Annotated in this window: 102 protein-coding genes and 3 pseudogenes (2 of these 105 cut by a window edge); 58 read left to right on the top strand and 47 right to left on the bottom strand. The window is 67.1% G+C overall.

Features of this window, described 5'->3' with window-relative positions; translation table 11 throughout:
- Positions 1-214: the start of a protein adenylyltransferase SelO gene (locus AC1Q7H_RS17480; RefSeq protein WP_153954831.1), read on the bottom strand. The gene continues 1,358 nt to the left of window position 1, outside the view; the window shows 214 of its 1,572 coding nt (coding positions 1-214); its start codon is at positions 212-214; its stop codon lies beyond the left edge, outside the window.
- Positions 215-672: 458 nt separating this feature from the next.
- Here AC1Q7H_RS17480 and AC1Q7H_RS17475 point away from each other — a divergent pair, with 458 nt between their 5' ends.
- The 7 genes from AC1Q7H_RS17475 (at position 673) to AC1Q7H_RS17445 (ending at position 10,361) form a co-directional block, all read left to right on the top strand.
- On the top strand, positions 673-2,298 hold the full coding sequence (locus AC1Q7H_RS17475; protein WP_013956528.1) for a 3-(methylthio)propionyl-CoA ligase: 1,626 nt from the start codon (positions 673-675) through the stop codon (positions 2,296-2,298).
- Positions 2,299-2,438: 140 nt separating this feature from the next.
- Entirely contained in the window at positions 2,439-3,689 is a 1,251-nt protein-coding gene (locus AC1Q7H_RS17470; RefSeq protein ID WP_013956529.1) for a branched-chain amino acid ABC transporter substrate-binding protein, read from the top strand.
- Positions 3,690-3,879: 190 nt separating this feature from the next.
- A complete protein-coding gene (locus AC1Q7H_RS17465) occupies positions 3,880-4,827 on the top strand; it encodes a branched-chain amino acid ABC transporter permease (protein ID WP_010810051.1) in 948 nt (315 codons plus the stop codon).
- Positions 4,828-4,831: 4 nt separating this feature from the next.
- Complete coding sequence (locus AC1Q7H_RS17460; protein ID WP_013956530.1) at positions 4,832-6,145, top strand: branched-chain amino acid ABC transporter permease; 1,314 nt, start codon at positions 4,832-4,834, stop codon at positions 6,143-6,145.
- Positions 6,142-6,915 (top strand): ABC transporter ATP-binding protein, encoded by a 774-nt coding sequence (locus tag AC1Q7H_RS17455; RefSeq protein ID WP_013956531.1) that lies wholly within the window; start codon positions 6,142-6,144, stop codon positions 6,913-6,915. Before AC1Q7H_RS17460 ends, AC1Q7H_RS17455 begins: the two co-directional genes overlap by 4 nt.
- The gene (locus tag AC1Q7H_RS17450; RefSeq protein ID WP_013956532.1) at positions 6,915-7,628 is read left to right on the top strand and encodes an ABC transporter ATP-binding protein; all 714 of its coding nucleotides are present in this window, start codon (positions 6,915-6,917) and stop codon (positions 7,626-7,628) included. Before AC1Q7H_RS17455 ends, AC1Q7H_RS17450 begins: the two co-directional genes overlap by 1 nt.
- 462 nt (positions 7,629-8,090) lie before the next feature.
- A complete protein-coding gene (locus AC1Q7H_RS17445; RefSeq protein ID WP_492381501.1) occupies positions 8,091-10,361 on the top strand; it encodes a TonB-dependent receptor in 2,271 nt (756 codons plus the stop codon).
- 102 nt (positions 10,362-10,463) lie between these two features.
- On the opposite strand, the gene AC1Q7H_RS17440 is transcribed toward AC1Q7H_RS17445, so the two are convergent.
- A complete protein-coding gene (locus AC1Q7H_RS17440) occupies positions 10,464-12,029 on the bottom strand; it encodes an amino acid permease (RefSeq protein WP_492381500.1) in 1,566 nt (521 codons plus the stop codon).
- A 489-nt stretch (positions 12,030-12,518) separates the two neighbouring features.
- Here AC1Q7H_RS17440 and AC1Q7H_RS17435 point away from each other — a divergent pair, with 489 nt between their 5' ends.
- The 14 genes and pseudogenes from AC1Q7H_RS17435 (at position 12,519) to AC1Q7H_RS17370 (ending at position 26,230) form a co-directional block, all read left to right on the top strand.
- Positions 12,519-14,600, top strand: coding sequence for a 3-hydroxyacyl-CoA dehydrogenase NAD-binding domain-containing protein (locus AC1Q7H_RS17435; RefSeq protein WP_492381499.1), 2,082 nt, complete (start codon positions 12,519-12,521; stop codon positions 14,598-14,600).
- A gap of 30 nt (positions 14,601-14,630) precedes the next feature.
- A complete protein-coding gene (pncA, locus tag AC1Q7H_RS17430; RefSeq protein WP_013956536.1) occupies positions 14,631-15,275 on the top strand; it encodes a bifunctional nicotinamidase/pyrazinamidase in 645 nt (214 codons plus the stop codon).
- Positions 15,276-15,322: 47 nt separating this feature from the next.
- The gene (locus AC1Q7H_RS17425; RefSeq protein WP_013956537.1) at positions 15,323-16,501 is read left to right on the top strand and encodes an acetyl-CoA C-acyltransferase; all 1,179 of its coding nucleotides are present in this window, start codon (positions 15,323-15,325) and stop codon (positions 16,499-16,501) included.
- A 300-nt stretch (positions 16,502-16,801) separates the two neighbouring features.
- Complete coding sequence (locus AC1Q7H_RS17420) at positions 16,802-18,664, top strand: acyl-CoA dehydrogenase (RefSeq protein ID WP_013956538.1); 1,863 nt, start codon at positions 16,802-16,804, stop codon at positions 18,662-18,664.
- A gap of 46 nt (positions 18,665-18,710) precedes the next feature.
- Positions 18,711-19,493: an SDR family oxidoreductase gene (locus AC1Q7H_RS17415; RefSeq protein WP_013956539.1), complete on the top strand. Its 783-nt coding sequence runs from the start codon at positions 18,711-18,713 to the stop codon at positions 19,491-19,493.
- A gap of 127 nt (positions 19,494-19,620) precedes the next feature.
- Positions 19,621-20,058, top strand: a complete 438-nt coding sequence (locus AC1Q7H_RS17410; protein WP_013956540.1) for a PaaI family thioesterase — start codon at positions 19,621-19,623, stop codon at positions 20,056-20,058.
- A gap of 93 nt (positions 20,059-20,151) precedes the next feature.
- The gene (locus tag AC1Q7H_RS17405; protein WP_013956541.1) at positions 20,152-21,162 is read left to right on the top strand and encodes an NADP-dependent oxidoreductase; all 1,011 of its coding nucleotides are present in this window, start codon (positions 20,152-20,154) and stop codon (positions 21,160-21,162) included.
- Between the two features lie 77 nt (positions 21,163-21,239).
- Complete coding sequence (locus tag AC1Q7H_RS17400) at positions 21,240-22,088, top strand: class II aldolase/adducin family protein (RefSeq protein ID WP_153954826.1); 849 nt, start codon at positions 21,240-21,242, stop codon at positions 22,086-22,088.
- A 40-nt stretch (positions 22,089-22,128) separates the two neighbouring features.
- Positions 22,129-23,064 (top strand): glutathione S-transferase family protein, encoded by a 936-nt coding sequence (locus AC1Q7H_RS17395; protein WP_013956543.1) that lies wholly within the window; start codon positions 22,129-22,131, stop codon positions 23,062-23,064.
- 60 nt (positions 23,065-23,124) lie between these two features.
- Complete coding sequence (locus tag AC1Q7H_RS17390) at positions 23,125-24,027, top strand: SDR family oxidoreductase (RefSeq protein WP_013956544.1); 903 nt, start codon at positions 23,125-23,127, stop codon at positions 24,025-24,027.
- 34 nt (positions 24,028-24,061) lie between these two features.
- Positions 24,062-25,012, top strand: a complete 951-nt coding sequence (locus AC1Q7H_RS17385; RefSeq protein WP_013956545.1) for an alpha/beta fold hydrolase — start codon at positions 24,062-24,064, stop codon at positions 25,010-25,012.
- 231 nt (positions 25,013-25,243) lie between these two features.
- Complete coding sequence (locus AC1Q7H_RS17380; protein WP_492381498.1) at positions 25,244-25,477, top strand: GntR family transcriptional regulator; 234 nt, start codon at positions 25,244-25,246, stop codon at positions 25,475-25,477.
- A pseudogene (locus AC1Q7H_RS17375) lies at positions 25,462-25,608 on the top strand (ABC transporter substrate-binding protein); the annotation flags it as partial. The gene AC1Q7H_RS17380 and the pseudogene AC1Q7H_RS17375, both read left to right, overlap by 16 nt.
- Complete coding sequence (locus AC1Q7H_RS17370) at positions 25,595-26,230, top strand: 3-isopropylmalate dehydratase small subunit (protein ID WP_492381497.1); 636 nt, start codon at positions 25,595-25,597, stop codon at positions 26,228-26,230. The pseudogene AC1Q7H_RS17375 and the gene AC1Q7H_RS17370, both read left to right, overlap by 14 nt.
- A gap of 41 nt (positions 26,231-26,271) precedes the next feature.
- On the opposite strand, the gene AC1Q7H_RS17365 is transcribed toward AC1Q7H_RS17370, so the two are convergent.
- Both AC1Q7H_RS17365 and gbd read right to left on the bottom strand, forming a co-directional pair.
- Complete coding sequence (locus tag AC1Q7H_RS17365; RefSeq protein ID WP_013956548.1) at positions 26,272-26,793, bottom strand: O-acetyl-ADP-ribose deacetylase; 522 nt, start codon at positions 26,791-26,793, stop codon at positions 26,272-26,274.
- 77 nt (positions 26,794-26,870) lie between these two features.
- A complete protein-coding gene (gene gbd / locus AC1Q7H_RS17360; protein WP_013956549.1) occupies positions 26,871-28,019 on the bottom strand; it encodes a 4-hydroxybutyrate dehydrogenase in 1,149 nt (382 codons plus the stop codon).
- A 334-nt stretch (positions 28,020-28,353) separates the two neighbouring features.
- On the opposite strand from gbd, the gene AC1Q7H_RS17355 reads away from it, so the two are divergent.
- The 4 genes from AC1Q7H_RS17355 (at position 28,354) to AC1Q7H_RS17340 (ending at position 31,592) form a co-directional block, all read left to right on the top strand.
- Complete coding sequence (locus AC1Q7H_RS17355) at positions 28,354-29,376, top strand: alpha/beta hydrolase (protein ID WP_013956550.1); 1,023 nt, start codon at positions 28,354-28,356, stop codon at positions 29,374-29,376.
- A 75-nt stretch (positions 29,377-29,451) separates the two neighbouring features.
- Positions 29,452-30,435 (top strand): tripartite tricarboxylate transporter substrate binding protein, encoded by a 984-nt coding sequence (locus tag AC1Q7H_RS17350; RefSeq protein WP_013956551.1) that lies wholly within the window; start codon positions 29,452-29,454, stop codon positions 30,433-30,435.
- A gap of 115 nt (positions 30,436-30,550) precedes the next feature.
- The gene (locus AC1Q7H_RS17345; RefSeq protein WP_013956552.1) at positions 30,551-30,988 is read left to right on the top strand and encodes a YbgC/FadM family acyl-CoA thioesterase; all 438 of its coding nucleotides are present in this window, start codon (positions 30,551-30,553) and stop codon (positions 30,986-30,988) included.
- A 235-nt stretch (positions 30,989-31,223) separates the two neighbouring features.
- Positions 31,224-31,592: an EF-hand domain-containing protein gene (locus tag AC1Q7H_RS17340; RefSeq protein ID WP_153954823.1), complete on the top strand. Its 369-nt coding sequence runs from the start codon at positions 31,224-31,226 to the stop codon at positions 31,590-31,592.
- 100 nt (positions 31,593-31,692) lie between these two features.
- On the opposite strand, the gene denD is transcribed toward AC1Q7H_RS17340, so the two are convergent.
- Positions 31,693-32,667: a D-erythronate dehydrogenase gene (denD, locus tag AC1Q7H_RS17335; RefSeq protein WP_436221561.1), complete on the bottom strand. Its 975-nt coding sequence runs from the start codon at positions 32,665-32,667 to the stop codon at positions 31,693-31,695.
- Positions 32,668-32,756: 89 nt separating this feature from the next.
- Between denD and AC1Q7H_RS17330 the strand changes: the two genes are divergently transcribed.
- Positions 32,757-33,566, top strand: a complete 810-nt coding sequence (locus AC1Q7H_RS17330; RefSeq protein ID WP_492381505.1) for an RNA-guided endonuclease InsQ/TnpB family protein — start codon at positions 32,757-32,759, stop codon at positions 33,564-33,566.
- 54 nt (positions 33,567-33,620) lie between these two features.
- Here the strand turns inward: AC1Q7H_RS17330 and otnI are convergent, their stop codons facing one another.
- The 6 genes from otnI to AC1Q7H_RS17300 all read right to left on the bottom strand — a co-directional run bounded on the left by otnI (position 33,621) and on the right by AC1Q7H_RS17300 (position 39,621).
- Positions 33,621-34,403: a 2-oxo-tetronate isomerase gene (gene otnI / locus AC1Q7H_RS17325; RefSeq protein ID WP_013956556.1), complete on the bottom strand. Its 783-nt coding sequence runs from the start codon at positions 34,401-34,403 to the stop codon at positions 33,621-33,623.
- A gap of 67 nt (positions 34,404-34,470) precedes the next feature.
- The gene (locus tag AC1Q7H_RS17320) at positions 34,471-35,844 is read right to left on the bottom strand and encodes an MFS transporter (RefSeq protein WP_492381496.1); all 1,374 of its coding nucleotides are present in this window, start codon (positions 35,842-35,844) and stop codon (positions 34,471-34,473) included.
- 129 nt (positions 35,845-35,973) lie between these two features.
- The gene (gene otnC, locus AC1Q7H_RS17315) at positions 35,974-36,627 is read right to left on the bottom strand and encodes a 3-oxo-tetronate 4-phosphate decarboxylase (protein WP_114130384.1); all 654 of its coding nucleotides are present in this window, start codon (positions 36,625-36,627) and stop codon (positions 35,974-35,976) included.
- The gene (otnK, locus tag AC1Q7H_RS17310; protein ID WP_492381495.1) at positions 36,624-37,925 is read right to left on the bottom strand and encodes a 3-oxo-tetronate kinase; all 1,302 of its coding nucleotides are present in this window, start codon (positions 37,923-37,925) and stop codon (positions 36,624-36,626) included. The genes otnC and otnK overlap by 4 nt, the downstream gene beginning before the upstream one ends.
- A gap of 12 nt (positions 37,926-37,937) precedes the next feature.
- On the bottom strand, positions 37,938-38,831 hold the full coding sequence (gene ltnD, locus AC1Q7H_RS17305; protein ID WP_153954820.1) for an L-threonate dehydrogenase: 894 nt from the start codon (positions 38,829-38,831) through the stop codon (positions 37,938-37,940).
- 55 nt (positions 38,832-38,886) lie between these two features.
- Positions 38,887-39,621: a FadR/GntR family transcriptional regulator gene (locus AC1Q7H_RS17300; protein ID WP_211980990.1), complete on the bottom strand. Its 735-nt coding sequence runs from the start codon at positions 39,619-39,621 to the stop codon at positions 38,887-38,889.
- 201 nt (positions 39,622-39,822) lie between these two features.
- Between AC1Q7H_RS17300 and AC1Q7H_RS17295 the strand changes: the two genes are divergently transcribed.
- Positions 39,823-40,251, top strand: a complete 429-nt coding sequence (locus tag AC1Q7H_RS17295; RefSeq protein WP_013956562.1) for a GNAT family N-acetyltransferase — start codon at positions 39,823-39,825, stop codon at positions 40,249-40,251.
- Positions 40,252-40,269: 18 nt separating this feature from the next.
- On the opposite strand, the gene AC1Q7H_RS17290 is transcribed toward AC1Q7H_RS17295, so the two are convergent.
- The 3 genes from AC1Q7H_RS17290 to ygfZ form a co-directional block, all read right to left on the bottom strand.
- Complete coding sequence (locus tag AC1Q7H_RS17290; protein ID WP_153954819.1) at positions 40,270-41,097, bottom strand: NRDE family protein; 828 nt, start codon at positions 41,095-41,097, stop codon at positions 40,270-40,272.
- Between the two features lie 69 nt (positions 41,098-41,166).
- A complete protein-coding gene (locus AC1Q7H_RS17285; protein ID WP_013956564.1) occupies positions 41,167-41,457 on the bottom strand; it encodes a DUF4936 family protein in 291 nt (96 codons plus the stop codon).
- 17 nt (positions 41,458-41,474) lie between these two features.
- Positions 41,475-42,491 carry a CAF17-like 4Fe-4S cluster assembly/insertion protein YgfZ gene (ygfZ, locus tag AC1Q7H_RS17280; protein ID WP_492381494.1) on the bottom strand — a complete coding sequence of 339 codons (1,017 nt, stop codon included), beginning with the start codon at positions 42,489-42,491 and terminating at the stop codon, positions 41,475-41,477.
- A 224-nt stretch (positions 42,492-42,715) separates the two neighbouring features.
- Between ygfZ and mltG the strand changes: the two genes are divergently transcribed.
- The 8 genes from mltG (at position 42,716) to AC1Q7H_RS17240 (ending at position 48,431) form a co-directional block, all read left to right on the top strand.
- Positions 42,716-43,711, top strand: coding sequence for an endolytic transglycosylase MltG (gene mltG / locus AC1Q7H_RS17275; protein WP_013956566.1), 996 nt, complete (start codon positions 42,716-42,718; stop codon positions 43,709-43,711).
- 7 nt (positions 43,712-43,718) lie between these two features.
- A complete protein-coding gene (tmk, locus tag AC1Q7H_RS17270) occupies positions 43,719-44,330 on the top strand; it encodes a dTMP kinase (protein ID WP_013956567.1) in 612 nt (203 codons plus the stop codon).
- Positions 44,331-44,447: 117 nt separating this feature from the next.
- Positions 44,448-45,455 (top strand): DNA polymerase III subunit delta', encoded by a 1,008-nt coding sequence (locus AC1Q7H_RS17265; protein ID WP_153954817.1) that lies wholly within the window; start codon positions 44,448-44,450, stop codon positions 45,453-45,455.
- A 61-nt stretch (positions 45,456-45,516) separates the two neighbouring features.
- Positions 45,517-45,909 carry a PilZ domain-containing protein gene (locus AC1Q7H_RS17260; RefSeq protein ID WP_010810001.1) on the top strand — a complete coding sequence of 131 codons (393 nt, stop codon included), beginning with the start codon at positions 45,517-45,519 and terminating at the stop codon, positions 45,907-45,909.
- A gap of 37 nt (positions 45,910-45,946) precedes the next feature.
- Positions 45,947-46,447, top strand: a complete 501-nt coding sequence (locus tag AC1Q7H_RS17255; RefSeq protein WP_153954816.1) for a GNAT family N-acetyltransferase — start codon at positions 45,947-45,949, stop codon at positions 46,445-46,447.
- Positions 46,448-46,471: 24 nt separating this feature from the next.
- The gene (locus AC1Q7H_RS17250) at positions 46,472-47,266 is read left to right on the top strand and encodes a TatD family hydrolase (protein ID WP_013956571.1); all 795 of its coding nucleotides are present in this window, start codon (positions 46,472-46,474) and stop codon (positions 47,264-47,266) included.
- Positions 47,259-48,026, top strand: a complete 768-nt coding sequence (locus tag AC1Q7H_RS17245; RefSeq protein WP_153954815.1) for an ankyrin repeat domain-containing protein — start codon at positions 47,259-47,261, stop codon at positions 48,024-48,026. Before AC1Q7H_RS17250 ends, AC1Q7H_RS17245 begins: the two co-directional genes overlap by 8 nt.
- Before the next feature lie 15 nt (positions 48,027-48,041).
- Positions 48,042-48,431: a YkvA family protein gene (locus AC1Q7H_RS17240; RefSeq protein WP_041228373.1), complete on the top strand. Its 390-nt coding sequence runs from the start codon at positions 48,042-48,044 to the stop codon at positions 48,429-48,431.
- Here the strand turns inward: AC1Q7H_RS17240 and egtB are convergent.
- Together egtB and AC1Q7H_RS17230 are read right to left on the bottom strand one after the other, a co-directional pair.
- The gene (egtB, locus tag AC1Q7H_RS17235) at positions 48,428-49,717 is read right to left on the bottom strand and encodes an ergothioneine biosynthesis protein EgtB (protein ID WP_013956574.1); all 1,290 of its coding nucleotides are present in this window, start codon (positions 49,715-49,717) and stop codon (positions 48,428-48,430) included. The genes AC1Q7H_RS17240 and egtB overlap by 4 nt on opposite strands.
- A 182-nt stretch (positions 49,718-49,899) precedes the next feature.
- Positions 49,900-50,520 (bottom strand): FMN-dependent NADH-azoreductase, encoded by a 621-nt coding sequence (locus AC1Q7H_RS17230; RefSeq protein WP_013956575.1) that lies wholly within the window; start codon positions 50,518-50,520, stop codon positions 49,900-49,902.
- 140 nt (positions 50,521-50,660) lie between these two features.
- Between AC1Q7H_RS17230 and AC1Q7H_RS17225 the strand changes: the two genes are divergently transcribed.
- From AC1Q7H_RS17225 to AC1Q7H_RS17215, 3 genes are all read left to right on the top strand, one after another.
- Positions 50,661-51,608: a LysR family transcriptional regulator gene (locus tag AC1Q7H_RS17225; protein ID WP_013956576.1), complete on the top strand. Its 948-nt coding sequence runs from the start codon at positions 50,661-50,663 to the stop codon at positions 51,606-51,608.
- A 197-nt stretch (positions 51,609-51,805) separates the two neighbouring features.
- Positions 51,806-52,225: a DoxX family protein gene (locus AC1Q7H_RS17220; RefSeq protein ID WP_013956577.1), complete on the top strand. Its 420-nt coding sequence runs from the start codon at positions 51,806-51,808 to the stop codon at positions 52,223-52,225.
- A gap of 109 nt (positions 52,226-52,334) precedes the next feature.
- Positions 52,335-52,901 carry a DUF4136 domain-containing protein gene (locus AC1Q7H_RS17215; protein WP_316149361.1) on the top strand — a complete coding sequence of 189 codons (567 nt, stop codon included), beginning with the start codon at positions 52,335-52,337 and terminating at the stop codon, positions 52,899-52,901.
- Between the two features lie 18 nt (positions 52,902-52,919).
- On the opposite strand, the gene AC1Q7H_RS17210 is transcribed toward AC1Q7H_RS17215, so the two are convergent.
- Positions 52,920-53,939, bottom strand: a complete 1,020-nt coding sequence (locus AC1Q7H_RS17210; protein WP_492381493.1) for an EAL domain-containing protein — start codon at positions 53,937-53,939, stop codon at positions 52,920-52,922.
- 37 nt (positions 53,940-53,976) lie between these two features.
- A pseudogene (locus tag AC1Q7H_RS17205) lies at positions 53,977-54,150 on the bottom strand (response regulator); the annotation flags it as partial.
- Between the two features lie 253 nt (positions 54,151-54,403).
- Here AC1Q7H_RS17205 and AC1Q7H_RS17200 point away from each other — a divergent pair.
- Positions 54,404-57,685, top strand: a complete 3,282-nt coding sequence (locus tag AC1Q7H_RS17200; RefSeq protein ID WP_492381504.1) for a DNA translocase FtsK 4TM domain-containing protein — start codon at positions 54,404-54,406, stop codon at positions 57,683-57,685.
- Positions 57,686-57,718: 33 nt separating this feature from the next.
- A complete protein-coding gene (locus AC1Q7H_RS17195; RefSeq protein ID WP_013956581.1) occupies positions 57,719-58,054 on the top strand; it encodes a cupin domain-containing protein in 336 nt (111 codons plus the stop codon).
- A gap of 34 nt (positions 58,055-58,088) precedes the next feature.
- Here AC1Q7H_RS17195 and AC1Q7H_RS17190 read toward each other — a convergent pair whose 3' ends face one another.
- Genes AC1Q7H_RS17190 through AC1Q7H_RS17150 form a run of 9 tightly spaced genes read right to left on the bottom strand, consistent with a single transcriptional unit; the run spans position 58,089 to position 68,737 of the window.
- Positions 58,089-59,243: a CMD domain-containing protein gene (locus tag AC1Q7H_RS17190; protein ID WP_153954813.1), complete on the bottom strand. Its 1,155-nt coding sequence runs from the start codon at positions 59,241-59,243 to the stop codon at positions 58,089-58,091.
- Positions 59,244-59,293: 50 nt separating this feature from the next.
- Positions 59,294-60,604, bottom strand: a complete 1,311-nt coding sequence (locus AC1Q7H_RS17185) for an acyl-CoA thioesterase/bile acid-CoA:amino acid N-acyltransferase family protein (protein ID WP_013956583.1) — start codon at positions 60,602-60,604, stop codon at positions 59,294-59,296.
- An 11-nt stretch (positions 60,605-60,615) separates the two neighbouring features.
- The gene (locus tag AC1Q7H_RS17180) at positions 60,616-62,196 is read right to left on the bottom strand and encodes an ABC transporter substrate-binding protein (RefSeq protein ID WP_013956584.1); all 1,581 of its coding nucleotides are present in this window, start codon (positions 62,194-62,196) and stop codon (positions 60,616-60,618) included.
- Positions 62,197-62,248: 52 nt separating this feature from the next.
- Positions 62,249-63,316 (bottom strand): ABC transporter ATP-binding protein, encoded by a 1,068-nt coding sequence (locus AC1Q7H_RS17175; protein ID WP_249221261.1) that lies wholly within the window; start codon positions 63,314-63,316, stop codon positions 62,249-62,251.
- On the bottom strand, positions 63,313-64,323 hold the full coding sequence (locus tag AC1Q7H_RS17170; RefSeq protein ID WP_492381492.1) for an ABC transporter ATP-binding protein: 1,011 nt from the start codon (positions 64,321-64,323) through the stop codon (positions 63,313-63,315). The genes AC1Q7H_RS17175 and AC1Q7H_RS17170 overlap by 4 nt, the downstream gene beginning before the upstream one ends.
- Complete coding sequence (locus AC1Q7H_RS17165) at positions 64,320-65,285, bottom strand: ABC transporter permease (RefSeq protein ID WP_492381491.1); 966 nt, start codon at positions 65,283-65,285, stop codon at positions 64,320-64,322. Before AC1Q7H_RS17165 ends, AC1Q7H_RS17170 begins: the two co-directional genes overlap by 4 nt.
- On the bottom strand, positions 65,282-66,289 hold the full coding sequence (locus tag AC1Q7H_RS17160; RefSeq protein ID WP_492381490.1) for an ABC transporter permease: 1,008 nt from the start codon (positions 66,287-66,289) through the stop codon (positions 65,282-65,284). Before AC1Q7H_RS17160 ends, AC1Q7H_RS17165 begins: the two co-directional genes overlap by 4 nt.
- Entirely contained in the window at positions 66,286-67,734 is a 1,449-nt protein-coding gene (locus AC1Q7H_RS17155) for an NAD(P)-binding domain-containing protein (RefSeq protein WP_153954811.1), read from the bottom strand. Before AC1Q7H_RS17155 ends, AC1Q7H_RS17160 begins: the two co-directional genes overlap by 4 nt.
- Positions 67,727-68,737 carry a LysR family transcriptional regulator gene (locus AC1Q7H_RS17150; protein WP_013956590.1) on the bottom strand — a complete coding sequence of 337 codons (1,011 nt, stop codon included), beginning with the start codon at positions 68,735-68,737 and terminating at the stop codon, positions 67,727-67,729. The genes AC1Q7H_RS17155 and AC1Q7H_RS17150 overlap by 8 nt, the downstream gene beginning before the upstream one ends.
- Positions 68,738-68,977: 240 nt before the next feature.
- Between AC1Q7H_RS17150 and AC1Q7H_RS17145 the strand changes: the two genes are divergently transcribed.
- A complete protein-coding gene (locus AC1Q7H_RS17145) occupies positions 68,978-70,432 on the top strand; it encodes an ABC transporter permease/substrate-binding protein (RefSeq protein WP_153954837.1) in 1,455 nt (484 codons plus the stop codon).
- Here AC1Q7H_RS17145 and AC1Q7H_RS17140 read toward each other — a convergent pair.
- Positions 70,429-71,847: an aminotransferase-like domain-containing protein gene (locus AC1Q7H_RS17140; RefSeq protein ID WP_013956592.1), complete on the bottom strand. Its 1,419-nt coding sequence runs from the start codon at positions 71,845-71,847 to the stop codon at positions 70,429-70,431. The genes AC1Q7H_RS17145 and AC1Q7H_RS17140 overlap by 4 nt on opposite strands.
- 151 nt (positions 71,848-71,998) lie before the next feature.
- Here AC1Q7H_RS17140 and AC1Q7H_RS17135 point away from each other — a divergent pair, with 151 nt between their 5' ends.
- Genes AC1Q7H_RS17135 through AC1Q7H_RS17125 form a run of 3 tightly spaced genes read left to right on the top strand, consistent with a single transcriptional unit; the run spans position 71,999 to position 75,386 of the window.
- The gene (locus AC1Q7H_RS17135; protein ID WP_010811552.1) at positions 71,999-72,184 is read left to right on the top strand and encodes a DUF2970 domain-containing protein; all 186 of its coding nucleotides are present in this window, start codon (positions 71,999-72,001) and stop codon (positions 72,182-72,184) included.
- A 15-nt stretch (positions 72,185-72,199) separates the two neighbouring features.
- The gene (locus AC1Q7H_RS17130) at positions 72,200-73,534 is read left to right on the top strand and encodes a cytochrome c (protein ID WP_013956593.1); all 1,335 of its coding nucleotides are present in this window, start codon (positions 72,200-72,202) and stop codon (positions 73,532-73,534) included.
- 7 nt (positions 73,535-73,541) lie between these two features.
- Entirely contained in the window at positions 73,542-75,386 is a 1,845-nt protein-coding gene (locus tag AC1Q7H_RS17125) for an NAD(P)/FAD-dependent oxidoreductase (protein ID WP_153954810.1), read from the top strand.
- A 7-nt stretch (positions 75,387-75,393) separates the two neighbouring features.
- Here the strand turns inward: AC1Q7H_RS17125 and yihG are convergent, their stop codons facing one another.
- From yihG to AC1Q7H_RS17100, 5 genes and pseudogenes are all read right to left on the bottom strand, one after another.
- Positions 75,394-76,296, bottom strand: coding sequence for a 1-acylglycerol-3-phosphate O-acyltransferase, YihG family (gene yihG / locus AC1Q7H_RS17120; RefSeq protein WP_035814968.1), 903 nt, complete (start codon positions 76,294-76,296; stop codon positions 75,394-75,396).
- Positions 76,297-76,545: 249 nt separating this feature from the next.
- A pseudogene (locus AC1Q7H_RS17115) lies at positions 76,546-76,857 on the bottom strand (transporter); the annotation flags it as partial.
- A 108-nt stretch (positions 76,858-76,965) separates the two neighbouring features.
- Entirely contained in the window at positions 76,966-77,235 is a 270-nt protein-coding gene (locus AC1Q7H_RS17110) for an ankyrin repeat domain-containing protein (protein WP_013956596.1), read from the bottom strand.
- Between the two features lie 159 nt (positions 77,236-77,394).
- Positions 77,395-77,853, bottom strand: a complete 459-nt coding sequence (locus AC1Q7H_RS17105; RefSeq protein WP_013956597.1) for an Lrp/AsnC family transcriptional regulator — start codon at positions 77,851-77,853, stop codon at positions 77,395-77,397.
- A 66-nt stretch (positions 77,854-77,919) separates the two neighbouring features.
- Complete coding sequence (locus tag AC1Q7H_RS17100) at positions 77,920-78,492, bottom strand: cysteine dioxygenase family protein (protein WP_013956598.1); 573 nt, start codon at positions 78,490-78,492, stop codon at positions 77,920-77,922.
- 300 nt (positions 78,493-78,792) lie between these two features.
- Here AC1Q7H_RS17100 and AC1Q7H_RS17095 point away from each other — a divergent pair, with 300 nt between their 5' ends.
- A complete protein-coding gene (locus AC1Q7H_RS17095) occupies positions 78,793-81,522 on the top strand; it encodes a UPF0182 family membrane protein (RefSeq protein WP_013956599.1) in 2,730 nt (909 codons plus the stop codon).
- 35 nt (positions 81,523-81,557) lie between these two features.
- On the opposite strand, the gene acs is transcribed toward AC1Q7H_RS17095, so the two are convergent.
- On the bottom strand, positions 81,558-83,615 hold the full coding sequence (gene acs, locus AC1Q7H_RS17090; protein ID WP_013956600.1) for an acetate--CoA ligase: 2,058 nt from the start codon (positions 83,613-83,615) through the stop codon (positions 81,558-81,560).
- 206 nt (positions 83,616-83,821) lie between these two features.
- Between acs and AC1Q7H_RS17085 the strand changes: the two genes are divergently transcribed.
- From AC1Q7H_RS17085 to AC1Q7H_RS17075, 3 genes are all read left to right on the top strand, one after another.
- Positions 83,822-84,250 (top strand): ACT domain-containing protein, encoded by a 429-nt coding sequence (locus tag AC1Q7H_RS17085; protein WP_013956601.1) that lies wholly within the window; start codon positions 83,822-83,824, stop codon positions 84,248-84,250.
- Between the two features lie 317 nt (positions 84,251-84,567).
- Positions 84,568-85,020 carry a PA2169 family four-helix-bundle protein gene (locus AC1Q7H_RS17080; RefSeq protein ID WP_013956602.1) on the top strand — a complete coding sequence of 151 codons (453 nt, stop codon included), beginning with the start codon at positions 84,568-84,570 and terminating at the stop codon, positions 85,018-85,020.
- A gap of 29 nt (positions 85,021-85,049) precedes the next feature.
- Complete coding sequence (locus tag AC1Q7H_RS17075) at positions 85,050-85,352, top strand: hypothetical protein (RefSeq protein ID WP_013956603.1); 303 nt, start codon at positions 85,050-85,052, stop codon at positions 85,350-85,352.
- On the opposite strand, the gene AC1Q7H_RS17070 is transcribed toward AC1Q7H_RS17075, so the two are convergent.
- The 7 genes from AC1Q7H_RS17070 to rpoD all read right to left on the bottom strand — a co-directional run bounded on the left by AC1Q7H_RS17070 (position 85,349) and on the right by rpoD (position 96,642).
- On the bottom strand, positions 85,349-85,954 hold the full coding sequence (locus AC1Q7H_RS17070) for a J domain-containing protein (RefSeq protein WP_041227895.1): 606 nt from the start codon (positions 85,952-85,954) through the stop codon (positions 85,349-85,351). The two genes, AC1Q7H_RS17075 and AC1Q7H_RS17070, sit on opposite strands and share 4 nt — an antisense overlap.
- Positions 85,955-86,058: 104 nt before the next feature.
- The gene (locus AC1Q7H_RS17065) at positions 86,059-88,509 is read right to left on the bottom strand and encodes a spermine/spermidine synthase domain-containing protein (protein WP_013956605.1); all 2,451 of its coding nucleotides are present in this window, start codon (positions 88,507-88,509) and stop codon (positions 86,059-86,061) included.
- A 25-nt stretch (positions 88,510-88,534) separates the two neighbouring features.
- Positions 88,535-89,314: a protein-L-isoaspartate(D-aspartate) O-methyltransferase gene (locus tag AC1Q7H_RS17060; protein WP_013956606.1), complete on the bottom strand. Its 780-nt coding sequence runs from the start codon at positions 89,312-89,314 to the stop codon at positions 88,535-88,537.
- A gap of 72 nt (positions 89,315-89,386) precedes the next feature.
- The gene (locus AC1Q7H_RS17055; RefSeq protein ID WP_492381489.1) at positions 89,387-92,215 is read right to left on the bottom strand and encodes an Hsp70 family protein; all 2,829 of its coding nucleotides are present in this window, start codon (positions 92,213-92,215) and stop codon (positions 89,387-89,389) included.
- Positions 92,190-94,037, bottom strand: a complete 1,848-nt coding sequence (locus AC1Q7H_RS17050) for an Hsp70 family protein (RefSeq protein WP_013956608.1) — start codon at positions 94,035-94,037, stop codon at positions 92,190-92,192. Before AC1Q7H_RS17050 ends, AC1Q7H_RS17055 begins: the two co-directional genes overlap by 26 nt.
- On the bottom strand, positions 94,037-94,615 hold the full coding sequence (locus AC1Q7H_RS17045; RefSeq protein WP_153954807.1) for a DUF2760 domain-containing protein: 579 nt from the start codon (positions 94,613-94,615) through the stop codon (positions 94,037-94,039). Before AC1Q7H_RS17045 ends, AC1Q7H_RS17050 begins: the two co-directional genes overlap by 1 nt.
- A gap of 56 nt (positions 94,616-94,671) precedes the next feature.
- Positions 94,672-96,642: an RNA polymerase sigma factor RpoD gene (rpoD, locus tag AC1Q7H_RS17040; RefSeq protein ID WP_153954806.1), complete on the bottom strand. Its 1,971-nt coding sequence runs from the start codon at positions 96,640-96,642 to the stop codon at positions 94,672-94,674.
- Positions 96,643-96,969: 327 nt separating this feature from the next.
- Here rpoD and AC1Q7H_RS17035 point away from each other — a divergent pair, with 327 nt between their 5' ends.
- A complete protein-coding gene (locus AC1Q7H_RS17035; protein WP_013956611.1) occupies positions 96,970-97,815 on the top strand; it encodes a class II glutamine amidotransferase in 846 nt (281 codons plus the stop codon).
- Between the two features lie 58 nt (positions 97,816-97,873).
- Here AC1Q7H_RS17035 and AC1Q7H_RS17030 read toward each other — a convergent pair whose 3' ends face one another.
- From AC1Q7H_RS17030 to AC1Q7H_RS17005, 6 genes are all read right to left on the bottom strand, one after another.
- The gene (locus tag AC1Q7H_RS17030; RefSeq protein ID WP_013956612.1) at positions 97,874-98,125 is read right to left on the bottom strand and encodes a hypothetical protein; all 252 of its coding nucleotides are present in this window, start codon (positions 98,123-98,125) and stop codon (positions 97,874-97,876) included.
- A gap of 141 nt (positions 98,126-98,266) precedes the next feature.
- The gene (locus AC1Q7H_RS17025; protein ID WP_153954805.1) at positions 98,267-99,643 is read right to left on the bottom strand and encodes an MFS transporter; all 1,377 of its coding nucleotides are present in this window, start codon (positions 99,641-99,643) and stop codon (positions 98,267-98,269) included.
- 39 nt (positions 99,644-99,682) lie between these two features.
- Entirely contained in the window at positions 99,683-100,936 is a 1,254-nt protein-coding gene (locus AC1Q7H_RS17020) for an NAD(P)/FAD-dependent oxidoreductase (protein ID WP_492381488.1), read from the bottom strand.
- 31 nt (positions 100,937-100,967) lie between these two features.
- Positions 100,968-101,282 (bottom strand): non-heme iron oxygenase ferredoxin subunit, encoded by a 315-nt coding sequence (locus AC1Q7H_RS17015; protein ID WP_013956615.1) that lies wholly within the window; start codon positions 101,280-101,282, stop codon positions 100,968-100,970.
- Between the two features lie 19 nt (positions 101,283-101,301).
- A complete protein-coding gene (locus AC1Q7H_RS17010; protein WP_013956616.1) occupies positions 101,302-101,772 on the bottom strand; it encodes an aromatic-ring-hydroxylating dioxygenase subunit beta in 471 nt (156 codons plus the stop codon).
- A 4-nt stretch (positions 101,773-101,776) separates the two neighbouring features.
- Positions 101,777-103,030, bottom strand: coding sequence for an aromatic ring-hydroxylating dioxygenase subunit alpha (locus AC1Q7H_RS17005; RefSeq protein WP_013956617.1), 1,254 nt, complete (start codon positions 103,028-103,030; stop codon positions 101,777-101,779).
- 114 nt (positions 103,031-103,144) lie between these two features.
- On the opposite strand from AC1Q7H_RS17005, the gene AC1Q7H_RS17000 reads away from it, so the two are divergent.
- From AC1Q7H_RS17000 to AC1Q7H_RS16960, 9 genes are all read left to right on the top strand, one after another.
- The gene (locus AC1Q7H_RS17000) at positions 103,145-104,047 is read left to right on the top strand and encodes a LysR family transcriptional regulator (RefSeq protein WP_013956618.1); all 903 of its coding nucleotides are present in this window, start codon (positions 103,145-103,147) and stop codon (positions 104,045-104,047) included.
- A gap of 340 nt (positions 104,048-104,387) precedes the next feature.
- Positions 104,388-105,794: an SLC13 family permease gene (locus AC1Q7H_RS16995; RefSeq protein WP_211980995.1), complete on the top strand. Its 1,407-nt coding sequence runs from the start codon at positions 104,388-104,390 to the stop codon at positions 105,792-105,794.
- A gap of 105 nt (positions 105,795-105,899) precedes the next feature.
- On the top strand, positions 105,900-106,817 hold the full coding sequence (locus AC1Q7H_RS16990) for a LysR family transcriptional regulator (protein WP_013956620.1): 918 nt from the start codon (positions 105,900-105,902) through the stop codon (positions 106,815-106,817).
- A gap of 136 nt (positions 106,818-106,953) precedes the next feature.
- Positions 106,954-108,612, top strand: coding sequence for a malonate decarboxylase subunit alpha (gene mdcA, locus AC1Q7H_RS16985; protein ID WP_013956621.1), 1,659 nt, complete (start codon positions 106,954-106,956; stop codon positions 108,610-108,612).
- A complete protein-coding gene (locus AC1Q7H_RS16980) occupies positions 108,612-109,553 on the top strand; it encodes a triphosphoribosyl-dephospho-CoA synthase (RefSeq protein ID WP_153954802.1) in 942 nt (313 codons plus the stop codon). Before mdcA ends, AC1Q7H_RS16980 begins: the two co-directional genes overlap by 1 nt.
- Entirely contained in the window at positions 109,534-109,851 is a 318-nt protein-coding gene (locus tag AC1Q7H_RS16975; RefSeq protein WP_013956623.1) for a malonate decarboxylase subunit delta, read from the top strand. The genes AC1Q7H_RS16980 and AC1Q7H_RS16975 overlap by 20 nt, the downstream gene beginning before the upstream one ends.
- Positions 109,848-110,699, top strand: coding sequence for a biotin-independent malonate decarboxylase subunit beta (locus AC1Q7H_RS16970; protein ID WP_013956624.1), 852 nt, complete (start codon positions 109,848-109,850; stop codon positions 110,697-110,699). Before AC1Q7H_RS16975 ends, AC1Q7H_RS16970 begins: the two co-directional genes overlap by 4 nt.
- Positions 110,696-111,532, top strand: a complete 837-nt coding sequence (gene mdcE, locus AC1Q7H_RS16965; protein WP_153954800.1) for a biotin-independent malonate decarboxylase subunit gamma — start codon at positions 110,696-110,698, stop codon at positions 111,530-111,532. Before AC1Q7H_RS16970 ends, mdcE begins: the two co-directional genes overlap by 4 nt.
- Positions 111,520-112,100, top strand: the 5' portion of a protein-coding gene (locus AC1Q7H_RS16960) for a malonate decarboxylase holo-ACP synthase (RefSeq protein ID WP_013956626.1). It continues 67 nt past the right edge of the window; the window shows 581 of its 648 coding nt (coding positions 1-581); the start codon lies at positions 111,520-111,522; its stop codon lies off the right edge, out of view. The genes mdcE and AC1Q7H_RS16960 overlap by 13 nt, the downstream gene beginning before the upstream one ends.

Below are 112,100 nucleotides of genomic sequence, written 5' to 3'. Positions count from 1 at the left end.
GGCTGCCGATGTTGGCGTCCCAGCCGAGCAGCGCCGCCGCGGCCGGCGCCACCCCCACCAGGTAGGGTGACGGCAGCGGCGTGGGACGCAGGCGCGTAAAGAACTGCATGCCGAGTTCGGCGAAGCCGGGCGCGGTGCGAAAGGGCACGGACAGCGTGGCCGGCGTGGCTGTGTCGGAGGGCTGCGGAGCTTGTGACTGGGGCGTGTCTGGCATCGCGTAGGGGCGCCTCGGGGCGCAAGGGGCGGTGCGAATTCCGTGCGTTCGTCGATGTGCGGCGAACCGCGTAAAAGGCGGTGCAGCGCGGCATGCCGGGCGCACGAAAATGCGATGGTGGCTAGGGAAAACGACATGTTGAGGTGCAACATGCCACGCAGTATTGTACGTCCTCAACGGCACTCGACCGCTCGACCGAGTGAATGCCGCCATGCACCGCACGGTTATTTTCCTCCTTCAGTGCGCACATGAATCCGGTGCATGGGCTTTTCGCAGAATTGCGGCCCCGAATTCGATGGCAATACCGACGGCAACCCCGACGGCAATACGCAACGACAGTACGGCAGTGCACAACGAGATCGGCCGGATGCCGATTTGGTGCATGGAAACGACCGCCAAAAAATAGTACGGTTGTTCGTTTTCAGGCGAATTACACAAGACATTCAGGAGGCAGGTTCATGGCATTGATGGGTCAAATGATGAGCGCGCCGCTGCTCATTTCCTCCATCATCAAACACGCCGCGCGTTACTACGGCAGCACCGAGATCGTCTCGCGGCGCACGGAGGGCGACCTGCATCGCTATACGTACCGCGATTGCGAACTGCGCGCCCGCAAGCTGGCGCAGGCGCTGGGCGCACTGGGCGTGAAGCAGGGCGAGCGCGTCGGCACGCTGGCCTGGAACGGCTACCGCCACCTGGAGATCTACTACGGCGTGTCCGGCATGGGCGCCGTCTGCCATACCATCAACCCGCGCCTGTTCCCCGAGCAGATTGCCTATATCGTCAACCACGCGGAAGACGGCTATGTCTTCTTCGACCTGACCTTCCTGCCACTGGTGGAAGGCGTTGCGCCGCATTGCCCCAACGTCAAGGGGTGGGTGGCGATGACCGACCGCGCGCATATGCCGGCCGAATCCAAGGTGCCGCTGCTGTGCTACGAGGAGCTGATCGACGCGCAGGACGGCAACTACGAATGGCCGCAGTTCGACGAGAACCAGGCGTCGAGCCTGTGCTATACGTCGGGCACCACCGGCAATCCCAAGGGCGCGCTGTATTCGCACCGCTCGACGGTGCTGCACTCGTATGCGTCGGCACTGCCCGACGCGCTGGGCTGCTCCGCCAGCGACGTGATCCTGCCCGTGGTGCCGATGTTCCACGTCAATGCCTGGGGCCTGCCGTACTCGGTGCCGCTGGTCGGCGCCAAGCTGGTGCTGCCGGGTGCCAAGCTGGACGGGGCCTCGATCTATGAACTGTTCGAGCAGGAGAAGGTGACCTTCTCCGCCGGCGTGCCGACGGTGTGGCTCGGCCTGCTCCAGCACGTGCAGTCGAACAAGCTCAAGTTCTCCACCTTCCGCCGCACCGTGATCGGCGGCTCGGCCGCGCCGCCGGCGATGATCCGCGCGCTCGAGGCGCTGGATGTGGAAGTGATCCACGCTTGGGGCATGACCGAGATGTCGCCGCTGGGCACGTCGTGCAAGCTGCTGGCCAAGCACCAGGACCTGTCCGACGCCGACCGCCACAAGATCCAGGAAAAGCAGGGCCGCGTGATCTTCGGCGTCGACATGAAGATTGTCGATGGCGACGGCAACGAGCTGCCGTGGGACGGCAAGGCCTTCGGCGACCTGATGGTGCGCGGGCCGTGGATCATCGACCGCTACTTCCGCAACGATGCCAATCCGCTGGCCGACGGCTGGTTCCCGACTGGCGACGTCGCCACCATCGACGCCGATGGCTTCATGCAGATCACCGACCGCAGCAAGGACGTGATCAAGTCCGGCGGCGAATGGATCTCGTCGATTGATATCGAGAACGTCGCCGCTGCGCACCCCGCGGTGCATATGGCGGCCTGCATCTCAGCCTACCACCCCAAGTGGGATGAACGCCCGCTGCTGGTTGTGGTGAAGAAGCCCGGCGCCGAAGTCACCCGCGAAGAATTGCTGCAGTTCTTCGAGGGCAAGGTCGCCAAGTGGTGGATCCCGGACGACGTGGCCTTTGTCACCGAGATCCCGCTGACCGCCACCGGCAAGATGCAGAAGCTCAAGCTGCGCGAGCAGTTCAAGGACTACAAGCTGCCGACCGCCTGACGCCGGCACGCGCTTTCCGGTGCGCCATGCCTGCTTGCGGCATGGCGTGTCCGGGGCCGGCTGCAGGGCGTGGCATGGAGGACGCCGCGCAGCCAGCCAAATACGACGACAAGCCAACGACAAGAGTGAAGGAGACAGGTATGACCAAAATGCGTCCGCTGGTGGCCGGTGTGGCCGTGTTTGCCGCACTGGGTTCTGCGCTGGTTTCAGGTACCGCACTCGCGGATACGGTGAAGATCGCCTTCATTGACCCGCTATCGGGGCTGATGGCTCCCGTTGGGCAGAACCAGCTCAAGAGCTGGCAGTATGTCGCCGACATCGCCAACCAGAAGAACTGGGCCGGCGCGCACAAGTTTGAGGTGGTGGGTTTCGACAACAAGCTGTCGCCGCAGGAAAGCCTGACCATCCTCAAGCAGGCGGTCGACCAGAACATCCGCTATATCGTGCAGGGCAACGGCTCGTCGGTCGGGCTGGCGCTGCAGGACGCGGTGGCCAAGCACAACGAGCGCAACCCCGGCAAGGAGATCGTCTACCTGAACTACGCCGCGGTGGACCCGGACATGACCAATGCCAAATGCAACTACTGGCATTTCCGGCTCGACGCCAACTCGGACATGAAGATGGAGGCGCTGACCACCTTCCTGGCCAAGGACCCGAACGTCAAGAAGGTCTACCTGATCAACCAGAACTACTCGTTCGGCCACCAGGTGGCGCGCGCGGCCAAGGACTACCTGAAGCGCAAGCGCCCGGACATCCAGATCGTCGGTGAAGACCTGCACCCGCTGGCGCAGGTCAAGGACTTTGCCCCGTACGCGGCCAAGATCAAGGCCTCTGGCGCCGATACCGTGATCACCGGCAACTGGGGCAGCGACCTGGCGCTGCTGATCAAGGCGGGCAAGGATGCCGGCCTGACCACCAATTACTACACCTACTACGCCGGCACCACCGGCGTGCCCACGGCGATGGGCGCCACCGGCGCCGAGCACGTCAAGTATGTCGGCTACTACAACCCCAACAACAAGGGGTTCAAGGGAGCGGATGTCATCGAGGGCTTCAAGAAGAAGTACAACGATGACTTCTACGTGATGGCCTCCTACACCGGCATTGCCATGCTGGCCAAGGCCTTCAAGGACACCGGCTCGACCGATCCGATCAAGGTTGCCAAGGCGCTCGAGGGGATCAAGGTCGACAGCATGAACGGCACGGTCGAGATGCGCAACTCGGATCACCAGGCGCAGCAGTCGCTGGTGGTCGCCACCTGGACCAAGGTGGATGGCAAGGAAATTAAGTACGACCAGGAAAACACCGGCTACGGCTGGAAGACCAACGCGCTGATGGACCAGTACGTGTCGGCCCAGCCGACTTCCTGCCAGATGAAGCGGCCGGGCTGATCCTGTTCGTGACGGGCCGGCCACGCTGACAAAGTGGCCGCCCGATCCTGCATACTTTCGGTCTTTTTCGGTCGATACCGGGGAGCGTCCGGGGCGGGCATCCGCCCCCGGAGGGGGACGCTCACCCTCAATCCAACCGGACGGATGCCGGCATGCCCACGCATGGCGGCGCCAGCTTGAAGGACACGCTGTGGAATTCTTCGTCATCTCACTGCTGAATGGCATCAGCTACGGGCTGCTGCTGTTCATGCTGTCATCGGGCCTTACGCTGATCTTCAGCATGATGGGCGTGCTTAATTTCGCCCACGCCAGCTTCTACATGCTGGGCGCCTACTTTGCCTACACCATCGCCAGCAAGGTCGGGTTCTGGCCGGCGCTGATCTTCGCGCCGCTGCTGGTGGCGGGCGCGGGCGCGCTGGTGGAGCGCTTCGGCCTGCGCACGGTGCACAAGTACGGCCACGTGGCCGAGCTGCTGTTCACCTTCGGCCTGGCCTACCTGATGGAAGAGGGCGTCAAGCTGGTGTGGGGCCTGGCGGCGGTGCCATACCGGATTCCCGCGGAGCTGGACGGGCCGCTGTTCACGGTGTTCACCTCGTCCTTCCCCAAGTACCGCGCCTTCATGATGCTGGTGTCGCTGGGCATGCTGGTGGCGATCTACCTGGTGCTGACGCGTACCCGCATCGGGCTGGTGATCCAGGCCGCGCTGACGCACCCGGAGATGGTCGAGGCGCTGGGCCACAACGTGCCGCGCGTGTTCATGATGGTGTTTGGCGGCGGCGCCGCGCTGGCCGGGCTGGCGGGGGTGATCGGGGGCAATGCCTTTGTCACCGAGCCGTCGATGGCCGCGGCAGTCGGGTCGATCGTGTTCGTGGTGGCGGTGGTGGGCGGCATGGGATCGCTGGTGGGCGCCTTCATTGCGTCGATCCTGATCGGCGTGCTGCAGACCTTCGCGGTCACCATCGACGCCTCGCTGGCGGGCCTGATGACCAGCCTGGGGCTGGCCGTCAGCGAGGCCACGCCGTTCTATTCCTTGTGGAAGCTCACGGTGGCCCAGGTGGCGCCGGTGCTGCCGTACCTGTTGCTGGTGGTGATGCTGATCTTCCGCCCGCGTGGACTGATGGGAACCCGGGAGAGCTGACACCATGGAGCAAGCGATGCAACAACCCCGCGAGCCGGTGGTGACCGGCCGCACCCTGCGCTACAGCCCGCTGAATCTGGCGCGCTGGATCATCTGGAGCCTGACCGTGCTGGCCATGCTGGTGCTGCCGCTGATCTTCACCGGGGGCTTCGCCATCACGCTGATGTCGCAGATGGGCATCATGATCATTTTCGCGCTGTCGTACAACATGCTGCTCGGGCAGACCGGCATGCTGTCGTTCGGCCACGCGGTCTACTCCGGCCTGGGCGCGTTTATCGCCGTGCATGTGCTGAATATGGTCGGGGCGGGCAAGGTCTGGCTGCCGGTGTCGATGCTGCCGCTGGTGGGCGGCCTGGCGGGCGCCTTCTTCGGCGTGATCTTCGGCTACGTCACCACCAAGAAATCCGGCACCACCTTTGCCATGATCACCATGGGCATTGGCGAGATGGTGTTCGCCAGCTCGCTGATGTTCCCGGAGTTCTTCGGCGGCGAGGGCGGCATCTCCACCAACCGCGTGGTCGGTGACCCGTTCCTGGGCATCACCTTCGGGCCGGGGCGCCAGGTGTACTACCTGATCGCGGCGTGGTGCCTGCTGTCGATGGTGGCGATGTACGCCTGGACGCAGACGCCGCTGGGTCGCATCGCCAACGCCGTGCGCGACAACCCCGAGCGGGTCGAGTTCATCGGCTACAACACCCAGCGCGTGCGCTACCTGGTGCTGATCCTGTCGGCATTCTTCGCGGGTATCGCGGGGGCCCTGGGCGCCATCAACTTCGAGATCGTCTCGGCCGAGAATGTCAGCGCGGTGCGCTCCGGCGGCGTGCTGCTGGCGGTGTTCATCGGCGGCGCGGGCGTGTTCTTCGGGCCCATCATCGGCGCGGTGGTGTTCGTGCTGTTCGCGGTGGCGCTGTCGGACCTGACCAAGGCCTGGCTGCTGTACCTGGGCCTGTTCTTCGTGTTGATGGTGATGTTCGTGCCGGGCGGGCTGGCCAGCCTGCTGCTGATGCAGATGCCGCTGCTGGGCAAGGGCAAGCTGGGCCCCATGCTGCCGTCCTACGCGCGTGCCGGCGGCGCCGGCGTGGTGCTGCTGCTGGCCATGATCCTGACGGTCGAGCTGGTCTACAAGGTTCAGGTCGATAGCGCCAACGGCACCGCGATGTCGCTGTTTGGCGTCGGCTTCGATGCCGCAACCTGGACGCCATGGCTGGTGGCGGCGGTGCTGTGGGCGGCTGGCCTGTTCGCGTGGCGCCTGGCGGCGGCGCGGGTGCGCGGTGCGTGGGACAAGGTACAGATGGAAATCGCAGGAGGCAGGGCATGACAGCGGCACTGGAACTGACCGATGTACGCAAGAAGTTCGGCCAGACGGAGATCATCCGCGGCGTGAACCTGAGCATCCCGAAGGGTGAGCGCCATGCGCTGATCGGGCCGAACGGGGCGGGCAAGTCGACCACCTTCAACCTGATCTCGGGGCGCTTTGCGCCGACCAGCGGCACGGTGCGCCTGAACGGCGCGGAGATCGGCGGGCTGCAGCCCTTCGTGATCAACCGCATGGGGCTGTCGCGCAGCTTCCAGATCACCAACATCTTCCATCGGCTGTCGGTGTTCGAGAACCTGCGCTGCGCGGTGCTGTGGTCGCTCGGCTACAAGTATTCGTTCTGGCACCGGCTCAAGGGCCTGCGCGACACGCGCGAGCGCGCGGAGGAGGTGCTGGAACTGATTGGCATGCAGCACCGCCGCGACAGCCAGGCGGGCCTGCTGACCTATGCCGAGCAGCGTGCGCTGGAGATCGGCATCACCATCGCCGGCGGTGCCGAGGTGATCCTGCTGGACGAGCCCACCGCGGGCATGAGCCGCTCCGAGTCCGATCACGCGGTCGAACTGATCCGCAAGGTTACCGTCGGCAAGACGCTGGTGATGGTGGAGCACGACATGAGCGTGGTGTTCGGCCTGGCCGACCGCATCTCCGTGCTGGTCTACGGCGAAGTGATCGCCACGGATACCCCGCAAGCCATCCGCAATAACCGCAAGGTCAAGGAAGCCTACCTGGGCACCACCCTCGACGAGGAAGCCACCGAAGGAGCGCACTGATGGGCAAGCGCATGCTGAACGTCCAGGGCCTGCACGCCTACTACGGCAAGAGCCATATTCTCCACGGCGTGGACGCGCATATCGACGAAGGCGAGATCGTCGCGCTGCTGGGCCGCAACGGGGTGGGGCGCTCGACCATGGCCAAGGCCATCCTCGGCATGGTCAAGGCCGAGGGCTCGGTGCGGTTTCGCGACGAAGAGATCCTGGGGCGGCGTACCTTCGAAATCGCGCACCTCGGGATTGGCTATGTGCCGGAGAACCGCGACATCTTTCCGACCCTGACGGTGCGGCAGAATTTGCTGCTGGGGGAGAAGCGCAACCCACGGCAGGCCAAGCCGCGCTGGACCGTCGAGGACATGTTCAACATGTTCCCGCGGCTGAAGGAGCGCGAGAACACCTCGGCCGGCGTGCTCTCCGGCGGCGAGCAGCAGATGCTGACGCTGTGCCGCACGCTGATGGGCGACCCCGACCTGGTGTTGATCGACGAACCGACCGAAGGGCTGGCGCCGATGATCGTGGCCTTGGTCGGGGACTACCTGAAGACGCTGAAGGAGCGGGGTATTTCCGTGCTGCTGATCGAGCAGAAGCTGGCGATCGCGCTGGACATTTCCCAGCGCGTCTACGTGATGGGACACGGGCACATCGTGTTCGAAGGCACGCCCGCGGAGCTGAAGGCCAACTCGCAGGTGAGAAAGGAGTGGCTGGAGGTCTGATCCGGCGCTTACCATGGATTTGCGCCGGGTCTGCATCGACCCGGCGCCAAGGCCCAGCCGCGCCCTGCGGCACAGCTTCAGCCGGGCTGAAACATCAGAAGAATCAATAGCTTGTCAGCGCCCTGGCGGTGACGGGAAAGCAACGCCGGGCGGACGCTCCCGCACGCGCCATGCCCGCCGGTAGCGCGAAGTAGACTAGTCAACTAGCTGCCGTGCGCCATCAAAAAGTGGCTATATTGTCACGCAAAAATTGATATATGCAGCCATTTCTGCCGTTTCATGCATTGTATTCGACACTTTTTAGAGTTGAATGCGAATGATTCGTGTTTGTGTTTTGATTTATATCAATCTATAATCGCCCGCCGTTATGGACGACATGAATCAAAGCTTTCGCGCTGCCTGAACTTGTCTTCATGACCATGAATAGATCGAGTCAAGAAAACTACAAAGGGAAGGTAGATCGTGAAACAACAACAGGACACGTTCCGGCTGAATCCGCTGGCCGGGGCGCTCGCCGGCGCCATGGCAGTGTTTGCCATGCAGGGCGCTGCGGCGCAGGAGAGCCAGCCTGCCGCCGTGGCCGGTGCCGGCACCAAGCCCGTGACGCTGCAGAGCGTGACGGTGACTGGGGCGAAGGAGGACGGCTACAAGGTGGATGAGGCCCAGTCGGCCAAGTTCACCGCGCCGCTGCTGGATACCCCCAAGTCCGTCACCGTGGTGCCGGCACAGGTGGTACAGCAGACTGGTTCCAACTCGCTGCAGGACGCGCTGCGCACCACGCCGGGCATCACCTTCGGCGCCGGCGAAGGCGGCAACCCGATCGGCGACCGTCCGTTTGTCCGCGGCTTCGACTCGATGTCGAGCATCTATGTCGACGGCGTGCGCGACACCGCTTCGCAGACACGCGACACCTTCAATATCGAAAGCATCGAAGTCATCAAGGGCCCGAGCTCGGCCTTTGGCGGCAAGGGCTCGGCCGGCGGCATGATCAACATCGTGTCGAAGCTGCCGACCAGCGAGAACTTCGCGCAGGGCTCGGTGGGCGTGGGCACGGACTCTTATTTCCGCGCCACGGCTGACGGCAACTACGTGCTCAACGACAATACTGCCGTGCGCCTGAATGCGCTGGGGTATACCGCCAACGTGCCCGGCCGCAACGAGGTCGACCAGAACTCCTGGGGCTTCGCGCCGTCCGTGACCTTTGGCCTGAATTCGCCCACGCAGGTCACGCTGTCGTACTACCACCTGCAGGGCAACGGCATGCCGGACTACAGCATCCCGTATTCCCGTCCTGCCAGCCAGTCGAGCAAGGCCAGTCCGTCGCAGCCGGCCAGTGTCGACCGCAACAATTTCTACGGCCTGACCGACCGCGATTTCCAGAAGACGCAGTCCGATATCGCCACGGCCACGGTCAAGCATGACTTCCGCAACGGCCTGGTGTTCAGCAACACCAGCCGCTGGGGCCGCGCCAGCAACAACTACATCGTCACCAACCCTGACGACAGCAAGGGCAACGTGCCGCGCGGCTTTGTCTGGCGCAATACCAAGAGCCGCGATTCGGCGACCGAGACGCTGACCAACCAGACCGACCTGAGCGCCAAGTTCGACACCGGCAGCTTCAAGCACACCGTGCTGTTCGGCTTTGAGTTCAGCCGCGACGATACCAGTAACACCCCATACAACGTGGTCTCGGCCAATCCCGCGGCGGCCGCGGGGATCTGCAATGCGTCGCTGGTGGCCAGCTTCGACTGCGCGCCGCTGGCCAACCCGAACCCGAACGACCCGTGGCGCGGCAGCATCACCAAGATGCCCGTCACCACCACCACGACCACCAACACGCAGTCGGTCTACCTGTTCGACACGGTGGAGATCACCAAGCAGTGGCTGGTCAACGGCGGCGTCCGCTACGACAACTACGACACGCACTCGTTCGCCAACGCGTACAGCAACCCGAACACTGGCGCAGCCGTGGCGCAGCTGGATGTCCGCAACAAGTCGCACTTCTTCAACTACCAGGCGGGCGTGGTCTACAAGCCGGTCGAGTACGGCAGCATCTATGTGTCGTACGGTACTTCGTCGACGCCGCCGGGCTCAACCAATGGCGACGGGGCGGACAACATTACCCTGGCGCAGCGCAACCTGGAGCCGGAAACCTCACGTTCGGTGGAAATTGGCACCAAGTGGGACCTGCTGGCTCGCCGTCTGTCACTGACCGGTGCGATCTTCCAGATCGAGAAGAACAACGCGCGGGTCGCGGTTGATGCCAACACCACGATCAATGCCGGCAAGCAGCGCGTGAAGGGCTTCGAACTGGGCTTCGCCGGCAGCCTGACCGACAAGTGGGGCGTGTTCGGCGGCTATACCTACCTGAACAGCGAGCTGATCGACAACGGTCCGCAGGCAGTCAACGCGGCCAACAACGGCAACCAGTTCCCCAATACGCCGAAGAACAGCTTCAGCCTGTGGACCACCTACCAGGTGCTGCCGGCGCTGACTTTGGGCGCGGGTGCGTACTATGTCGACAAGGTCTATGCCAACCCGGCCAACTCGCTGTATGTGCCGTCGTACTGGCGCTTTGACCTGATGGGCGCCTACAAGGTGAACAAGAACCTGTCGCTTCAGCTCAATATCCAGAACCTGTTCGACAAGACGTACTACACCAAGGCGCACAACCACTACGGCGCGCTGGGGGCGGGGCGCTTTGGCATGCTGACGGCGAACTTCCGGTTCTGAGGGGTACTGCGGCCGGAGTTCGGCAACCTCGGCCTGCGCAATCTGTGTGCTCCCTCTCCCGCTTGCGGGAGAGGGGGGTGAGGGCGGGGCGCCCCTACGAAGTCATGCCGATGGTATGCCAGTGCCTGCCCTCACCCCCTGCCCCTCTCCCGCAAGCGGGAGAGGGGAGTGAACCGGCGGTTTCGGCAAGTCAAACGGCATATCGTCGTAATCAATCAGCCGTGACTTCTTCACGGCCCGGTACCCCCACCACAGCGCCAGGAACGCCGGCACGCCGATATAGGTCGCCACGATCTCCGGCCACCGGTTCGGAATATCCGCAAACGCCTGGTAGTTCTGCCCGGCCACGATCACCACGCACAGCATCACGGTAAAGATGGGGCCGAAGGGATAGAGCGGCGAGCGGTACGCCAGCATGCCTACGTCATAGCCCTGGTGCACCAGCCCGCGACGGAAGCGGTAATGGCTGATGGCAATGCCCAGCCAGGCAAAGAAGCCGGTCATGGCCGAAGTGTTGAGCAGCCACAGGTAGGCCGCCTTGTTCCCGAACAGCGAACTGAAGAAACACAGCGCGCCCACGGCGGTGGTGGCCAGCAGCGCATTGAATGGCACGCCGCTCACGGTCAGCTTGCCGAACGCGCGCGGCGCGCGGCCGCTGACGGCCAGGCCGTAGAGGATCCGGGTCGACACGTACATGCTGGAGGTGCCGGCCGAGAGCAGCGCGGTCAGCACCACCGCGTTCATCAGCCCCGCGGCAAAGGCCAGGCCGGCGTGGCGGAACACCAGTGCGAACGGGCTCACGCCCACGTCGGTGACGTCGTTGCGCAGCAGGCTGGGATCGGTATAGGGAATCAGCACCCCGATGATCAGGATCGCGATCACATAGAACAGCAGGATGCGCCAGAAGGTCTGCCGGATCGCGCGCGGGATGGTCCTGGCCGGGTTCTCCGCTTCGCCGGCGGCCACGCCCACCGTTTCCGTGCCCTGGAAGGAGAAGCCCGCGATCATCGCCACGCCGATCATGGCCGGGATGCCGCCGACAAAGGGCGCGTCGCCCATGGTGAAGTTGTGCCAGCCCGACTGCGGGCCACCTTTCATGATGCCGAAGATCATTAACAGGCCCACGCCCAGGAACACGATCACGGTCACCACCTTGATCAGCGCGAACCAGTACTCGGCCTCGCCGAAGCCGCGCACCGAGAACGCATTGAGCCCGAACATCAGCAGCAGGAACGCGGCGCTCCAGACCACGCCGGGCATTTCGGGGAACCAGTACTGCATCACCAGCTGCGCCGCGGTCAGTTCCACGGCGATGGTCACCGCCAGGCTGAACCAGTAGTTCCAGCCCAGCGCGAAGCCGAAGCCTTCGTCGACATAGAGCGCGCTGTAGGTGACAAAGGAGCCGGCCACTGGCATATGCACCGCCAGCTCGCCCAGGCTGGTCATCAGGCAATAGACCATCAGGCCGAGCAGCATGTACATCAGCAGCGCGCCGCCGGGGCCGGCCTGCGCGATCGAGGCGCCCGAGGCCACGAACAGCCCGGTGCCGACCGCGCCGCCGATGGCAATCATGGTCAGGTGGCGGGCCTTGAGCTTGCGCTTGAGGTGGTCGTGCTCGACTACCGGGTGCTGGTGCTCGTGAGCGTGGGAATGTGAGGGGGAAGACATCAGGGTCGCTGGACCTTCCGCCGATCCGCATCTTGTGGAACCCGGACGGCAAAAAACGAAAAGCCGCGAGTCTACCGTGTCGGCCCGCGCGATTTGTCCGTGTCGGTCAAATAAAGTCCGATACTGATTTAGAGGCGGCACTCAGCCGCACTCTGAAAGTGCTCTATAAGGCACGTCATGGCGATTTGGCGCTGGGTTAGGTGCCCCCTCCATGCATCGCGATCAGGGGCGGCATTCGCGCCGCGCATGTCGCCGGAATAGTCCGAAAATTGAAATTGAACGACCGTGCTATTTTGTGTATGCTTGTTTCGCCCAAGCGCCGGAAGGCGTTGCGGGACGCGGGAAAGCGGCAGGTCGGGCGGAGGGTTTACCCGCCCATGACAGTCACCTCCCGCAGCAGTCGCCGGCCGCCGCTGGCCGCGCCTTGCAGTAAAAAATGAATTCGAGAATTCGAATCCCGAGACAACTTTTGACACCAAAGGAACCAGCATGACAGCGCAGTATCAGGTTCAGGACGGCGTAGCCGTCATCACGCTCGACAATCCCCCTGTCAACGGCCTGGGTCACAGCACCCGGCTTGGCATCGTCGAAGGCATGACCCGTGCGCTGGACGATGCCGCCGTCAAGGCCATCGTCATCACCGGCGCTGGCAAGGCTTTCTCGGGCGGCGCCGACATCCGTGAATTCAATACGCCCAAGGCCATGCAGGAGCCGACGCTGCACTCGGTGATCCGCGTGCTGGAAGGCTCCTCCAAGCCGGTGGTGGCCGCCGTGCACTCGGTCGCCATGGGTGGCGGCCTGGAACTGGCGCTGGGCTGTAACTACCGCGTGGCGTCCAAGGGCGCGCAGATCGCGCTGCCGGAAGTGAAGCTGGGCCTGCTGCCCGGCGCCGGCGGCACGCAGCGCCTGCCGCGCGTGATCGGCCTGGAGGCCGCGGCAAACATGATTGTGTCGGGCACCCCCGTGCTGTCCGAGAAGTTCGCCGGCACCAAGCTGTTCGACGAGATCGTCGACGGTGACGTGCTGCCCGCGGCGGTCAAGTTCGCGCAGAACGTCGGTGCCGCCGCCGGCCCGCACCCCAAGGTGCGCGACCTGAAGGTGCGCCACGAGAACCCCGAAGGCTACCTGGGCTTTGCCCGCAACACGGTGGCCGCGATGGCAAAGAACTTCCCGGCGCCGCTGAAGTGCCTGGAAGCGGTGGCCGGCTCGCTCAAGCCGTTCGAGCAAGGCCTCAAGGAAGAGCGCGAGGGCTTCTTGTTCCTGGTGACCACGCCGGAATCGCGCGCGCTGCGCCACGCCTTCTTCGGCGAGCGTGCCGCCAGCAAGATCCCCGACGTGCCCGAAGGCACGCCGACCCGCAAGATCGAGAAGGTCGCCGTGATCGGCGCCGGCACCATGGGTGGCGGCATCAGCATGAACTTCCTGAACGCGGGCATCCCGGTCACCATCCTGGAAACCAAGCAGGAAGCGCTGGACCGCGGCGTGGCCACGATCCGCAAGAACTACGAGAACAGCGCCAAGAAGGGCAAGCTGACGCAGGAGAAGGTCGAGCAGCGCATGGGCCTGCTGAGCACCACGCTGTCCTATGACGACCTCAAGGACGCCGACCTGATCATCGAGGCCGTGTTCGAGGAAATGGGCGTCAAGGAGACCGTGTTCAAGAAGCTGGATGAAGTCGCCAAGCAAGGCGCGATCCTGGCCTCGAACACCTCCACGCTGGACGTCAACAAGATCGCCTCGTTCACCAAGCGTCCGCAGGACGTGGTCGGCATGCACTTCTTCAGCCCGGCCAACGTGATGAAGCTGCTGGAAGTGGTGCGCGGCGAGAAGACCGGCAAAGACGTGCTGGCCACGGTCATGCAGATCGGCAAGAAGATCAAGAAGACCGCGGTGGTGTCGGGCGTGTGCGACGGCTTTATCGGCAACCGCATGATCGAGCAGTACAGCCGCCAGGCAGGCTACCTGCTGGACGAAGGCGCGCTGCCGGAACAGGTGGACAAGGCCATCGAGAAGTTCGGCTTTGCCATGGGCCCGTTCCGCATGGGCGACCTGGCCGGCAACGACATCGGCTGGGCCATCCGCAAGCGCCGCGCGGTGGACAAGCCGGACATCCAGTACTCGAAGACCGCCGACCTGCTGTGCGAGATGGGCCGCTTCGGCCAGAAGACCGGCGCGGGCTGGTACGACTACAAGGCGGGCGACCGCAAGCCGTACCCGAACGAGCAGGTCAACGACATGATCGTGCAGCATTCGAAGGACCTGGGTATCACGCGCCGCAAGATTTCTGACGAAGAGATCGTCGAGCGCCTGGTGTTCGCGCTGGTCAACGAAGGCGCCAAGATCCTGGAAGAAGGCATTGCTTCCAAGGCCTCGGATATCGACATGGTGTACCTGACCGGCTACGGCTTCCCGCTCTTCCGCGGCGGCCCGATGCTGTACGCGGACCAGGTCGGCCTGTACAACGTGGCGCTGTCGATGAAGCGCTATGCCAAGGGCTACCACGGTGAAGCCTGGCAGGTCGCGCCGCTGCTGCAGAAGCTGGCGGACGAAGGCAAGGGCTTTAACGGTTAATACAGCCACACGGTTCAGCCTGGAGCTGAGATGAACACCACTATCGGACCGGACGATTGCCTGCTGGTGATCGACGTGCAGAACGACTTCATGCCGGGCGGCGCGCTTGCCGTGCCCCACGGCGATGAGGTGGTGCCCGTCATCAACCGGCTGGCGCGTGCGTTCGGTCATGTGGTGCTGACACAGGACTGGCATCCCGTCAGCCACGTCTCGTTCGCGGCCAACCATGCGGGCACGCAGCCGTTCCAGACGCTGACGCTGCCGTATGGCGAGCAGGTGCTGTGGCCGGTGCATTGCGTGCAGGACACGCCCGGCGCTGCGCTGCATGCGGGCCTGCACGTGCCGCATGCGCGGCTGGTGATCCGCAAGGGCCATCACGCCGATGTGGACAGCTACTCCGCCTTCCTGGAGGCGGACCGCGCCACGCGCACCGGGCTAGCCGGCTACCTGCGCGAGCATGGCGTCAAGCGCGTGTTCTGCGCCGGGCTGGCGACGGACTACTGCGTGGCCTGGAGCGCGCTCGATGCGCGCGCCGCGGGCTTTGCCGCCGCGGTGATCGAGGATGCCTGCCGCGCCATCGACCTGGAAGGGTCGCTGGCCAGGGCATGGCAGGACCTCGGCGCCGCCGGCGTTGCGCGCGTCACGTCCGCTGAACTGCTCAAGGGCCAGGGCTGAACCGAACCACCGAACTGAACGACACAAGAGATTCCGAGGAGCAAGACATGAACGAAGCAGTCATCGTATCCACCGCGCGGACCCCCCTGGCCAAGAGCTGGAAGGGCGCCTTCAACATGACCCACGGCGCCACGCTGGGCGGCCATGCCGTCCAGCACGCCATTGCCCGCGCCAAGATCGAGGCCGCCGAAGTGGAAGACGTGCTGATGGGCTGCGCCAATCCGGAAGGTGCCACCGGCGCCAACATCGCGCGCCAGATCGCACTGCGCGCCGGCTGCCCGGTCACCGTGCCCGGCGCCACCGTCAACCGCTTCTGCTCGTCCGGCCTGCAGACCATTGCCATGGCCGCCCAGCGCGTGATCGCCGATGAGGGCGACATCTTCGTCGCCGGCGGCGTGGAGAGCATCTCGTGCGTGCAGCAGGAGATGAACCGCCATATGGTCCAGGAAAGCTGGCTGCTGAAGAACAAGCCGGAAATCTACTGGAACATGCTGCAGACCGCCGAGAACGTGGCCAAGCGCTACAACATCTCGAAGGAGCGCCAGGATGAGTACGGCGTGCGCAGCCAGCAACGCGCCGCCGCCGGGCAGGAAGCCGACAAGTTCAAGGACGAGATCGTGCCGATGACGGTGCTGGCGGGCGTGGCCGACAAATCGACCGGCCAGCTGGTGACGAAGGAAGTCACCATCTCCGCCGACGAAGGCATCCGCGCCGATACCACGCTGGAAGGCGTGGCCAAGATCCGCAGCGCCGTGCCGGGCGGCGTGATCACCGCCGGCAATGCCTCGCAGTTCTCGGACGGCGCTTCGGCTGCCGTGGTAATGAACGCACGCGTGGCCGAGGCCCGCGGCCTGCAGCCGCTGGGCGTGTTCCGCGGCTTTGCCGTGGCTGGCTGCGAGCCGGACGAGATGGGCATCGGCCCGGTCTTTGCCGTGCCCAAGCTGCTGAAGAAGGCTGGCCTGAAGGTCGACGACATCGGCTTGTGGGAGCTGAACGAAGCCTTCGCCGTGCAGGTGCTGTATTGCGCCGATACGCTGGGCATCCCGATGGACCGCCTGAACGTCAACGGCGGCGCCATCGCCGTGGGCCACCCCTACGGTGTGTCGGGCGCGCGCCTGGTCGGCCATGCGCTGATCGAAGGCAAGCGCCGCGGTGTGAAGTACGTGGTGGTGACCATGTGCATCGGCGGTGGGCAGGGCGCGGCTGGATTGTTCGAAGTGCTCTGAAGCAGGGCACGGTCATGGCGCTGGTCCCATGCTTTGCATGGGACCAGGCAGGGCGCGTATGCGCCTTTTTTTGACCACAGCTTTACACCCGACGCCGGTTTGCTCCCCTCTTCCATTTATGGGAGAGGGGCGGGGGAGAGGGCGGGAGTCTCCACGGAGTGAAGCGTTCCGGCGCTTGCCATACGCCGGCCCTCTCCCCCAGCCCCTCTCCCGCAGGCGGGAGAGGGGAGCAAACCGGCGGTTGGTTAGAAGGCAACAAGAATTCACGGCGCGCCACGCAGTGCGCCGCATGGAGACACCATGTCGATGATCCTTTCCCGCCGCGACCTGAACTTCGTGCTGTACGAATGGCTCAAGGTCGACGAGCTCACGCGCATCCCGCGCTATGCCGATCACTCGCGCGAGACCTTCGACGCCGCGCTGGACACCTGCGAAAAGATCGCCACCGACCTGTTCGCGCCGCACAACAAGAAGAACGACCAGCAAGAGCCGCATTTCGACGGCGAGACCGTCAGCATCATCCCCGAGGTCAGCACCGCGCTGAAAGCCTTCTGCGAGGCCGGGCTGATGGCCGCCGGCCAGGACTATGAACTGGGCGGCATGCAGCTGCCAGTGGTGGTCGAGAAGGCCGGCTTCGCCTACTTCAAGGGTGCCAACGTCGGCACCAGCTCGTACCCCTTCCTGACCATCGGCAACGCCAACCTGCTGCTGACGCACGGCACGCCCGCGCAGGTCGAGACCTTCGTCAAGCCGGAGATGGAAGGGCGCTTCTTCGGCACCATGTGCCTGTCCGAGCCGCAGGCGGGCTCTTCGCTGTCGGACATCACCACGCGCGCCGAGTACGAGGGCGAATCGCCGCTGGGCGCGCAGTACCGGCTGCGCGGCAATAAGATGTGGATCTCGGCCGGCGAGCACGAGCTGTCGGACAATATCGTCCACCTGGTGCTGGCCAAGATCCCCGGCCCGGACGGCAAGCTGATCCCGGGCGTGAAGGGCATCTCGCTCTTCATCGTGCCCAAGTACCTGGTCAACGAAGACGGCTCGCTGGGCGAGCACAACGACGTGGTGCTGGCCGGCCTGAACCACAAGATGGGCTACCGCGGCACCACCAACTGCCTGCTCAACTTCGGCGAAGGCATGAAGTACCAGCCGGGCGGCAAGGCCGGCGCGATCGGCTACCTGGTGGGCGAGCCGCACAAGGGCCTGGCCTGCATGTTCCACATGATGAACGAGGCACGCATCGGCGTGGGCCTGGGCGCGGTGATGCTGGGCTATACCGGCTACCTGCACGCGCTGGACTACGCGCGCAACCGCCCGCAAGGCCGCGCGGTCGGCCCCGGCGGCAAGGATGCGGCCAGCCCGCAGGTGAAGCTGGTCGAGCACGCCGATATCCGCCGCATGCTGCTGGCGCAGAAGAGCTATGTCGAAGGCGGCCTGGCGCTGAACCTGTATTGCGCGCGCCTGGTCGACGAGGAAGAGGCCGCGGCGGCCGCCGGCGACGAGGCCGCGCATGCGCGCCTGGCGCTGCTGCTCGACATCCTGACCCCGATCGCCAAGAGCTGGCCGTCGCAATGGTGCCTGGAGGCCAACAACCTGGCGATCCAGGTGCATGGCGGCTATGGCTACACACGCGAGTACAACGTCGAGCAGTTTTACCGCGACAACCGCCTGAACCCGATCCACGAAGGCACGCACGGCATCCAGGGCCTGGACCTGCTGGGCCGCAAGGTGGTGATGAAGGATGGCGCGGCCTTCAAGCTGCTGGGAGAGCGCGTGCAGGACACCATCGGCGGCGCGCTGGCCGCCGGCGATGCCGAGCTGTCGCAGCAGGCAGGCGCCCTCGGCGCCGCCACCAGACGCCTGGCCGAGGTCACGCAGGCGTTGTGGAGCGCGGGCGACCACAACGTGACGCTGGCCAATGCCTCGGTCTACCTGGAGGCCTTCGGGCACGTGGTGGTGGCGTGGATCTGGCTGGAGCAGGCACTGCTGGCGCAAGCCGCGCTGCCGCGCGCGAACGGCAAGGAAGACGAGGACTTCTACCGCGGGAAGCTGGCCGCGGCGGCTTACTTCTTCCGCTGGGAGCTGCCCAAGGTCGGCCCGCAACTGGCGCTGCTTGAATCGCTCGACCGCACCACGCTCGACATGCAGGACGCGTGGTTCTGAGCGGCGCTCGCCCATCCCCGAACACTACAGAACGAAGGAAGACAATATGCGTACCATCCAGCAACTATTTGACCTGAAGGGCAAGACCGCGCTGATCACCGGCGGCTCGCGCGGGCTTGGCCTGCAGATTGCCGAGGCGCTCGGCGAGCAGGGCGCGCGCGTGGTGCTGTCGGCACGCAAGGCCGATGAGCTGCAGGCGGCGCAGGCGCACCTGAAGTCGCTCGGCATCGAGGCCGACTGGATCGCCGCCGACGGCTCGCAGGAGTCGGAGATCGCGCGCCTGGCGGACGAAGCCATCGCTAAACTGGGCCACGTCGACATCCTGGTCAACAACGCCGGCGCCACCTGGGGCGCACCCGCCGAAGACCACCCGGTCGAGGCCTGGGACAAGGTAATGAACCTGAACATCCGCGGCCTGTTCCTGCTGAGCCAGCGCATCGGCAAGCTGTCGATGATCCCGCGCCGCTATGGCCGCATCATCAACGTGGCGTCGATCGCGGGCCTGGCCGGCAACCCGCCGGGCAGCATGGAGACCATTGCCTACAACACCTCCAAGGGTGCGGTGGTCAATTTCACGCGCACGCTGGCGGCCGAGTGGGGCGAGCACAACATCACCGTCAACGCGCTGGCGCCGGGCTTCTTCCCGTCAAAGATGACCAAGGGCTCGCTCGAGCGCATGGGCGTAGAGGCGATGTGCGCCGGCGTGCCGCTGCACCGCTTGGGCGACGACGAGGACCTGAAGGGCGCGGCTCTGCTGTTTGCCAGCGACGCCGGCAAGCACATCACCGGCCAGATCTTGGCGGTGGACGGCGGCGTCAGCGCGGTCTGAGCCGGGCCAGGGGCATTCCGGACATGACGCACGGCGCGGCTTGGCGGAATCCCGGATTGCCCTCAAACTTGGGGCCGGCGCGAGGCCTCGGCCTCGCCGGCACCTAATTCTCGGACTCGCAATTGCCATGAACCAGTTCAAAGGCCCCCTGACCCACATTCCCTTCCTCGCCGACCTCGGCGTGACCTGCAACCTTGCCGAAGGCGGCCGCAGCGAGATCGCGCTGCCGATCGAGAAGCGCCACCAGAACAGCTGGGACATGGCCCACGGCGGCGTGATCATGACGCTGCTCGACGTGGCCATGGCGGTGGCCGGCCGCAGCAGCGACGCGGATGGCCGGGGCGTGGTCACCATCGAGATGAAGACCAGCTTCATGACGCCGGGGCGCGGCGCGCTGACCGCGCGCGGCACCACCGTGCACCGCACCACCACCATGGTGTTCTGCGAAGGCGAGATCGTCGATGCCGACGGCAAGACCGTGGCGCGCGGCTCGGGCACCTTCAAGTACATCCGGCGCATGCCGCCGCAGCGCCCGGGTGAAACCGATACCGGTGCCGACGGCTGAGCGCCGGCACCGATGCAGCAGACGGGGCAGCGCGGCTGTCCCTCCCGACGCAGTATTCAAGCCGTTCCATATTCCTACTGAAAGGAATCGATCATGTCCAAAACGTTCAAGCGCATCGTCCTGGCCTCGCGTCCCGAAGGCGCGGTGACGCCGGCCAATTTCCGCCTGGAAGAAGTGCCCGTGCCGCAGATCGCCGACGGCCAGGTGCTGGTGCGCAACCATTACCTGTCGCTGGACCCGTACATGCGCGGCCGCATGAACGACAGCAAGTCCTATGCCGCGCCGCAGCCGCTCGATGAGGTCATGATCGGCGGCACCGTGGGCGAAGTGGTGGAAAGCAAGAACAGCAAGTTCAAGCCGGGCGACAAGGTGGTCGGCATGTTCGGATGGCAGGAGATGGGCGTCAGCGACGGCACCGGCCTGCAGCCAGTCGACACCACGCATATCCCGCTGTCGGCCTACCTAGGCTCGGTCGGCATGCCGGGCGTGACCGCCTGGTACGGCCTGAACAAGATCATCCTGCCCAAGCCGGGCAAGACCATCGCGGTCAGCGCGGCTTCCGGCGCGGTGGGCAGCGTGGTCGGGCAGCTGGCCAAGCTGGCCGGCTGCCGCGCGGTCGGCTTTGCCGGCGGCAAGGACAAGTGCGACTACGTGGTCAATGAGCTGGGCTTCGATGCCTGCATCGACTACAAGGCGGCCAAGGATCCCAAGGAGCTCTACACGATGCTCAAGGAAGCCACCCCGGACGGCATCGACGGCTATTTCGAGAATGTCGGCGGCGATATCCTGGACGCCGTGCTGACGCGCATGAACGCCTTCGGCCGCATCGCCATGTGCGGCATGATCGCGGGCTATGACGGCCAGCCGCTGCCGCTGAAGAACCCGCAGCTGATCCTAGTGTCGCGCCTGACCATCGAAGGCTTTATCGTCTCCGAGCACATGGAAGTCTGGCCGCAGGCGCTGAAGGAACTGGGCACCGCTGTCGCACAGGGCAAGCTCAAGTTCCGCGAAAGCATCGCCGAAGGCCTGGCCAGCGCGCCGGAAGCCTTTATCGGCCTGCTCAAGGGCAAGAATTTCGGCAAGCAGCTGGTCAAGCTGGTCTGATCGGCGCATGCAGGGCCGCGGCGCGCCTGCCGGGCGCGCCGCGGGCAACGGATTTCACCAAGAAAACGGAGACACCGATGAATGCCCCGCAAGCCCCGCAAATCCAGAGCGACGACGAGATCGGCGCCGGCCTGCCCGAAGAGGTCAAGGCCCGCTACCGCAACCTGCCGCGCCCGCCGCAGTTCGCCACCGCCGCCGAAGAGCGCCTGCACCGCAAGCAGCGCCTGGCCGCGGCCTTCCGGCTGTTTTCCAGGTTCGGTTTCGATGAAGGCGTGGCCGGCCATATCACCGCGCGCGACCCGGAGTTTCCCGATACCTTCTGGGTCAATCCCTTCGGCGTGCATTTCAGCCAGGTCAAGGTCTCCAACCTGATCCGCTGTGACCACCACGGCGACGTGGTCGAGGGTGACTACCCGGTCAATGCCGCGGCCTTTGCCATCCATTCGCGCGTGCACCAGACCCGCTCCGACGCGGTCGCGGCCGCGCATTCGCACAGCACCTATGGCCGCGCGTGGTCCACGCTGGGCCGCCCGCTCGATCCGCTGACGCAGGACGTGTGCGCGTTCTACCAGGACCATGCGGTCTATGACGATTTCGGCGGCGTGGTGGTGGAACTCGACGAGGGCCAGCGCATCGCCAATGCGCTGGGCCAGAACAAGGCCGCGATCCTGCAGAACCATGGCCTGCTGACGGTCGGCAAGACCGTGGACGAAGCCGCCTGGTGGTTCATCACCATGGAGCGCTCCTGCCACGTCCAGTTGCTGGCCGAAGCCGCCGCGGCGCGCACCCAGGCGCCGCTGAAGCTGATCTCCGATGCGGCCGCGCGCCAGGCCTATTCGATCGTCGGCACGGCGCAGGCGGGCTGGTTCCAGTTCCAGCCGCTCTATGCCCGCATCGTCAAGGAACAGCCGGACCTGCTGGACTGAATTCGCACGGCACCCGCTGGCAAACATGGAGGTGGACCGCATGGCTGACATCATTCTTCACCAGTACGCAACTTCGCCATTCTCCGAGAAGGTCCGCCTGCTGCTGGGCGCCAAGGGACTGGCGTGGCAGGCCGTGGAAATCCCCGCCATCCTGCCCAAGCCTGACCTGCTGGCGCTGACCGGCGGCTACCGCCGCACGCCGGTGATGCAGGTCGGTGCCGATATCTACTGCGATACCGCGCTGATCTGCGAGGTGCTGGACGCGCTGGCGCCCACGCCGGCGCTGTATCCGCCGGCCCAGGCCGCGGCGGCGCGGGTCGCGGCAGCCTGGTTCGATGCGGCGCTGTTCACGGCGTCGGTGACCTATGTGTTCCAGCCAGCCGGCGTTGCCAGCATGCTGGGCCACCTGTCGCCGGCGCAGGTCCAGGCCTTTAGCGCCGACCGCAAGGCCATGCGCGGCGACACCAATGCGCTGCGCATGCCGTTGGCCGAAGCCACCGCGCTGCTGCATGAAACGTTCGGTCAACTGGAAACGCAGTTCGCGGCCGGGATCGAGCATGTGGCCGGGCCGGCGCTGTCGGTTGCCGATTTCTCGCTGTACCACAACCTATGGTTTATCCGCCGCGCCGGCGCGCTGGCGCAGCTGCTGGAGGCTTACCCGCGCCTGCAGGCCTGGTATGCGCGCATGAACACCTTCGGCCATGGGCGGCCGCGCGTGATCGACAGCGAGGACGCGATCGGCGCCGCGCGCAGTGCCGATCCGGTCGTGCTGGATGAGGGTGTCATCGCCGATGCCGGCCTGCAGGCCGGCGACCCCGTCACCGTCACGCCCACCGACTATGCGCGCGACCCGGTGGCCGGCGTGCTGCTGTCGCTGACCGCGCGCCGCGTCACGCTGCGCCGCCAGGACCCGCGCGCCGGTGCGCTCAATGTGCATTTCCCGCGGCAGGGCTACCAGGTGCAGCGCGCCGCCTGAGCGCGCGCACGGCACACGGCCCACCGTTCCCCAAACGAATCACGCAACAGGACAGACGATATGAAGGATTTCTCCAACAAGGTGGCTGTCATTACCGGCGGTGCCTCGGGTTTCGGCAAGGAGTTTGCCCACATTGCCGCCGACATCGGCATGAAGCTGGTGCTGGCGGATGTGCAGGAAGACGCGCTGGACGCGACCGTAGCGGAATTCAAGGCACGCAATGTGCCGGTGATCGGGCTGCGCACGGACGTCTCGCGTGCCGACCAGGTGCAGGCGCTGGCCGATGCTGCCATCGAGGCCTTCGGCCAGGTCAACCTGCTGTTCAATAACGCCGGCGTGGGCGCGGGCGGCCTGATCTGGGAGAACTCCGAGAAGGACTGGGAGTGGGTGCTGGGCGTCAACCTGTACGGTGTGGTGCACGGCGTGCGCATCTTCACGCCGCTGATGCTGGCCGCGGCAGGGAAGGATCCGGCCTACCAGGGCCATATCGTCAACACGGCGTCGATGGCGGGCTTGCTGAACCCGCCGGCAATGGGCGTGTACAACGTGTCCAAGCACGCGGTGGTGGCTTTGACTGAAACCCTATACCAGGACCTGGGCCTGGTGACGGAGCAGGTGCGCTGCTCGGTGCTGTGCCCGTACTTCGTGCCGACCGGCATCAACCAGTCCCAGCGCAACCGGCCTGCCGACCTGGCCAACCAGGCGCCGCCGACGCGCTCGCAGCTGGTGTCGCAGGCCTTGTCGGACAAGGCCGTCGGCTCCGGCAAGGTGACCGCCGCCGAGGTCGCGCAGCTGACCTTCGATGCCATCCGCGACGAAAGCTTCTATATTTATTCCCACCCCCAGGCGCTCGCCCCCGTGCGCCAACGCTTCGAGGATATCGTCGGGCAGCGCAATCCCGGCGATCCGTTTGCCGACAAGCCCGAGGTCCGCGCGGGCCTCGTTGCCGCGTTGCGCGGCTGACGCCAGCACAACGCCACAACGAGGAGGACCGCATATGGAGAACAACATGGCTGCCCCCGCCGCCGTGATCCGCCACCTGCAGTACGCCACGCTGCCCAACGGCACCCGCCTGCACTACGCCAGCGCGGGCGAGCGCGGCAAGCCGCTGATGCTGTTCGTGCACGGCTTTCCTGAATTCTGGTTCGAATGGGAGGCCCAGCTGGCCGAGTTCGGGCGCACGCATTTTGCCGTGGCGCCGGACCTGCGCGGCTACAACCTGTCGAGCAAGCCCGCCGAGGTCGAGGCCTACCGGCCGCGCCATATCGTCGAAGACCTGGTGCAGCTGGTCAGCGCGCTGGGCTATGACCAGGCCGTGGTGGTGGCGCACGACTGGGGCGGGGCGATCTGCTGGAACCTGGCGATCCAGTTCCCGCGGCTGGTGCGCCAGCTCATCATCGTCAACTCGCCGCATCCGTACCTGTTTGCGCGCGCACTGGCCACCGATCCCGAGCAGCAGGCCGCTTCCGCGTACATGAACTGGCTGCGCAAGCCGGGCGCGGAAAAGGCACTGGCCGCCAACGACTTCGCGCTGCTGGACCGGATGCTGGCCGATGCCGACGGCAAGCCGGCGGCCTGGTACACGCCCGAGACGCGCGCCAGGTACCACGCGGCATGGTCCCAGCCGGGCGAAGGCCAGGACGCCGGCGTCCATCCGCTCACCGGCGGCGTCAATTTCTACCGCGCCTCGCCCATGCACCCGCCGGGCGAGGGCGAGCCGCCGCCCGACATCTCGCGCCTGGATTCGGCCGCCTTTGTGGTCAGGGTGCCCACGCTGGTGATCTGGGGCGAGCGCGACCGCGCGCTGCCGAAATCACTGGTGGACGGGCTGGGTGACTTCGTGCCGGACCTGCGCGTGGAACGCATCCCCGAGGGCACCCACTGGGTGATCCACGAGCAGCCGGAGCGGGTCAACCTGCTGATCCGCAGCGCGCTGCCTGTGTCCTGATCCGGGCAAGACCAGCCCCCGGGGGCTGGTCTTGCCTTCTTCCTCTTCCATTGCCATCGCGGCGCCGCCCCCCATCTCCTCTTCCACCCGGCGAACCAGTCATGCTCCAGCGAGTTTGCCGAAATTGGTTCGTACTGGTCCCTTAGTGATATCTAATTGATGCCAATGGTATTAATTGGCCGAAGGGAAGGCAGCGGCCGCGCCAGACTTGGAAGATAACGACTGCCATTCATGGGAAACCAGAGCTCACCGATGCTGCGTTATCACCGCATTTACCTCGTATTGCGCCAGAAAATCCTCAACGGGGTCTATGACGTGAGCGGCCTGCCGCCCGAATTCGGGCTGATGGAGCAGGACCGGGTGGCGCGCGTGACCGTGCGGCGGGCGCTGGCCGAGCTGCACAAGGAAGGGCTGATTTACCGGCGGCCGGGGCAGGGGACCTTCGTCACGCCGCCGGCGGCATGAAGTCGCTGGGCGGCGCCAGGCTGGAAGCGGTGCTGGGCGATGCCGAGTCGCAGCCGAAGTCGAGAAGATGAACGAGGCTGGCGCCAGCGCCGTGGTCGGCGCCTATGCCAGCGCGATATGCCTCGACACCGACGCCATTATCCCGTCGCGGGAAATGAAGCGTGTCTCCAAGCACGGGCTGGCCGAGGGCCTGTTCTCGGCTGGCGCTACCTGGCGGGAACGGACCGCAGCCTCGCTCCCTTGTTCGTGCTGAACCAGCCGGCGTACACCGGGGCGTCGATCCTGCTGGCCGGAAGCGATTTCGGCTGCGGCTCCTCGCGCGAGCATGCGGTGTGGACGCTGAAGGAGTTCGGCATCCGCGCCATCGTCGCGCCTGGCTTCGGTGCCATCTTCCACAACAACTGCGTGCGCAACGGCCTGTTGCCGGTGGTGCTGCCGATGGCAACGGTGCAGGCGTTCGCCGACGACTGCGCCGGAGCGCCGGCCACGCATCACGGCACCGCGATCTTCAACAACGTGGAAGCCAGCTTCAAGTACCAGGTGACGCCGGCATTGCTGATGAGCGTGTGGCCGCGGACTATGCCAGGGGCTGCGGCATCAACGACGCTCCAGGCGCACCGAATGGCGATCTACCAGAAGGCATCGGGGATCGATTGCACCGGCCAGCGCGCGGTGGCCGCGATCAACGGCGTGTGTCCGTCGGCCGATGACAGCCAGGCGGTGTTGCCCGTGGGCCTGCGCCACAAGTTCTGACGCAGGCGGTGCGGATCGCGGGGCACGCCCCGCGATCCGTCTCAGGACAACCGCTCGCGGTACAGGCGGTAGTTCTCGTCGTCGAAGCAGACGAAGGTGACCTGCTCGATCTCCGGCGCCCCGGCCAGAGCCTCGCGCACCGCGGCGATGGCGATGTCCGCCGCGCGCTCGCGCGGGAAGGCGTAGATGCCGGTGCTGATATTGGGAAAGGCCAGCCTGCGCAGGTGGTGCTGCGCCGCCAGCCGGATGCTGTTGCGGTAGGCGTTGGCGAGCAGTTCGTCCTCGCCCTGGTCGCCGCCTTGCCAGACCGGCCCGACCGCGTGGATCACGTATGGCGCCGGCAGGTGGCCGCCGGTGGTGATCACCGCCTCGCCGGTGGGGCAGCCGCCCTGCGCGTCGCGGATCGCGCGGCAGGCCTCCTTGATGGCGGAGCCGCCGGCCCCGTGGATGGCCCCGTCTACGCCACCGCCGCCCAACAGGCCGCTATTGGCCGCGTTGACGATGGCATCGACCTCCATCCGGGTGATATCGCCATGGACTACCTGCAAATGCTCGCCGCTCATGTTGTCTCCTGCGCTGTGGAGGGGAGGGCCGCCGGACAGCCGCTTGGTCGGTCTGACCGGCGGGAAGCTGCTGTGTGCTACATGGACTGCTCAAGCATACGCCGATAATCCGCGGCGCTGGCGTCTTTCGGGTTGGTCTTGTGGCAGTGATCGACCAGCGCACCGGCAATCACCTTGTCGAACATGTCCTCGGTGACGCCCATCTGGCGCAGCCCGGTGGGCAACCCCAGGCGCGCGGTCATGTCGTGCACGGCCTGCGCGATATCGGCGCCGTCGGGCAGGTGCATGGCGCGGCGCAGGCGTGCGTAGCGGTCGTCGCGCACCACCGTGGGCGCGTCGGCATTGAAGCGCAGCACCGCGGGCATCACTACCGCATTGAGGGTGCCGTGGTGCAGGCCGGTGCGGCCGTCGATCTTCAGCCCGCCCAGCGGGTGCGACAGCGAATGCACGCAGCCCAGCCCCTTCTGAAAGGCCATTGCGCCCTGCATCGATGCGCTCATCATGTTCAGGCGCGCGTCGCGGTCCTGGCCGTCGCGGGTGGCGCGCTCGATATGGCCCCAGCCGCGCTCCAGGCCATCCAGCGCAATGCCGTCCGCGGGCGGGTTGAAGGCGGGGGCCAGGAAGGTCTCGATGCAGTGCGCGATTGCATCCATGCCGGTGGCCGCGGTCAGCCCGGCGGGCAGCCCCAGCGTCAGTTCGGGGTCGCAGACTGCGGACTTGGGCAGCAGGTGCCAGGAATGGAAGCCCAGCTTGCGGCCGTCGTCCAGGATGATGATGGCGCCGCGTGCTACCTCGCTGCCGGTGCCCGAGGTGGTGGGCACCGCGATCAGCGGCGCCGCCTTGTCGGTGATCTTGGCGCTGCCGCCTTCGATGGTGGCATAGGTGGTCAGCTCGCCCTCATGCGTGGCCAGGATGGCGATACCCTTGGCCAGGTCGATCGACGAGCCGCCGCCCACCGCCACCAGCCCGTCGCAGCCGGCCTCGCGGTACTGCGCGGCGGCCTTGCGCACCATGGCCTCGGTCGGGTTCGATGGGGTTTCATCGAACACTGCAACCTGCAGGCCCTGCATCGCATCAACGGCACGCTGCGCCACGCCGGCGGCGACCACGCCCTTGTCGGTCACCAGCAGCGGGCGGCGGATGCCGATGCGCTCGCATTCGGACTTGAGCAGGCTTACGGCGCCGAAATCCAGGTGGATGTGGGTCAGATAGTAGATAAACGCCATGTTTGCTTGTCTCCTGCCGGGATCTGCCGCGAAATTGTCTTTTGCACGGGCCTGGACCGGATACTCGCCAGGCACGCTGTCTTGGGTTTCAATGGGCCTGCATTGCTGTTTCCGGAGCCCTCGGGACCGCTTCAGCCGATCATCGCCCAAAAACTTGCCGCGTGGCAGGCTGACAGGGATTTTTCGGGGTTATCTCGTACTGCCGGGCACCTGGAACATCTGGCATCATACTAAAATCGAACGATCGTTCATAATTCGAACTTCTCCCGATGCGGGCGACGTGCCAGAGCTTCTGCGCGCCGCTGGCGCCGGGTCCGGATCCGCGTTATTCCCTATGTCCGCCGTACCGTCTTCCAGCCCTGATGCGCCCGCCACGCCCGGCCTGCCGTCCAGCCCGCTCGACCCGCAGGTGGCCGCGCTGCTGGAGCTGATCGCGCGCGCCAAGCGGCCGCCGATCCACGCGATGGCGCCGGAGGACGCCAAGATCGCCTACGAGAAAAGCGCGCCGATCCTGGATATCAACCCGCCGCCCGTGCATATGGCGGAAGACCTGCTGGTGCCGGCGTGCGACGGCCACGCCATTCCGGTCAGGCTTTACACCCCGCGCGAGGCCAGCTGGACTGAACCGCTGCCCTTGCTGGTGTATTTCCACGGCGGCGGCTTCACGGTCGGCAGCGTCAATTCGCACGATCCACTGTGCCGGCTGCTGTGTGGCCAGGCGGACTGCATGGTGCTGTCGGTGGACTACCGGCTCGGGCCGCAATGGCGTTTCCCGACGGCGGCCAACGACGCTTTCGACGTGCTGCACTGGGTCTTCGCCGAAGCCGACCGGCTGGGTGCCGACCCGGCGCGCATCGCGCTGGGAGGCGACAGCGCCGGCGGCACGCTGGCCGCGGCGTGTGCCGTGGAGGCCCGCAATACGGGCCTGGCGCCCGTGCTGCAGTTGCTGATCTATCCCGGCACCTGTGCGCGCCAGGACACGCCGTCGCACCGCGCGCTGGCCGATGGCTACCTGCTGACGGCGGACATGATCCGCTGGTTCTTTGCCCAGTACCTGGACCAGGAAGCCAGCCGCGACGACTGGCGTTTCGCCCCGCTGGACGGCGGCGGCACCGGCGCCGAGGTGCGCGGCACATGCCCTGCCTGGATCGCCGTGGCCGGCTACGACCCGCTGCACGACGAGGGCGTGGCCTACGCAGAGAAGCTGCGCGCCGCCGGCGTGGCCGCCACGCTGGCGGACTACCCCGGCATGATCCATGATTTCTTCAAGCTGGGCCGGTTCGTGCCGGCGGTGGCGCAGGCACATGCCGACGCCGTTGCCGCGCTGCGCGCCGCGTTCGGCACACCGCACAACTAGACCAGCAGCCGCGGTCAGCGCCGCACCGGCCCGGCCTTCCATTTTCAGCAGTGACTTGCAGCACAAGGAGACAAAATGCAACGCCGCCACTTCATCGCCCGCGCGGGCATCGCCGCCGCCACCGCGGCACTGGGCCTTGCCGCCATGCCCGCCCAGGCACAGGCCGACAAGTTCCCGCAGCGCCCGATCCGCCTGGTGATCGGCTACACCGCCGGCGGCTCCACGGATATCCCGTTCCGCGTGCTGGCCGACAACGCCTCCAAGATCCTGGGCCAGCCCGTGATCGTCGAGAACAAGCCCGGCGCGGGCGGCGTGCTGCCCGCGCAGATGATGCAGGCCACCGCGCCGGACGGCTACACGCTGGCCCAGGTGGCCATGCCGGTCTACCGCCTGCCGTACACCACCAAGATCAACTGGGACCCGGTCAAGGACCTGAGCTACATCATCAACCTCGCCGGCTATTCGTTCGGCCTGGTGGTGCCGGCCGATTCGCCGATCAAGACGATGCAGGAGTACATCGCCTACGCCAAGGCCAACCCGGGCAAGCTGACCTACGGCTCGCCGGGCTCCATGACCACGCTGCACCTGACCATGGAAGAGCTGGCCATGAAGCAGGGCGTGCAGTTCTCGCACATCCCCTACAAGGGCAATTCCGAGTCGATGCAGGCGCTGCTGGGCGGCCACGTGATGTCGGTGGCCGACACGCCGGCGTGGGCACCGTATGTGGAGCAGGGCAAGCTGCGCCTGCTGTCGACCTGGGGCGAGAAGCGCTCGGCGCGCTTCCCCAACGTGCCGACGCTGAAGGAACTGGGCATCGGCATCGTGCAGACCTCGCCGTTCGGTCTGGTCGCGCCCAAGGGTACCGACCCGAAGATCGTGCAGAAGCTGCATGACGCCTTCAAGAAGGCCATGGACATGCCGAACTACCGCGAATCGCTGGCCAAGTTCGACATGGAGCCGTACTACATGAACAGCCAGCAATACGCGCAGTTTGCGGCCGAGACCGTCAAGAAGGAAAAGGCGATCATCGAGAAGCTGGGGCTGGCCAAGGCGCAATAACGCGATCAGCCTGCCGCCACCATCATCGATTCAGGCCGCCGCGCCTGCCGGCCCTGTCCGGCGGGCCGGCGGCCTGGTGCCTTGACAAGCCACGACAAACAAGGAGACCAAGCCGATGGCCAAAGAGGATTTCCGCCACAGCATCCCCCTGCGCGTGCGCTGGGCCGAAGTCGATCCGCAGTCGATCGTCTTCAACGCGCACTACCTGACGTACTGCGATATCTGCGTGACCGAGTACTGGCGCGCGCTGGGCATCCGCTATCCGGAAGACGTGCTGCACGCGCATGGCGTGGACATCTTCGTGGTCAAGTCCACGCTGGAATACCACGCCTCGGCGCGCTTTGACGACGAGCTGGAAATCCGCGGCCGCATGTCGCGCCTGGGGCGCTCGAGCATGCTGTTCCGGGTGGAGATGTTCCGCGGCGACGAGCACCTGATCACCGGTGAGATCGTCTATGTGTGCGCGGACCCGGCCACGCAGAAATCGGCGGCGATTCCGGGGCAGGTAAGGGAGACGATTGAAGGGTATGAGGTGGTGAAGCCGGCGGTGTGAGGCAAGGCGTCACCGAATGACGCCGCCCGCCTTGCCGGTAGCGCGCCGCCGGATTCCAGGTGCAGCAAGAATTATCGGTGTCCTGCATCAGCTGTCGCGACCTGTAACACAAAGATGTTGGTAAGTAGGGATCGCTTGCCTAGAATCGGTGTGAGCCAGTGCTCAAAGAGGATCTTCGTTGCCGAAGCATTCTTTAGGAAGGCAATGTCGAATCACAAACCATGAGGAGACGGCAATGACCATGCGTAAGCTGCCTGCAGTCGGCTTGACAGTGATGATGGTGCTCGCTTTTACGGCGGCGAGCGCCCAGCAGAAACCGGAATCAACAGCCCCGCAAAGCGCGGAATCCACCCAAATTCCGCCAGCGCCATCGACTACCGCCGAAGCCAAGGCCAAAATCTCCGAGCGTTTCAAGATTGCCGATACCAACCACGACGGGAAGCTAAGCCGCGAAGAAGCCCAGGCAGGCGCGCCGGTAGTCTACAAGCACTTTGACAAGATCGATGTCAAGAAGTCGGGTTACGTCACCGAACGTCAGATCGGTGCGTACTGGACATCGAAGTCCAAGGCACAGCAGCAGAAAGAGGATCCCATCTGGAACTGACGTCTTCGCCTCTGCTTGACCCGGCCCCCTCTCCCGCGCACGGGAAAGGGGGCCGGCCCGCGGGAGATGCCAGTATGTCGCGAAGGAAGCCGGCCTGGCTTTACTTGCTCAGCCCCGCATCCTCCATATAAGCCCGAATCACCTCATCAAAGCTCGCATCGCTCTGGAACCCCAGCGACTGCGCACGCTCCGCATTCCACGCCGCCGGCCAGGTGCCGACGATGTTCTCCACGCGCGCTTCGCGCTCCCACGTCACGCGGTCCGCCACGGCATCGCCCGCCACGCGGCGCAGGGCGTCGACCATGCCGGCAGCCGTGACCGACAGGCCCGGCAGGTTCACCACGCGGCGGTTGCCCAGCCGTTCGCCGGCCAGTTCGATGCCATTGACCAGTGCCGCCACCGCTGCGCGCGGCGACAGCAGCCACAGCGGCGTGTCCGGTGCCACCGGGCAATTGGCGCTGACACCCGACAGCGGCTCGCGGATGATGCCGCTGGCGAACGACGAGGCCGCCGCATTGGGCTTGCCCGGGCGCACGCTGATGGTGGGCAGCCGAAGCACGCGGCCGTCGACAAAGCCGCGGCGGCTGTAGTCCGACAGCAGCAGCTCGCCGATGGCCTTCTGCACGCCGTACGACGATTGCGGGCTCAGCGCGGTGTCGTCCTGCACCACCGGCGGCAACTGGCCGCCGTAGACCGCGACCGAGCTGGTGAACAGCACGCGCGGCTGGTGGCCCAGCTCACGGCAGGTTTCCAGCAGCGCGCGCGAGGCGTCCAGGTTGACGCGCATGCCGAGATCGAAATCCGCCTCGGCCTGGCCGCTGACCACGGCCGCCAGGTGGAACACGGCGCCGGTGTCCTTGTCGATGGCCTGGCGCAGCACGGCCGGGTCGGACAGGTCGCCCGTCACCACGCGCACGCGCGCATCGTCCAGGCCTTGCGGCGCTACCACGTCGAGCAGCGTCAGGCGGTCGATGGCGACGGGCTGGCCGTCCAGGTTCAGGGTGCCGCGTTGCAGCAGCAGGCGGGCGAGTTGCAGGCCGAGGAAGCCGGCGCCGCCGGTAATCAGTACGTTCATCAGACTTGCTCCGAGAAACCTCGCCCTTCAGGGCGGGGAGTGAAAGGAGTGCTGCCGGCAGCAAGCAATCCCATATTAGAATGACCGGCATGCTTCTGGTCTATCGCTGCCGGGTGAAGTCGCTGAACGGCCTGCTCAATCAGCAGAGCCGCGCGGTGAACTACGTCTGGAACTTCTGCAACGACACGCAGAAGCACGCACTCAAGTGGGGCAAGAAATGGCCCACGGGTTTCGATCTGAACGTGTTGACCACCGGCAGCAGCAAGGAACTGCGCATCCATTCCGGGTTCCTGAACATCGTGATTGAAGTTGCCGACACCCAGGCCCGCTGCCCGGAACGCGGCGTCGGCATCGATCTGGGCTTGAAGGACATTGCCACGCTGTCCACCGGCGAGAAGTTCGAGAATCCGCGCCACCTTGGCCGACTCGAGCAAGCGCTGGCCAAAGCGCAGCGTGCGCGCAAGCGGCGACAGGCGACGAACCTTCACGCCCGCATCACCAACGCAAGGCGTGACTTCCTGCACAAGCTCTCGCATCGCATCGTGCGGGACTTTGACTACATCGCGGTGGGGCATGTGAACGCCGCCGGCCTCGCCAAAACCAGCATGGCGAAGTCCGTCCTCGATGCGGGCTGGTCGACCTTCCGCACAATGCTCGCGTACAAGGCGATTGCGCATGGCGCGTGGTATGAGGAAGTCGACGAACGTTTCACCACCCAGGTTTGTTCTTCGTGCGACGCGATGCCGCCGGGGAGGCCGAAAGGTATCGCAGACCTCGGAATAAGGCAGTGGGTATGCAGTGAATGCGGTGCCGTACATGATCGCGATGTGAACGCTGCGTTAAATATCCTTGCCCGATCGGGACATCGATCGCCTGCAGAGGGAATCTCCTCCCTTTAGCGAGGGGAGAATGTCAAGGCAGGAAGGATTTGTTCTTTGGGTTTGCGCGAAGGATCAGCGGCCGAGGTAAGGCTTGAGCCAGCCCAGGCCCTCGGAAGTGCCGGCGCGGGGGCGATATTCGCAGCCGATCCAGCCTTCGTAGCCGAGCCCGTCGATGACCTCGAACAGATAGGGGTAGTTCAGTTCGCCCAGGTCCGGTTCATGGCGCTCGGGCACGCCGGCGATCTGGATATGGCCAATGCCGGACATGTCGCGCTTCAGTTTCATCGCGATATCACCCTCGACGATCTGGCAGTGATAGCAGTCGAACTGCACCTTCAGGTTGGCCGCGCCGATCTCCTTGCAGATTGCCTGCGCATCGTCCTGGCGGTTCAGGAAGTAGCCTGGCATGTCGCGCGTGTTGATCGGTTCGAGCACGATGGTGATGCCCTGTGCGGCAGCGGCCTTGGCGGCGAAGGCCACATTCTCCAGGTAGGCGGCGCGGTGGCGGGCGCGGTCGGCACCGGCCGGCACTAGCCCCGCCATCACGTGCACGCGGTCATTGCCGATCACGCCAGCGTATTCCAATGCGCGGCCGACGGCGTCGCGGAACTCCGCCTCGCGTCCCGGCAGCGCAGCCAAGCCGCGCTCACCGGCTGCCCAGTCGCCCGGCGGGGCGTTGAACAGCGCCTGCGTGAGACCGTTCGCGTCCAGGCGCGCGCGCAGCTCGGTGGCGGCGTGCTCGTAGGGGAACAGGTACTCCACCGCCCGGAAGCCGTCCGCCGCGGCAGCGGCGAAGCGGTCCAGGAAAGCGTGCTCGTTGTACATCATCGAGAGATTTGCGGCGAAGCGCGGCATGGGAACTCCAAAGCGGTAGTACGGAACCGGCCCGATCGAGGCTAGGTCGAAAGCGGGCCGGCCAGGATCAACGGTTGACCAGTTTAGCGGGCGTCAGCCACACCAGCACGGCGCCGACGACCAGGATCGCGGACAGCACGTACATGGGCAGCTGCGTACTGTGCGTCATGTCCTTCAGCGCGCCGACCATGTACGGCGACACGAAGCCGGCCAGGTTGCCGACCGAATTCACCACGGCAATACCAGAAGCGGCGGCAATGCCCGACAGGAACGAGGTCGGCAGCGACCAGAACAGAGGCGCGCAGGTCAGCACCCCGGCAGCGGCCAGCGACAGTGCGGCGATGGCCACCGTTGTATTGTTGGTGAACGAGGCAGCAATGGCAAAGCCCAAGGCACCCATCAGCGCCGGCACGATCAGGTGCCAGCGGCGCTCGCGGCGGGCGTCGGCGCTGTGGCCCAGGATGTTCATCACGACCACGGCGCAGATGAAGGGGATCGCCGACAGCAGGCCGATGTTCAGGTTGCCGGTCACGCCGCTGGCCTTCACCAGCGTGGGCATCCAGAAGGTCAGAGCGTATTGGCCGGTGACGAAGCAGAAGTAGATCAGGCACATCCACCACACGCGGCGGTCGGAGAACACCGCGCCCAGCGAGTGGCCGTGGGACTTGCCGGCGGCGGTGGCGGCGTTAAGGGCGTTGCGCTGGTCTTCCTCGATATTGCGCTTGAGCACGCGCTTTTCATCGGCGTCGAGCCACGGTGCCTTGTCGATGCCGTCGCGCAGCACGAAGATCGTCACCACGCCGATCACGAACGCGGGCAGCGCCTCGATCAGGAACATCCATTGCCAGCCACGCATATCGTGCACGCCGTTGAAGGCATCCATGATCCAGCCCGACAGCGGGTTGCCGAACATGCCTGCAATGGGGATGCCCGACATGAACAGCGCGATCATCTTGCCGCGGCGGTTGGCCGGGAACCAGTAGGTCAGGTACAGGATCACGCCGGGGTAGAAGCCCGCTTCGGCCAGGCCGAGCAGGAATCGCATCGTGTAGAACTGGGTCGGCGTCTTCACGAACAGGAACAGCGCCGAGATGATGCCCCAGGTGATCATGATGCGCGCGATCCAGATGCGCGCGCCGATGCGGTGCATCAGCAGGTTGCTGGGCACCTCGAACAGGAAGTAGCCGATAAAGAACAGGCCGGCGCCGAGGCCGAATACGGTCTCGGAGAAGGCCAGGTCCTGGCCCATCTGCAGCTTGGCGAAGCCGACGTTGACGCGGTCGAGGTAGGCGACCACGTAGCACAGCATCAGGAACGGCATGACACGCCAGAACACCTTGCTGTAGGCGCGTTTTTCGATCTGGGCTTCGGTGTCCAGCCGGGCGTTGCCGCCCAGGCTGTCAAGGGCGGGCACGCTCGCCGCCGATTGGTTTGGATTCACGGTGGTCTCCGGGTATGGTGGTGGGTCTAATGCGGCGGCGCGCGGAATGCAGGCATGCGCGTCCCCCGCACGGTGGCCGCTAGGCAACCGCGCCGGGTGAAGCCGTCGTTTATCGGGGAAAAGCGGTTGTTACCAGCGCGCCTGGAAGGCGTCGCGCAACTCAGCCAGTGCGCCGTCGGGCAGCGCCGCGCGGGCGGCGAAGCCCGGCGTGTCTTTCATCGTCATCCATAGCTTGGCGGTCTCCTCCAGTTCTTCCAGCGCGAACGCGGCGCGCGAGACGCTGGATTCCCACACCACCGGGCCGAGGCGCTCCAGCAGCACGCCACGCACCTGCGCGGCCAGCGTGGCCACGCGCGCGGCCACGGCCGGATCGCCGGGGCGATGGTAGGGAATCAGCGGGATATGGCCGACCTTCATCACGTAATACGGCGTGAGCGGCGGCAGTACGTCGTCCGGTTGCCAGACACCAGCCAGCGTCAGGGCCACGAGGTGCGTCGAGTGCGTATGCACCACGGCGTGCGCCCCGGGGTTGTTGTCGTAGATCGCGCGATGCAGCGTCAGCGTCTTGGACGGCTTGTCGCCGGAGACCCAGCTGCCATCAGTGGCCACCTTGGCAACCGCGGCCGGGTCCATCATGCCCAGGCAGGCATCGGTCGGCGTGATCAGCCAGCCGTCGTCCAGCCGCGCGCTGATATTGCCGGCCGAGCCCACGGTATAGCCGCGCTGGTACAGGCTGGCGCCGATGCGGCAGATCTCTTCGCGCAGCTGGTTTTCCGTACTCACGACTGGCCTCCAAGCTGGCGCAGCGCCTCGTCAAAGAAGTCCGGGCCACCGAAGTTGCCCGACTTGAGCGCCAGCGCCAGCGGCTTTGCATCCAGCGTGACGGTGGCCGGCACGCCCGGTGCAATCTGCGCGCCGATACGCAAGGCGCGCACGCCCAGCGCCTGCACCACCGCGCCGGAGGTTTCGCCGCCGGCCACGACGAAGCGGCGCGTACCGCGTGCCAGCAGCCCGGCGGCAACCGTGGCCAGGCACTGCTCGACCAGGTGTCCTGCGCGCTCAACGCCCAGTTCGGCCTGCACGGCCTTGACTTCATCGGGGCTGGAGGTGGCGTAGATCAGCACAGGTTCGTCATGCGCGGCAGCAAAGGCCAGCGCCGAGTCGGCCACGGCTTCGCCGCGCGCCAGCGCGAGCGGGTCGATGCGCAGCGCCGGGCGGCCTTGTTCCAGCCAGCGTGCCACCTGGCTATTGGTCGCGCGCGAGGCGCTGCCGGCCAGCACCACGCCCGGGCCGTCGATGGCAGGCACCGAAGCGGCGTCACCGCGCTGCGGCAGCAGGCCGGCACGGCGGAAATTCCCGGGCAGTCCCAGCGCGATGCCGGAGCCGCCGGTAATCAGCGGCAGGTTGGCGCAGGCTTCGCCCAGCGTAAACAGGTCCGCGTCGGATACCGCGTCGGCTATCGCCAGCCGCACGCCGTCGCTGCGCAGCGCGGCGATACGCTCGGCCGTGGCCTGCGCGCCGCGTGCCACCGCGTCGTAGCGCAGCAGGCCGACCTTGCTCTTGCTCTGGCGCTGCAGCACGCGCACCAGGCTGGCATCGGTCATCGGCGTCAGCGGATGGTGCTCCATGCCCGATTCATTGAGCAGCACGTCGCCCACGAACAGGTGGCCGCGGAAGATGGTGCGGCCGTTCTCGGGAAAGGCCGGGCAGGCGATGGTGAAATCGCTGTCCAGCGCCGCCAGCAGCGCTTCGGCCACCGGGCCGATATTGCCGGCATCGGTTGAGTCGAAGGTGGAGCAGTACTTGAAGACAAACTGGCGGCAGCCCTGCGCGCGCAGCCATTGCAGCGCGGCCAGCGACTGGGCCACGGCCTCGACGGCCGGGATGGTGCGGGACTTGAGCGCCACCACCAGCGCATCGGCTTCGCCAATGTCCTGCACGGCGCCCACGTCGGGCAGGCCGATGGTCTGCACGGTGCGCATGCCATTGCGCACCAGCGTGTTGGCGAGGTCGGTGGCGCCGGTGAAATCGTCGGCGATGCAGCCCAAAAGCGGGCGATGGGCGAGGGTGCCTGCGGTCATCGTGCGCCCCTCTTATTCGGCCTTGCCCGGCAGTTCGATGCCCGGGAAGATCTTGATCACGGCCGAGTCGTCCTCGCCGCCATGGCCGGCGGTGGAAGCCATCATGAACATCTGGTGCGCGGCCGCCGACAGCGGCAGCGGGAATTTGCTGTGGCGCGCGGTGTCGAGCACCATGCCCAGGTCCTTGACGAAGATATCGACCGCTGACAGCGGCGTGTAGTCGCCCTTCAGGATATGGGGCACGCGGTTCTCGAACATCCACGAGTTGCCCGCGCTGTGCGTGATCACGTCATAGAGCGCATCCGGGTCCACGCCTTCGCGCAGGCCCAGTGCCATCGCCTCGGCGGCCGCGGCGATATGCACGCCGGCCAGCAGCTGGTTGATGATCTTGACCTTGGAGCCCGCGCCGTGCGCGGCGCCCAGGCGGTACACCTTGCCGGCGATGGCGGCCAGCACGTCCTCGGCCAGCGAGTAGGCTTCGGCCGGGCCGGAGGTCATCATGGTCATTTCGCCGCTGGCGGCGCGCGCTGCGCCGCCGGAGACCGGTGCGTCCAGCATCAGCAGGCCCTGTTCCGCCAGCCGGCGGCCCAGCGCCTGGGCAAAGCCCGGCGGCACGGTGGCGCTGGCGATCACCAGCTTGCCCGGCTCCATCGCGGCCGCGGCACCGTTGGCGCCGAACAGCACGGCCTCGGTCTGCTGCGCGTTGACCACCAGCGTCAGCACCACGTCGCAACGGCTGCCCAGCTCGGCGGGCGAGGCGCACGGCACACCGCCGGCATCGGCAAAGCGCTGCAGCACTTCGGGGCGCAGGTCGCACGCGTGCACGTTGAAGCCGGCACGCAGCAGCGACTGCGCGACACCAAAGCCCATGGCACCAAGGCCGATGACGCCGATATTCCTGGACATGAAGGGACTCCTGAAACAGATACGGATAATTCGATGGTTCGGGCTTGCGCGCGCGTCAGTTGGTGGCGCCGTGCGCTTCGCCGCTCTCGTCGGCACCCAGCTGGGCCAGCCGGTGCGCGGCGTTGTACATATGGTTCTGCGCGGCATTGCGCGCGGCCAGCGGGTCGCCTGCGCGGATGGCGGCGACGATGGCCTGGTGTTCTTCACGCACCTGGCGCGAAAAGTCCGCGCGGCGCGCCTCGTTGGTCCGGGTCACGCGCGTGGCCGCTTCCAGGTACTGGCTGAGGAAGGCCAGCGTCTTCAGGAAATACGGGTTGCCGGTGGCCTCGGCGATGGCACGGTGGAAGGCCACGTCTTCGGTCACGCCGTCGCCGCCTTGCGCTACCTCTTCGTCGAGCCGGGCCAGCGCGGCGTCGATGGCTGCCATCGACGCATCGGTGCGGCGGCGGGCGGCCTGCGCGGCCACCTCGGCCTCGATCGCGCGGCGCAACTCGACGATCTGCAGCACCGATTCCAGCGTGCCGGTTTCGGTGTAGTCGATGCGCAGCGGCCGGATGCCGGCCTGTAGCGTCACGAACACGCCGCTGCCCTGGCGCGACTCCACCACGCCTTCGTACTTGAGCCGGGAGATGGCTTCGCGCACCACGGTGCGGCTGACGCCGAATTCCTCGGACAGCACCGCCTCGGTCGGCAGCTTGGCGCCGCGGGCAAAGGCGCCGCTCTGGATCTTGTCCAGCAACTGTTCGGCGACGTTGTCGGTCAGGGCGCGGGCTGGGACTTTCTGGAACACGGAAGTCTCCGGGTCATTGGGTAATAAGGTCATCATACAAATTTGCTAAAGGGATGCCTCCCCGGGCAAACCCTAATCTGGTGCGGAAGATGTCGTCTTTGGTCCACTTTGGTGCAATATGCGCGCCCCGCACCACTGGCGTATGATGAGCGCCCGCCCGGATTTCGGGCGCTGCCATTCAACCAGCCTGATTGCACCGCCATGCCCGTCACCGTCCTGATCTGCCCCTGGTCCGAAGCCCGCGAACGCGCGCGCGCCATCCGCTACACCGTCTTCGTCGAAGAGCAGGGCGTGCCGGTGGAGCTGGAATGGGATGAATGGGACGAGCCGAGCTGGCACGCGCTGGCGCTGGCCGAGGATGGCACGCCGGTCGCCACCGGACGGCTGCTGCCAGATGGCCATATCGGGCGCATGGCGGTGCTGAAGTCCGCGCGCGGCACCGGCGTCGGCGCACTGGTGCTGGATGCGCTGATGCGCAAGGCTGAGGCGCTTGGCTACCCGGAACTGGTACTCAATGCGCAGACGCACGCGGCGCCGTTCTATGCGCGCGTGGGCTTTGCTCAGGTGGGGCCGGAATTCGAAGAGGCGGGCATCCCGCACGTGGAGATGCGCAAGCGGCTGGCCGGCTGAACGCCGGGAATCCGTGCTTCAGCGTGGCGCGGGCACGATGCCGGTGTCGCGTTGCAGGTTCAGCTTGCCGTGGAAGTTGACGTCGCCGATGCGCCCGTCGGCGTCGAAGCTGCGCTCGCTCAGGTCGAAACGGCCATCGTGGCGCACGCGCAGCACCGTGCTGGCGCGCGTGCCGTACAGCGGCGAGCGGATGAATGCCGACGACAGCAGCTTTTCCCATTCCGGCGCCACGCCCGTGGCTGGCAGTTCGAAATCCGCCGCCTGGCGCGCGTCGGCGAGCATTTGCAGGTAGGGCTCGGCGCTGGCGTTGGCCTGGCCGCTGTCGGCGGCCAGCACCTCGGCCAGCGCGCCCACGCGGCTGCGCACCTTGGGCCAGGGCGTGTCGAGCAGGGCGTTGGACAGGCCGTACAGCCCCGGGCGCAGCCGTTGCGGCTGGCGCGAGGCGGAGCGGTTGCTGTACCACCAGAGTTCACGCAGGTCGCTCGCCAGCAGGTTGAAGCCGTTGTAGCAGCCGTCTTCGCCGGCGAGGCCGTCCAGGTAATCGAACGGGGCCGTATGGCCGCGCAGGAAGCCGGCCACCAGCTCGCCGCGCGAGCGCGCGTCGGTGCGTTTTTCGGACGGGGCGCGGTAGTTGGTCAGTGCGGCGAAGCGGCCGTCGGCGTTGACGCCCATCCAGGTGCCAGGCTCGCCGATGACTTCCGCCAGGTCGCGCCCAGCCAGCACCTGCGGTGCATCCTGCCACCAGTGCGCGGCCGCCGCGGGGCGGACATAGAATTCATCGCGGTTGCCGGCGACGACCAGGGCATAGTCCGGGTGGGATTGCCAGGCAACCAGGATCAGACACATCGCTTTGCTTCCTTTGCCGCCGGGGTTGCTGCAGTGGCACCCGGCGTACTTCAGTCCAACGGCAGACGTCTATAGCACGTCCAGGTCCACAAAGTGCTCGGCCCGCCGCTCGCCATCCACCCATTGGTCCAGCCCGCTCTGCCGCCACAGGCCTTCCAGCGTGGCATCGAAAGCAGGCGGCACGTCGGCGTAGCATTCCATCCAGGTCTGCACGCCGGCGCGGGTTTCCGGCCTGCGCATCAGCGTACCACCAATTCCGGTTGCTTCGGCGACCGTCTCCATCCAGCGGTGCCAGTGCGGTAGCGCCTCGGCGGCGACGGCTTCCGGGACGCGGAAATAGACGTAGAGGTGATCGCTCATGGCAGGTCCCTGTGGGTTCAGCCAGCGGCCTGGGCGGCCTCGCCCAGCGGCACCTCGTAGGGCAGGGCGGCGGTGGCCACCGCTGCGCCCTCGGCGCTGCCCAGGCGCAGCGCGCTGGCGGCGGCATCGATCTTCAGCTCGGCCAGGCCGGCCCATCCGCCCTGGGGTGCCGGCGCGGCATTGACGATCATGCCGCACGGCTGGCCCGGATCTTCCGGACGATAGATTTCAGCCGCCGGTGCCGGCACTTCGCCTTCGCCCTGCACCAGCCACATGCGGCGCTTGAGCGTGCCGCGGTACTGGCTGCGCGCCACGATTTCCTGGCCGGGATAGCAGCCCTTGCGGAAATTGACGCCGCCTACCAGTTCGAAATTGATCATCTGCGGCACGAACTGCTCTTGCGTGGCCGCGACGATGCGCGGCAGGCCCGACCGCACTTCCAGCCAGTCCCACAGCGCGGGCGACGCATCCTGCAGCGAGGCGGCAAGCGCCGCGCGCACCGCCTCGGCCCGCTCGGCCGGCAGCACCAGCTGCCAGCGCGGCTGGCCGGCGCCATCCGGCAGGCGGATCACGGTGACGCCGTCGGCTTCGGCGACGGCAAAGGCGACCTCCGGCGCGGGCAGGCCGGCTGCGGCCAGGGCCTTGGCCGCGCCCGCCCCGGCGAGGCCGAGGACAGCATGGGTGGGGGTGATGTCGGACAGCCTGGCCTTGGCGCGCAGCACGAACATCGACAGGCGCTTCTGCACCGGGGCCTGGATGTCGGCCGACAGCTGCAGCACGATGCCTTCGGCATCGCGCCACATCAGGAAGGTGGCGAGCAGCCGCCCCTTGGGCGAGCAGTAGCCGGCCAGGCGGGCCGCGCCGGCCTTCAGGTCTTCGACCGCATTGGTCAGCTGGGTGTGCAGGAAGCTGCCGGCATCGTCGCCGGCCACGCGGACCAGGCCGAGCCCGGCCGGGCTGCAGACGATGCCGCTGCCGCTCAAAGCTTCAAGGTTTGCGGCGAGTTCCTGGGCTTGGGCATTCATCACTGACATTGCGTGGCAATCGTTGAGGCAATTCGGGAGAGGGAAGGCACCGGTCGTGCGCCGTGCCGGGCGGGCCGTCAAGCGGCGCCGGCGCCGCGGCGCATGGTCGGTGCGAGGCTGCCGGTTATTATATGGGGCTATGAGATTTTCGGCCGGCGCCGGCAGCACGTGGCGGCAAGCGGTGGCGCGCAAGCCCTCCGACGGATCCGGTCAGCCGCCCCTATTTTTGATACATGAAACGATTTTTCCTTAGTCTTGGCCTGGCCATCCTGGTATTCGCGCTGGCGGCCGTGGGCGCGTTCGCGTGGTGGGCCAATCACCCGCTGCCCCTCAACAAGTCGCCCATGGAGGTGGTGATCAAGCCCAATTCCGGCGTCGCCAGCGTCGGCCGCCAGATCCAGCGCGGTGGCGTCGGCATGGACCCGCGGCTGTTCATGCTGCTGGTGCGCCTGACCGGCCACGGCCCTGACCTGAAAGCCGGCGGCTATGAATTCGAGACCGGCGCCACGCCGCTGTCGATCATCGGCAAGCTGGCGCGCGGCGAGGTTACGCACTATGTAGTCACGGTGATCGAGGGCTGGGAATTTCGCAAGATGCGCGCCGCCGTGGACGCCAGCCCGGCGCTGCGGCACGACACCCGGGACATGTCCGACGCGGAGCTGATGAAGGCAATCGGCGCGGCCGAGACCTCGCCCGAAGGGATGTTCTTCCCGGATACCTACCTGTTCGCGCGCGGCAGCAGCGATGTCGAGTTGTACAAGCACGCCTACCGTGCCATGCAGCGGCGCTTGAACGAGGCCTGGAACGCACGCTCGCCCGACCTGCCGTACAAGACCCCGTACGAAGCCCTGGTGATGGCGTCGATCGTCGAGAAAGAAACCGGCCAGGCCGCCGAACGGCCGATGATCGCCGCCGTGTTCATCAACCGGCTGCGCAAGAACATGATGCTGCAGACCGACCCGACCGTGATCTACGGCCTGGGCGATGGCTTCGACGGCGACCTGCGCAAGCGCGACCTGCAGGCCGACACCCCGTACAATACCTACACCCGCACCGGCCTGCCGCCCACGCCGATTGCGCTGCCGGGGCTGGCCTCGCTGGCGGCGGCCACCACGCCGGCGCCATCCGACGCACTGTACTTCGTCGCACGCGGCGACGGCAGCAGCCATTTCTCCAACTCGCTTCCCGAACACAACCGCGCGGTCGACAAGTACCAGCGCGGCAAATAGGCATTCCATGCGCGGAAAATTCATCACGTTTGAAGGCATCGACGGCGCCGGCAAGAGCACCCATATCGACTGGGTCGCCGACCGCCTGCGCGCACGCAGCGATATTGCCGGCGTCGTCACCACCCGCGAGCCCGGCGGCACGTCGCTGGGCGAAGACCTGCGGCAGATCCTGCTGCATCGCAAGATGCACCTGGAAACCGAGGCGCTGCTGATGTTCGCGGCCCGGCGCGAGCATATCGCCGAGGTCATCGCCCCCGCGCTGGAGCGCGGCAAGTGGGTGATTTCCGACCGCTTCACCGACGCCACCTTCGCCTACCAGGGCGGAGGCAGGGGCCTGGCCACCGAGCGCCTGGAAGTGCTGGAAGACTGGGTGCAGGGCGGCCTGCAGCCGGACCTGACGCTGCTGTTCGACGTGCCGCTGGAAACCGCCAGCGAGCGGCTGGCCGGGGCGCGCGCGCCCGACCGGTTCGAATCCGAATCGCGCGCGTTCTTCCAGCGCACCCGCGACGAATACCTGCGCCGCGCGGCCCAGTCGCCGCAGCGCTTCCGGGTGATCGACGCCACGCGCAGCATTGCGGACATTCGCGATGAACTTGAAAAAATCATCGCAACTGTCTGATTTTTGGCCGATATATGCCTGGCGTGATAGATGTGAATGCCGCGCCATTGTGGAATCGCAATGGCAGGGCGTTCATTAGGTAAAACTTGAAGTTAGATCGCTAATCTACTGATTCACATGCTATATCCCTGGCAGAAGGAAGACTGGCAACGGCTCGGCGCGCTGCGTGAACGGCTGCCGCATGCCTTGCTGATCCATGGCCAGCAAGGCATCGGCAAGCGCGACCTGGCCCTGCATTTCGCGCAGGGACTGTTGTGCGAGGCGCCGCTGCCGGACGGCCAGCCCTGCGGCCAGTGCGCCGCCTGCCACTGGTTCAGCCAGGGCAACCACCCGGACTTCACCGTGGTGCGGCCCGAGGCGCTGGACGCCGCGGCCGAGGCCGAGACCGACGAGGGCGGCAAGAAGAAGGCGCCCAGCAAGATCATCCGCATGGAGCAGGTGCGCGCGCTGATCGAGGCCGTTGGCGTGGGCACGCACCGGGCCGGGCTGCGCGTGGTGGTGGTGTATCCACTCGATGCGCTGCAGACCGAGGGCGCCAACGCACTGCTGAAGACGCTGGAAGAGCCGCCGCCGTCCACCGTGTTCCTGCTGGTGACCGACCGCCTCGACCGCATCCTGCCGACCATCTTGTCGCGCTGCCGCCAGTTCTCGACCCAGCGCCCGACGCCGGAGGCCGCGCTGGCCTGGCTGCGCGGCCAGGGCGTGGCCGATGCCGAGGCCCAGCTGGCGCTGGCCGGCGGCTCGCCGCTGACCGCGCTGCATGCCGCCGAGGCCGAGGAGCAGCCGCTGCAGCGCTGGCTGGTCGGCCAACTGGGCGCCGCCGCCGCCTTCGACGCCTCTGCGGCGGCCGAGCAACTGCAGAAGCTGCCGGTGCCTGCCGTGCTTGGCATCCTGCAGCGCTGGACGTACGATCTGCTGACGCTGCGCCTGGACGGCAGTGCCGCGCCGCGGTACCTCCCCAAGGAACGGGCCGTGCTGGCGCGCTGCGCCGAGGCCACCGACGCGCGCCGCCTGCAGGCCTTTGCCACCCGGTTGGCCGCGCACCGCCGCAGCGAGAACCATCCACTGGCGGCCCGGCTGGTGATGGAGGCGGTATTCCTGGAATACCGCCAGCTGTTCCGGTAGTACGCCTGGCAGTCAAAAAAAGCCATAACAACAAGCATTACCGTCATTCAGGGGGTCAACCATGAACACAGCAGTCGCCGGCGCACCGCCCGCTGCGCCAACTGGCAGCGGAGCGGCATCGCGTCCCAATGTGCTGTCCTTGTCGATCAAGGACCAGGCCGGGCTATATGCGGCCTATATGCCGTTCCTGGCGCGCGGCGGCATCTTCGTGCCGTCGAACCGGCCGTTCCGCCTGGGCGAGCAGGTGTTCCTGGTGCTGTCGCTGCTGGACCGGCCGCAGAAATACCAGATCGCGGGCCACGTGGCCTGGATCACCCCGGCGGGCACGCCGATGAAGACCCCCGGCGTCGGCGTGCATTTCCCTGACGACGACAACGGGCGCAACCTGCGCCGCGCGGTGGAGGAGATCCTGGGCAAGATGCTGGAGTCCGGGCGCCCCACACAGACCTTATGAACGTTGTGAGGTTGTTCTCACAATATTTTGATTTTCAATGAATTTTTCACTTCGTATTGCCGAGCCCCGCGACCTGCCGGGCATCGTCGCCATCTATAACAGCACCGTGCCCTCGCGCATGGTCACCGCCGATACCGAACCGGTCACCGTGGCCTCGCGCCAGGCCTGGTTCGACGCCCACCAGCCCGGGCGCCGCCCGCTGTGGGTGTGCGAGGACGCCGACGGCCGCATGGCCGGCTGGATGAGCTTTTCAGATTTCTATGGCCGCCCGGCCTACGGTGCCACTGCCGAGGTGTCGATCTACCTGGACGCGCAGCGCCGCGGCCAGGGGCTGGGCCGCTACCTGCTGCAACAGGCCATCGACCATGCGCCCAGGGTCGGCGTGAATACGCTGCTCGGCTTTATCTTCGGCCACAATGCGCCCAGCCTGGGCCTGTTCGCGTCGCTGGGCTTTACGCGCTGGGGCGACCTGCCGCGCGTCGCCGTGCTCGACGGTGTCGAGCGCGACCTGATCATCGTCGGCCGCCGCGTGGACTGAGCCACCCGCCAACAGAGATTCCCCATGTTTGTCGATTCCCACTGCCATATCGATTTCCCCGAGCTGGCTGCGCGCCTGCCGGAACTGCTGGAGAATATGCGCGCCAACCAGGTCACGCATGCGCTGTGCATCTCGGTCACGCTGGAAGACTTCCCGCGCGTGCTGGCGCTGGCCGAGCAGCATCCCAACCTGTACGCCTCGGTCGGCGTGCATCCGGACTACGAAGAGGGCGAGGAACCGACGCTGGAGCGCCTGGTGGAGCTGTCCGCCCACCCGCGCGTGGTCGGCACCGGCGAGACCGGGCTGGACTACTACCGCCTGAACGGCCGCAGCATCGCCGACATGGAATGGCAGCGCGAGCGCTTCCGCACCCATATCCGCGCCGCGCGCCAGACCGGCAAGCCGCTGATCATCCATACCCGCTCGTCTGCCGACGACACACTGCGCCTGATGCGCGAAGAGAATGCGCGCGAGGCCGGCGGCGTGATGCACTGCTTCACCGAGACCTGGGACGTCGCCCGCCAGGCCCTGGACGAGGGTTTCCATATCTCGTTCTCGGGCATCGTCACTTTCAAGAGCGCGGCCGACCTGCAGGAAACCGCGCGCAAGGTGCCGCTGGAGCGCATGCTGATCGAGACCGATTCGCCCTACCTGGCGCCGGTGCCATACCGCGGCAAGACCAACGAACCTGCCTGGGTGCGCCATGTGGGCGAGTTCATCGCGCAGCTGCGCGGGGTGCCGGTGGAACAGGTTGCGGAACAGACGACGGAAAATTTCTTCAATCTATTCAAGCATATTGACAGGGAATCGCATGTTTAACATGAAGTTTGCCCGACGCGCTGCCGGCGCCCTTGCGCTAGTCGCCGCCACGCTGGCGCAGGCCGCGCCTGCCGACGACATGCGCAAGGCCGTCGAATTCGACGACGCCAACACCGTCAAGAAGCTGCTGGCCAAGGGCGTCGATCCCAATCTGGTGGACAGCCGCGGCAACCCGGCGCTGGTGCTGGCGCTGCGCGAGAAGTCGCTGAAGGCGGCCACGGTGCTGATCCGCGCCAAGGACATCGATTTCGACAAGGCCAACCCGGCCGGCGAGACCCCGCTGATGATGGCCGCGCTGCAGGGCGAGCTGGACATGGTCAAGCTGATGGTCGACGAGATGGAGGCCGAGGTTAACAAGACCGGCTGGACGCCGTTGCACTATGCGGCCACCAACGGCCACAACAATGTGGTCAAGTACCTGGTCGACCAGGCCGCCTATATCGACGCCGAGAGCCCCAACGGCACCACGCCGCTGATGATGGCTGCGCGCGGCGGCCATATCGAGACCGTCAAGCTGCTGCTGGACGAGGGCGCCGACATGCGCTTGAAGAACCAGCAGGGCATGACCGTGATCGACTTTGCCGAGCGCTACAACCAGGCCGAGATCGCCAAGGGCCTGAAGGTGCGCTGGCAGAAGCTGTACCCCCAGACGCCGATCGTGGCGGCGCCGCCGCTGAAGGCGCCCACCGGCGAGCCGGGCGGGCAGCGGCCCGCGGCACAGCAACCCGCGGCGCAGCAGCCCAAGACCAAGGGCTGGTAAGAGCTCATGCCGGCGATGACCGTCGGCGCACGCCTGCGCCAGTGGGCGCGCGGGCTCAAGGCGAGCCTGCTGACGCTGTGGTTCTGCAGCCGCCATCCCGGCACGCCGTGGAGCGCGCGGCTGCTGGCCGCGCTGGTGGTGGCCTATGCCTTCAGCCCGATCGACCTGATCCCCGATTTCATCCCGGTGCTGGGCTATGTCGATGACGTGCTGCTGGTGCCGCTGGGCATCTGGCTGACGCTGCGGATGATTCCACCGGCGGTAAAGGATGAATGCCGCGGCCGGGCTCAGGCGTGGCAGGCCACGCATGCAAAACGGCCGCGCAATCGCGCGGCCGCCGTGGTCATCGTGCTGGTGTGGGTGTTGCTGGCCTGGCTGGCATGGCGCTGGCTGGCGCCGGCCTAGACATCATCCGCCAGCCGCACCCCGGTGAACTGCCAGCGCTGGTGCGGATAGAAGAAGTTGCGGTAGGTCGCCCGGATATGCGATTCGGGCGTGACGCACGAACCGCCGCGCAGCACCATCTGGCCGCTCATGAACTTGCCGTTGTACTCGCCCACCGCACCCGCGTTCGGGCGGAAGCCCGGATACGGCAGGAAGGCGCTGCCGGTCCATTCCCACACATCGCCGAACATCTGGCGCAGCACGCCTGAGGTGTTCTGCCGATCCGGCAACGGCCGCAGCGCGCGGCCTTCAACAAAATTCCCGGTGGCCGGCAGGCTGCGCGCCGCGTGCTCCCATTCGGCCTCGGTCGGCAGCCGGCGTTCGGCCCAGCGCGCGAATGCCTCGGCCTCATAGAAGCTGACGTGGGTGACGGGGCTGTCCGGATCGACCGGATGCATCCCACGCAGCGTCATCTGCCACCACGTGCCTTCGCGTTCTTCCCAATAGAGCGGGGCCAGGATGCCTTGCTCGCACACCCAGCGCCAGCCGTCGGACAGCCACAGCCCGGCCGTCTGGTAGCCGCCATCCTCGATGAATTCAAACCATTGCCGGTTGCTGACCGGGTGCGAGCACAGCGTGAACGGCGCCAAGTAGGCCTTGTGCCGCGGCCCTTCGCAGTCAAAGGCAAAGGTCTCGCCGCGGTGGCCGATCTCCACCAGACCGCCGTCAAAGCCGATCCAGTCCGGCGCGGGCCGCGGGTCGGCAATCACCGGCTCGGGCAGTTCCGGGGCAAAGGCGGGGCGCAGCGGGTTCTGCGCGAACAGGTGCAGGATATCGGTCAGCAGCAGTTCCTGGTGCTGCTGTTCGTGCTGCAGGCCGAGCATGATCAACGCCGCCTCGTCATCGGTCTGGGCGCTGCCCAGCAGCGTCAGCATCGATTCGTCCACGGCTTCGCGGTAGGCCAGCACCTCATCCAGCGAGGGGCGGGTCAGCAGCCCGCGTTGTGGCCGCGGGTGGCGCGGGCCGACCGCTTCGTAGTAGGAATTGAAGAGGTAGCGGTAGTCCGGGTCCACCGGCTCGTAGTCCGGGATGCGCGCGGCCAGCACGAATTCCTCGAAGAACCATGTGGTGTGCGCCAGGTGCCATTTTGCCGGGCTGGCGTCGTCCATGGACTGCACGGTGGCATCGGCATCGGACAGGTCGGCCACCAGGGTCTCGGTGGCGGTCCGTACGTGGCGATACTGCGAAAGCAGGGCGGGTTCGTGCGGCGGATGGAGGGCGGCGGCTGGCAACAGGGCTGAAGTCATGCGGGCTCCCGGGAGTGGATCGGTCGATGACTGCAGGCGGCGGGACAGCCGCGGGCAAATAGCCGGGGCCGGCGCGCCGCCCATGGCACGCGGGGCGCCGTAGCGCCCCGATCCATCATAGACCTGATCCGTCCGCGGGGCGAGCCGGCGCCGTCCTGCAGCGCCGGCCGGCCCTCGGGACCTCAGGCTGCCAGGCGGCCGGCGTCGTTCAGTGCCGCGATTTCGGTGCGGGCGCTGGCCAGGCCGGCTTCGCGGAACTGCGGACCCATGGCCAGGCCGTGGGCACGCACGTAGCTGATGTCGGTGATGCCCAGGAAGCGGAACACGATGTCGACGGTCTTTTCGTGCAGGTCCAGCTCATTGGCATCCTGGCGCACGCCACCGCGCGACGACACCACGATCACGCGCTTGCCGCCGGCCAGGCCCACCGGGCCGTTCTCCGTGTACTTGAAGGTGCGGCCAGCCTGCGCGATGCGGTCGATCCAGGCCTTGAGCTGGCTGGGGATGCTGAAGTTGTACTGCGGCACGCCCACCACCAGCACGTCGGCGGCCAGGAATTCGCCCAGCCATTGCTCGGTGCGCTGCAACTCGGCTTCCTGAACGGCGTTCAGGCCTTCCTTCGGGCCGCCCAGCACGGGCAGCAGGTTGCCGGACAGGTGCGCCGGAGCGTCCTGGTCCAGGTCGCGCACGGTGACCTGGGCGCCCGGGTTGGCGGCGACGAGGTCGGCTACCACGCTGGCGGTCAGGCTGCGCGAAACGGAGTTGTCGCCAAGGACGCTGGAATCGATCTGCAGGATGTTCATGTCTTTCTCCACAAGGGTGCGGTTGCGATGGATGAAAGATAGCGGCTGGCCATTGGTATCGGTAGTGAGGCAAAATGCAAATGATTGTTCTACCGGCGCAACGCCAGCCTGGCGGGCGCACGGTGATCCCGGAGCCATCCATGCAAGACCTCAACGACTTGTCCCTGTTTGCCCAGGTGGTCGAACACGGCAGTTTTTCCGCGGCCAGCCGCGCCTCCGGCGTGCCCAAGTCACGCCTGAGCCGGCGCATCGCCCAGCTGGAACGTGACCTGGGCGTGCAGCTGCTGCGTCGCACGACACGGCAGGTGCGCGTTACCCCGCTTGGCGAATCCTTCTACGAACGCTGCCGCGCCATGCTCAATGAGGCCAAGGCGGCCCGCGAGGTCATCGAGCAGGCGCGCGAGCAGCCCGGCGGCACGCTGCGCGTGAGCTGCCCGATCGCCATCGCCCAGATCCTGCTGGCGCCGGCCATCGGCCATTTCATGCGCGCCAACCCGGCGGTGCGCATCGAGCTGGAGACCACCAACCGGCGCGTGGACGTGATCGGCGAAGGCTTCGACCTGGCGCTGCGCGTGCGCGAGTCCATGGAGGACTCCAGCCTGGCGGTGCGCACCTTCGGTGAAAGCCAGGTGATGCTGGTGGCCAGCCCCGCGCTGCTGGACAGCATCGGCCGCCCGCGCACGCCGCAGGCGCTGGATGGCATGCCCGGCGTGGGCCAGCCGCCCCACGACGGCAAGCATGTCTGGAACCTGCGCTGCAAGACCAGCGACTCGATCCAGATTGCCTATGAACCGCGCCTGGTCACCGAAGACTTCGTACTGCTACGCGAGGCGGCGATCGCCGGCGCGGGCGTGGCCATGCTGCCGCGGATGTATTGCCGTGATGCGCTGGAAAGCGGCGAGCTGGAACTGGTGTTGCCGCAGTACGACATGCCGGTCGGCACGCTGCATGCGGTTTTTCCGTCGCGCAAGGGCGTGACGCCTGCCACCCGGCGCTTTCTCGACTTCCTTGGCGAGGTCCTGCCCGAATGCGCATACAAGGCCGGCATGCTTGAACCGCGCCAGCCGGCCATGCACCGGGTGGTGTAGCGCAAGCCTCCCGGATGCGGCGCGGCGGGATTGGCGAGGTGGTGTGCCGGTCGCATGCCGGCCAGACGGCAGCCTCGTATTTGCGGCTTTACCTTCACGCCGCCTCGCACTAAGGTACAGGGGCGAGCCTCGCGCGTGAGGGTAAAGGCGCTTGGCTTCAACAACCAACTCGACAGACAACGGCAAGGAGAACGGCCATGGGTGGCTCTCAGGGTTCCCAGGACTTGGGCAAGGCGCTGCTGCGCATCGTGCTTGGCGTGCTGATCCTGATGCACGGCATCGCCAAGCTGACCGGTGCGTCCGGAATGGGCTTTGTGGCGAAGGTGGTCGCCGACGCCGGGTTGCCGGCATGGCTGACCTACGGCGTCTACATTGGGGAAGTCATAGCCCCGATCCTGCTGATCATCGGGCTGTGGAGCCGCCTGGCGGCGCTGATCGTTGCGCTCAACATGCTGTTTGCGGTAGCGCTGGTGCATACCAAGCAGCTCGGCATGCTGGCCGATACCGGCGGCTGGGCGCTTGAGTTGCAGGGGATGTTCCTGGGCGCGGCGCTGGCGGTGGCCCTGCTGGGGGCGGGCCGGCTCAGCGTGGGCGGCATCAATGGCAAGATGAATTAGCCCGTCGGGTCAGATGGCGTACGCTGCGCCGGCGTTCCGGCGCCGGTGGCGCGTGTGCGTGCCTGCATGGCTGCATGTGCGCGCTGCCGCGGACTCATGGAGATGTATCGTGAAACCCTTCCGGCAGCTCTTTCCGGTTGTGGCCGCGGCGCTGGTCCTGTCAGGCTGCGCCAGCGTGCCCGACATCAAGACCGACTACAACCGCAGCACGGATTTCAGCGTCTATCGCAGCTTCGGCTTTGTCGAGCACCTTGGCACCGACCGCCAGGGCTATGAAAGCCTGACCACTCAGTACTTCAAGTCTGCCGTGCAGCGGGAACTGACCGCACGCGGCTACCGCTATGCGGCGCAGTCGCCGGACTTGCTGGTCAACTTCAATGCCCGGCTGCAGGAGAAGGTCCAGGTCAGCCCGGCGCCGACGCCGATGATGGGCTACTACGGATATCGCGGCGGGCTGTATGCGCCGTGGCCGGGCTACGGCTTCTATAACGACGTCTATACCTACACCGAAGGCACGGTCAACATCGACCTGGTCGACCGGCGCCAGATGAAGCTGGTCTGGGAAGGCGTGGCGGTGGGCAGCGTGGACACCAGCGACAAGGCCAGCGCCCAGCAGCGCATCGACAAGACCGTGACGCAGATCTTTGCCAAGTATCCGTTCCGGGCCGGGCAGTAGCGCCGGCTCCGGGCCATGTCAGGCTGCCGGCGGCGTGGTTGCTGCCCGGTCGATGGCATCCGCGACGAAGACCTCGGCCGGCTTGGGCGCGGACCACAGGTAGCCCTGGCCCAGCGGGCAGCGCAGCGCCAGCAGCGCTGCCCGCTGCGTGTCGGTCTCGACGCCTTCGGCCACACACTCCAGGCCCAGCTCGCGCGCCAGGTTGATCATGTTGCGGCAGAAGGCGGCACGCTGGCCATGCCCATCGACATCGACAACGAACGACCGGTCGAGCTTCAGCTGCGTGAAAGGCAGGCCCGCCAGCAGCTTGAGCGTGGCGATGCTAACGCCGAAATCGTCGATTGCCACGCCGTAGCCCAGCAGCCGCAAGTGGTTCAGCGCGACCGACAGGGCCAGCGTATCGGGCACCGGACTGCCCTCGGTCAACTCCACCGTCAGCGCCTGCCGCGGCACGCCGCTGGCGGCCACCAGGGCATCAGACGCCTCCAGCACGCCCGGCCGGCACAGGGCTTGCGCCGACGCATTGATGCCCAGCGCAATGTGGATGCCGGCTGCGCGCAGCCGCTGCTGCGCTGCCAGGCACTGGCGGGTCACAAAGAAGAACACCGGGTCGGCCGCATCCAGTGCTTCGAGCCGTGGGATAAAGAGGTCGGGCTGTACCAGGCCGTGCTCGGGATGGCGCCAGCGCACCAGCGCCTCGGCGCCGGCCCGCCGGCCGCTTGCAATGTCGTGCTGGGGCTGCAGCATGACCAGCAGGTCCGTGCCTGACTGGGTGGCGGCGAGCAGTTCCGCGTCGTCGGGTGACCACGCCGGCGGGGCGGACTCGCCCGCGGGCTGGCGCACCAGCGCATCGGCCAGGATCTCTTCCACCGCATCGCGCGACAGCGGCTTGCGCAGCGCGTGCACGCGCGGGATGCCGGCGGCGTGCGCCAGGCCGCGGTTTGAATCCAGGATGTCCTCCGCCAGCGCCGTCACCCAGACCCACATTGGCGCCGCCCCGGCAAAGGCATGCTGCCCCGCGCCGGTGCAACTCGGCAATCAGTTCGGGGCCGTTGCCGCCAGGCATCTCGATGTCGCAGAGCACGATGTCGAACGGTTCGCGTGCAAGGATCTCGGCCGCTTGCGTCCCGTTTTCAGTGCAGACCGGGGTCTGCACGCCCAGATGCCGCAGCAGTCCCTCGGCCGCGACGCGCTGGAACGGATGGTCTTCGACGACAAGAACGCGCAGCCTGGCGTAGCGGATCGGCATGGGGGAGGGGGGAGGCGGCGGGCCGCCTGGAGTGCAATTCGATCGGGGGTTGCCGCATGGTAGCGCGGCGCCGCTGCGCCAACCAACGGATGGCGCAAAGTCTGCCGCCGCTGGCATCCGGAACCGCACAGGGATCGAGCGCAATCGCCCCGGAAACACGCTGCGTTACGAATATTTGCGCTTTCCGATTCAATCGCCGCCTGCCATAACCGCTACAATCGCTGCCCGTAGTTTTGAACATGGCATGTCGATAATGGGTTTTGGCTGGTTCGGATTTTCGACTTTCTGGATAGTGCCGCTGGTCTGGCGGCTGGTGACGCGCTGGCTCGCCGGCGAGCGCCGGCTGGCAGGGCCCGGCTCATTGCGCGTCTGGCTCGGCACGCTCGCCGTGCTGTGCGCGAGCGCCTGCCTGGAAGCGCTGACCAGTGGCACCGATCCGGACTCGAGCGCCGGCGGTTCGGCCGGCCGCGCGCTGGCCGGCATGATGGGCAACCTGTTCGGCTGGACCGGTGCCTTGCTGTTGATGCTGGGCGTGCTGGCGCTGGCCGCGCCGATGGTGTTCGGCGAAACCTGGCGCAGCCTGTTCGCGCGCAAGCCGCGCCGCGGCGCCGCGCCCGACGCGGCGCCGGAAGAGCCGCCGGTTTCCTTTGCGCCCACCCAGCCGCTGCGCGAGGCAGAGCGCTGGGAGCCGCCGTCGGCAGGCAACCCCGGCTGGACTGCGCCCGCCACGCGCCATCGCAGCTTTGAGGCGGTCTCGGCGCGCCGCCAGCCCGCCTGGCAACCGCCGCGTCGCACGCGTGAATCCCCGCCGCAGCCGGGCGAGATCTGGCTGCACCATGCCGAGTCGCCGAACGCGGTCAAGCCGACGCGCAGCGCGCCGCCCGCACCTGCCGCACCGGCACCGGCACCGGCACCGGCACCGCGCCCTGCCCAGCCGGCGGCACGCAAGCCGGCCGCGACGGCAGCCCCTTCACCGGCTTCAGCGCCGCGGCCGGCGCAGCCTCTGCGCGGCACGGTGGTAAGCAGCCCGTTCCGCCAACCGCAGCCCCTGGTGCGTTCGGCGATTACGACGCTGCCTGAGGCTTCCGGCAAGGGCATCGCCGCGGCCGCTGCTTCAGTCACCGTAGCTGCCGCCGTATCCGCGCCGGCCGAAGCCGCCGCCGCTGCGCCGGCGGCCACTGGCGCCACGCAAGCCGTGGCCGCTCCCGCGCAGCCGGTTATCAGCCCGGAACCTGAGGTAGTGGCAGTGCCCGAAGCGCCTGCCATGGAACCAGTGTCCGCAGACACCGATATCGTTGGCGATATTGCGCCGGAAGCAGTGCCGGCCGAAGCCGACGAAGCCACGCTTGCCGCGATCCGGCAGGAAGCCCTTGACCTGCTGGCCGAGTTGCAGGCGCTGGCCGGCAAGCCGGTAGTGCCGCAAGCGGCTGCGCCGGAACCGCAACAACTGGAAGCGGCTGCGCCGGATTCAGCGCCGAATATTGCCGACGACGCAGAACCGCAAGCACTGTCTACCGTCACCCTGCCAGCCGAAGCCGAAGCCGAAGCCGAAGCCGAAGCCGAAGCCGAAGCCGAAGCCGAAGCCGAAGCCGGGAGCGGAGATCACGTCGTTGTTATTGGGGAACCCGAAGCGCTGGCCACAGCCGAGCCCGAATTGGATGTCACCGGCGCCGAGGCCGTAGCCCAGGCCGTGGCAAGCTCCGCGATGGAAGAGGGCAGCACTCTCGATGCCAGCACCCAGGCACCCGCGGAGGACAACGAAACGGACGGATTGATGGACGGCAACGGCCTGATCGCCGAGGAGGCGGAAGCGGATGCGGCCGAGCCTGCTGAGGCAGCAGAACCGCCTGAAGCGACTGAAGCCCCGGAAGTCCCGGAAGTCCCGGAAGTCCCTGAGCCCGCTGAGGCGCCTGAACTGAACCAGGCTCCGGTCCCGGCCGCCAAGCCGCGCATCGTGCTGCCCGCCGTGGTCGGCCGCACCGTGCCGCTGGCTGCCGCCCAGCCGGCGCCCGTGCCGGTGCCGGTTGCGCCGCCGCCTTCGCGCCCCTTCGTCGACTACCGCCTGCCACCGGCCGAACTGCTGGAGACCGGGGTCGACAGCGCAGAACAGGTGTCGGAAGAACGCCTGCGCGAAACCGGCGAGCTGATCGCCCAGCGGCTGGCCGAGTTCAAGGTGCCAGTCGCCGTGGTCGGCGCCGGTGCCGGCCCGGTGATCACCCGCTTCGAGGTCGAGCCTGCCATGGGCGTGCGCGGCGCCCAGGTGGTCGGGCTGATGAAGGACCTGGCGCGCGCGCTGGGCGTGACCTCGATCCGCGTCGTCGAGACCATTCCCGGCAAGACCTGCATGGGGCTGGAGCTGCCCAATGCGCGCCGGCAGATGATCCGGTTGTCGGAGATCGTCAACGCGGCCTCGTTCCAGGCGCACCATTCGCGGCTGGTGCTGGCCATGGGCAAGGACATCACCGGCAATCCGGTGGTGACCGACCTGGCCCGCGCGCCGCACCTGCTGGTGGCCGGCACCACCGGCTCGGGCAAGTCGGTGGCGGTTAACGCCATGATCCTGTCGATGCTGTACAAGGCCACGCCCGAAGACGTGCGCCTGATCATGATCGACCCCAAGATGCTGGAATTGTCGGTCTATGAGGGCATCCCGCACCTGCTGGCGCCGGTGGTCACCGACATGAAGCAGGCCGCGCACGCGCTCAACTGGTGCGTCGGCGAGATGGAAAAGCGCTACAAGCTGATGTCCGCGCTGGGCGTACGCAACCTGGCCGGCTACAACCAGAAGATCCGCGCCGCGGAGGCCGCCGAGCGCAAAGTGCCGAACCCGTTCTCGCTGACGCCGGAGGCGCCCGAGCCACTGTCGCGCCTGCCGATGATCGTGGTGGTGATCGACGAACTGGCCGACCTGATGATGGTCGCCGGCAAGAAGATCGAGGAACTAATCGCGCGCCTGGCGCAGAAGGCGCGCGCCGCCGGCATCCACCTGATCCTGGCCACGCAGCGCCCCTCGGTGGACGTGATTACCGGCCTGATCAAGGCCAATATCCCGACGCGCGTGGCGTTCCAGGTCTCGTCCAAGATCGATTCGCGCACCATCCTTGACCAGATGGGCGCCGAGAGCCTGCTCGGCCAGGGCGACATGCTGTTCCTGCCGCCTGGCACCGGCTATCCGCAGCGCGTGCATGGCGCCTTTGTTGCCGACGACGAAGTGCACCGCGTGGTGGAACACTGGAAGCAGTTCGGCGAGCCGGACTACGATGAAACCATCCTTGCCGGCGACCCTGCCGAGGCCGGCAGCACCGACCTGTTCGGCGACAGCGGCGGCGACGGCGAGGCCGACCCGCTCTACGACGAAGCCGCCAGCTTTGTGCTGACCAGCCGCCGCGCCTCGATCTCCGCCGTGCAGCGCCAGCTGCGCATCGGCTACAACCGCGCGGCACGCCTGATCGAGCAGATGGAGGTGGCCGGGCTGGTGTCGCCGATGGGCCGCAATGGCGCACGCGATGTACTGGCGCCCGGGCCGGGCAACTGACAGGCCCCGCAACCACGACTTCCAGGAGGCAGCATGCAGCCTGAACACGGAAACCTGCTGGCGGACGTCCCGGCCGGCGCGGTGCAGGAGTGCTTCCAGCCGCTGCTGGAACGGCCCGGGTTGCGGATCGAGCGCATCGTCTCCAACGGGCAGGCCAGTCCCGAAGGCTTCTGGTACGACAGTGCTGAGGCGGAATGGGTGCTGCTGGTCAGCGGCAGCGCCGCCATCGAGATCGAAGGCCAGTCCGGCCAGCATCCCATGAAGCCGGGTGACTGGCTGCACCTTCCCGCCCACTGCCGCCACCGGGTGGCGTGGACCGATGCTAGCCAGCCCAGTGTCTGGCTGGCGGTGCATCACAACGCGGGCTGAGCGCCCGCGTGCGTTGTGGCTGGCGCCTGACCGCCTACTCCCCGGATTGCTCCGGAAACACTGGCTCGCCGAGGTTTAGCATCAGCCGGTTCGCCCAGGCAAAGATGGCGACCGAGTGGATCAGGTCCAGGATCTCCGCATCCGTGACGCCCGCTTCCCGCAACGGCTTGAGCTGCTCGGCAGTGACTTCGGCGGGCTGTTCGGTCAGTTCGATCGAGAACTTCGCGATTGCCTGCTCGCGCGCAGTCATGCCGGCGGTATGGGGATCGTCGAACACCTGGCGGATCACCTCGTTGCGCTTGGCCAGCTGCTCAAAGCGCTGGGCATGGACTGACGCGCAGTAGACGCAGCCATTGATGCGGGACACCACCGTGCTGGCCAGTTCGCGTTCGGCGCGCGGCATGCCACCCGGGGCGTACATGATGGCGTTGAAGGCGGTGGAGCGCTGGCGCAGGATCTCGGGCTGGTGCACGAGGAACAGGTAGTAGTCCGATACCTTGGCCTTGGGGTGGCTCTCCTCCAACACCGCGACCTGCTCGGGCGTGGCGCTGTCGACGGATACCACGTCCAGCCAGGCCTTCCAGTCCAGCACTTCGTTAGTGAAGCCATGCGCGCGGATCGGGCTCTGCAGCAGGGTGCCGGCCGTGGCGGGCACGGTAGTGATCGCTGGGGTGCCTGCGCCCAGTGCCTGCATCGCCTTGAGTCCGGCGACCAGGCGCACCTGGTAGGACAGGAAGGCGATCAGTTGCGCCAGCGTTACCACGTCGGGCGTGGCAAGGCCGGCGGCGGGCAGGGTCTTCAGCGCGGCCTGGTCGCCTTCCACGGGGCGTTCACTCAGCGTGCGGGTGAAGGCCAGGATGGCGCGCAGGCGCGCGTCGGCGAGCGTGTCGGGGTCGCCCTGCTGGGCGAGGGTGACCAGCGCGGCGTCGGCCTCGATGGCCTGCAGGCGGGCGCGGTAGTGGGCCACCAGATCGGCGGCGCCGGCCAGGCGGGCGGCGTAGAGCGCGATCAGCAGGCGCTCGGCTAGGGTCAGGCCAGGCAGGGCAGGATCGAACAGCCCGTTGTAGCTGCCCTGGGTGGAGGCAACCACCTTGTCGCGTGCGTGACGCAGCGTGTGGATGGCGGAGCCGGCGGCTAGGCCGGCGACCTGGTCGACCACGTCAGTGGCGGCAGCGTTGGCTTGGGTCATTTGAAGACTCCCGGAGTGTCGAAGGATTCGTTGTCGTGCTGGCGCAGCCGTCAGTTCCCGGCGGTTTGCTTGCGCGCGGCCACTGCCCGCGCCAGGAATGCGCGGACCCCGCGCCAGGATGCCTCGTCGGCACCGGCATTGGCCTCGGGCGTGCCGCCAGTAGTGCTGATACGGCGCGATACCGGATGCGCGTAGACCGCTTGCGTGGTGGGCACGTAGGGAAAGAGGATGGCATGGCCGGCATGCTCGAAGTCGAGGTGCTCGACCGGATACGGATGGCCGGTCTCGGTTAGCTTGTCGGTGACCATGCGCGAATACAGGCTGGACGGCCACGAGCCGTCGTCGGTGCCGGACAGCAGCATCACCGGCCCGTGGATGTGCTCGACCCGGATGCGGGCGCGCGCCACGGCCTCGGCATTCTTCAGCGCGGTGAGGATGGCGCGCTCGTGCCGGTGCGGCGCCGGGCCTTCGTCGAACGGTGCCCAGCTGGCGTCGGGGTTGTTCTCCCACACATGCGGCAGCGGCTTGTCATGGTGCAGCCAGGCTGCGCCCTCACGGCCGATGGCCGGGTCGGCGGCATTCTGGGCGCTATGCACCACCGCGCCCGGCACGTAGCCGACCACCGCCGACACCAGATCGGGAAAGGTCGCACCCAGCAGCAGTACCAGCTCCCCGCCGCGCGACTGGCCGGACAGGGCGACAAAGCCATGCGCCGGACGCAGCTCGCGATGCATCCATTGCAGGCCGCGCTCGAAGTATTCCAGCGGCGTGTTGGAGATATAGTCCGACAGGCCCGGCGCCTTGAAGTAGCCCAGCGCCAGCGCGGCATAGCCATGCGAGGCATAGAGCGCGGCGCGCGGTTCGTTGATGCCGCCGCCGGACCCGTTGAGCACCATCACCGCCGGGTGCGGCCCGGCGCCAGGCGGGCGGTACAGCGTGCCGACCAGCCCGTCCACGCGGATGTCTTCGCGCACCACGCCCGGTGCGGCGAGGCGCTGCACCAGCTCGCTGCGAGCCTCGCCGCCGGCGGCCGTGACGGTAATCTCGGTCACCAGCGGCCGGATTGCGTCGGTGTGGAACAGCTCGCGGCTGTCCGATGCCACCGGCCGCTGCGCCCACAGCAAGCCCATGGGCGCCACGCCGTCGTAGCTGCCGCGCACTGGCGCATCGCGCTCCAGGTCCACGCTGCCGTCGCCTGCGGCAATGAAGTCGGCCTGGCTGGCCCAGGCGACGTCGCGGCCGCGTACGGTGCGCGTGCTGACGGCCACGGTCTCGCCGGGCCGCAGGCCGGTGATGGCGATGCGGCGCGGCGCGTCGATGAGCGCATCGGCCGGGGTGATGTCAAGGGTTGGGGCGGTCATCACGGCCATGCTCACTTGCCCGTCCGCGTCACCATCATGGCGGCGGTGCGGTCGCTGGTCATCGGCGTTACCTTCAGGCCCTTCTTTGCCGCCCAGATATTCTGGTAGTGGTACAGCGGCACCACGCCGACGTCGTCGGACACCAGCTTGACCGAGCGGCGCAGGATCGTTTCGCGCTTGGCCGCGTCGAACTCGGCGGTGGATTCCTCCAGTGCGCGGTCTACGGCCGGGTTGCTGTAGTGGCCCCAGTTGGAGGCGCCCAGGCCCTTCTTGGCGTCCACGGTGGCCAGCACGTTGACCAGCGCATAGCTGGCCTCGCCGGTGCCGTTGCCCCAGGCCAGCATGCTGACCGCGTACTCGTTCTTGTTGGCACGGCCGGAGTAGACCGACCAGGGCACCACTTCCACCTGGGTCTTCACGCCCACGCGGGTCCAGAACTGCGCCACGGCCTGCGCCGTTTCCGGGCCCTGCGGGTAGCGGTCGTTGGGGGCATGGATGGTCAGCCTGAAGCCGTCGGGAAAGCCGGCCTCGGCCAGCAGTTTTTTGGCCTGCGCGGGGTCATAGGCGATGTCCTTGACCTCGGGGTTGTAGCCAAAAGTGCCCTTGGGCATCCACTGGTTGGCTACGGTGGCGGTGTTCTGCAGGATACGGCCCACCACGGCCTCGCGGTTGATGGCCAGCGACAGCGCCCGGCGCACGCGCACGTCAAGCAGCGGGTTCTTGTCCAGCGGCTTGCCGGCGTTGTCGGTGATGTAGGGGTTGGGGCCAGGCTTGAAGCTCGGTTGCAGCAGCATCACGCGCAGGCCGTTGTAGGGAAACACGCTGACGGTGGGCGATTGCTTGAGCTTGGCGAGGTCGGACACCGAGACCTTGTCGATCACGTCCACGTCGCCGGACAGCAGCGCTGCCGTGCGCGCCGGGCCGTTGTTGATGTAGCGGTAATTGACCTGTTGCCAGATCGCCTTGGCGCCCCAGTAGCCGTCATTGCGCGCCATGATCACACGGTCGCCCGGGGTGTAAGAGATGAACTTGTACGGGCCGGTGCCCACCACCGCGCGGCCCGCGTTGTAATCGTCGGTATTGGCCTTGTCGCCCACGTGCTTGCTGACGATATGCACCGAGGCCAGGTTCAGCGGCAGGTCGGGGTTGGCGATGTTGGTCTTGACCAGCAGCGTGTACGGGTCCTTGGCGGTGGCGGATTCGATGGTGCGCAGGTAGCCCGAGAACGAGGCCACACTACCCGGCACGTTGCGTGCGCGCTGGTAGGAGAAGACCACGTCCTCGGCGGTGAAGGGCTTGCCATCCTGCCACTTGACGTCGCGGCGCAGCTTGAATTCCCAGGTCTTGTCGTCCAGCGCCTTCCACGACAGCGCCAGCCCCGGCTGCAGCTTGTTGTCCTTGTTTTCGATCAGCAGGTCCCAGAAGTGCAGGTCCACCGAGCGGTCGCCGGCGTGGTTGTTCAGCTGGGGGTCCAGCGACGACAACGGGTCGGCAAAGCCGATCGTTAGCGACTGCGCGGAAGCCACCGCCGCGGCGGCGCAAAGCACGGCGGCCACGGTGGCGCGCAAGGAGAAGGACGGCGAGCGATTCATGGGGCGATTCCTCGGGGCGGTTTCTGGGATGAAAGGGGCTATACGGTGAGCGTCAGCCTTCGTTGAGATGGCAGGCGCTCAGATGGTTGACGGCGATGCCGCGCAACCTGGGCGGCTCCACCGCGCAGCGCGCCATGGCATGCGGGCAGCGCGGGTGGAAGTGGCAGCCGGCCGGTGGCGCCAGCGGGCTGGGGATCTCGCCGCGGATGGCGGTGAAGGTCTTGTGGCGGGCATCCAGGCGCGGGATTTCGGCCAGCAGCGCCTGCGTGTAGGGGTGGTTGGGGCGGCGGAAGATCTCCGTGGTCGGCGCGCTTTCCACCACGCGGCCCAGGTACATGATCATCACGCGGTCAGAGATATGTTCGACCACGCCCAGGTCGTGGCTGATGAACAGGTAGCTCAGGCCCAACTGCTCGCGCAGGTCCATGAACAGGTTCAGCACCTGGGCCTGGATCGACACGTCCAGCGCTGCCACGGCCTCGTCGCACACCAGCAGCTCGGGCTGCACCGCCAGCGCACGGGCAATGCCGATGCGCTGGCGCTGGCCGCCGCTGAACTGGTGGGGGTAGCGCTGGCGCAGGCTCGGGTCCAATCCGGCGCGCTGCAACTGCGCGCTGACGTAGTCGTCGAAGCCGGCCGCATCCACCAGCCCTTGCAGGCGCGCGCCCTCGCCGACGATGCGGTCCACGCGCAGGCGCGGGTTCAGGCTGGCGTAGGGGTCCTGGAACACCATCTGGATCTTCAGGCGCAGTGCCTGCCGCCCGGCGCGGTCCAGGCTGGCGGGGCTGCGGCCGTCGATGTGGATCTCGCCGGAGGAGGGGTCGAGCAGGCCCGCGATCATGCGCCCCAGGGTGGACTTGCCGCAGCCCGATTCGCCCACCAGCCCGAGCACTTCGCCGTGCTTCAGGTCGAGGTCGACGCCGTCCACGGCGTGGGTGACGCGCTCGGGTTCGGACCAGCCCAGGCGCTCCAGCGCCCGGCCGATGCGTCCCGGCTTGCGCTCGCCGAAGCGCTTGGCCAGCGCGCGGGCGGACACCAGCGGCGGCCTGCCGCCTTCTGCTGCCGCCGGTACGGCTTGCGCGTGGCCGGTGTGGGCCGGATGCAATTGGCTGACGGTCATGCCGGCTCCATGCTGACGGCCAGCTGGCCGGGGTGGAAGCAGCGCACCTGGCGCCGCGGCGCGGGGGTAGTGATGGCCGGCGCTGCGCCGCACACGGCGCTGGCGCGCGGGCAGCGCGCGGCAAAGGCGCAGCCGGGCGGCAGGGCGGCCAGGTCGGGAGTCATGCCGGGAATCTGCCGCAGCCGCTGGCCGCGCTGGTTCAGGCTCGGCAGGCTCGCGATCAGGCCGGCGGTGTAGGGGTGCAGCGGGTGGTCCAGCACGTCGTCCACCGGGCCTTGCTCGACGATGCGGCCGGCGTACATCACCGCGACCTCGTCGGCGAGGCCCGCCACCACGGACAGGTCGTGCGTGATCCAGATCAGCGCAGTGCCGTGCTGGCGCGCCAGTGTCTGTACCTCCGAGAGGATCTGGGCCTGGATGGTGACATCCAGCGCGGTGGTGGGTTCGTCGGCGATGATCAGGTCGGGCCGGTGCAGCATGGCGGTAGCAATCGCCACGCGCTGGCGCATGCCGCCGGAAAGCTGGTGCGGGTAGGCCAGCAGCCGTTCGTCCGGGCTCGGGATGCCCATCATGCCTAGGGTGTCGCGGGCCAGTTCACGCGCTTGCTTGTGGCTGGCCTTGCTGTGCGCGCGCACCGCCTCTATCATCTGCGCATCGATCCGCATCACCGGGTTCAGCGTCATCATCGGATCCTGGAAGATCATGGCGATGCGGTTGCCCTGCAGCTGGCGCAACTCGGCCGGGCGCATGCGCGTCAGCTCGCGGCCCTGGAACAGGATTTCGCCGCCGGCGATGTGACCGGGCGCATCCACCAGCCCCATGATGGAGAAGCCGGTGACCGACTTGCCCGAGCCGGATTCGCCCACCAGCCCCAGGATGCGGCCGCGCGGCACGGCAAACGAGACATCGTCCACCGCCCGCAGCACGCCGTTGCGGGTGTCGAAATGAGTGCGCAAGTGGCGCACTTCCAGCGTGGGGATATCGGGTAGCGTGGCGGGCGCGTTCATTTCTGCAGCCTCGGATTGAGGACGTCGCGCAGGCGGTCGCCCACCAGGTTGATGGCCACCACGGTCAGCAGCAGCGCAATGCCCGGGAAAAAGCTGATCCAGTATTCGTCGGACAGCATGAACTGGTAGCCATTGGCGATCAGCAGGCCGAGCGAGGGCTCGGTGACCGGCACGCCCAGGCCGAGAAAGGACAGCGTGGCCTCCAGCGTGATCGCGCGCGCCACCTGCAGCGAGCCGATCACGATCAGCGGCGGCATGCAGTTGGGCAGGATGTGCCCGACCACGATGCGCCAGTGCGCGATACCCTGGCCGCGCGCGGCCTCGACGTATTCGCGCCGGCTCTCCACGAGGGCCTGGGCGCGGGCCGTGCGGGCATAGTAGGCCCACTCCAGGATCACCAGCGTCAGCACCACGTTGCCCACGCCCTTGCCCAGGAAGGCCAGGATCATCATCGCCACCAGGATGGACGGGAAGGACAGGAGCAGGTCCACGGTGCGCATGATCAGGCTGTCCACGCGCCCGCCGGCATAGGCCGCGAGCAGCCCCAGCAGCGTGCCGAGCACGCCGGCGAGCGCCGCCGAGCCGACGCCCACCAGCAGGCTGATGCGAAGCCCGTAAATGATGCCGGACAGGATGTCGCGGCCCTGGCCGTCGGTGCCCAGCCAGTAGCTGTAGGTGCCGGCACCGTTGGCGGTGCCAGGCGCCAGGCGCGCGTCCAGCACATCCAGTTGCAGCAGGTCATAGGGGTTCTGCGGCGTGAGCCACGGCGCCAGCAGCGCGGTGAACACCAGCAGCACCAGCACCACCAGCCCGAACACGGCGGTGCGCGAGGCGAGGAAGTCAGCCACCACGCGGCGCCACGGCGCTTCGCGCCGTAACGCGGGCGCGGCGGGCGCGGCGGGCGCGGCGGGCGGCGCGAAGGCTTCGGCTGCCACTGCGCTGGTCTTGTCGCTGGCGTTCATGCCGCACCCTCCAGCCGCACGCGCGGATCGAGCAGTTTGTAGAGCACGTCGACGATCAGGTTCAGCGTGACGAACAGGCACACCACGACCACCAGGTAGGAGACGATCACCGGCCGGTCGAGCGCGTTGATGCTGTCCAGGATCAGCTTGCCGGCGCCGGGCCAGGCGAAGATGTTCTCGGTCACCACCGCGAACGCGATGGTGGAGCCGAACTCCAGGCCCAGCACCGTCACCAGCGGGATCATGGTGTTGCGCAGCACGTGGCCGAGCACCACGCGCAGCGGCGACAGGCCCTTGGCGCGCGCGAACCTGACCCAGTCCTGCGGCAATACCTCGCGCACGCCGGCGCGCGTCAGGCGCAGCACCAGCGAGACCTTGAACAAGGACAGGTTGATGGCCGGCAGGATCATGTGGCGCAGCCCGTCGGCGGTCAGCCAGGACCACGGCACGCCCAGCCATTCCGTGGTGGCGCCGCGCCCGCCCGAAGGCAGCCAGCCCAGCCGCACGCTGAAGGCCATGATCAGCATCAGGCCGACCCAGAAGGTGGGCAGCGAGAAGCCGACGATGCTGCCGGTCATCAGCACGCGCGACAGCGGGTGCTCGGGATACAGACCGGCGAACAGCCCGAGCGGCACGCCCACCAGCACGGCCAGCAGCAGCGCCGCCACCGCCAGCTCCAGCGTGGCCGGCATGCGCTGCAGGATCAGCTGGATCGCCGGCACGTTATAGACAAAGCTGTTGCCCAGGTTGCCGTGCAGCGCGCCGTTCAGGAAACCGAGGTACTGGCGCCACAGCGGCTGGTCCAGCCCGAGCGCGGCGATGATGCGCGCGCGGTCGACCTGGTCCACGTCCTGGCCAATCAGGATGTCGACCGGATTGCCGATGGCATGCAGGCCGGCGAAGACGATCACCGTCATCACCAGCACCACCGCCGCCGCCTGCAGCAGGCGGCGCAGCAGCCAGCGCCAGGGCCAGCGGGTGACGGCGCCTCTTATCGCCCTCATGGCGCCGGCGTCCATTCGTCGCCGAACACTTCGGGCTCGGCATAGGCTTCCAGGTTGGCGTAGTGGATCTCCACGTCTTCCTGGTACAGCAGCCCGGCGATCCCCTGGCCCAGCCGGCGCGCGCCGTCGCTGATGGCCGGGATGTCGCCCGACACCGTGCCGTGCGACAGCGCGGCCGGATAGCAGAAGCAGTGGATGCGCGACAGCCCGGGGCAGGCGCCGGGCGTCTTCTCGAGGAACTCGAAGGCCGGGCCCAGGTCCGGCGAGTCGTCCAGCTCCTGGTCTTCCTGGCCGGGGCGGGGTGTGTAGCGGTCGCGCCAGTAGCGGATTTGCGGGGCGAAGGCGGCGAACTCGGGCCGGGTGTCCAGGGCGATGCGGAAACCGGTGGAGAAGATCAGGAAGTCCAGCTCGAACACGCCCTTGGGCGTGAGCACGCGCAGGCCGTCGCCATGCGGCTCGATCGCTTCGATCGGGCAGCCCAGGTGGAAGCGCGCATTGGCATGGCGCGAGACCCGCAGAGTGCTGCCGCGCGGCGGCGGCACCTGCTGCGCGTTGATGTAATGGCGGATGCGCCATTTCCATTCATCGGACAGCATGGTGTGGCCGTGGACCAGGCCGGGATTGCCCGCGCCCTTGCCCTTGTTGACGCGCGGGATGTCGGCGCGGCGGATCAGCATCTCCACGCAGGCGGCGCCGGCTTCCAGCGCGGTCGCCGCGCTGTCCATGGCCGAAGCGCCTGCGCCGACCACGCCCACGCGCTTGCCGCGCAGCGTGGCGTAGTCCATTTCGTCGGACGAATGCGCCCACAGTTGGCGCGGCAGTTTGCTCGCCACCGGCGGCAGGTAGGCGCCGCCCAGGCCGTCGCGGCCGGTGGCCAGCACCACGCGGCGCGCCAGTACGGTCTGCGGGCCGTCCGGGGTCTGCATCGACAGCGCGACCAGTCCGTCCGGGCGCGGCACGATGGCATCGACCTGGTGTTCGTTGCGAATATCCAGCGCCAGCACCTGGCGGTACCAGCGCAGGTAGTCCATCCACTGCAGCCGCGGGATCTTGTCCAGCGCCTCCCAGGCGGCCGTGCCAAACTGGGCTTCGAACCAGGCGCGGAAAGTCAGCGCCGACAGGCCCAGCGCGGGGCCGGTCAGTTGCTTGGGCGAACGCAGCGTTTCCATGCGCGCGGTGGTGGCCCACGGGCCTTCGAAGCCGGCCGGGGAACGGTCGAAGGCGCGCACGCGGATGCCGAGATGCGTCAGGGTGGCGCTGGCTGCCAGCCCGGCCATGCCGCCGCCGATGACAGCGACGTCCAGGATTTCCTGGCCATCCTGGGTGCGCTGGACGGTCCAGCCCTTGGCTGGCAGTTCCAGCCATGACAGGTCCTGGCGCAGGCGCGCTTCCAGCGCGGCGAGGCCGGCGGCGGGGGTAGGGGCGGAGGCGGATAGGTCAGTCATGGCTTGGAAGTCCGGCATCTTGTGAGAGCGTGTCAGCGTCGTCGCTGGCATCGCCATAGAGCGACTGCAGCAGCGCGCCGTGTTCGGCGGGCTCGCGCCGCACCAGGTCGGGCAACAGTTCGGCGGCGGCGTCGGCCACGGCCTGCACCAGCCCCAGCACCGCGGTGCTGGCCGGGCGGGCCTGCGGCGTGATCACGCCGAAGAAAAAGGGAATATCGGCATCGATGGCCCGCACGGCGATATCGGTCAGCGGCAGCCCGCGCGCGGTCACGGGTTCCAGCACGGCGATGCCCAGCCCCGCGCGCACCAGCGTGAGCGCGCTGATCGAGGTATTGGTGTCGATCACGCCCGCTTCAGGCACGCCGGCGCCGGCAAGCGCCCGGTCGACGCGGCGGCGCAGCCGGTAAGGGTTCTGCATGGTGACGATGCGGCGGCCGCGGCAGTCCTGCAGGGCGATGGCAGGCTGCGCCGCCAGTGGGTCGTCGGCACGCACGGCAGCCACGCAGGCTGACTGGCCAATCCAGTGCACGGTCACGCCGCGGTGTTCCAGCGGCAGGCTGTTCAGGCCGATATCGGCCGCGCCGGTCAGCACCGCATGCACCACTTGTTCCGGCGACAGGTTCTGCACCGATACCCGCTCCGGTGCGCACAGCCCGCGTTCGAAGGCCAGCGCCAGGGCCGGCGGCAGCAAGCCGGCTGCCAGCGCCGGGGTCGCGGCAATGCGCAGGGGCCGGCCATCGCCGCGCGCCAGGGCCGCGGCGCGTGTGCGGATCTGCTGCATGCCGGCCAGCGTCTGCTCGACCTCGTCGTAGAGCAGGAAGCCTTGCTCGGTCGGGCTGACGCGCGGGCCGCTGCGGGTGAACAGGGCAAAGCCCAGTTCGGCTTCCAGTTCCTGGATCAGTCGCGTAATGGCGGGCTGCGAGCGGCCCAGCAGCCGCCCGGCAGCGGTGACACTGCCAGTGGTGACCACTGCGGCGAAGGCTTCCAATTGCCGGATTTCCATGGGGGCGCGCTTGGAAAGAATGTGTTTTCTGGATTCTGATGCCTTCATCATGCAAATGACAAATACTATTTCTGGATAAGGACATGCGCCAGCTATGATGTAGCGATGCCGGGCGCACACCGGCCCCCTATCGGGACAGACGTTTTGGCTTGGATCCGTAGCAGTCGGGAGATCGGGAGAACTGGGCGCCCGCTGTGGCAGGCAGTGGTGTGGGTGCTGGCTGCCGCACTCGCGGGCGCCATGCCGGCGCGCGCGGCAGATCCGCTGCGCGTCGGCTCCAAGCGCTTCACCGAGTCATACATCCTTGGCGAACTGCTGACCCAGGCCGCGGGGCCGCCCGGCGCCGCTCAACACCAGCCAGGCCTGGGCAATACCGCGATCGTCTTCGAGGCGCTGAAGGCCGGCAGCATCGACCTCTATCCCGACTACACCGGCACGCTCGCCGCCGAGATCCTGAAACTGCCCCCCGGAGCCGGGCTCGATGCCATCCAGCGCGCGCTGGCGCCGATGGGGCTGGGCGCGGCAATTCCGCTTGGTTTTGAGAACACCTATGCGCTGGCCGTGTCCGATGCCCGCGCCGGCGCGCTGCGCCGGCTGAGCGATCTCGCCGCGCAGCCCCAGCTCAGGCTCGGCCTGTCCCATGAGTTCCTGGGGCGCGCCGACGGCTGGCCGGGGCTGGCCAGCCGCTACGGGCTGCCGCAACGCCCGGTCGGGCTGGACCATGGCGTTGCCTACGAGGCCTTGGCCGCGGGGCAGGTCGATGCCATCGACATCTATTCCACCGACGCCAAGATCCGCAAGTACAAGCTGCGCGTGCTGGAAGACGACCGGCATTACTTCCCGCGCTACGACGCGGTGGTGGTCTACCGCCTTGACGTACCGAAGCGTTTCCCGCAGGCCTGGCAAGCGTTGGAGCGGCTGGCCGGGCGCGTCAGCGCCGACGACATGAGCGCCATGAACGCGGCGGCGGAGATCGATGGCCAGTCATTCGACGCGATCGCGCGCGCGTTCCTGGCCGGCACTGCAGGGCAAAAGGCAACGCATGACGGTGCCGAGCCGCGCGGCCGGCTGGCTGCCGCGCTGTTCGGGCCCGACACCACGCGCCTGGCGCGGCGCCATGTCGGCCTGGTGGCGGGGGCGGTCGGCGCCGCCACGCTGGTCGGCGTACCGCTGGGGATGCTGGCGGCGCGGCGGCGCCGCACCGGACAGGCTGTGCTGGGCGTGGTCAACGTGCTGCAGACGGTACCGTCGCTGGCGCTGCTGGCGATGCTGATCCCGCTGCTGGGCCGCATCGGCGTCTGGCCGGCCATGGTGGCGCTGTTTCTCTATGCCTTGCTGCCGATCGTGCGCAACACCACGACCGGGCTGGAGCAGGTGCCGCAGGGCATGCGCGATGCGGGGCGGGCGCTCGGGTTGCGCGGCGGACAGGTGCTGCGCTACGTGGAGCTGCCGCTGGCCTTGCCGGTGCTTCTGGCGGGCATCAAGACCGCGGCCATCATCAGCGTGGGCACGGCGACGATCGCGGCCTTTGTCGGCGCGGGTGGCTTTGGCGAGCGCATTGCCACCGGGCTGGCGCTCAACGACACGGCGCTGCTGCTGGCCGGCGCAATCCCGGCGGCCATGCTGGCACTGGTGGTACAGGCAGCGTTCGAGACCCTGGAGTGGGCGCTGCGCCGCCATCGCGATGCGCGCTAGCTGCCTTGCTGCTGCGCGATGAGCCGCCCAAGGGTGGCGATGGCGGCCTCGGCCTCATCGCTCCACAGGTGCCCGTAGTTGAGCCGGATGCAGTTGCGGTATCCCTGCCGCGCAGAGAAGATCGGACCCGGCGCTATGCCGATGCCTGCCTCCAGTGCGGCATGGTGCAATGCCAGCGCATCGAAGCCGGGTGCAAACTCGACCCACAGGAAGTAACCACCGTCTGGGCGCGACACGCGCACATCTTCCGGGAAATGCTGGCCGATGGCATCGATCATGCGGCCCTGCTGCATCTCCAGCACATGGCGCAGCTTGCGCAGGTGCTTGTCGTAGCCGCCATGCTGCAGGTATTCGGCCAGCGCCACCTGCGTGGGCACGCCGGCCGACAGCGTGGTCATCAGCTTGAGCCGTTGGATGGCCTCGCCAAAGCGGCCCGGCGCCACCCAGCCGATGCGGAAGCCCGGCGCCAGCGTCTTCGAGAACGAACTGCAGTGCATCACCAGCCCTTGCGTGTCGAAGGCCTTGGCCGGCAGCGGGCAGCGGTTGCCGAAGTAGAGCTCGCCATAGACGTCGTCCTCGATCAGCGGCACCTGGTGGCGCGCCAGCAAGGCCACCAGCGCTTTCTTCTTGTCTTCCGACATGCTGGCGCCGAGCGGATTCTGGAACTGCGTCATGAACCAGCACGCCTTGACCGGGTGGCGCGACAGCGCGGCATCGAGCGCGCCCAGGTCGATGCCTTCGGCGGGGTCGACCGGGATCTCCACGGCCTTGAGCCGCAGCCGCTCCAGTGCCTGCAGCGAGGCATAGAAGCCGGGCGATTCGATCGCCACCACGTCGCCCGGCTGCGTCACCGCCATCAGGCACAGGTTGAGCGCCTCGAGCGCGCCGTTGGTGACGATCAGGTCCTCGGCCGGCTGCGGGGCGCCGGCGCCCAGGTAGCGCAGCGCGATCTGGCGGCGCAGCGCGGTGTTGCCCGGCGGCAGGTCGTTGACCGAGTACCACGGGTCGAGTGCGCGGCCGGCGCGCGCCAGCGACTTGCCCAGCCGCTCCCACGGGAACAGCTCGGGCGAGGGAAAGGCCGAGCCAAACTGCACCAGCTCGCGGTCACGCGCGCCTTCCAGCACGGCGAAGACCAGCTTGGAGATGTCGACCTGCGTCGACACCTGGCGCGATGGCCGCGCCTGCGGCTGGGGCAGCTCGCGCCGCGCCGGTCCCGCCACGTAGTAGCCGGAGCGCTCGCGCGCCCGCACCAGCCCGCGCTCTTCCAGCCGGTAATAGGCCTGGAAGGCGGTCGAGGGGCTGACGCCATACTGGGCCACGGTCTTGCGGATCGACGGCAGGCGCGTGCCCGGCGGCAGGCTGCCGTTGCGGATATCAGCGGCCAGGGTCTCGGCAAGGGCTTCGTAGCGTTTCATGGCGGGTTGGCGGGGGCGGGGCGGTTGAGCGCATTATCTCCCGGGCAGGCAAACTGATACGTAAATTTTCCTGTTATCTGATGCTGTTATGGCTGGCGCGGACGGCCCATAATCGGCACTCGTACACAAAGGCGTTGTGCAAGGAGATGCCATGAACCCGTTGAGGCTGTTGCGGACCGTGCTGTGGGGCTTCTTTGGCCTGCGCCAGGGGCAGGAGCACCAGCGCGACCTGGACACCTTGCGCCCGGTGCCGCTGATCCTGACCGGCGTGGCCGTCGCCGCCGGGCTGGTGGTGTGCCTGGTGCTTGCGGCAAACTGGGCGGTGTCGGCTGCCTGACCTGAATCTGCTCCCATGCTTCTCCTGCCCCAAGGACCTGGTATCGCCACAGCCCGTGCGCTGCGCAAGCTGGCCTGCCTGACGCTGGCGATGCTGCTGCCCGTGGGCATGGCGCTGGCCGCCACCGACACGCAACAGATCGAACGCGGCCGCTACCTGGCGCGCATCGCCAACTGCGCCGCCTGCCATACCAGCGAAGGCGGCAAGCCATTCGCCGGCGGGCTGCCGATCCGCACGGCGGTCGGCACGATCCATTCGACCAATATCACGCCCGATGCCGGCAGCGGCATCGGCGCCTATACGCTGGCCGAGTTCGACCGCGCCTTGCGGTACGGCGTGGCGCGCGACGGCAAACGCCTCTATCCGGCGATGCCGTATCCCTCGTACGCACGCATGCGCGCCGAGGACGTGGCGGCGCTGTACGCCTACCTGCGTGCCGAGGTGGCGCCGGTCACCCAGCGCAACCCCGCACCGCAGATGCGTTGGCCGTTCAGCATGCGCAGCCTGCTGGCGGTGTGGAACGTCCTGTTCGTTGATGACGACCCGGTCCGCACCGACCCCGCGCGCGGCGCAGCCTGGAACCGCGGCGCCTACCTGGTGCAGGCGGTGGCGCACTGCGGCGCCTGCCATACGCCGCGCGGCAACCTGTTTGCCGAGAAGGGGCTGGACGAGCGCAGCCGCCATTTCCTGTCCGGGGCGAGCGTGGAGGGCTGGTCCGCCACCAACCTGACCGGTGACCAGGTCACCGGCCTGGGCGCGTGGTCGCGCGCGGACATCGCCGAGTTCCTGCGCACCGGGCGCAACGGGCACGCAACCTCGTTCGGTCCGATGTCCACGGTGGTCTCCACTGCCACCCAGTACATGAGCGCGCCCGACCTCGATGCCGTCGCCGCCTACCTGAAGTCCCTGCCCGGTGCGCGGGGCGAGGACAAGCCGTTCCGGCACGATGCCGCCACCGCGCAGCAACTGCAGCAGGGCCGCTTCGATGTGCCCGGTGCGCGCCAGTACGCGGTGTTCTGCATGCCTTGCCATGGCGCCGACGGCAAGGGCTTTGCCCGCGTGTTCCCGCCGCTGGCCGGCAACCCGACCGTCGCCGATCCCGATCCGGCCTCGCTGGTGAACCTGTTGCTCGACGGCGCCGTGACCGCGCGTGTGGGCACCGCGCCGGCGGATTACCACATGCCCGGCTATGGCTGGACGCTGGACGACCAGGAACTGGCCAATGTGCTGACCTTTATCCGCGGCAGCTGGGGCAACCGCGCCGCGCCGGTGCCGGAAGCCGCTGTGGCGGCACGGCGCAAGGCGCTGGCCGCGCAGCGCCCGGCCGCGGCAGGCGACGCATCCCGATGAGCACCCGATGACGATTACGCGCAGAGACTTCCTCAACGGCACCGCCCTGACCATTGCCGCCGGCCTTGCGCCCGTGCAGTTGCTGCACGCGCAGCAGGGTGGGGCAGGCGTGGCATACCCGCCCGCGCTGACCGGCCTGCGCGGCAACCATCCCGGCACCTACACGCTGGCGCACAGCCTGGCGCGCGAGGGCGCGAAATACCCGGTCGTGCTGGCACATGAGGCCTTCGACCTGGTGGTCGTCGGCGGTGGCCTGAGCGGGCTGGCGGCGGCGTGGTTCTACCGGCGCCGCTTCGGCGCCAACCGCCGCATCCTGATCCTGGACAACCACGACGATTTCGGCGGCCATGCCAAGCGCAATGAGTTCACGGTGCGCGGCCAGCGGCTGGTGACCTTTGGCGGCAGCGCCGAGATGCCGGCAAGCGCTGCCGGCGACGCCGCGGTGCGCGAACTGCTGGCAGGGATCGGGCTCGACGCCACGCGCGCGCCTGGCACGGCGCCCGCGGATCCCTATGCCGCGCTCGGCCTGGGCCGCGCCGTGTTCTTCGATGCCGAGCATTTCGGGCGCGACCAGTGGGTCGCGGGCGATCCGTTCGGCGAGCTGATCGATGTTCGCAGCGGGCAGCAGACCGGTGGCCCGGATGCGGCTGCCCTGTCGCGCTTCCTGGACAGCGCGCCTCTGCCTGCGGCGGACCGCGCCGCTCTGGCGCGGCTGGCCGCGGGCACCACCGATTACCTGCCGGCGTTGTCCGGCGCCGAGCGAGCGGCAGCGCTGCGCGCCATGCGTTACGCAAGTTTTCTGCGTGACAAGGCCGGCATCGGCCTGGCCGGGCAACGCTTCCTGCGCAGCCGCAGCAACGATGCCTATGCGCTGGATGCCGATGGGATCTCCGTTGCCGACGCTATTGCCATCGGTCTGCCTGCCGGCGCCAACATGCCCGCGCCGGCGGGAAACCTGCGGCTTGGCAAGTCGCCGGCTTCGCGCCTGTGGTTTCCGGATGGCAATGCCTCGCTGGCGCGGCTACTGGTGCAGAGCCTGATCCCTGGCGTGGCGTCGTTCGCCCGGCCGGCCGATGTGGTGTCGGCCGCGTTCGACTACAGCCGCCTGGACCGCGACGGGCAGCCGGTGCGCCTGCGCCTGAACAGCACCGCGATCGCGGTCGAGCCCGACGGCAATATCACGCGCGTGACTTATGGATTCAGCGGCAATCTGCACCGCGTCGAGGCGCGCCACGTGGTGCTGGCCGGCTACAACATGATGATCCCGTACCTGCTGCCGTCGCTGCCGGCGAAGCAGAAGGAGATGCTGCACAACGAGGCCAAGGCGCCGCTGGTCTACACCAAGGTGGCGCTGGACCACTGGCAGGCGTTCGCGACGCTGCGCACGCGCCGCATCCACGCGCCGGCCATGGCCTATACCGACCTGTGGCTGGAACCGCCGGCGGGCAAACATCCCTCCGATCCCGCGGTGCTGCATATGCTCTATGTGCCGACCGTGCCTGACAGCGGCATGCAGGCGCGCGACCGCTTCCGCGCGGGCCGTGCCTTGCTGCTCGGCACGCCCTTCGACACGTTGGAACGCGACATCCGTGCGCAGTTGGACCGCATGCTCGGCCACAAAGGCTTTGCTTCGAAGGACGTGATCCGCGGCATCACCGTCAACCGCTGGGCACACGGATACAGCTATATGCCCGACAGCCTGGCGGGTGAGAACGTGGCGCCCGACGCGGCGTGGCCGGGGCTGGCCGGCGTGGGCAATATCAGCATCGCGAACAGCGACAACGCCGGCAGCCCTTCGCTGACCGCGGCGGTGGGGCAGGGAAAGCGGGCAGTCGACCGCCTGCCCGGGTAGCGAGACTTCAGCCGGCACGCGGCGGCATCAGCGCATCGATCTCTGCATCCTTGGCTTCCCACTGGCGTGCCAGCCAGTTGTGGAATTCCCTGCGGAAGGCCTTGTCGCTACCGTAATCAGCCTCGCAGAAGGCCGGCGGCACCGGCAATTGCCGCATGCGCACCAGCACCGGGCCGGCGCGCCCGCAGGCCAGGTCCCAGAAGCCTGGCGCGCCTTCCGGATACACGATGCTGACGTCGATCAGCGAGCGGAACTTGTTGCCCATCGCATTCAGTGCCACCGCCAGTCCGCCGGCCTTGGGCTTGAGCAGATGGCGGTACGGAGAGTCCTGGGCCGCGCGCTTGGCCTCGGTAAAGCGGGTGCCTTCGGCAAACACCATCACGCTGGTCGGCACCAGCGAAAACTTCGCGCAGGCGCGCTTCGCCGTTTCCTGGTCCTGGCGCTGCAACGCCGGATTGCGCCGCAGTTGCGCCTTGCCATGGCGCTTCATGAACGGAAAGTCCAGCGCCCACCACGCCAGCCCGATCACCGGCACATAGATCAGCTGTTGCTTCAGGAAAAACTTCAGCAGCGGGATGCGCCGGTTCAGCGAGCGCTGCAGCACGAAGATATCCGCCCACGACTGATGGTTGCAGTTCACCAGGTACCAGTCGGCATAGCGCAGCCCCTCATTGCCCTGGACATCCCACGGCTCGCGCTGGATCCACGCGAACCAGCCGGTGTTGCCGGAGATCCAGGCGGTCGCGATGCCGTTGAGCAGCGGATCGATGCGCCGCCTGACGGCGGCAAACGGCAGCGCCAGCTTCAGCAGCGCCAGCGGAAACAGCAGCGCGCACCAGAACAGCGTGCTTGCAATCAGCAGAGTCCAGCTGAGAATCCCGGTGATCCAGGCGAAGCGGCCGCGCGGCACCGGAGCCCGGCGGCGGCGAGACAAGGGGGTGGGTTCCCCGGGTGTTGATGGCGCCGAGGGCGTTGAGGCACACGTGCCGGTGGCACGTGTTGACGAGGATGGGACTGAGGTCATGGATGCCAGTCTGCAGGCTTGCAAGGGTTGCGGGCTTGCGCGTGATCAACGCAGGCACTATTGGGTGCGTACTTTAACTCGCCCGATGGGGAGCGTGGGACGCATTCTGCCTTGCCGCCTGGGAACTTGCAGGACTCAGAACACGATGGTCGCCGTTCCCATGAACGTATTCGTGCGCTTCAGGCGGTTCTTGTTGGCCACCGAGGGCACCCAGCGCAGCCCAGCGACAGCAGGCTCTTGGCGCCGATCTTGGTGTCGTAGGTGACGGTCGGGCCCACCGCCCAGTCATGGCCGCGGAAGCCGTTCAGGCGGTCGCCAGCGGGCCGCTGTCATCGCCCAGATGCTGCGTCGTGCCGGCGATCAGCCCGAGGCCGGCACCGTGGCAAAGCGCTTGAGCAGCATGGTGTCGAGCGTGAACAGCGGCGCGTCCCGGTAATCGGTGGCGTTTGGCTTCGGCCATCTCGCGCGGAGTCTCGCAGTCGTCGATGCGCGTGCGGCAAGGCGCATCCACCCCCGCCACGAGCAGCAGCGCCACCGCGGGCAAGTTGCGCACGCTCACCGCCAATGCAGCGCGGTGTAGTCGTTGATGCCGCGCTGCGCGGGATCGGCGCCGAAGTCCAGCAGCAGCCGGAGCAGTTCGACCACGTCCGAGCGTGCGCTGCCGCCCGGCGCGGCGAGCGTGCATGACAGCGCGGCAATCAGCGGCGGAAAGCCCGCTTGATCCGCCGGCCGGGGAGCCGCGCCGGCTTCGAGCGGGGTGCGGATAAAGGGCAGCGGGCTATGGTAGATCGCGTATTCGAGGCAAGCGCCAATCCCTGGCAGCATGGTCCCGTGGGAATGCAGGCCGGATCATCAACCGCTGCTCGCAGCACTTCGATATCGCCGGCACGGAAGGCGGCATGGATCTTTTCGAACTGCCGGTACGCCTCGCAGCGCTCGATGTCTGGGTTCACGGTTTTGCCCGGATGAAGGGCCGGTGCCGGCCTACGCATAATCGAGCGGCAGCGCCGTGGTGTACTTGATCTGCTCCATCGCAAAGCTGGAACTGACGTCGGCCAGCTCGGCGCCCTGGATCAGCTTCTTGTAGACGCGGTCGTAGGCGGCAATATCCGGCACCACCACGCGCAGCAGGTAGTCGGTATCGCCGGCCATGCGGTAGAACTCGGTCACTTCCGGGATCGATGCCACCAGTCCGTGGAATTGCGCGAGCCATTTCACGTTGTGCTGGCTGGTGCGGACCGAGACAAAGACCGTGACCCCGGCATTGAGCTTGTCGGCGTCGAGCAGTGCCACGCGTTTGCGGATCAGGCCGGCCGCTTCCAGCCGCTGGATCCGGCGCCAGCACGGCGTCGAGGTCAGGCCGACCCGTTCCCCGATCTCCGCCACCGGCACGGTGGCGTCTTCCTGCAGGATGGCGAGAATCTGTTTGTCGTAGCGGTCCATGGCGCGTAGCGGGTCAGGTGAGGGTGGGCCGGCGCCCGCACGCGGCGCTGGTACGCGCGGCAGATGCTAGGCGTCGGCGGTCGGCACCAGCAGGTTCACGCCGGTGGCAATGTGGTCGCGGTGCACGCCGTAGAGGTGCAGGGACACTGCGATATCGTCGCTGGCATTGCCCAGCGCATGGATATGCTGCAGCCCGGACGGCACGCTGAAGGTATCGCCGGCCGTGCGCAAGACGGAGTTGGCATGGCGCGCCTGCCTGCTGGCGGGATCCCACCGGTAGTGCTGCTCGCTCAGCGTGCCGCGCAGCACGCGGTAGGCACACCAGGTGCGATGGCCGTGCACGGGGCTGGTCTGGCCCGGGCGCCAGACCAGCACCATCGCCGAGAAGCGCTCCAGCGGGTCGGCATGAACCAGGTGGCGGGCATAGGTATCCGGCCTGCCGAGCAGGGCGCCTGGCGGCAGTGTCGCAAGCAGCGTGTCGGTGTCCGGCAGATGCACGGCGATGTGCCCGGCCACCATGCGCGCACTGTGGGCGAAGGTGGCCTCGAGGTCGAGCGCCAGCTGGTCGAGCGGCGCAGTTGGCGGGGCGGTATGGGGAAACGCTGCCGGGGCTGCGGCAGTCAGGGGGGATCCGGTCATGGCGGGCACCTTGGTCTTGTTCTGGGTACATAGCCATGATATTTGCGGGCCGGAGCACAGGCATGCGAATTGTCGTTCAATGTCGTCGGAGATTGTAATTCTATTTCCCTATTGGTTGGATTTTGAGAATCATATGCTCGAATCGGGCCGGACATGGTGAATGGGTGCTCGCCGATAGCGCCACGGCCGTGCCAGGGTGGCGTACCCGGTGCGCTGTGCAGCGAAGGCATATATGCTGATATGGACAGGCAGCCCGAATGGCCGGGTCACGGACGACGGTGCGGCAAAGGAGCATGATCGATGCGCTCGCCAGCGAGGGACGCCACGCGTGTGAGACGCCTTGCGACGTGGGTTGTTGCCGTCATCGTCGCGCTGGTTGCTGTCGGCCGCGTCACCGGCCTCGTTGTTGACTGGTTGTGGTTTGCCTCGGTTGGCTACGCCGGGGTGTTCCGCACGATATTCGCCACCCAGGCGCTTCTGTTCCTTGCCGTATTCGCCGTTTCGGCAGGCGCGCTCTGGGTATCGGGCTGGCTGGCGCACCGCTGCGCGAGTCAGGCGCAGGCCTGGAGGCCGGAGGTCCTGGGCCAGCCGGTTGGCGAGATTGCAGCGCGCCTTCCGTGGCGCGCCGCCATTGCCGCCGCCGCCGTCCTTGTGGGGCTGCTCATGGCCGTCGGTGAACTGTCGAGCTGGGCCATTGCGCTGCGCTATATCCATCAGGTGCCTTTCGGCAAGACCGATCCGATATTCGGCAAGGACATCGGTTTCTACGTCTTCTCGCTGCCGGCGTATCTTGCACTCAGGAACTGGCTGCTCCTGCTGCTGGGCTGCAGCGCAGTGGTTGCCGGCGTGGTCTACGGCTTGCGCGGCGACATCGCGCTGGTCCGGTCGCCGCGCGGGCTTTCAATGGCGGCCGCTACCCATGGTTCGGCATTGCTCGGCTTGTTCTTCGCGCTGCAGGCGTGGTCCTACTGGCTCGACCGCTTCATGCTGCTCTACGGCGACAACGGCGTCGTGGTCGGCGCGAGCTATACCGATGTCCATGTCGGGCTGCCGGTCCTGTGGCTGCAAGTCGGCCTGGCTGCCGCGGCTGCCGCCGCTTCATGGGCCAATATGCGCTGGCGGGACTATCGGGTCCCTGCGGCCGCGGCGCTCCTGGTGGTCGGCAGCGCAATACTGCTCGGCACGATCTGGCCGGCACTGTTCCAGCGGTTCTATGTCAAGCCGAACGAGCTGCAACTGGAGACGCCGTATCTCGAACACAATATTGCGCTGACGCGGGAGGCCTATGGCGTGACGCAGATCGAGGTGAAGCCGTTCCCGGTCGAACAGAGCCTGGATCTCGCCTCGCTCCAGGCCAATCGGCCGACCATCGACAACATTCGCCTGTGGGATCTGCAGCCGCTGCGCGATACCTATGCGCAGTTGCAGGAGATCCGGACCTATTACAAGTTCCTTGCGACGGACATCGACCGCTATCAGCTCGGCGCAGGCTACCAGCAGGTCATGCTGTCGGCGCGGGAGCTGGAGCCGGCACTGATTCCGGCCAATGCCCAGACCTGGGTGAACCTGCATCTCCTGTTCACCCATGGCAATGGCGTGGTGATGTCGCCGGTCACCGAGAAATCCGCCGAAGGCCTGCCCTCGCTTTATCTGCATGACATTCCCCCGCTCTCCAACGGCGGCCCGGCCATCCAGGAGCCGCGCCTCTACTTCGGTGAAGGCGGCAGAGGCTATGTCATCGTCAAAGGCAGCGTGCCCGAGTTCGACTACCCCAAGGGCAAGGACAACGTCTATACGGCCTACCGCGGGCGCGACGGCATCGACATCGGCGGCATCGCGCGCCGGACCCTGTTCGCCTGGCAGCTCGGCGATCCCAATATCCTGCTGAGCGGCTACATCACGCAGGAAAGCCGCATCCTGCTCCATCGCAACATCCGGGACCGCGTGCACACGATTGCCCCGTTCCTCACCCTCGACCATGACCCCTATGTGGTCGCGAGCGAAGGGCGTCTTTACTGGATCCAGGACGCCTACACCACCAGCGGCTGGTTCCCTTATTCGCAGCCCGGCACCGGTGGCGGAGACAACTACATCCGCAACGCCGTCAAGGTCGTGATCGATGCGTACAACGGCACGGTCGACTTCTACATCAGCGACCCGGCCGATCCGGTCCTGCAGGTGTACCAGCGCATCTTCCCGGGCGTGTTCAGGCCGCTGGGCGCCATGCCGCAGGATCTGCAGCGGCATATCCGCTACCCTGAAGACCTGTTCCTGATCCAGGCGCAGATCTACCGCGCCTACCACATGGAAGCGGCGGAGGTTTTCTATAACCGCGAGGATCTGTGGGAGTTCCCACGCCAGCTGACAGGCATGAGCACAGGGAACATGCCCGCCGCGCGGATGATGCCCTACTACATGATCCTGCGGCTGCCGGACGAACCGCGCGCCGAGTTCGTCCTCATGCTGCCGATGGTGCCGAGCCAGCGCGAGAACATGATCGCCTGGCTGGCGGCGCGCTCCGATCCCCCCAACTACGGCAAGCTTGTCGCCTACACCTTCCCCAAGGAAAAGCTGGTCTACGGGCCGTTCCAGATCGAGGCGCGCATCCAGCAGAATACCGAGATCTCGCAGCAGATTTCCCTGTGGAACCAGATGGGCTCGCGCGTCATCCGCGGCCATCTGCAGGTCGTGCCGATCGAGAACTCCATCCTCTATGTCTCCCCGCTCTACCTGCGTGCGGAGTCCGGCCAGTTGCCCGAACTCAAGCGGGTGATCGCCGCCTATGGCGATCGCGTGGTCATGGAGGACACCCTGGGCGCAGCCCTTGCGGCCCTCTTCAAGGAATCCGCACCGGCGGCGCTACCGGCGCAGGGCGCAGCGAATGCCCGCGCCCGCGAGGCACTCGCGCACTATGACCGTGCCATCGCGCGCCTGAAGGCGGGGGACTGGAGCGGCTTCGGCGCGGAACTCGATGCCTTGCGGCCGCTGCTTGAGGCGCTCGGGGCCGGGGGTGCCGATGAGCGGAAGTGAGCGGCCTGCCGGGAGCCGCCGGCAGGAGTGCCGTCCTATGTCGCCAGCTCCCTGATCTTCTCGACGACCTCCGGATTGGCAAGCGTGGACACGTCGCCAGGCTCCTGGTGGTTGGAGATCGCCGCCAGCACGCGACGCATGATCTTGCCCGAGCGTGTCTTGGGCATGTCGGGAACAATCACGACGCGATGCGGACGCGCAATCGCGCCGATCTGGGACACGACCGAGGCCGAGACCTTGTTCGCGATCTTGGTGGAAGGCGACAGTCCCGGCTTGAGCGACACATAGAGATCAGGCACCTTGCCCTTGATCTCGTCGGCCACCGGCACCACCGCCGCCTCGGCGACGTCTGGCACCAGCAGTGCGGCCGATTCGATCTCCTTGGTGCCGAGACGATGGCCGGAAACGTTGATCACGTCGTCGATGCGGCCAAGGATGCGAAAGTAGCCGTCCGCCGCCTGCATTGCGCCATCGCCCGCCATATACGGCCAGTCGCGCCAGTCCTTGCTGTCGGGATTCTTGCAATAGCGCGCATAGTACTGGCGCACGTAGCGGTCCGGATCCTTCCAGACGGTCTGAAATATGCCCGGCCAGGGATTGCGGATGCAGATATTGCCCGCCTTGCCCGAGCCGGCCGGGATCTCCTTGCCTTCCTCGTCAAAGATCACCGGATGAATGCCCGGAATCCCCGGGCCCGTGCTGCCGGGCTTCATCGGGTGGATGCCCGGCAGCGTGCTGCAGAGGAAGCCGCCATTCTCGGTTTGCCACCAGGTGTCGACGATGACCGCCTCGCCCTTGCCGACTTCACGGTGGTACCACTTCCAGACTTCGGGCTCGATCGGCTCGCCCACCGTGGTCATGTGCTTGAAATGGCAGTCGTACTTCGCCGGCTCGTTGGGCCCGTTGCGCCGCAGCGCGCGGATTGCGGTGGGCGAGGTGTGGAAGATATTGACGCCAAGGCTTTCCGCAATACGCCACGGCCGGCCGGCGTCGGGCCAGGTTGGCACGCCTTCATAGACGACGGACGAAGCGGCGAGCGCGAGCGGGCCATAGACGATGTAGGAATGCCCGGTGATCCAGCCAATATCGGCCATGCACCAGTAGACGTCCTCGGGGTGGATATCCTGAATGTACTTCGAGGTCCACGCCACGTAGGACAGATAGCCGCCGGTGGAATGCTGGCAGCCCTTGGGCCGGCCCGTGGTGCCGCTCGTGTACATCAGGAACAGCGGCGCCTCCGCCGGCATCGGCTCGGGCTCGACACGCCTGCCGCGGAACCCGGCGAGCACGTCATTGAGAATGACATCGCGGTCCTTCACCAGTTTGGCGGCACTGGAATACTTGCCCGGGTAGCGCTGCCAGATCAGGACCTTCTCGACCTGCTGACCGGCGCTGGCGGCTTCTGCCACGGCGATGTCGGCCTTTTCCTTGTGATCGAGCAATTCACCGCCGCGGTAATAGGCGTCCATGGTAATCAGCAGCCGGCTCTCGGAGTCCGCGATGCGCTCGGCGCAGGCCTTGCCGCTGAAGCCACTGAATACCTGCGAATGAATCACGCCGATGCGCGCGCATGCGAGCATGGTGATGGGCAGTTCGGCCACCATCGGCATATGCAGCGTGACGCGGTCGCCGGCCTTCAGGCCGCAGAACTCCCGCAGCAGGGCGGCCAGTTCATTGACGCGAACAAAGAGCTCCTGGTAGGTGAGGTGATGCACCGCCTCATGCTCCGGCTCGGGCACGAAATGAATCGCGGTCTTGTTCCTGTACGCGGTGAGGTGGCGATCCACGCAGTTGTGGCAGGCGTTGATCCTGCCGCCGACGAACCAGCGCCAGAAAGGCGGGTTGCTGGTATCCACCGTCGTTTCCCAGTATTTGTACCAGTCCAGCAGGTCTGCGAACTCCTTGAAACACTCGGGGAAACGATCGAGGGAGAAGCGCTCGAAAATGTGGGGATCAGTCAGATTGGCCTGCGCAATGAACTGGCCGGCCGGCGGGACATAGTCCTCCTCAGGCCAATGGACCGCGATTTCGGCCTCGGACACATCGGCCAATTCCTGCTGTGCAGCATGGCGTGGCGATTTGCCTTCAGACATGACGATTCCCCTTCACTTTCCATGGCATCCATCCAGGTAGTGTCGGTGCCACTATCCTGCGATAGCTGCCGGAAACGACTAGTCCATATTAAGTCCGGGCACGGGGAGTTGCCAGGAAATCGGCCTGCCGCTGTCCGCCGAGCCCAGAGCTTGCCTGCCGGCCGCCATACGCTAGATTCGTAGGGGGGGGCATTGGAGAATGAGCAATGACCAACGATCTTCTTGTGGAACGCGTGGACGTGTGGGCGGCAACCATACCGGACCGGCCCGGCGGCCTCGCGGAGGTACTGGAGACCTTGCGCGATGCCGGCGCGGACCTGCAATTCGCGATTGCGCGCCGCACGCCGGAGGACCCCGGCAAGGGTGTCGTGTTCGTGACACCGCTGCAGAATGACAGGGAAATCCGTGCCGCTGCCCAGGTCGGCTTCAATGTCACGCACAGCCTACATTCGGTGCGTATCATGGGCGGGGACCGGCCCGGCATCGTGGCTGAGCTGACCCGCAAGCTTGCGCAAGGCGGAATCAACCTGCGCGGATTCTCTGCCTCTGTCATCGGAGTACAGTTTGTCGCGTACGTGTCGATGGACTCCCTCGACGATGCGAACAAGGCAATGGCTATCCTGGGCAAGGGCTGAAGCTCGCCGCGGGGCGAAATACAGACAATCACAAACCGATGGCAATCTGGCCCGGCGGGACTCGCAGATCACGCCCGTAGCGGGCTCCTCGGCATGCGATGCCTTCGCGCCGGGGCCCGGCCATCTCCTATCATGGAATCACGCCTTGCCTCTTAACGAGCAGGCAGATGGGGCCCGGCGCGACCCGGCTGACTCATGTTGATGGCGTCTCCGACGACCTTCTCACGGCCGGTCGCGCCGTGGCGCTTCCTCCTTTGACGATCCTGGCGATTTGCGCCGAAGCCGCACGTCGCCGGCATGCATGTTGGGAGACTTCCATGGGCGACAACCAGCAACAAACTGTCCTCGCGCTCAACCAGCTGATCGAGGCTGGCAAGGACAGCGAACTGGCGTGCATGAGCGGCGCCAGCGAAGTGCACGATGCAGCGCTGCGCGACATTCTGACGAGCACCGCGGAATCGTACCGGGCGTCGGTGAAGGAATTGCAGTCGATGGTCAGCGCCATGGGCGGCGCGCCAACTGACCGGGGCAGCATGAATGGCATGCTGTTCCGCCGCTGGATGGCATTCCGCCACATGCTGTCGCCGAACAACGACGACACCGTGCTGGGAATGTGCGAGCACGAGGAAGATGCCGCCAGGCGCGAGTATCAGTCCGTCATGATGAAGCCGCTGCCACCAGAGGCCAGCGCGGCGCTTCAGCGCCAGTACGAGGCGTTGACGCAGCATCATGGCCGGATTCATGCCATGCGCGGGATGCAGATTCACTGAGGGTCTGGCTTGCGCGATGGGAGAAAGCAATGGCAACCTACGAGTTCAAGGACAAGGATCTCCAGTTCCTTGCCCAGGGCGCTGACTCCTGTTTCCCGTCCCCTGATGCTGCCTTCGTTGAGTGCGCGGACAGCCATCCGGCGTTCCTGGTGACATGGCCGGAGAGCGGACCGACGACGATGCAACTCAAGGTGCAGATTCGGGCAAGCCAGTACGCCAGTTACCTGACGGATCCGTTCAGGGGACGCGAAGTCCTGCGCAAGGCGGTGGAAGATCGCCTTGCGCTGATCCACACGGTGAAAAGCGGGCTTCTGGTCGCCCCCGACATCTAGGAACGGATGCCGAACAAGCCGTGCCAGAACGAATCGAAGGCGCCGGCGTGACGCCTGGGCGGCTTCGCCTCGTCGGGGTTTGAAGCCCCCGCCCCGGCGGGCGCCTGGGCGGCCTCGGTGTCCGGCGCGTGCGCGGCCCGCGCACTTGCCCGCCGCGACTCCTGCAGGGCCCATATGCTGTCCGCGATGCGTGCCGCCAGTTCCGCGTCGCAGTCCCGGCCGAGCAGCACGCCGAAGATAACGTCGCGGTTGTGGCCGTCGTCGGCAAAGCGCATCGCGATACCGAGCATTTTCTCGTAGTGTTCCTGCGCGATGCGCTGGCTCTCGCGTTGCGCCTCGCGCTCCTGTTCTTCCTGGGCCTCGCGCTCGGCCTGCCAGCGCCGCATCTCCCGCTCGAATACCTCGTCGTAGATCTGGCGCTGCCCGGCATCGGAAAGAATGGTGTAGGCGTCGCGGATTTCCTGGAATGCCGCATGCGCCTCAGCCTCGCGGCCAAGGTTGCGGTCGGGGTGCCACTTCATCGCGGCGCGGCGGTAGGCGCGCTTGATCTCGTCCAGGGTGGCGTCCGGTTGCACGCCGAGGGTCGTGTAGAGGGTGGTCATGGGCCGATTGGGCGTCTGTCTGCTGGGCGGCTGCCGGGCGGGCATTCATCCTAGCATGGGGTGACCCGAAGCCATGGCATGCGAGATCGATCCCGGCCCCTGGTTCATGGGCACGCAAGCGCCGCAGCAGCGTACAGGAGCAGCGCCACCAGCACCACCGCGGTGAATCCGACGTGGATCGCGACCAGCGTGGCAAGGACCGCCGCCACCACCGAGGCGCAGGCGTTGATGCCCCATGCCCAGGGCACCAGCGTTTCGTCGCGGGCCGCGACCCGGGCCAGGCCGAGCGGGAACGGCATTCCCATCAGGAACGCCAGCGGCGCGATCAGCAGCACGGAGACACCTATCCTGGCCGGGTCCGGCAACCCGATCAGCAGCCTGAACACCGTCGGCAGCGCCACCAGGTAGACCAGCGCGGCCACGCAGATGCCGCTGACGGCCAGCGCCGCCTGCCGCCTGCCGCGGTCATCGCCAGCGCGCGCGGGCATGCGCTGGGCGTATCGGCTGCCCAGTCCCGCAAAGCAGAGAAAGGCGCACAGCACCACCGCGACCGCATAGAGCGGGTGGCTCAGGAACAGGATGAATTTCTGGATAAAGGCGATCTCCACGAACATGAAGCCGAGGCCGACCGCCAGGAAGTAGAAGCCGGCTCGCCATTCGGGCAACCGTCGCACGGCAGCGCCATTGCCGCCAGGCCCCGCGGCGGGCTGCGGCCGGGGGCGCCGCCGCAGGATCCAGAGCGGGACCACGATCAGCAGCAAGGCCAGGGCGGTGGCCTGCAGCAGCGTGGCCACCAGCACCGGATAGCCCCATTCCAGCAAGGGCAGGCCGCCCTGCGCCTTGAGCGACAGCAGTTCAGGCAGCGTGCGCCATTTGAAGAAATGGAAGAAGTACGGCCTGTCGTCGGTGGCGGGCCGCACATCGAATTTGTAGCGGGACAGGAAGCGGCCGCGCTCGGGGCCGAGCAGGGCTTGCGCGGCGTCGAAGAAGTAGGGCTGATCCAGCACGTTGTAGCGATTCGCCTGGCCGGGCTGGATGCCGGGAAAGTACTCGACGTCGAAGGAACGGGCGCGGCAGAAGCCGACGACGGCGGCAAGGTCCGCGGCACTGAATTCCCCGTTCTTGACCACCAGCGTGGCCGTCTTCCAGCCACGGACCAGCGCCAGCCGCCGGGATGGCTCGGGCACGCCAGCGCCTTCCATGGCGGCCACGGCGGTGGCGAGCAGTTTGGGTATGTCGCGCGGCGGCAGCGTGACCCAGCGCGTGATCGCAAGCAGGCCGCCGGGCCGAAGATGGCGCAGGTAGCCCTGGAAGGCCTCCACGGTATAGAGATAGCTTTCGGAGAGCGCGTACAGTCCGGCCGATGAGGTGCTGAATGAATCCAGCAGGGCCACCTGGATGAGGTCGTAGCGTGCCGTGCTGGCCGCCAGGAATCCGCGCGCCTCGCCGGTAAAGACACGGACGCCGGCCGCACTGTACGGCTTTCCGGAAAACGCGGCGAAGCGGCCCTGCACCAGGTCGATCACCTGCGGATTCAATTCCACGGCATCGACCGCGCTGGCGTGGTGATAGACCGCCTGCAAGACGTCCGCCCCCGCACCGCTGCCCAGCACCAGCACCTTCGGATCGCGCAGCAGGTGGTAAGGCAGGGCAGAGGTGAGGTCGCCCAGGTAGGCCAGCGGTTCGCGCCGGCCGTCATAGCGGTTGAGCGCACTGAGCCCGTCGCCATCGGTAAACACGGCCAGTTGCGCTGGCGGCTCCTGGCTGGCATTCAGGCTCAGCCCAGGCGCGTGCCGCAACGGGATCGAAGGGCTCTCGACCACCGTGACCAGGCCAAGCGGACTGGAGCGCTGCGCCACCACGCGCGCGTTGCCGATGCGCAGGGCCTGGCTCAGCTCTTTGTACTCGGACGGCCGCAGCGCAATCCAGTCACCTGGCACGCCGGCCGGCACGATTGCCGCCAACAGCAGGAGCGCCGGCAGCCAGGGCCGATGCCAGCGGCATTCCACGCATGCCAGCGCCGCCGCCGCCATGCCTGCCGTACCGACCAGCCGCAGGGCGTCGACCGGGTGCAGCGCGAACAGCGCCACGATGATGCCCAGGCAGCCCAGCCCGGCGCCAAGGATATCGAAGCTGTAGATGCGGGGAACCTGCTCGGTGAAGCGGGAAAAGCTCAGGCAGATACTGGTGGCGGCGCAAAAGAACGGAACGAATAGCAGCAGGTAGATCAGCAACAGGCGCAGCGGCTGCGAAGGCTCCCACAGGATCTCCAGGGGATTGAACGCCACGTGCTGGGCCAGGGCGAAGCAGGCCATCGCGCTGACGCCGAACAGCAGGGCTCCGCCCGCGAACACGGGGACAAAATGGCGGAGCAGCGTTCGCTGCGCCAGCGCCACCAGCGCACCCGCCGCGCCATAGCCCAGCAGTGCCACGCTGATCATCATGTAGGCGAAGTGATGCCACTGGATGATGGAAAGCAGCCGCATCAGCAGGATCTCGTAGCCCAGCGCGGCGGCAGAGAGCAAGGCCAGGGCGAACAGCGGGGGACGTGGCATGGCGTCAGCTGGCAGGGCTGATGCCTCAGTGCTTGCCAACCAGCGGCACGAACCTGACCGGCAGGATCTGCCTGGTGGAAACGGTGCCGTCCGCGGACTTTTCTACCAGCAGCAGGTACTGCGTCAGGAACTGGGCGCCCACCGGGATCACCATGCGGCCGCCTGGCTTCAGTTGCCGGATCAGCGGCGGCGGCACATGGCTGGCCGCCGCGGTGACGACGATGGCGTCAAAGGGCGCGTGCTCGTCCCAGCCGTAGTAGCCGTCGCCCACCTTGCACGCCACCTGCCGGTAGGCCAGCCGCTTCAGGCGGTCGCAGGCCTGGCGTCCCAGTGGCTCGATGATCTCGATGGTGTAAACCGCGCGTGCCAGCCCGGTCAGCACCGCGGCCTGGTAGCCGGAGCCGGTGCCGATCTCCAGTACGGTGTCGCCAGGCTTGACCATCATCAGGTCGGTCATCAGGGCGACGATATACGGCTGCGAAATGGTCTGGCCATGGCCAATCGGCAGCGGCCGGTTCTCATAGGCGTGCTGCTTCTGCTCGTCCGGAACAAACTCGTGGCGAGGCACTTGGCCCATCACGGCCATGACGCGCGGGTCGATGGCATGCCTCCCGCTCTGGGCGGCGGCCGCTGCCGCGACCGCGGCGATCTCCCTGACCATGTCGGCGCGCTGTGGGGCAAGGGCGTCGTCGGCGGCGGTGGCCGAGCAGAACAAGGCCAGCGCGATGGTGGCAATCGGGATAGGGAAGGGTGGGCGGGGCGCTGACGGCTTCACGAGTGGGGCAGGCAAGGAGCCTACCGTCATCGTAGATCATCGGTCTGGCTGGCGCAGATAAGTGACAAAAGAGGCTCCTGCCAGTCGCTTCGCGCTAGTCCGCTACCCCGCGATTAGCTTGAGGCCGGCGGGCAGCGCCTCCCCAAACACCCGCCCCTCGTCCGCGGTATTGAGTTCCACCACTTCGCGCACCATGGCAATCCAGCTTGGCGGCGCGTTGGCGGCTTCCAGCCGGCGCACCACGGTTGCCCGGATCTCGTCAGGCAGGTCGCGGCTGCGATCGCCGGTCATGCGTGCGATCTGCACGGCGGCGAACGCGGCCGGTTCGACCTTTTTCCAGTCGAGGGCCAGGATCGCGTCCACCCATTGGGCGGCTGTCCCGGCCGGCACGACGCTGTGCGCGCTGCCGTAGAACGGCCGGCGCGCGCCGATGCGGCCCACGGCCCACCAGCCCTGGCTGTTTTCGGATGGCTTGCGCAGCCGGGCCAGCAGCCATTCGGCCAGCTCGATCTTGGCGTCGGCGGGAATGCGCTCGAGCGAGCCGGCAAGGCGCACCAGATCGGCATAGCCGCCCCTGGCGGGCCCGGCGGGCTTCTTGTAGCGGGTGCTGCCGGGCGGCTGCAGGTAAAAGGCCATGTCTTCCAGCAGGCGCAGTTGCGCGCTTTCGTCCAGCCCGCCTGCCGCACGCCGCCACAGCGTCCACCACTCCGACCAGTTCTGGCTTTCGTTGACGTACTGGATGCCCTGGTCGTACTGCGACCAGAGCTGCTCGACGCGCCATTCGTCGAGCGGATAGCCGAACCCCGGGCGCACGCAATAGCCGGCCAGGTTCAGCCACAGGCGTTCATGATCGGCGGTGCGGCGCCGGCGCCGGGCGCGCTCCCAGAAGGCGCCGAACAGCTCGCGCAGCAGGGCGCTGTCCCATTGCTCGCGCGCACCCAGCAGCTGTTCCAGCTGCGCACGCAGCCGCTTGACTTCCTTGGGACCGACGTCCTGCGAGCGCGCGCCAAAGGTGCGGTCGATCGCCTCCAGGGCCTGCGGCAGGGACGGGTGTGCCGTATCGGGCGCCGGTGCTGCCGACCGGGTGTCGTTGCCGCGCAACTGGAATTCAAGGCGCCATCGCTGCGAGGCATCCGCAATATTGATGCAGTGGACCTCGAGCGTGCCGACCTCGGTCAGCGAGGTGGTGATCTGCACCGGCGTTTCCCGCGGGCCGCTGGCGCCGCGCGGCTGCACGACAGTCGCGATCGGTGGCAGGCGGACGAAGTCGCCGGTCGACAGGTCGGTCAGTTGACCGGGCTGATAGGCCGTGTCGGCGACGGAGGACACCAGGTGGAATTGCACCGGATGGCCGAGCCGCAAGGCGAAGGTGCGGTCGCTGAGGTGGATCTCGTGGCCTTCCTCAGTGCCGCGCGGCAGCAGGCAGATCCCTTGCTGCCCCGACGCGCCATCATCGAGAACCAGAAAGTAGCTGCGCGGCGAGCCACCGCCGATGCGCGGGGCCTGCCCGGCACGTGCCCGTGCATACGCGACCGCGCCCCGGGCCACGGCAACGTCGGGATTGTCGTTGTGCAGGACCTGCAGCGGCGCGCCGCGCCACGTGCCCAGCGTGTCAGCGATGCGGCCGGCCAGCGCCTGCGCCCGGAATACGCCGCCGTTGAGGAGCAGGGTGTCGGGCATCGGCAAGGCATCGGCCGGCGCCTGTGGTGCGTCCAGTGCCGCCCGCGACTGCGCAGCGTGCTGGCTCAGGAACGCCGCAACATGCCGGGTAACGGCGGGGTCGGACGCATATGGCAGGCCGAACTCGACAATCGCGCCCCGTGCGCGCCCCGGCCTTTCACTGGCCGGCACCTTGGGGAAGAAGCCGTCGACGACAAGCTGTTCGACCTCCTGCCGCGTCACTTCCACCGAGCGCGCGCCGCCGATCAGCCTGGCGCCCGCGCCCAGCAGCGTCACCGCGACCGAGTCCGGCGCCTGCGCGCCGAGCAGCTGTTCCTTGGCGGCACGGCAGCGCGCGACCAGCTGCGACAGGCCGGCTGCCGACAGCCGCGGCTGCGCGGCCCCGCCGGCCCCGAGGCGCGCCTCGACAAGATGTGCCAGGCCAAGATCCATGTTGTCGCCGCCGAGCATCAGGTGGTTGCCCACGCCGATGCGAGTCAGCTGCGGCTGCCCGTCCTGCATGTCCACCCGGATCAGGGTGAGGTCAGTGGTGCCGCCGCCCACATCGCAGATCAGCACCAGGCGGGTTTGCGCCAGGTCGGTGTCCAGGGTCTGGCGATGATGGAACAGCCAGTCGTAGAGCGCGGCTTGCGGCTCTTCGAGCAGGCGCAGGGCGGGCAGCCCGGCCAGGCGCGCCGCCTCCAGCGTCAGCGCGCGCGCCCCTTCGTCGAACGAGGCGGGCACGGTGAGGATCACGTCCTGGTCCTCGAGCCGGGCATCGGGAAAACGGTGGTTCCATGCCGCGCACACATAGCCCAGGTAGCTGGCGCTGGCGACCACCGGCGAGATCTTGTCGAGGTCGTCATCCCCGCCCCATGGCAGGATGGCCGCGGTGCGGTCGACCGAAGCATGCGACAGCCAGCTCTTTGCGCTGGCTACCAGCCTGCCGGGCACTTGCGCGCCGAGCGTGGCCGCCAGGCGGCCGAACACGGTCCGGCGCGCGGCGGCGCTGGCGGCGGATTGCCAGGGCAGTTGCAGGTCGTCGCCGCTGAGCTCGCCTGGTGCCGCGTGGTAGCGCACCGAGGGCAGCAGGGGACGGGCCGCGACCTCGCCCGGGCTGACCAGCTGGTCGATATCGAAGACGCGGATATCGTCGGATCCGGCCTTCGCGTAGGCGACGACGATGTTGCTGGTGCCGAGGTCGATGCCGACGACGTATTGCTTCGTCGCCGGCCCGGCCGCTTGCTCAGGCATCGGCGCTGCCGCGCACATCGAACTCGACCTTCCAGCGCTCAGCGCTGCCGCCGGGCACGGCTTCGAGTTCCAGGGTGCCGGCCTCGGTCACCCGCGCATGCAGCCTGACCGGTACCACTTCGCCTGCGGTGCGGCCTTCGGCTGGCAGGGTCGCCTGGATTTCTTCCAGCTCCTGCAATTCTTCCGGCCCCCAGTAGTCCAGCAGGGTGCCGACCTGGTCCTGGCGGCGCACCGACGAGCCAAAGAAGCGGAAGTGCACGGGTTCGCCCACCACCAGGCCGAATTCCTGCGGCGGCAGCGCGGCCTCGGTGCCTTCCTCCATGCCGAACGGCGCCACACACAGGGCCTGGATCGGCGGTTCGAAGCCGGGCACGGCGGGCATCGACGATTCCACGGCGATATAGTAGGCGCGCGCGGTGCCGCCACGAATCCGCACCCCCTTGCCACGCCGCACGTAGCCGTAATAGGCGGCGCCGCGTGCCACGGCCAGGTCCAGCTCCGCGCCGTCAAGCAGGCGGGCAGGGGCCGCGCCTTCCGCGGCGAGCCAGCCGTTGAGGGTCTGCAGGATGCGGTCCGCCAGCAGGCCGGACTTGAACACGCCGCCATTGAAGAGGACGGCGGTCGGGTGCAGGAAGGTCGCGCCTTCCGGCTGTGCGCCCTGCAAGCCTTCGATTTCGGCCAGCGCCGCCACCTGCCGCCCCAGGAACGCGGCCAGGTGCCGCGTGATGGCCGCATCCTGCGCATAGGGCAGACCAAGCTGCGTCAGGCCGGCGCGTGCCCGGCTCACCGGGCGGGCCGAGGCCTCGACTTGCGGGAAGAAGCCTTCCAGGATGGTCTGGGTCAGCTCGGCGCGGGTCAGGTCCGTGCGGATCGAGCCGCCGATCAGCTTCGAGCCGCGGCTGGGCACAACCAGGGGCACGGTATCGGTAGCCGGGTCGGTGAGCAGCGTTTCCTTGGCCGCGCGGCAGGCATAGGTCAGCGCGCGCAGTTGCCAGGGATCGGCCTGCGTGCCCTGGGCCGCCAGCTTGCGCGCCACCACGTGGGCCAGCGCCAGGTCCATGTTGTCGCCGCCGAGCAGGATATGGTCGCCGACCGCGATACGATGCAGCTCAAGGTTGCCTTCGCGCTCGATCACGGCGATCAGCGAAAGGTCGGTGGTGCCGCCACCCACATCGACGACGAGGATGATGTCGCCGACCTTTACCTGCTTGCGCCACTGGCCGCCGCTTTTCTGGATCCAGCTGTAGAGCGCGGCCTGGGGTTCCTCGAGCAGGGTCATGCGCGCATACCCGGCCGCGGCGGCCGCCTCGGCCGTCAGCTCCCGTGCGGCCGGGTCGAACGATGCGGGAATCGTCACGGTGACGTCCTGCTCGCCAAACGGCGCTTCGGGGTGGGCCTGGTCCCAGGCTTCACGCAGGTGCGTGAGATAGCGCACGGAAGCCTCCAGCGGCGACACGCGCGTCACCTCGGGCGGTGCGTCGTTGGGCAGGACCGGCGAGCGGCGGTCGATGCCGGGATGGCACAGCCAGCTCTTCGCGCTCGACACCAGGCGGATCGGCGTGGCCGCGCCGCGGCTGCGCGCCAGCTCGCCCACGGCGAAGTCGCGCCCGGCGTTCCACGGCAGCGCCAGGTCGCCCGGGGCGAGTTCGCTGGCGTGCGGCAGGTACAGGAAGGAGGGCAGCAGGTCCAGGTCTTCGATGGCCCCCGGCGCGGTCAGCTGCGTGATGGGCAGGACGCGCTGGCTGGTCTTCTCGCCATCGCTGGCGGCCAGGTCGACGTAGGAGACCGCGCTATGGGTGGTGCCCAGGTCGATGCCGATGGCATAGCGTGCTTCGCTCATCAAAGCTCCACCTCGGCGGGGGCAATCACGGTGGCGTCATGGCGTTCGGCCACACGCGGCAGGCGGACTTCCTCGACCTTCCAGCCGCGGTGGCTGATGCTGCCATGGAACGGCGCGCTGCCCACCACGTTGCCGGTCAGGCGGATGGCGGTGGCATCGAAGCCGTCGGCCAGCGTGACACGGCTGCCTTCGGCTTCCTCACGCACCGGCCGGATGGTGAAGTGCTCGCGCAGCACCCCGCGGCAGCCATCGTGCACCAGGCGGGCGGCGGCACCGATCTCCGTGTCGGAATAGCGCGCGATGTCTTCCTCGACGAAGTCGATGAAGCGTGCGTCGCGCTGGAGCAGTCCCAGCAACTGCAGCGCCGCCACCGGGCTGGCTTCCTTCAGCACGGGTGCGGCAGCTTCCACCACCGGGGCGGGTGCGGGTGCGGGTGCCGGTACAGGCGCCGGCGCCAATCCCTCACCGTCACGCAGGCGCCTGACGCCGGCTGCGAGTTCGCGGTTGCCAAGGACGGCGAAGAAGGTGCCCATGGCAAGCGAGACCCTGCCGAAGAAAGATAGGTTCGAGTCAGTCATCCGAAAGCTCCTGTCTGCTCTGTGTCAGTCGACCAAGCGGCTGTTGCCGGCAGGTGTCAGGCGTCACGCAGGTAAGTGATCAGCTGGTCTGCCCGGCTGGGATGCCTCAGCTTCTTCATTGCCTTGCTTTCAATCTGGCGGATCCGCTCGCGCGTGACATCGAACTGCTTGCCGACTTCTTCCAGCGTGTAGTCGGTGGACATGTCGATGCCAAAGCGCATCCGCAGCACCTTGGCTTCACGGGGCGTGAGCTCATCGAGCATCTCCCGCACGACGGCACGCAGGCCCGCCTGCAATGCGGCATCGGCGGGCGTGGCCGTGTCCGAGTCGGCAATCATGTCGCCCAGGCTGGTATCGCCGTCCTCGCCAACCGGGGTTTCCATCGAGACCGGTTCTTTCGCGATCTTCATGATCGAGCGAACCTTGTCTTCGGTCATCTCCAGGCGCTCGGCCAGCACCGCCGGATCGGGTTCCTTGCCGGTCTGCTGCATGATCTCGCGCGACAGGCGATTGAGCTTGTTGATCTGCTCGATCATGTGTACCGGGACGCGGATGGTGCGGGCCTGGTCGGCGATCGCCCGCGTGACGGCCTGGCGCACCCACCACGTCGCGTAGGTGGAGAATTTCCAGCCGCGGCGGTATTCGAACTTGTCGACCGCCTTCATCAGGCCGATGTTGCCTTCCTGGATCAGATCCAGGAACAGCATCCCGCGGTTGGTGTACTTCTTGGCAATCGAGATCACCAGCCGCAGGTTGGCCTGCGTCATCTCATGCTTGGCCTGGCGCATCTGCCGCTCGGCAGCCAGCATCTTGCGGTTGACGCCCTTCAGGTCGGGCAGCGACAGCGCCGCCCGGGCCTGGATGTCGATCAGCTTTTGCTGGTGCGCCTCGAGGTCCGGCAGGGCCCGCGCGACCGCCGCGCTGTACGGACGGGACTGGGCGACCAGCTCCTGCCCCCAGGCCAGGTTGGTTTCATTGCCGGGGAAGCGGGCAATGACCTCCTCACGCTCCATGCCGCAGCGCTCGACCAGCAGCTGTACCACCTGGCGCTCGACCGTGCGCACCTCGTCGACCATGGCCTGGACGTTGGCGCACAGGCGCTCGATGGTTTTCGCGGTAAAGCGGATCGTGCGCAGTTCTTCGCGCACCGCATCCCTTGCGGCCAGGAAGGCTGCCGAGCCCGCGCCATTTGCGGCGCTTTCCTGGCACATCAGCTCGAATTGCGCGGTGACGCGCCCGAACCGCTTCAGGCATTCCTCACGCAGCTGGGCCAGGGCCTTTTCGTTGCTTTGCTGGGTCGAGCCTTCGTCGTCGGAGTCTTCGGAATCGTCTTCGGCCTCGTCGGCACTATCGACGCTGTCGTCGGTCTCGTCAGCTGCCGCCGCCACGGCTGCTTCGGCAATACTCTCGTCGCTCAGGCCATCGACCAGGTCGTCGATGCTGATTTCATTGCTGGCGACCTTGGCCGACAGCTCGAGAATCGCGGCGATGGTGAACGGGCAGGCCGAGATGGCATGGACCATATTGTTCAGGCCTTCCTCGATCCGCTTGGCGATCTCGACTTCCTGCTTGCGCGTGAGTAGCGTTGCCGAGCTCATTTCGCGCATGTACATGCGCACCGGGTCGGTGGTCCGGCCGAACTCGGAGTCCACGGTCGCAAGCGCTACCTCGGCCTCCTCATCGGCCTGGTCGTCCGAGGCCACCACCGGGCCGTCGCTCAGGAGCAGCGTCTCGGCATCCGGCGTCTGCTCATAGATCTTCACGCCCATTTCAGCGAACGTGCTGACGATGCTCTCCATCGCCGCCGTGTCCGTGAAGTTCTCCGGCAGGTGGTCGCTGATATCTGCGTGGGTCAGGTAGCCGCGCTGCCTGCCCAGCTGGATCAGCGCACGCAATTGCTGGCTACGCGCGGCGGCTTCCGTCGATGGATCAGGCTGCGCCGTTGACCCTGCGCTGGTCTGGCCAAGGTCCTTGACTACGCCTGCTTCTCGTGTTTTAGCTGCCGTTCGTTGTGCGCCGCTTGTCATTTACTACTGTTTCCTTCGTGAATCGCGTTTCGACAGCAGCGCGCACGCTGTGCGTGCGCTATCGGGCCTGCTGTCAAGGCTCGTGAGGGTACCGGTGCGGCGCGGGCCGATATCGGACGCCGTGACCATTGGAATCGGGGAGGACGCGTATTCTACAGCCATTGCTGATTTGCAGCGCCAACTCGCCGTATCCGGGTGGGCCCGGTGCAGGTTTGAGGGTGGCCGGTGCGTCACAGCTAGCGCGTGCTTTGCGTTCGCGCGTTGCCGTCCTACAACTGGAAGTGTGGGCCGGAAGCCACCGGGCAGCACCGGTCAAGGAGGAGCATCATGTGCCGCTGGCTGGCTTATTCGGGCAAATCCGTTCCGCTGGAAACGGTGCTGTTCCAGCCGGAACACTCGCTGATCGACCAGAGCCTGAATTCGCGGCTGGGTCATACCACGACCAATGGGGATGGGTTCGGCGTCGGGTGGTACGGACGTCACTCGGAGGTGCCGTTCCGCTACCGCTGCCTGCACCCGGCCTGGAGCGACACCAACCTGCGCGAGACGGCGCGGGCGGTGAGGGCGCCGCTTTTCGTTGCGCACGTGCGCGCAGCCACCGGCACCCCGACGCAGGAGACCAATTGCCATCCGTTCCGCTTCGGCCGCTGGCTGTTCGTTCACAACGGCCTGATCCGCGACTATCCCCTGGTGCGGCGCGACCTGATGATGGCCGTGGCGCCGCACCTGTTCCGCTGGATCGAGGGATCGACCGATTCCGAGGTGATGTTCTTCCTGGCCCTGAGTTTCGGCCTGGAGCGCGACCCGGGCGGCGCGCTGGAACAGATGGCCGGCCTGATCGAGGACGTTGGCCACCGCTACGACGTGCAATTTCCGCTCAACATGACCGTTTGCGTGACCGACGGCCAGCAGATCGTGGCGGTGCGCTATTCGAGCGAGGCGGCCTCGCGCTCACTGTTCCACAGCACCTCGTTCCGGCAATTGCGCGCGCTTTACCCGGACGATCCGCGCATCATCGCCGCCGGCGACAATGCCTTCCTGGTACTGTCCGAGCCGCTGATCGAGGTGCAGGGGGTATGGGAGGAGATTCCTGAGGCGACCATCCTGGTGGCCCGGGGTGGCGAGATCGAGCGCAGCTGCTTCGTGCCGCGGCTGCCTTCCCAGTCGGCCTGAGGGCATAAGGGCGTAAGGGAGCGCGGCAGGATCCGGCTCTCCGCAGGATAAGTTGTCCTTACTCGTGACCGCTCACGGCCTTCTTGGTCGCGTGATAGCCCTGTTTGGTGGTATCGGCAATCGCATGGCCGGCCGCCTTTGCGCCGCGGCCAATGGCATGCGCGCCGTCGCGCACCGCATGCCCGGCCTGCTTGCCAGCCGACTTGACGCCGTTCTTGAACCCGCGCGCGTCCTCGGCCACGCTCGCGTGCGCCATCGGGGTGGCCAGGGTCACCAATACGAATGCAATGATCGAGGCTCTTGCCTTCATCGTGACAACCTCTTCGATTCTGACTGAACCGGGGTCGGGGCCTGAAAGTGATCCCGACGTGGTTCCCATGACTATATTCTAGCCGTGCCCGTGTCTGTCCCCCGAAGCGTCTGCTCGCCGGGCCGCGCCGGCCTGGGGGAATCAGTTCCGGTCCGCGATGGACAGGCTGACCGGCGCCGCAGGCAGCCCGGCGCTCATTTCGCCGTAGTGGGCCGATGCTGACCGCCTGTGATCGATCAGCAGGACCGCGCCCATGCCAATCACGGCCGGAATGGCGATCGCGATGAAGTTCTGCTGCAGCGGGAGCTCCATGGCGACGAGTACCCCGATGACGATTGGCGCGAGGATCGCCCCGCTGCGGCCGATGCCCAGGGCCCATCCAAGACCGGTGGAGCGGATGGCGGTCGGGTAGAACTGCCCGGTGTAGGCATTGGCGACGATCTGCGTGCCGATCGTCGACGCACCGGCCAAGCCCACCACGACGAATAGCAGCTCAGTCGGCATCCTGAATCCGAGCAGCGTGATCGAAACCGCGGCCAGCGCGTACATGGCGGCGAGCACGTACTTGATGTGGTATCGGTCGGCGAGCCAGCCGCCACCCACGGCGCCGATCATCGCGCCGAGGTTGAGGACCAGCACGAACGTCAGCGCGGAACCCAGGCTGTAACCGGCGCCCGCCATCAGCCTGGTCAGCCATGAACTGAGCGCGTACACCATGAACAGGCACATGAAGAACGCGATCCAGAACATGATGGTGCTGAAGCCACGGCCCTCGTGGAACAGGTGCCGGATCGGTGCGCTGGCCGCCTTGTCCTGCGCCGGCACGGCGAAGCGGTCGGTGGCCGACCACCGTTGCTCCGGTGCAAGCTTGGAGACGATGCGCCGCAACGCTTCGTCATCGCCCCTGGCCAGCAGGAAGGGCATCGATTCGGGCAGCGACCTGAGAATGACAGGAATGAGGAGCACAGGCAGGCCGGCCGCCAGGAAAACCGACTGCCAGCCGTAGGCCTCGATCAGGCTCTTGCCGAGGAGCGCCGCCAGGATCCCGCCCACGGCATAGCCGCTGAACATCACGGTGACCAGGGTCGCCCGGATCTTCTTCGGCGCGTACTCGGTCATTTGCGCGACCACATTCGGCATCACGCCACCGATGCCGAGCCCGGCCAGGAAGCGGGCCATGCTGAACAGCAGCGGGTCCTTGACCAGTCCGGCCGCGGCGGTGAAGACGCTGAACAGGGCCACGCATATCGCGATTGTCCAGCGGCGGCCGATCCTGTCTGCAATGGTGCCGAGGAAGATCGCGCCAAATACCATGCCGAACAGCGCGGAACTGACCATGAGCCCCGCCTGGGTCGGGGCGACGCCAAGGTCCTTCATGATCGAAGGCAGCGCGATACCCACGACCGCGAGGTCATAGCCGTCGAAGATGATGATGAGTGCGCACCAGAACAGCACGAGCGCATGGAAGCGGTTGAAGCGGGCGGCGTCGGCCAGCTTGTGGATATCGATTTGCTGCATGAGGGCTTGTCTCCGGTCGGTCTGTTCTTATGGTTGGGCTTACTGCCTGGACATCGGCACGCTCGGGTCGGCAAGGCGGCTGGCATCGACCGTCTTGCACTGCTCGATGTGGCGGCGCGCGAAGCGCAGGTCGCGCGCGGCGTTGGACCCGAGCGCGGCCTTGACCACATCGCCGTCGAGGTAGAACAGCACGAAGCTGTCCGCGCCGGGCGTGCCGCGTGCCACCACGCGGTGCGAGGGAAGGGGGATGCCATGGATCTGCAGGTTCATGCCGTATTGGTCTGACCAGAACCACGGCAGCGGCTGATAGTCGACCGCGAGACCGAGCGCCGCGCGCGCGGCGGCAATGCCCTGTTCCTGGGCGTTCTGCCAGGATTCCAGCCGCAGGCGCCGGCCGGCCCACGGGTTGGGCGTGACCGCGACGTCGCCCGCGGCGAAGATGTCGGGGTCGGAGGTGCGGCAACCTGCGTCGACGACCACGCCGCCGTCGCACTCCAACCCGGCTTCCCGGGCAAGCTCGTCGTTCGGCACGAGACCGACACCCGCAACGATGGCGTGGCAAGCCAGCGTGCTGCCATCGGCCAGCGTCACGACGGACCGGCCGCCGGTACCGGGGGCGATGCCGGCGATGTTGGCGCCGAGCATGACACGGGTGCCATGCGAGGCATGCAGCCCGAGCAGGTGTTCAGAGACTTCCGGCGGCACGGTGCGCTCGCACAGCCGGCTCTGCGCTTCGAGCACGGTCACGTCGGCACCTTTGCGGCGCGCCGTGGCCGCGACTTCGAGTCCGATCCAGCCACCGCCGATCACCACGATGCTGCGCTCGGGCCGCAACGCCGGTGCCAGGGCCAGGGCATCGCCAATCGTGCGCAATGTATGCACGGCAGCCGTGTCGACGCCCGGGACGGTGAGCGCGCGGGCCCTGCCGCCGGTGCACAGGATCAGCTTGTCGTAAGACAGCAGCTCTCCATTGTCTGTCTCCAGGCGCTTGGCGGCCCGGTCTATGCGGGTGACCCTCGTGTCCAGCCACCACTCCAGCCCAAGCGCTGCGAACGCCTCGGGCTTGAGCAGCCACGTGCTGGCGGGCGCGGCCTCGCCGGCCAGCACGGCCTTGGACAAGGGCGGCCGCTCATGCGGTGGATGGGCCTCGTCGCCGATCAGCACGAGCCGGCCGGTGAAGCCCTCGTTGCGCAGCGTCTGGGCGGCCCAGCCGCCAGCCTGGCCGGCACCGATGATGACGATGGTGGCGGTTGGCGCTAGGGCAGTCGCGGTGTCTGAGCGCTTGGAATCCATGCCTGTCTCCTCTGGTTGGTGACGCGGCCTCTCAGCCGAGGTCGAGGTACACCTTGTCGCCGTCGATCCGAACCGGGTAGGTACGAATGTTCTCGGTCAGCGGGGCGCACTTCGCAGCGCCGCTGCGGATATCGAACCTGCCCTGGTGGAGCGGGCACTCGATCTCATGTCCCTCCAGGAAGCCTTCGCACAGGCGCGCATGGCCATGCGTGCAGATGTTGTCGGTCGCGTAGACGTCGCCGTCCACGCCGTACAAGGCGATCTCCTGGCCTTGCACGGCCACGGCGATGACATCGTCCTGCGGGACGTCGGACAGCAGCGCTGCCTCGATCCAGCTTTCGGTCATGAATGACTCCTGATAGAGACTAGATTGGGTAGATCAGCGAGTTGGGGATCATCTCGCTATCGAATACGCAGATGCGCGAGGCGAAGCGCAAGCCCGCCGGCGTCCGGACGATGATGTCGAGGTAGCGGCCTACGTTGTAGACATCGGTCATCTGGTCCGGCTTGGTGCGCAGCACCGCGTAGTTGGTCTCGGCCACGACCCTGTCGCCGTCGGCCTCCCTGATCAGTGGCGCGCCGACGATGTGGCGCTGGTAGTAGGGATCGTGGAACAGGGTGTCGCGAATACCGTAGATGCGGTCCTTGAGCATGCCCTTGCTTTCGAGCGAGAGCGTCGCCAGCGGCAAGCCACGCTCGTGGTTCTCGCGGGGCTGGACCCGGTAGAGGCAGTCTTCGGTGAAGAACTCGGGCCAGCGGTCCCAGTCGCCGTTGTCCACGGCGCTGGTGTAGTCGGCGAGCAGGGAGAGCAGGGCGTAGTAGTCAGTGAAGTTCATGGCATCAGACCTCCATCACCTTGCGCCAGTAGGCGTACATGCCGCGGATCAGGGTCTCGGTCACCATGTGGTCCGTGTTCTCCGCGGTCTTGCCGCCCAGTTCGGCGAGCACGCGATGCCAGGGCTTCTGGGAGAAGCCTTCCTGCGAGCATTCGATGGCTTCGCCGTCGTCGGCCGACACGAAGCCGGCGGGGCCGAAGAGATTCGCCTGGCGCAGGCGGCGCCGCGTCATCTCCTCGGTGTCGTCCTCGAAGCCGAAATGCGTCCAGACGAAATCGAAGGAATCCGGCCCATGGGGCTGGATATGGCGCGTGGACACCGAGTTGACCTGCTGCTGGAAGATCACGCTCGGGAACACCGTCATCATCACGGCGGTCGGCTCTCCCCACCACGGCTCGTGGACGATGTCGAGGATGCGGTCGTCGTGCAGCGCCATCTGGTCCTTGAAGCTGGACACACCGGAGGTCACGTCGCTCTTGCCGCCCTGGCCGCGGGTCGACACCATCGCGGCATGCCGGAAGTGCGGGTCCATCACGAGGCGTGCCTTGTTGTCGGCGCGCCAGAGGCCGAACGTGACAAACCAGGTATGCAGCAGGCCGGGGTGGTAGGGGTCCTTGATGTTCTCCTGCATGAGCTTCCAGTTGCCCGGAATGCGCTGCTTGTTGTAGCCGAGGACCTTCAGCTTGCGGCCATTGAAGAGCCGGTCGAAGTAGCCGAGGATGTCCGGCCCGAGGTATTCCTCGAGTGAGGGAGCCTCATGGTCGAACGAGGCAAACACGACCCCACCACGCGTCGCGACCTTCAGTTGCGTGAGCCCGTGCTCCTGCGGCTTGAAGTCGGCGGGCATGCCGCCGTTGACCTTGCCGTCCTGCTTGACCCCGCGACGCAGGGGCACGCCTTGCAGGTTGCCCTTCAGGTCATAGTTCCATTGGTGGTAGGGGCAATGGAAATCCTTACGGTTGCCGCTGCGCTCCCGGCAGAACTTCATGCCGCGATGGGCGCACACGTTTTCGACGACGTTGATCTCGCCGTCCTGGTCGCGCACCAGGATCACGGAGCGCTCGCCAAGCGTGGTGCGCTTGAAATCGCCGGGATTCGGGATCTCCGCCTCGAGCCCGACGTAGTTCCAGTGACCGCGGTAGAAGCAGCGTTCGAGTTCACGCTGGTATAGCTGCGCATCCGTATACACGCGGAACGGGATGCGGCTGATGCTGTCGTCGGCCCAGACCGGGCCGGCTTGTTGGGAGTCGATTGCCATGCTTGTCTCCGGCTATGTCTCTTCGTCTGGGAAGGATCATGGTGCACGGAGGAAAATTAACCAATAGAATCCTGGCTATAGTAAATATTCACCAAATCAATAAGAGGCGGCGCGATGGAGCTCAAGGACGTCGATCTGAACCTGCTGGTCGTGTTCGATAACCTGCTGCGGCAGGGCACCGTTTCCGGTGCCGCTAAGACCCTGAATCTCAGCCAGCCCGCGGTCAGCAACGCGCTGGCCCGCTTGCGCACCTTGTTCGGTGACCCGCTGTTTGTGCGAAGCAGCAAGGGCATGCTGCCGACACCCCTTGCAGAGGAACTGGCGGAACCGGTTGCCTATGCGCTGGAGTCGCTGCAGGCGGCGCTCAGCCACAAGGTGTCGTTCGATCCGCTGCGCAGCGCGCGCGCCTTCCGCATCGCCATGACGGATATCGGCGAGGTGTACTTCATCCCGCCGTTGATGGGCGCGCTTGGCGATCGCGCCCCGGGCGTCACGGTGACGACCGTGCGCAATACGGCAGTGGACCTGGCGGCGGAGATGAGCCAGGGAAAGATCGACCTGGCGGTTGGCCATCTTCCTGAACTCGGCACTGCGTTCTTTCAGCGGCGGCTATTTCGCCAGCAATACGTTTGCCTGTTCCGGCCCGGTCATGCCATGGACAAGAAGACGGTCAGCATGCGCGACTTCGAAGCGGCAGAGCACATCGTGGTCACGGCGGCGGGGACGGGGCATGCCCGGGTCGACGAGATCCTCGCCCAGCACGGCGTGCAGCGGAAGATCCGGCTGCGTGTCCCCCATTTCGTCGCACTGGCGGACATCATTGCCACCACCGACCTGGTAGCCACGGTGACCTGGACGTTTGCGGAGCGATGCGCCAAGTACTTCGGGCTCAGGTACGTCAAGCATCCGTTCGCGTTGCCGGAAATCCAGATCAACCTGTTCTGGCATGCCCGGTATCATCGCGATCCGGCGAATCAGTGGCTGCGCGACCAGTTCGTCGGCTTGTTTTCGGATTAGGCAATGGTCCCGGTCTGGCGCGCCTGCCTTGCCACCGATGTACTGTGATCCGTCTGGCGCTCCCGATGCTATTCCGGTCTCCGTAAGGATTGCCCTCGCACCTTAATTGATGCTCATTGTCCGCCACCTTATTCTTGGCTCAAAAGCAAGACTCAAAAATGGCGCCGACTTGAAGCATTCAAGCGAGGCCTTATCCACAAGGAGACGCATGTGACGGCCTACCCCTTCCACACCTTGCCGTAGCGGCGCATCACCTTCGGCAGTTCCAGCCGAAAACCAATCCCACGCAATTCCTACCAAGCGATGGGCGCCCCGGCGCGCCTGCCGCGACGGAGCCGCTATGTCGCAACACCTGATTTCCATCTCTGTCCTGGGGCTGATGTTCGTCATCGCCACGGTCCTGCCCATCAACATGGGCGCGCTGGCCTTTGTCGGCGCGTTCCTGGTCGGCACCCTGGTTGCCGCCATGCCGGCCAAGGCTATCCTGGCCGGCTTCCCCGCCGACCTGTTCCTGACGCTGGTCGGCATCACATACCTGTTCGCCGTGGCGCAGAACAACGGCACCATCGACTGGCTGGTGCGGCTTGCGGTGCGCGCCGTGGGCGGCCGGATCGCGGCGATCCCGTGGATCATGTTCATGATCGCGGCGGTGCTGACCTCGGTCGGCGCGGTCAGCCCGGCAGCGGTGGCAATCATCGCGCCGATCGCGCTGGGCTTTGCCGCGCGCTACGGCATCAACCCGCTGCTGATGGGCCTGATGGTGATCCACGGTGCGCAGGGCGGCGGCTTCTCGCCGATCAGCATCTATGGCGGCATCACCAACAAGATCGTGCAGAAGGCGGGGCTGCCGCTGAACGAGATGGCGACGGCCTTTGCCAGCCTGGGTGTCAACCTTGCCGTGGCCGCGGGACTGTTCGTCGCATTCGGCGGCCTGCGCCTGATGCGGCAAGCGGCGCCGGCGGCGGCAGCGCCGCAGGTGGTCGCCGACGGTGTGCTGGCCATGGGCCAACCCTTCGGTGCACACACCGTGCCGGCACAGGGCGCGCAGATCTATGGCGATGCCGAGGCCGAGGCCGGCATGGAAGAGCGGAAGACGATGGCGCGCGACCGCGGATCGATGCTCGAGGGCGATGCCGCCAGCACCGCCGAGGCGCCGGCCGGCCTCTACCAGTACCTGACCGTGGCCGGCCTGGTGGCACTGGCCGTCCTCACGCTCTACTTCAAGCTCGATATCGGCTTCGTTTCGCTGACCATCGCGCTGTTGCTCACGCTGATGGCACCGGAGCTGCAGAAGCGCGCGCTGGGCCAGGTGTCGTGGCCCGAGATCATGCTGATCGTCGGCGTCAGCACCTTTGTGGGCGTGATGGACAAGATGGGCACAATCGATTTCGTCGGCCATAGCGTGGCCCACCTGACCTCGCCGCTGATGGCGGCGCTGCTGCTGTGCTTTGTGGGTGCGGTGGTGTCGGCGTTTGCATCGTCAACCGCGGTGCTCGGCTCGCTGATCCCGCTTGCCGTGCCGTTCCTGCAGCAAGGCTCCGACGTCAGCGCGATCGGCTTTATCGCGGCGATGGCGGTGTCTTCGACGATCGTGGATGTGAGCCCGTTTTCGACCAACGGTGCGCTGGTACTGGCCAACGCACAGGGCGTGGACCGGCAGGCCTTCTTCCGCAAGCTGATGGTCTATGGCGCGCTGGTGACCGTGATTGCGCCGGTCGTGCTGTGGTTTATCTTCGTTGTGCTCTGAATTCCGGTCGCGATCGCTCGGCCAAGCCAGTTAGTCCACTAACCATGCGAACTGGCCGCCACGCGGCTAAGATAGGAGGCCGCCCCCACACCCGAGCCCAGAACCATGAGAATCCGCATTGGCGAAGAGATCACCTTCCGCAAACTCGAAGCCCTGCTGGCGTTCATGGAATCCGGCAACCTGGCCAAGGCGGCCGAGATCCTGGACACCAGCACGGTCAGCGTGCACCGTGCGCTGCATTCGCTGGAAGAGGGCACGAGCTGCGCGCTGTTCCGGCATGAGGGCCGCAACCTGATCCCGACCGATGCGGCCTATGTGCTGGCGGATACGGCAAGGGAAGTGCTCAAGGCCATGGCCGACGGCATCCGCGCCACGCGCGAGGCCGCCGGCTATTCGGCCGACCAGCTCAAGATCGGCTCGCTCTACTCGCTGACGGTCCAGACCGTGCCCAGGATCGTGATCGGGCTTAAGCTGCGGCGCCCGGAAATGCAGACTGAACTGGTGCTGGGCTCCAATGCGGACCTTCTGCACAAACTCAAGCAGGGCTCGATCGATGCCGCGTTGATGGCCGTGCCCGAGCCCGATCCGGAGATCGAGTCGATCCCGCTGTTCGAGGACGATATCTTCTTTGCGGCGCCTGCCGACTCGCCCTACGCCTCGATGCCGGCGGTCGACCTGCGAGCCTGCCGCGACGAGCCATTTGTGGCATTGAGCGAGGGCTTCGTCACCTATCACGGCTTTGTCGAGGCCTTCCGCATTGCCCAATTCACGCCAAACGTGGTGATGAAAGTCGGCGATATCTTCTCATTGATGAACCTGGTGGGTGGTGGCATCGGCTACACGCTTTTGCCGGGGCGGGTGAAAGGGGTGTATTCGCGCAACGTGGCGTTCGTGCCACTGGCCGGCGAATACGACATCAAGCAGACCATCGGCCTGAGCTTCCTGCGCCGCCGCGAGCGCGATCCCAACCTGCTGGCGCTGGCCGCGGTGTGCCGCATGGCCATGCGCGACGCGGAGCCATAGGACGCCGAGGCTGGGTCCGGCCGCGCTTCAGGCCTTGCTTCCGGCCAGCGTAATGGTTCTCCGCCCAACGTGATTGTTCGGTGAGCGCCGCCTGTTTAAGGTGGGCACATCAGACAGACGTCAGCCCGGAGATGCGATGACCACCACCAGCACAGGCCGCCAATGGAACACCCGCAGGGAAGCCAAGGCGCGCCGCAAGCAGAACGCCGCCGCCATTGCCCAGGGCAAGCTGGTGCCGACCAGCGATATCGTGCCCTTCCTGGAGGCAGTGCTGCTTTCGGGCGACCGCGTGGTGCTGGAGGGCAACAACCAGAAGCAGGCCGACTTTCTGTCGCGCTCGCTGGCACAGGTCGATCCCGCGCGTGTGAATGCACTCCACATGATCATCCCGAGCGTCAGCCGGGTGGAACACCTGGACCTGTTCGAGCGCGGCATCGCGCGCAAGCTGGATTTCTCGTACGCCGGCGCGCAGAGCATCCGCATCTCGCAGTTCCTGGAGGACGGCCAGCTCGAAGTGGGCGCGATCCACACCTATATCGAGCTTTATGCGCGGCTGTACGTGGACCTGGTCCCCAACGTCGTGCTGATCGCCGGCTACAAGGCCGACCGCGAGGGCAATCTCTACACCGGCCCCAGCACCGAGGACACGCCGGCACTGGTAGAGGCCGCGGCCTTCCGCGACGGGCTGGTCATTGCGCAAGTCAACGAGATCGTCGACGACCCCACCGGCCTGCCGCGCGTGGACGTGCCCGGCTCCTGGATCGACTACGTGGTGCAGGCGGACAAGCCTTTCTTCTGCGAACCGCTGTTTACGCGCGACCCGCGCCTGATCAAGCCGGTCCACGTGCTGATGGCGATGATGGCGATCCGCGGCATCTACGAGCGCCACCAGGTGCAGTCGCTCAACCATGGCATCGGCTTCAACACCGCGGCGATCGAGCTGATCCTGCCGACCTACGGCGAGTCGCTGGGTCTGAAGGGCAAGATCTGCAAGTATTGGACCCTCAACCCGCATCCGACGCTGATCCCCGCCATCGAGACCGGCTGGGTCGAGAGCGTGCACAGCTTTGGCAGCGAACTGGGCATGGAGGGCTATGTCGCCGCGCGGCCGGATGTCTTCTTTACCGGTGCGGATGGTTCGATGCGTTCGAACCGCGCGTTCTGCCAGCTTGCCGGCCAGTACGCGGTGGACCTCTTCATCGGATCGACCCTGCAGATCGACGGCGACGGCCACTCGTCCACAGTGACGCGCGGGCGGCTTTCCGGCTTTGGCGGCGCGCCCAACATGGGGCACCAGCCTGGCGGGCGCCGGCATCCGACGCCGGCATGGCTGGATCTGATCGAGACGGACGACCCGCTCGCGCGCGGCCGCAAGCTGGTGGTGCAGATGGTTGAGACCTTCCAGGCGGGTGGCAAGCCCACCTTCGTGGAATCGATGGACGCGGTCGACGTCGCGCGCGAAAGCGGCATGCCGCTGGCGCCGGTGATGATCTACGGCGACGACGTCACGCACGTGCTGACCGAGGAAGGCATCGCCTACCTGTACAAGGCGCAATCGCTGGAAGAGCGGCGCCGGATGATCGCCGCGGTGGCAGGCGTCACGCCGATCGGCATGAAGCATGATCCTGCCACCACGCGCCGGATGCGAAGCGACGGCCTGATCGCGCTGCCCGAAGACCTGGGTGTGCAGCGCAGCCAGGCCACGCGCAGCCTGCTGGCGGCCAAGAGCATGGCCGAACTGGTGGACTGGTCCGGCGGGCTGTACGCGCCGCCCGCCCGCTTCCGGAGCTGGTAATGGCGAGCGCAGCAGCAAGGATCCTGCACACGCCGGCGCAGCACCGGCACCAGCCGGCGGCCGTTCCGCGCGCCCAGGCACTCGCTGGCCTGGCGGTCAGCGCGATCGTGGAAGAAGCACGGCTGTCGCCCAAGCCTGGCCTGGTCGACAGCCGTGGCAGCGGCGCGCATGCCGACCTGACATTGCCGCTGATGCTGCGCTCAGCGCACTCGCTGGGCCCGTCGTTCGCGGCCATGGCCGATGCCGGCCTGCAGGCGCCGCGCGTCGGGTATGGGCTGCGCGAGCAACTGGGCGCGCTCGGCCGCGAGGCAGAGGCGGTGATGCTGTCCGCCACCGGCGGTGTCAATACGCATCGCGGCGCCATCTGGTGCATCGGCTTGCTGGTCGGCGCCGCAGGACAGCTCGGCGCCGCCGGGCAGCCCGCCAATGCCGCGGCGATCAGTGCCACGGCGGGTGCCATCGCCGCGCTGCCCGACCGCCACCGGCCGGTGGTTACCGGCAACAAGGGCGAGCTCGCCTGCCTGGCGTACGGCGTTGGCGGTGCGCGGGCGCAGGCACGGGCAGGGTTCCCGCACGTGATGCGGCTGGCGCTGCCGGCCCTGCAACGCAGCCGCGCGCGCGGCGACACCGAATCCACGGCACGTCTCAATGCGCTGCTGGCGTTGATGAGCGAGCTGGACGATACCTGTGTGCTGGCGAGGTCGGGGCGCAAGGGCCTGGACTACATGCAGACCGGCGCAAAGGCGGTGCTCGCCGCCGGTGGCGCGGGCACGGTGGTGGGACGGCGGCACCTGCGCAGCCTGGACGCCGGCATGCTGGCGCAGCGCGCCTCGCCGGGCGGCGCTGCGGACTTGCTGGCCGCGACGATCTTCCTCGACCGGCTGTCGCAGGGCTCGATGGGCAACAATTCAGGGGACTTTGATGGAACAACTGCGATTTGAATTTCCGGCGGGGCAGCCTGCCAGGGCGCGCGTGCTGGTGGGCGTGGTGGGGTCGGGCGACCTCGAGGTGCTGGTCGAGCCCGGCAGCGGCGGCGTGACCACGGTTGAGATCACCACTTCGGTCAATGGCTATGGCCGTGTCTGGGATGCGCAGCTCGCGCGCGTCTTCGCCGCCGAGCCGCGCGCGTCGATGCAGATCCGCATCCACGATTTCGGCGCCACGCCGGGCGTGGTCGGCATGCGCCTGGCGGAGGCTTTCGAGGCGCTGGGCGACCCCCAACAAGGAGAGGGCGCATGAACACGGCGGAACTGCTGGCGCGCAACAGCTTTATCGAACTGGGGGCACGCGAGCGCGCTCGTGCGTTGCTGGACCCGGGCACCTTCCGCGAATTGGCGGGGCCGTTCGACGGCCTGCAGTCGCCGTGGCTGCCGCCGCAGGGTGTGGTGCCGCAGAGCGATGACGGCGTGGTGGTCGCCAAGGGGCGCATCGACGGGATGCCGGTGGTGGTGCTGGCCATCGAAGGCGCCTTCCAGGGCGGCAGCATGGGCGAAGTCGGCGGCGCCAAGATTGCCGGTGCACTGGAGCTGGCCGCCGAGGACAACCGCCGCGGTGAACCGACGCGCGCAGTGCTGCTGCTGGAGACCGGCGGCGTGCGCCTGCAGGAAGCCAATCTCGGCCTGGCCGCGATTGCCGAGATCCATGCGGCCATCGTCGACCTGCGCCGCTACCAGCCGGTGGTCGGCGTGATCGCGGGGCAGGTGGGCTGCTTCGGCGGCATGTCGATTGCCGCGGGCCTGTGTACCGCGCTGGTGATGACGCAGGAAGGGCGCCTTGGCCTGAACGGTCCGGCCGTGATCGAGCAGGAGGCGGGCATCGCCGAGTACGACTCGCGTGACCGGCCCTTTATCTGGAGCTTCACCGGCGGCACGCAGCGCGTTGCCACCGGCTTCGCCGATGCGTATGTCGATGACGACTGCGACGCGATGCGCAGGCAGGTCGCCGAACTGTTGCGCGGCCCGGTCGCGGGAAGCCATCGCAGTGAACAATACGCCCAATACCTGGCCGCGCTGCAGGCGTACGACGCCAGTGCGCAGCCCACGCCGGCCGATGTGCAGGCGTTGTTGCAACGGGGGACCGACGCATGAACTCACCAACCCAAACCGCTACCGCGCGCGAACCCAGCCGCGGTGAACGCTGGCTGCAGGCACTGGCGCCCGCGGCACGGATCCAGCCGGGGCTGCCGGACTCAGTGCTGGTTGCCGACGGCGAACTGGCGGGGACCGCGGTTCGCTGGATCGCGCTGGTGCCTGACGCCGACAGCCGCTTCCCGCGGGCACGTCATGGCGAGGCCGGTCTGCTCGAAGGCTGGTCGCTGGCGCGCGCGGTGCGCGAAGCGATCGAAGCAGACCGCGAATTGCCGGTCAAGCGCGCCATCGTGGCGATCGTCGATACGCCCAGCCAGGCCTACGGCCGGCGCGAAGAAGCGCTCGGCATCCACCAGGCGCTGGCCGGCGCTGTCGCTGCCTATGCCGAGGCGCGGCTGGCCGGCCATCCGGTGGTGGCGCTGATCGTCGGGCGTGCCATGTCGGGAGCCTTCCTCGCGCACGGCTACCAGGCCAACCGCATCATCGCGCTCAATGACGAGGGCGTGCTGGTGCATGCGATGGGCAAGGAGGCCGCCGCCAGGGTCACCATGCGCACAGTCGAGGACCTCGAAGCGCTGGCGTCGACGGTTCCGCCGATGGCCTACGACATCGAAAACTTCGCCACGCTGGGCATCCTGTGGCGGCTGATCGACGTCGAGTCGGCAAGTGCCCCGGTGCCGGCCGATGTGCACCTGGCGCGCGACACCATCCTTTCTGCGCTGGCGGAGATCCGACGCGACCCGGCGCACGGACTGTCCGGCCGGCTGGCGGGCGCAAACCGCAAGGCGTCGGCTGCAGTGCGTGACTGCCTGTCGCGGCAATGGCAAGCCTGAACACGGCGACCCCCGCGCCACACGACCTGGTCTGGCTGGGCGATCCGGCAAGCGACCTGGGCCGCGACGCCTTGCCGGAATGGGTCTGCCTGCCAGCGCTGCGCGAGACCCCGCTGGTCGTCCGGCGCGACGGCCGCCGGCCTGGCGCAGTCCCCGTCGGGCTGCGCGGCCGCACGCGCGCGGAACGCTTCGGCACCTGGATCACGCCCGCGGCGATCCGCAAGATTGTCACGCCGATGGACCTGGCCGCGCAGCGTGCATGGCGGCGGCGGCCGGAGCTGGCGGCCCTGCCAGCAATCCTCGCGCTCGAGGCCATCGCCGACTGGCTCGACGCCGCCGGTATCCGGTGGGGCGTGACGGGCAGCGCCGGCTTCTCGCTCGCCTGTCCGCACAACGTGCTGCGTGCCGACAGCGACCTTGACCTCGTCGTGCAGGCCGCACAACCCCTCCCGGCCCCGCATCTGGACCTGCTGGCCGAGCTGCAGCGCGCCGCGCCGGCCAGGCTCGATATACAGGTCGCGACCCCGTTTGGTGGCTTCTCGCTGCTGGAACGCCTGCGCAGCGGCGG

It is taken from the genome of Cupriavidus sp. GW823-FHT06D04 (genome assembly GCF_058795055.1).
The sequence above is the reverse complement of the archived record's forward strand: the minus strand, read 5'-3'. Positions and strand labels throughout refer to the sequence as shown.

Coding starts and splice junctions, on each gene's coding strand:
- AC1Q7H_RS17180 (WP_013956584.1), bottom strand. CDS start 62,196: ATGAATCGCTCGCCGTCCTTCTCCTTGCGCGCCACCGTGGCCGCCGTG.
- tmk (WP_013956567.1), top strand. CDS start 43,719: ATGCGCGGAAAATTCATCACGTTTGAAGGCATCGACGGCGCCGGCAAG.
- AC1Q7H_RS17425 (WP_013956537.1), top strand. CDS start 15,323: ATGAACGAAGCAGTCATCGTATCCACCGCGCGGACCCCCCTGGCCAAG.
- AC1Q7H_RS17085 (WP_013956601.1), top strand. CDS start 83,822: ATGACCAACGATCTTCTTGTGGAACGCGTGGACGTGTGGGCGGCAACC.
- AC1Q7H_RS17175 (WP_249221261.1), bottom strand. CDS start 63,316: ATGACCGTCAGCCAATTGCATCCGGCCCACACCGGCCACGCGCAAGCC.
- AC1Q7H_RS17135 (WP_010811552.1), top strand. CDS start 71,999: ATGAACCCGTTGAGGCTGTTGCGGACCGTGCTGTGGGGCTTCTTTGGC.
- AC1Q7H_RS17435 (WP_492381499.1), top strand. CDS start 12,519: ATGACAGCGCAGTATCAGGTTCAGGACGGCGTAGCCGTCATCACGCTC.
- gbd (WP_013956549.1), bottom strand. CDS start 28,019: ATGGCGTTTATCTACTATCTGACCCACATCCACCTGGATTTCGGCGCC.
- AC1Q7H_RS17455 (WP_013956531.1), top strand. CDS start 6,142: ATGACAGCGGCACTGGAACTGACCGATGTACGCAAGAAGTTCGGCCAG.
- AC1Q7H_RS17345 (WP_013956552.1), top strand. CDS start 30,551: ATGGCCAAAGAGGATTTCCGCCACAGCATCCCCCTGCGCGTGCGCTGG.
- AC1Q7H_RS17010 (WP_013956616.1), bottom strand. CDS start 101,772: ATGAACTTCACTGACTACTACGCCCTGCTCTCCCTGCTCGCCGACTAC.
- AC1Q7H_RS17095 (WP_013956599.1), top strand. CDS start 78,793: ATGCGCTCGCCAGCGAGGGACGCCACGCGTGTGAGACGCCTTGCGACG.
- AC1Q7H_RS17380 (WP_492381498.1), top strand. CDS start 25,244: ATGGGAAACCAGAGCTCACCGATGCTGCGTTATCACCGCATTTACCTC.
- ygfZ (WP_492381494.1), bottom strand. CDS start 42,491: ATGTCAGTGATGAATGCCCAAGCCCAGGAACTCGCCGCAAACCTTGAA.
- AC1Q7H_RS17195 (WP_013956581.1), top strand. CDS start 57,719: ATGCAGCCTGAACACGGAAACCTGCTGGCGGACGTCCCGGCCGGCGCG.
- pncA (WP_013956536.1), top strand. CDS start 14,631: ATGAACACCACTATCGGACCGGACGATTGCCTGCTGGTGATCGACGTG.
- AC1Q7H_RS17075 (WP_013956603.1), top strand. CDS start 85,050: ATGGCAACCTACGAGTTCAAGGACAAGGATCTCCAGTTCCTTGCCCAG.
- AC1Q7H_RS17330 (WP_492381505.1), top strand. CDS start 32,757: ATGCTTCTGGTCTATCGCTGCCGGGTGAAGTCGCTGAACGGCCTGCTC.
- AC1Q7H_RS17415 (WP_013956539.1), top strand. CDS start 18,711: ATGCGTACCATCCAGCAACTATTTGACCTGAAGGGCAAGACCGCGCTG.
- otnK (WP_492381495.1), bottom strand. CDS start 37,925: ATGACCGCAGGCACCCTCGCCCATCGCCCGCTTTTGGGCTGCATCGCC.
- AC1Q7H_RS17050 (WP_013956608.1), bottom strand. CDS start 94,037: ATGAGCGAAGCACGCTATGCCATCGGCATCGACCTGGGCACCACCCAT.
- AC1Q7H_RS17450 (WP_013956532.1), top strand. CDS start 6,915: ATGGGCAAGCGCATGCTGAACGTCCAGGGCCTGCACGCCTACTACGGC.
- AC1Q7H_RS17155 (WP_153954811.1), bottom strand. CDS start 67,734: ATGACTGACCTATCCGCCTCCGCCCCTACCCCCGCCGCCGGCCTCGCC.
- AC1Q7H_RS17145 (WP_153954837.1), top strand. CDS start 68,978: ATGCCGGCGCGCGCGGCAGATCCGCTGCGCGTCGGCTCCAAGCGCTTC.
- AC1Q7H_RS17030 (WP_013956612.1), bottom strand. CDS start 98,125: ATGAAGGCAAGAGCCTCGATCATTGCATTCGTATTGGTGACCCTGGCC.
- mltG (WP_013956566.1), top strand. CDS start 42,716: ATGAAACGATTTTTCCTTAGTCTTGGCCTGGCCATCCTGGTATTCGCG.
- AC1Q7H_RS17410 (WP_013956540.1), top strand. CDS start 19,621: ATGAACCAGTTCAAAGGCCCCCTGACCCACATTCCCTTCCTCGCCGAC.
- AC1Q7H_RS17080 (WP_013956602.1), top strand. CDS start 84,568: ATGGGCGACAACCAGCAACAAACTGTCCTCGCGCTCAACCAGCTGATC.
- rpoD (WP_153954806.1), bottom strand. CDS start 96,642: ATGACAAGCGGCGCACAACGAACGGCAGCTAAAACACGAGAAGCAGGC.
- AC1Q7H_RS17395 (WP_013956543.1), top strand. CDS start 22,129: ATGGCTGACATCATTCTTCACCAGTACGCAACTTCGCCATTCTCCGAG.
- egtB (WP_013956574.1), bottom strand. CDS start 49,717: ATGACTTCAGCCCTGTTGCCAGCCGCCGCCCTCCATCCGCCGCACGAA.
- AC1Q7H_RS17130 (WP_013956593.1), top strand. CDS start 72,200: ATGCTTCTCCTGCCCCAAGGACCTGGTATCGCCACAGCCCGTGCGCTG.
- AC1Q7H_RS17160 (WP_492381490.1), bottom strand. CDS start 66,289: ATGAGGGCGATAAGAGGCGCCGTCACCCGCTGGCCCTGGCGCTGGCTG.
- AC1Q7H_RS17150 (WP_013956590.1), bottom strand. CDS start 68,737: ATGGAAATCCGGCAATTGGAAGCCTTCGCCGCAGTGGTCACCACTGGC.
- mdcA (WP_013956621.1), top strand. CDS start 106,954: ATGACCACCACCAGCACAGGCCGCCAATGGAACACCCGCAGGGAAGCC.
- AC1Q7H_RS17185 (WP_013956583.1), bottom strand. CDS start 60,604: ATGACCGCCCCAACCCTTGACATCACCCCGGCCGATGCGCTCATCGAC.
- AC1Q7H_RS17405 (WP_013956541.1), top strand. CDS start 20,152: ATGTCCAAAACGTTCAAGCGCATCGTCCTGGCCTCGCGTCCCGAAGGC.
- AC1Q7H_RS17035 (WP_013956611.1), top strand. CDS start 96,970: ATGTGCCGCTGGCTGGCTTATTCGGGCAAATCCGTTCCGCTGGAAACG.
- AC1Q7H_RS17105 (WP_013956597.1), bottom strand. CDS start 77,853: ATGGACCGCTACGACAAACAGATTCTCGCCATCCTGCAGGAAGACGCC.
- AC1Q7H_RS17370 (WP_492381497.1), top strand. CDS start 25,595: ATGCCTCGACACCGACGCCATTATCCCGTCGCGGGAAATGAAGCGTGT.
- AC1Q7H_RS17190 (WP_153954813.1), bottom strand. CDS start 59,243: ATGACCCAAGCCAACGCTGCCGCCACTGACGTGGTCGACCAGGTCGCC.
- AC1Q7H_RS17290 (WP_153954819.1), bottom strand. CDS start 41,097: ATGTGTCTGATCCTGGTTGCCTGGCAATCCCACCCGGACTATGCCCTG.
- ltnD (WP_153954820.1), bottom strand. CDS start 38,831: ATGTCCAGGAATATCGGCGTCATCGGCCTTGGTGCCATGGGCTTTGGT.
- AC1Q7H_RS17365 (WP_013956548.1), bottom strand. CDS start 26,793: ATGAGCGGCGAGCATTTGCAGGTAGTCCATGGCGATATCACCCGGATG.
- AC1Q7H_RS17070 (WP_041227895.1), bottom strand. CDS start 85,954: ATGACCACCCTCTACACGACCCTCGGCGTGCAACCGGACGCCACCCTG.
- AC1Q7H_RS17340 (WP_153954823.1), top strand. CDS start 31,224: ATGACCATGCGTAAGCTGCCTGCAGTCGGCTTGACAGTGATGATGGTG.
- AC1Q7H_RS17470 (WP_013956529.1), top strand. CDS start 2,439: ATGACCAAAATGCGTCCGCTGGTGGCCGGTGTGGCCGTGTTTGCCGCA.
- AC1Q7H_RS17165 (WP_492381491.1), bottom strand. CDS start 65,285: ATGAACGCCAGCGACAAGACCAGCGCAGTGGCAGCCGAAGCCTTCGCG.
- AC1Q7H_RS17240 (WP_041228373.1), top strand. CDS start 48,042: ATGACCGTCGGCGCACGCCTGCGCCAGTGGGCGCGCGGGCTCAAGGCG.
- AC1Q7H_RS17025 (WP_153954805.1), bottom strand. CDS start 99,643: ATGCAGCAAATCGATATCCACAAGCTGGCCGACGCCGCCCGCTTCAAC.
- denD (WP_436221561.1), bottom strand. CDS start 32,667: ATGAACGTACTGATTACCGGCGGCGCCGGCTTCCTCGGCCTGCAACTC.
- AC1Q7H_RS17015 (WP_013956615.1), bottom strand. CDS start 101,282: ATGACCGAAAGCTGGATCGAGGCAGCGCTGCTGTCCGACGTCCCGCAG.
- AC1Q7H_RS17125 (WP_153954810.1), top strand. CDS start 73,542: ATGACGATTACGCGCAGAGACTTCCTCAACGGCACCGCCCTGACCATT.
- AC1Q7H_RS17265 (WP_153954817.1), top strand. CDS start 44,448: ATGCTATATCCCTGGCAGAAGGAAGACTGGCAACGGCTCGGCGCGCTG.
- AC1Q7H_RS17440 (WP_492381500.1), bottom strand. CDS start 12,029: ATGTCTTCCCCCTCACATTCCCACGCTCACGAGCACCAGCACCCGGTA.
- AC1Q7H_RS17475 (WP_013956528.1), top strand. CDS start 673: ATGGCATTGATGGGTCAAATGATGAGCGCGCCGCTGCTCATTTCCTCC.
- AC1Q7H_RS16990 (WP_013956620.1), top strand. CDS start 105,900: ATGAGAATCCGCATTGGCGAAGAGATCACCTTCCGCAAACTCGAAGCC.
- AC1Q7H_RS17020 (WP_492381488.1), bottom strand. CDS start 100,936: ATGGATTCCAAGCGCTCAGACACCGCGACTGCCCTAGCGCCAACCGCC.
- acs (WP_013956600.1), bottom strand. CDS start 83,615: ATGTCTGAAGGCAAATCGCCACGCCATGCTGCACAGCAGGAATTGGCC.
- AC1Q7H_RS17250 (WP_013956571.1), top strand. CDS start 46,472: ATGTTTGTCGATTCCCACTGCCATATCGATTTCCCCGAGCTGGCTGCG.
- AC1Q7H_RS17400 (WP_153954826.1), top strand. CDS start 21,240: ATGAATGCCCCGCAAGCCCCGCAAATCCAGAGCGACGACGAGATCGGC.
- AC1Q7H_RS17100 (WP_013956598.1), bottom strand. CDS start 78,492: ATGACCGGATCCCCCCTGACTGCCGCAGCCCCGGCAGCGTTTCCCCAT.
- AC1Q7H_RS17230 (WP_013956575.1), bottom strand. CDS start 50,520: ATGAACATCCTGCAGATCGATTCCAGCGTCCTTGGCGACAACTCCGTT.
- AC1Q7H_RS17255 (WP_153954816.1), top strand. CDS start 45,947: ATGAATTTTTCACTTCGTATTGCCGAGCCCCGCGACCTGCCGGGCATC.
- AC1Q7H_RS17110 (WP_013956596.1), bottom strand. CDS start 77,235: ATGCTGCCAGGGATTGGCGCTTGCCTCGAATACGCGATCTACCATAGC.
- AC1Q7H_RS17245 (WP_153954815.1), top strand. CDS start 47,259: ATGTTTAACATGAAGTTTGCCCGACGCGCTGCCGGCGCCCTTGCGCTA.
- AC1Q7H_RS17200 (WP_492381504.1), top strand. CDS start 54,404: ATGGGTTTTGGCTGGTTCGGATTTTCGACTTTCTGGATAGTGCCGCTG.
- AC1Q7H_RS17225 (WP_013956576.1), top strand. CDS start 50,661: ATGCAAGACCTCAACGACTTGTCCCTGTTTGCCCAGGTGGTCGAACAC.
- AC1Q7H_RS17220 (WP_013956577.1), top strand. CDS start 51,806: ATGGGTGGCTCTCAGGGTTCCCAGGACTTGGGCAAGGCGCTGCTGCGC.
- AC1Q7H_RS17045 (WP_153954807.1), bottom strand. CDS start 94,615: ATGACTGACTCGAACCTATCTTTCTTCGGCAGGGTCTCGCTTGCCATG.
- AC1Q7H_RS17350 (WP_013956551.1), top strand. CDS start 29,452: ATGCAACGCCGCCACTTCATCGCCCGCGCGGGCATCGCCGCCGCCACC.
- AC1Q7H_RS16975 (WP_013956623.1), top strand. CDS start 109,534: ATGGAACAACTGCGATTTGAATTTCCGGCGGGGCAGCCTGCCAGGGCG.
- AC1Q7H_RS17260 (WP_010810001.1), top strand. CDS start 45,517: ATGAACACAGCAGTCGCCGGCGCACCGCCCGCTGCGCCAACTGGCAGC.
- AC1Q7H_RS17060 (WP_013956606.1), bottom strand. CDS start 89,314: ATGACGGTAGGCTCCTTGCCTGCCCCACTCGTGAAGCCGTCAGCGCCC.
- AC1Q7H_RS17005 (WP_013956617.1), bottom strand. CDS start 103,030: ATGGCAATCGACTCCCAACAAGCCGGCCCGGTCTGGGCCGACGACAGC.
- AC1Q7H_RS17140 (WP_013956592.1), bottom strand. CDS start 71,847: ATGAAACGCTACGAAGCCCTTGCCGAGACCCTGGCCGCTGATATCCGC.
- AC1Q7H_RS17385 (WP_013956545.1), top strand. CDS start 24,062: ATGGAGAACAACATGGCTGCCCCCGCCGCCGTGATCCGCCACCTGCAG.
- AC1Q7H_RS17285 (WP_013956564.1), bottom strand. CDS start 41,457: ATGAGCGATCACCTCTACGTCTATTTCCGCGTCCCGGAAGCCGTCGCC.
- AC1Q7H_RS17295 (WP_013956562.1), top strand. CDS start 39,823: ATGCCCGTCACCGTCCTGATCTGCCCCTGGTCCGAAGCCCGCGAACGC.
- AC1Q7H_RS16995 (WP_211980995.1), top strand. CDS start 104,388: ATGTCGCAACACCTGATTTCCATCTCTGTCCTGGGGCTGATGTTCGTC.
- AC1Q7H_RS16980 (WP_153954802.1), top strand. CDS start 108,612: ATGGCGAGCGCAGCAGCAAGGATCCTGCACACGCCGGCGCAGCACCGG.
- AC1Q7H_RS16970 (WP_013956624.1), top strand. CDS start 109,848: ATGAACACGGCGGAACTGCTGGCGCGCAACAGCTTTATCGAACTGGGG.
- AC1Q7H_RS17390 (WP_013956544.1), top strand. CDS start 23,125: ATGAAGGATTTCTCCAACAAGGTGGCTGTCATTACCGGCGGTGCCTCG.
- mdcE (WP_153954800.1), top strand. CDS start 110,696: ATGAACTCACCAACCCAAACCGCTACCGCGCGCGAACCCAGCCGCGGT.
- AC1Q7H_RS17000 (WP_013956618.1), top strand. CDS start 103,145: ATGGAGCTCAAGGACGTCGATCTGAACCTGCTGGTCGTGTTCGATAAC.
- AC1Q7H_RS17055 (WP_492381489.1), bottom strand. CDS start 92,215: ATGTGCGCGGCAGCGCCGATGCCTGAGCAAGCGGCCGGGCCGGCGACG.
- otnI (WP_013956556.1), bottom strand. CDS start 34,403: ATGCCGCGCTTCGCCGCAAATCTCTCGATGATGTACAACGAGCACGCT.
- AC1Q7H_RS17420 (WP_013956538.1), top strand. CDS start 16,802: ATGTCGATGATCCTTTCCCGCCGCGACCTGAACTTCGTGCTGTACGAA.
- AC1Q7H_RS17065 (WP_013956605.1), bottom strand. CDS start 88,509: ATGCCACGTCCCCCGCTGTTCGCCCTGGCCTTGCTCTCTGCCGCCGCG.
- AC1Q7H_RS17355 (WP_013956550.1), top strand. CDS start 28,354: ATGTCCGCCGTACCGTCTTCCAGCCCTGATGCGCCCGCCACGCCCGGC.
- AC1Q7H_RS17460 (WP_013956530.1), top strand. CDS start 4,832: ATGGAGCAAGCGATGCAACAACCCCGCGAGCCGGTGGTGACCGGCCGC.
- AC1Q7H_RS17170 (WP_492381492.1), bottom strand. CDS start 64,323: ATGAACGCGCCCGCCACGCTACCCGATATCCCCACGCTGGAAGTGCGC.